Here is a 110051-nt window from a genome sequence, read left to right as displayed (position 1 = left end):
TTGGCTCGCACGCTACTCGCGCTCTCTACCGGCGCTAGTCGGAGACGGGATCGCCAGTTCCCTCGCGGACCACCGGTTCGCCGCGGCCCATGGTCCAGTTGGTCTGCATCCGCACCTTCGGATTGGGCGCGCACCAGATTTCGCCCGTGTCGTCGATCGCGGTGACCCAGATCAGATTGTGCTCCGGCCCGTAATCGATGACCGCCATGGCCAGGCCTTTCCCGCGGTCCAGCACGGTGACGGGGAGGGGCGGGTCGAGCTGGGTAAACATGGTGGGCGTCCTCCGGACCGGTCTGCAAAATTGCAGGAATGCACCTGTCCCCAACGGGCGGGGCGGGCGGATGGCTGCCGGAAAACCGCATGCTTTTTGTTGCTGTCCTACAGGGCGCTCGCGCGGTTAGGGGCGGGGGGACCCGCCGGCGCCTGCCCCCTTCCAGCGCCGCCGCGCGGGTCCATGCCCGCTCTCACGCCCAAGGACATCGCCCCCATGACAGACACGCCCGACACCTCCGCAACCCCTCCGGCCAAGCGCGATCACAAGGCCCGCAATCACAAATCGTGGTCACGGCGCAAGATGGTCGTCTTCCTGCGCGAACTGGCCGCCTCGCAATCGGTCAGCCAGGCGGCGAAGGCGGTGGGCATGTCGCGCCAGTCGGCCTACGTCTTGCGCAACCGCCTGCGCGGCACGCCCTTCGACCTCGGCTGGGAAACGGCGCTGGAGCTGGGCTTCTCGCAATTGGCGCAGGCGGTCATGGACCGCGCCGTGAATGGCGAGGAGGTGCCGCATTATCACGGCGGCGAGCTGGTCGGAACGCACCGCAAATACGACAACCGCTTGGCGCAGTGGATCCTGCAAAACCCGTGGGAGCTGGGCCGCATGCAGGTCGCGCGCGAATATACCTCGCCCGGCTTCGAGGCCCTGCTGGAGCGGATCGAGTGGGCGGGCTTCGACTGGGAGGAGGGGGAGAGCCTGCCGGTGACAGGCGGGCCGATCACCGACCGGGAAGAGGGCCGCAAGCTGGAAAGCGGCTTCCTGAAGACCAGCTGGTATGCCGACATCGTGGAATACCGGAAGAAACGCGGGCGCAAATAGCGCAGGTAGCGGCCTCGCCAATGCGGGTCCGGGCGGCCTGCGGCGTGTTGGATTTGTAGGAAATATCCATGCGCGGCGCCCTGTTTCGGCGGCGGCCCGTGCACGGCGCTGAACCTCGCGGAAATGCGCCCCTTCCAGGGGATGACGCGCGAGGGGCGCAGTGTCACTTATGTCACCCGGCGTGCGCGATTTACGGATGGGGCGTGCGGAAACCGTCCTACAGGGGGCGGGTAGGGGCGGCAGGGTACCCGATCAGCTGGTGATCAGCTCCAGCTCCACCTTGCCGTGGCCGCGCTGGACCAGGCCGATCTCTTGCGCTGCGGCCCGGCTCAAATCGATCGTGCGGCCCGGCGTAAACGGCCCGCGATCGTTGATGCGCACGATGACCGAGCGGCCATTGCCGGTATTGGTCACGCGCACCTTGCTGCCGAAGGGCAGGCGTTTGTGGGCGGCGGTCATCGCGTTCATGTTGAACCGCTCCCCGTTCGCGGTGCGGCGGCCATGGAAGCGGTGGCCGTAATAGGACGCGATCCCCGTGCCGAGCGATCGTCCGCTGGCGGTGTCCACCGGTTCCGGCTCGGGCGCTTCCTCGATCGGCGGATCGATGGTGGTGAGGTCGACGACATTGCCGGCAGGAGCCGGTGCGTCGGGCAGTTCGTCGAACGGGGCGAAGGCCTCGTCCAGGTCGGGGGCAATTCCCTGCTCCACAGGCGCGGAAACATATTCCGACCCGGGCGCGGACGCCTGGGCAGGCATGGCGAGCATAGCGGCGGCACCGAAGGCAAGCGCGGCGCGCAGGCGAATCTGGGAGGTTTGAACCGTCATAGTGGAGGCGGCTTAGCCCTTACGTGCGCGTCAAGTACAGTTAACGGCCGGCAAATGGGCGCGGGGACGCAACGACTCCCGCCAAAACGTGGCAAAAGGGCGATAAACCGTGGGAACAGTGGAAAAAGGGGCGCTGAATGAAGGAAATTGAGCCTTCCCGGAGCGAAAAGACAAATGGGGCCGGCATTGCTGCCGACCCCACTCTCACCGTGCGTGGTCGCTTCTTCCATGGCATTCCTTGCGGTCTGCCGCATCCGAAGCGCTCTTGGCACCTGGCGTTTTCCCGTTCATCCGCACCGCGCGTTTTGGCGTGGCGGGGTGTCCGGTTCTGTCACCGGCGCTCGCACCGGCATCCGGTCCGATCCGGGTGGTGGGCCTTCGGGTCTCGCGTCCGCCGACTGGCTTTCGCGTGTTCCGCCGGCTCCGTGCCATCCGGTTCTTCCCGAGACTGGCTTCCCCATTGGCCGAACCTTCGAGCGGCGCGATCTTCGTGCAGGGCACGTCGACCGTTCCTTCGGTTTTCGACCGGTTTGTCCAGCCCATGGCCTCCAACTTCGCCAGGGCCTCAACACTTCGATCGCTTCGGGCCGAAGCCTTCCGCAATGTCCGCTCTTCCCGGACGTGGACAGTGGAGCCCACGCCGAAAGACCTATGAAAACACCGAAATATCAATCCCTAAGGATGTCTATCTCGAAACGTTTTCGGTCTTTCGATGGTTGGAGACTGCGCCTCGGAAACGAGTCGGGCAAGAGGACCGCGCGCGAGTTATCCACGCTGTCCGGTTTTCGCTGTGGACAGCGGTGGATAAATCAGCAGCCCGGCGCGGGCGCGCGGTTACGTAGCGGAATCCCGGCGCGCCAGCAGCTTCAGGCGAAGCGCGTTGAGGCGGATGAAGCCTTCGGCATCCTGCTGGTCGTAGGCACCGGCATCGTCTTCGAACGTGACGTGGGCTTCGGAATACAGCGAGTGTGCGCTCTTGCGGCCGACCACCCCTGCGACGCCCTTGTAGAGCTTCAGCCGAACGGTTCCGGAGACCCTGTCCTGGCTATGGTCGATCGCGGCCTGCAGCATCTCGCGTTCGGGCGAGAACCAGAAGCCGTTATAGATCAGCTCCGCATAGCGGGGCATCAGCTCGTCCTTCAGATGCGCTGCGCCGCGGTCCAGCGTGATCTGCTCGATGCCGCGATGGGCGCGGGCATAGATTTCGCCGCCCGGGGTTTCATACATGCCGCGCGACTTCATGCCGACGAAGCGGTTCTCGACAAGGTCGAGGCGGCCGATGCCATGCTTGCGGCCGAGATCGTTGAGCGCCGCGAGCAGGTTTGCCGGGCTCATCGCTTCGCCGTTCAGGGCGATCCCGTCACCCTTCTCGAAATCGATGGTAATGTATTCCGGCGTGTCCGGTGCGTCCTCGGGATCGACGGTGCGGGAATAGACATAGCCCGGCGTTTCTTCCCACGGGTCTTCCAGGACCTTGCCCTCCGAAGAGGTGTGGAGGAGGTTCGCGTCGGTCGAGAACGGGCTTTCGCCGCGCTTGTCCTTGGGAACGGCGATCTGGTGCGCCTCTGCCCATGCGATGAGGGCGGTCCGGCTGCCGAGGTCCCATTCACGCCAGGGCGCGATCACCTGGATGTCGGGATCGAGCGCGTAGGCGGAAAGCTCGAACCGGACCTGGTCGTTGCCCTTGCCGGTCGCCCCATGGGCAATGGCATCGGCGCCTGTCTCATGCGCGATCTCGACAAGGCGCTTCGAAATGAGCGGACGGGCGATCGAAGTGCCCAGCAGGTAGTCGCCTTCGTAACGCGCATTGGCGCGCATCATGGGGAAGACGTAGTCGCGCACGAATTCCTCGCGCACATCCTCGATGAAGATGTGCTTGTCCGGAATGCCCATGGCGCGAGCCTTTTCGCGCGCAGGCTCGATTTCCTCGCCCTGGCCGAGATCAGCGGTGAAAGTCACGACCTCGCAGCCGCGCTCCACCTCCAGCCACTTTGCAATGACGCTGGTATCCAGCCCGCCGGAATAGGCGAGGACGACTTTCTTCACTTCGGACATCGGAAACTCCTGATTGGCGCGAGCCGGTATCAGCCGCGCCGGAAGCGGGCAAGCGGTCTTGGCCGTCGCTCATCCTGCCAGAAGATCGGTCTCCCGCTTCGCCATATAGTCGCGGGTGACTGGCAGGGCGCGCCGGCTGCGGGTGAACTGGATCTGGTAATTGCACATGCCGCCATGCTCGAACGCCGCAGTCGCGCCGCTGAGATAGAAGGTCCACATGCGGTAGAACCGCTCGTCATACATGGCGACGATGGCATCACGGTGCTGGACGCAGCGCCGGTACCATTCGCGCAAGGTGTAGGCGTAATGCAGCCGCAGGGTTTCGACATCGGTCGCGATCAGGCGCACCTTCTCGCTCGCACGGACAGTCTCGCTCAGCGCCGGGATGTAACCGCCAGGAAAAATGTACTTCCGGGTGAAGGCGTCGGTCGTGCCCGGGCTGCCCATACGGCCGATGGTGTGGAGCAGCATGACCCCGTCTTCGCGCAGGAGACGACCTGCCGCCTCGAAGAAGGTCTGGAACTGCGGGCGGCCGACATGTTCGAACATGCCGACCGAGACGATCCGGTCGAAGATCTCGCCGCTCGCCGCCAGATCGCGGTAATCGACGAGGCGGAAGTCTATGCGATCGGCGACGCCGGCTTGCTCGGCACGCGTCCGTGCCGGTTCCAGCTGTTCGCGCGACAGGGTGATACCGGTCACGCGCACGTCGAACCGGCTGGCAAGGTAGATGGCCATACCGCCCCAGCCGCAGCCGATATCGAGCACGCTGTTGCCGGGCTCGATCGCCAGCTTGGCCGCGATGTGCGCCAGTTTCGCCTCCTGCGCCTCGCCCAGGGTCATGCCTGCCTCGCGGCGCTCTTCCGGCCAGTAGGCGCAGCTATATTGCATGTGCTCTTCATCCAGCATCAGCCGGTAAAGATCATTGCCGATATCGTAATGATGGGCGACGTTGCGCTTCGCGCCGACGGAATTGTTGACCTGTTCGGCCGCAAAGGCGGCAGCGTTCTGCACGCGTTTCACAGGGCCGGGCCTGCCGAAACGGCCGCCCCTGTCCCATGGCGAATTCGCGCGCAGCAAGTATACCAGCTCCATCACGTCGCCGCGTTCGATCAGGAGGCGACCATCCATGAAAGCCTCGGCTGCGCCAATGCGCGGATCGAATACGATGTCGCGGGGAACCCTGCTGTCGGTCAGCCGGATGGCGACGTCGGGGAAACCGTCCTCGGGCGTGCCGTATTGCGCCGTCTCGCCGCCGGAATAGGTGACCGTGAGACTGCCCTGTCTCACGCCTTTCCTGAGGAAGCGATGCAACAGAGTGTGGCTCATGGATTACCTCTTCATGATGCAATCGGATCAGATGCCGGCATACCACTGATAACCGGAGCGATCCTCCCAGTATCCGCCCTTTCCGGCACCGATCCCGTCGAGGCTGGCGACGGCTTCGATAGCGGTCAGGTACTTGGCATGCTTGTAACCGAGCTGGCGTTCGATCCGCATGCGCGCCGGTGCCCCGTTCCTGACGGGCAGCGGCTCGCCATTGAGGCGGTGCGCGACGATCGTTTGAGGGTGATAGGCATCGAGCATGTCGACGCTCTCGTAATAATCCGCCCCGTTCAGATTGTCCGCGCAGCGAAACACGATGAAGCGCGCGCCGTCCTGCACGCCCGCCGCATCGAGGATGAGAGAAAGCTGGGGGCCGGTCCACTGGCCGATGGCGCTCCAACCCTCGACGCAATCATGCCGCGTGATCTGCGTGCGCTGGGGGAGGGCGCGAAGGTTATCCATGGAAAGGGACAGCGGGTTGTCCACCAGTCCGCGAACCTCGATCCGCCAGTCCGCGAAACCGGCTGCGGCCTGATCCTGGTAATCGCCGTTCTGCGGATCGGTGGAACCATTGCCGCGAAAGAAGGGGGAGATGTCTTCCGGCCCGTATTCCGGGGCGAGGGCGGTCCGTCCGCCGAGCGCATCATGAATGCCCTTGTGCCAGTTTGGCGCCGCTTCGAGAAGCGCCTTGCCGGGCCCGGTTTCCCCAATTTTCTGGCATCCGGCGACGAAGGCGGCACCGATGCCGACGATTACGCTGCGCCTCTTCATCGCGCGCCTCCCTTTGCAGCCTTGTCATCCTCCAGGCGTCCGCCTGCGATCATTCCCCATACTTGCCGGAGCGGCTTGTGAACGACGACCAGCAGCACGTGCACGACGAAGAAACAGAAAATAAGCCATGCGAAGATGAAATGAAGGCTTCGCGCGCTCTGCCGCCCGCCGAGGATGTCGGTCAGCCATCCGAGCCACGGCTCGACCCCCGGGCTCATCGCCATGCCGGTGAAGATCATCATCGGCAGGAATATGCCCAGCACGAGGCCGTAGGCGACCTTCTGGAGGAAATTGTACTTGCCGGCACCATGATCGAAATCGAACCGGGCATGGGCCTTCACATCGGCCCAGACATTGGCCGGGCTCCATTCGCGGCGCGAGGTTGCGATGTCTTTCTTGAAATGCCTGTTGGCCAGCATGCTCGCCCACATGAAAAGGAGGGCCAGGGCAAAGGGCCAGGACATGAGAACGTGCCAGTCCCGCGCCTGTGCGAGGCTGTAGAAGTCGGGAATGGTCATCCACCCCGGAAAGCGCGGAATTTCGAGCCAGGCCTGCTCCGGAGCGAACCCCCAGTCGCCCCAGTACAGCCGCCGATGCGCGTTCGAGATGTTGAGGCCGGACATGAAAAGAACGACCACGCAGACGAGGTTGGCCCAGTGCCAGATGCGCGTGGCAAGTCCGTGTTTTTTCGCTGCGCCGCTCATACGGGTTTTTTCGTCTCTGCCTGCTGCCGTGCGAGGAAGATGACGTCGCGCGGCTGGTCGAGCAAGTGCTGGCCGCTATCGACGAACAGCGTCTCTCCGCTGGCTAGGTGACCCTCGGCAAGGAAAAGGGCTGCATCGCACATATCGCCCAGCGACGTCTTTCGGTGCAGGAGGTTCATGCGGTGGGAAATCTCCGTCTCCTCGCGCGCCTGATCATGGCTCGCAAGAATGGCGCCGGGGGCAAGGCCGTAGACCCGGTCTGCCGGATTACGGCGCGCCATGGACAGCATCGGAATGGCGCCTGCCACGGCGTGCTTGCTCATTGTGTAGCTGAAGAAATCAGGATTGGTGTTCTCCAGCTTCATGTCCGTCAGCTGGATCACCCGGCGGCCTGCGACGCTTTGCGCTTCGCTGAGAAAGGTCTGGGCCAGCTGGACGGGGGCGCGCGCGTTGACGGTCATGGCAGCGTTATACGTCCGGGGGTCCAGCCCGGTTACGGAATCGTTCTCGAAAACGGCGGCGCAATTGATCAGGGCGCGCCAATCGGTCAGCCGCTGGGCAAGCGAGTGCATCGCATTTACCGCGGCATCGCCATCCGCGAGATCGAAACCGATCGTCTCTGCATTACCCAGCCGGGCTGCGAGAGCCTCGGCTTCTTCGCGGCTTGACCTGTAATGGATGACCACATGCCAACCCGCGCTGGAAAAGGCATCGCACAGTGCAGCACCAATGCGCTTTGCGCCTCCCGTGACCAGAACCGAGGGTGCGGTCATGTCACATGGCTCCGATGCAGAGCTTTGCACGGCGAGCAGCGGGTGAACCGGGTGAGGTGCAGTGCCATTCGGTCCTTTGAGCAAATGTGCGCGCTTCAGGGAAGGACGTGCAGCGTTTGCCGACGAAAAAAGGGCGCATCGCCCATTGGCGACACGCCCTGTAGTAAAATGCGAAACGTCAGGAAATCAGCGGCACTGGAGACTTCCGCGATCAATCTCGCGTCCCAGCAGGCCGCCAGCCACACCGCCGATGATGGCGCCCAGCGTCCTGTCACCGCGACCGGCGATCTCGGAACCTGCGAGTGCACCGACACCTGCGCCGATCACCAGACCGGTCGTGCCGTTGTCGCGGCGGCAGTAATACTGTCCGCCATCGCCGCGCCATACGCGGTCATTGCGACTGATGCGGCGCGGCTCGACGTAACGGCCGCGGGAATCGTAAATCCGCGAACGTTCCTTCGCGCGCTTGCCATGGGCCGGGGCCCAGCTGGGGGGATCGGCCTTCGCCGGGGAGGGCGCGACGATACCGGTCGCGGAGGCGCCGGTCACGGCGAGGGCCGAAGCTGCGATGAGAGCGGTGAAAGTCTTCATGGGTATTTCCATTGTTTCGATTGCGATGTGAGGGAAACGCCGCGTTTCGCCACTGTTTCCACAACGCCCGATGAACGATGGAAGTCCATGGGGTTTGCGCGCTGAGCGGTGCGTGCGCAGCGTCGAATTGCGTCAGCAAATGGCCTTGCGCACCCGGTGGCGTAGCTTGTCCGACAGTCCCTCCAGTGAGGCGATGGCCTCCAGTTCCTCGCGCTGCGGCTGACTGGTCTTGTCATAAATCTTGGCGAAAACGCGCGCGACCGGCCAATCCTCGTGACCTTTCTCGATCCGGTGCAATTCGTCGCCCGCTCTCGCGAAGCCCTCTTCCAGAACGCGGTAATACCAGCCGGACCGGTGGGATCGCACGACCTCTGCCGCCATGCCTTTCACGCCGAAACGATGGTCGATCTTCCAGCAGGGCTGGCGAGGCTGGCTGATTTCCAGCACCGCCGTTCCCAGGCGGAACCTGTCCGCGATATGCACATCGCTTTCCGTCAGTCCCGAAGCGACGATATTCTCCCCGAAGGCATTGGCGCTATCGAGCAAGGGGTGAGGGCCCAGCCTCTCTCGCCACCAGTCGTAATGGTCGCGGGGATAATGATGGATTGCCATATCGATCCCGCCATGCACCCGCGTATCGGCAACCATGTCGCCCACGATTCCGAAGTCGCGAATTTCCGCATCGCCGCTGACCGGCAGCTTTGCGACGGCACTCATTTCCGCGCCATTGAAAGGTTGCGGCTGGCCGATACAGATCGATCGAACGGTCACGCCGGCCATCATGATTTCCTGACCGTGAGGCCTAGCCATTCGCGAACGACACCGTCGCTCCCGTTACCGGTATAGCGGTCCGATTGCACGATGGAGAACCCGGCATCGCCATACTGCTCGTGCAACCAGGTTGCCGAGGGCAGGCTTGTCCAGCGGCCCAACGGATCGCGGCCCTCGTCCGGATGGTCCTTGTCGCCCAGCTTGAAATTGGCGAAATGCAGGCCGCCGGGGCGCAGGGCTTCGTAGATTTTTGACAGGATGCCGGGGAGGGCATCGCGCGGTGCATGAAGGAGCGATGCGTGCGCCCAGACGGCATCGTACCGGGCTTTCTGGGCAAGCTCGTCGAACCGCATGACTCGCGCCGGTATGCCGAAGCGTTCTTCAGCCTTGCGCACCATGGCCGCGGCCCCGTCCGTCGCATCGACGCGGAAGCCGCGATGAATCATGCGGGATGCATCGAGACCGCATCCGCACCCGAGTTCCAGGATATCTCCATTCGGCGGAAGCAGCTCGAGAAAGGGATCGAGATGCCGGTGATGAAACTCCGCCGTGCTCGCCGTGTAATGCGGTGCAGCCGCCTCGTAGTAATCGAGGGTTGCCTGGTCCCAGATCACGCGGCGTCGGCTTGGGCAGCTTCCCTGTCGCGCTGGGCCCGGCTCTTCTTCTCCGCCGCTGTCTTCAACTGACCGCACGCAGCGTCGATGTCCCTGCCTCGCGGAGTGCGAACGGGGGCACTGATACCGCCTTCGAAGACGATATTCGAAAACGCACGGATCCGTTCCGGGGTGGAGCATTCGTAGATGCTGCCCGGCCACGGATTGAACGGGATCAGATTGACCTTGGCCGGCAGGTCGTATTCCCTCAGCAGGCGGACCAGTTCGCGAGCGTCTTCGTCACTGTCGTTCTTGTCCTTCAGCATGACATATTCGAACGTGATCCGGCGGGCATTGGAAGCACCGGGATAATCGGCACAGGCCTGCAGCAGTTCCTCGATACCGTATTTCCGGTTGATCGGCACGATCTCGTCGCGGATTTCCTTGGTGACCGCATGAAGGGACACGGCCAGGTTGACGCCGATCTCTTCCCCGCAGCGTTCCATCATCGGCACGACCCCGCTGGTGGAAAGCGTAATCCGCCTCTTGCTCAGCGCAAGGCCTTCGCCGTCCATCACCAGTTTGAGCGCGTCGCGGACATTGTCGAAATTGTAGAGCGGTTCGCCCATGCCCATCATGACGATGTTGGTCAGCAGGCGGCCGTCGGACCGGTAGTCGGCCTCGTCCGCATCGTCGGCAAAATCCATCTTGCCCTTCGGCCATTCGCCGAGGGCGTCGCGCGCCAGCATGACCTGGCCGACGATTTCGCCCGGCGTGAGATTGCGGACGAGCCGCATGGTTCCCGTGTGGCAGAACGTGCAATTGAGCGTGCAGCCGACCTGACTGGACACGCAGAGCGTTCCGCGATCCGCATCGGGAATGAACACCATCTCGAAATCGTGCCCGTCGTCGGTCTGAAGCAGCCACTTGCGGGTTCCGTCATTCGAAACCTGCGCTTCGACGACATTGGGCCTTCCCACGATGAAGTGTTTTGCCAGCCACGGACGCATGGCCTTGCCGATGTCGGTCATCGCCTCGAAATCGGTGACGCCGCGGTGGTAGAGCCAGTGAAATACCTGCTTCGCGCGCAGTTTCGCCTGCTTGGGGTCGAGGCCCGCAGTCTCGAAAAGTTCACGGATCCGCGACTTGGGCAGGCCAAGCAGATCGATCCGTCCGTCTTCACGCGGAGTGATATCGCGCGGGGCAGGAACCGGATCGACCTGTCCGGGGATGGGCATGACGGCTGTATCGGGCATCGCCCGAATATAGGGCAGATCGCACGCAAAGTCATCACACGGACTGCTTCAAGCGGCGCTACCAGTCGTTTCGTGGCTGAGACGAAGTGAAATAATGTGTCTCTTTTGCCACATATTCTTGTTGTCTCATATTCATGAAACTGCGCGGCTTTGTCGCCGTTTGGTGCTGCACAGGGGAGAAAACTCTCAACGAAACTGGAGTACTACAATGAAAAAGGTCGCAACCCTGCTGCTGGCAGGTTCCACCATCGCCATCGCCATCGCCGTTCCGGCGGCAGCACAGGACAATTCCGCATTCACCGGCCCGCGCGTCGAAGCCGTCGTCGGTTATGACAATCTTCGTGCCGGCAGCGACATCGACAACGATCTGCAGGGCAACATGGACGATCAGGATGCCGACGGCGTTACCTACGGCGCGGCCGTCGGTTACGACGTGGCCGTTGGCGGCGTCGTCCTGGGCGCAGAAGCCGAACTGACGGAATCCTCCGCCGGCGTGGACATCAATCCCGGCGGCGATCCCAACCTGTTCGGTCTGGGCAATGTCAATGCAGGCCGCGACATCTATGTCGGTGCCCGTGTCGGCGCACTCGTTGGTGACCGTGCGCTGGTCTATGCGAAGGCCGGTTACACCAATGCCCGGTTCGACATCCAAGGTACGCGCGGCAACGAGATCGACAGCCGCAGCCTCGACACCGACGGTTATCGCCTCGGCGCCGGTGCGGAATATGCTCTCACCGAAAACACCTTCGTGAAGCTGGAATACCGCTATTCCAACTATTCCGAAGGCGAGATCGATTTCGAGCGCGAAGACGTGGCCGACACCGATCGTTTCGACGTCGACACCGATCGTCACCAGATCATGGCAGGCGTCGGCTTCCGCTTCTGATCGCTGACAGACCGGAATCTTCGAAGGGGCGGGCAGAAATGCCTGCCTCTTTTTGTATCAGCCGATATCGGCGCAGCCCACTGTGGCGGCATCCATCGCCGTCGCCGCCCCGCCTAGATCGTAGGTATTGGAAAAGCGCCGGCCACGCGCATCGACTGCGCTGATCGTCATGGACCCAGCGGCGCGAATGGCGGCTACGATCTTAGCGTCGGAGTCCGCGCTTTGCGCCCAGGCGTTCGAACGGTCGCCTTTCAGAACGAATTGCTTGTCGCTGATCCGGAGCCTTATTGGCCGATCCTTGGCGAGATTTCGTGAAAGACGGAAATGCACCTGTCCGCGAACCTTGCGGGTGGGCCATGTTCCGACGCTGGCGAAGGGTTCGTGATCGCGTTGCAACCGGCTGGGCGCAGCCTTCGCGATCGCATAGCAGCGCGGCGTTTGCGCGTCCCGGAACGCGCCCCAGTCGCCAAAGACGCCGAGGCTGTCCTTTGCGTGCAGCGGAGCGATGGCGATGCTCAGCAGTACAGCGCCCGACGTGATAGTGAACAGGCTGCGGGTCACGCGCCCATCCTTTCTGCGAAGTCGGGATAGGAAATCGCCATGATTTCGAGCTCTTCTTCACCGGCGGGCAAGCGCAGGGTCCTTACATCGCCGACGCTCGCCCCTCGCAGGGCCCTGGCCATGGGGCTTGTCCAGCCGATCCTCCCTTCCGAGGGAAGCTGTTCGTCATCGCCAACCAGCGTCAGGGTCCGCCGTTCATCGTCCTCGTCCGCCAATTCGACGGTGGCGCCGAAGAGCACGCGGTCACGGTGTTCCTGCGTGGCGGGATCGATAATGCGCGACCATTTCATGCGGCGCGAAAGATGCGCGAGTTCGCGGTCGATCTCGCGCATTCGCTTTCGGCCGTACAGGTAATCGCCATTCTCGCTGCGATCGCCGTTTCCAGCGGCCCAGCTGACAATCTCGACGATCTCCGGTCGCTCCTTCCCGATCAGATGGTCATACCGCGCCTTCAGGGCGGCATAACCATCTGGCGTGATGGGATTGGTCCGCTGGTCCCCCATGGCCATTCCTGAAGCCTAGCGCAGGAACTCGTTGGCCATGCGAGCACGCCCGAACTCGGCGCGGTCGGGATAGAGATGTTCGTACACCGCGGCATTCTCGATCACACGCTGGACGTAGTTCTTCGTCTCGAAGATCGGGATGCGTTCGATCCAGGTCAGCCAGTCCACGCTGCCATTGCGCGGGTCACCATTGGCGCGCAGCCACTTGTTCACATTGCCCGGCCCGGCATTATACGCCGCGATCGCAAGCGGATAGCTGCCGTCATAATAGCTCATCATGCGGGCGAAATACGCGTTGCCGAGCTGGACGTTGTAGCTGGGTGAGTTGATCAGATCGTCCTGGCGGTAGCTCATGCCGAGCATCCCGGCCTGCTCTCGCGCCGTGCCCGGCATCAGCTGCATCAGGCCGCGCGCGCCGGCATGGCTGATCGCGTTCTGGGCGAACTGGCTTTCCTGCCGTGCGATGGCGTGGACGAACGTCCAATTCGAACCCGGCGGCGTCTGGAGCGTCGGGAAACCCTGGGCCACGAAATCGGGCAGGCCATCGGCGCCCGCAGCTTCCGTCACGTTGACGGCCAGATCGCGGCGACCGGTTTCGCGTGCAAGCTCGCTCACCAGCACGTGTTCTTCGGGCGTATCCGCGCTCTGTGCGACTTCCTGGTAGAACCGGATACCGGTGCGCCACGGTGCACCGCGCGCGACTTCGCGCACGGCGTTGGCCAGGGCAGAGCGATTGAAGGCGTCGCGCTGCTCCGCCGTGGGCTGCGCGGTCGGCTGGGCAGCGAGGGAAGGAACGCCGCGGCCGAGCTGCGCAAGGGCGAGTTGCCCATAGAACCGCTCAGGGTAACGGGCAGCCATCTCGTAATAGCGCGTCGCTTCGGCCATGTCGCCGGCCCGCTGGCTGGCAAGACCGGCCCAGTAGAAGCCCTTCGACCGTGTCTGAGGGGTCTGGGCTGCCGCACCATAGCGATAGAACAGAGGCGCCGCCGTACGGCCGTCACCCATCCGCCAGAGCGCATTGGTGCCGCCGGCCCACATCAGCGACGTGTAATCGTCGCGCGTGCGATAGCTTTCCTTGCTGACATCCGTGTCGGCGGCGAAAACGTCGTCGACTTTCTGTGCGATGCGCACGGTGTCGCCAGCGCTTGCCTCCCGCGCAACGCGCAGCATCTCGCTGATCATCGTTTCGGAATCGTGCGGCACGCTGCTGAAGTTCGGACGGTTCACCAGCACATCGACAGCGCTGCTCGTCCGGCCGTCGATCCGGTGATAGCGCGACATGTTGTAGACATACCCCGGATCGGCACGCAGATTGCCCGATGCGCCATAACCCGCCGCCATGGGCGACTGGCCCTGCAGGGTGGCAAGTCGGGCGGCGAAGCCATCCCGGCGCATCGGAGTGACATAGGCGATCTGGCGCGCCGCAGCCTCTCCGTCACGCTGCCAGAGCAGGGCGTTCATCCGGGCATCGTGGTCGTCCGGCGTAAAGCGACCGGCGAAAAGGCCCATCATGTACGCCTCTGCCGGACCGCTCATATCGCCGCCGCGCCATGCTGCGCGCGCGACATCGAAAGCCTCGGGCCGGTTGAGCGTGGCGAGGGCCAGGGCATAGCGCGCCCTTGCGGAATTGGTAATCGGAGGCAGGGCGTTGAAGAACGCCACCAGCTGCTGCGGCGTGGGCGTGGCGTTATCCAGCGCATTTTCCGCCCGTTCCTGCAGCGTTTCGGCCTGCGGAAAATCGGGATAGGTCAGCAGGAAGCCTGCATACTGGTCGAACGACAGGTCACGTTGCCCGATCAGGTATTCCCACCTGTTCACCGCATCGGCCATCCGGGTGGGCTGCTGCGCGACCAGGCTGGCGCGCGCGCTGTCCCATCCTGCCGCGTTCTGCGCGGCGGCCTGGGCGGGGGTGAAAAGGGCGGTGGTCGCTGCCAGAGTTGCAGCGTAGAGGGGGATGCGTGTCATGCTGGACATCATGTCCGGCGGCTCCTTATCAGGGACTGAATGGGCGGTGGATTCTTCGTCTAATTCTGCATTGCACTTAAGACATTAGAGGAACTGAGCAAATGTTCTCCGGCTCGATACCCGCCCTTGTGACTCCTTTTCGCGATGGATCGTTCGATGAAGCTGCCTTTCGCCGCCTGGTCGACTGGCAGATCGACAACGGATCGAACGCGCTGGTTCCCTGCGGAACTACGGGGGAAGCATCGACGATCTCCAATGCAGAACATCACCGCGTGGTGGAAGTCTGCGTGGAGCAGGCAGCCGGGCGCGTGCCGGTCATCGCGGGCTGCGGTTCGAACGATACGCGCAACGCACTGCTGCACATGCAATTCAGCAAGAAGGCGGGGGCGTCCGCCGGTCTCTGTGTTGCCCCCTATTACAACCGCCCCAGCCAGGCGGGCCTGATCGCGCATTTCAGCCACCTGGCCGAAAACAGCGACTTGCCGATCGTCCTTTACAACGTGCCGAGCCGCACAGTCACCGATATAGAGGACGAGACGGTCGTCGAACTGGTCCGCAAGTTCCCGGACCGCATCGTCGCGATCAAGGATGCCAGCGGCGACCTGTCGCGCGTGGCCGACCATCGCATGGGGCTGGACGCAGATTTCTGCCAGCTTTCGGGCAATGACGAATTGTGGCTGCCCCACTCCGCTGCGGGCGGGGCTGGCTGCATCTCTGTGACCGCGAATGTCGCGCCGGCACTGTGCGCCCAGTTCCACGACGCCATCGCGGCGAACGACCTCGTAAAGGCGCGCGAACTCAACGACCGCCTTTTCCCGCTGCATTACGCGATGTTCTCCGATGCCAGCCCGGCACCTGTGAAATACGCACTCAGCCGAGTGCATGACTGGGTCCAGCCCGATGTCCGCCTGCCGCTGTGCAGCGCCAGCGAGGCGTCGCGCAAGGCCGTCGACGAGGCGCTTGTGCACGCAGGGATCCTGTGATGCGCCGCGCCTGCCTCGGTATCCTCGCTCTCGCGCTGGCCTCCTGCGCGACCGTGCCACAGCCCGGCGAGACGCTGGATTCGCTGGCGCAGGACTACGTGGTCCTGCAACTCGCCATCGGCGAGAAAGAGGACGGGTACATCGACGCCTATTACGGCCCCGACGAACTGCGGGAACGGTCGGTCGCAGAGCTTTCGGCGAAGGATTTGCCGCAGCTCGAAATCCTTGCAGCGGCCTTGCGCAAGCGGATCGACCGGTATGCCGATGACGGGGTTCAGGGGACCAGCATGGATGAGCGCCGGGCCCGCTTTCTGGTCGCGCAGCTGACGGCGGCGCATACGCGCCTGCGAATGATGCAGGGTGAGCAGATCCCCTTCGTTCAGGAGGCCGAGGGACTTTTCGGCGTCACGCCCGAAACGCCCGCTCTCGAAAGCTTCGATCCCGTCCTTGCCCGGATCGAGCGATTGGTTCCCGCCGCCGAAGGTTCGAGCGCCCCCCTCTGGAAGCGTCTCGACGACTATTACGCCCGCTTTTACATCCCGGAGGACCGGCTGCAGGCGGTGTTCGACGCTTCCATCGCGGAGTGCAAGCGCAGGACGCTGGAACACATCGCCATGCCAGAGGGCGAAAGCTTCACGCTTCGCTTCGTAACCGACAAGCCGTGGAGTGGATACAACTACTATCAGGGCGGCTACGCCTCGAAGATCGAGGTCAATACCGATCTGCCGATCAGGCTCGACCGCGCAGTCGATCTCGGGTGCCACGAAGGCTATCCGGGGCATCACGCGTTCAACGCGCTGCTCGAGAAGAACCTCGTGAACGATCGCGGATGGACGGAATTCTCCATCTATCCGCTTTATTCCCCGCAATCGCTCATTGCCGAAGGCAGTGCGAATTACGGCATACCGCTGGCTTTTCCCGGCGAGGAGCAAGTGCGCTTCGAAACCGGGGTACTCGCCCCGTTAGCCGGGTTGCCGACGGAAGACCTGGCGGAATACGCCGCCCTGCGGGATGCGTTGAAGGACCTGGGGCCAGCACGCTACACGATTGCCGCCGAATACCTCGCGGGCAAAATGTCCGGCGAGGAAGCGATCGAACTCCTGCAGCGCTACCAGCTTGTCTCGCCGGAGCGGGCGGCCCAGTCTCTGCGCTTCATCGACACCTATCGCAGCTACATCATCAATTATGGCCTCGGCCGCGACATGGTGCGAGCATGGATCGAACGCGGCGATGCCGATGCGACGACCCGGTGGAAGCGGATGGAACGTTTGCTGAGCGAACCCAGCCTGCCAAGCGACCTTCTGGCGGAATAAGAGGACGGAGCCGCGCCGCCATCGCGGTTCAGGGTCGCAGACGTTTGCGGCGCAGCATTCGCCGTTATGCTGGCCTCCCCTATCTCTGGCTGCCCCTCTGCTTGCGTCGCACGCTGATCCGCAAGGAGGGGTTTTCCTTTTGCCTTCGCGCGCCTACATCGCCCAGCCCATGGCAAGACCCAAACCCGAGACTTTCGACAAGCAGAAAACCGTCGCGGAAAACCGCCGCGCGAAATTCGATTACGCCATCGAGGACAAGTTCGAGGCGGGCATCGCGCTGCAGGGAACGGAAGTGAAGGCGCTGAGGGCAGGCGAGGCGACGATCACCGAAAGCTATGCCGAAATTCGCGACGGGCAGGCCTGGCTCATCAATGCGAACATTCCGGAATTCAGCCACGGGAACCGCAACAATCACGAGGCGAAGCGCCCGCGCAAGCTCCTGCTTCATGGCCGCGAGATCCAGCGACTGCTGGGCGCGGTGGAGCGCAAGGGCATGACGCTGGTCCCGATGTCGATCTATTTCAACAAAACCGGCCGTGCGAAGGTGGAATTGGCTTTGGCCAAGGGGCGGCAGGCGAAGGATAAGCGCGACTATATCAAGGATCGCGACTGGAAACGGGACAAGGCGCGGATCATGCGCGATCAGGGCTGATCGCATTCCCCGGCAAGCCTGAAATTCGGTGCGGTTCAATTCACCTTCTGGCCATTGAAACTGTGCTATCCATATGGGCCATAATGCTTTCCGACGCGTTTCCTCCCCACACCCCTTGCACCTGCGCGTCCGCGCGCGCAAAGGCGGCGATGAGACCATGAGCATTCGCAGCAAGACATTCCTCGCCGACTGGCTGCGCGACCATATGCCGTCGCGCGAAGAAATGGCGCAGAACAAGTATCTTGCTCCTATCGCGCACCGTTTTCTCAGCCCGGAACTGTGGCGGTTTACCCGCCGTTCTGTCCCGCGCGGCGTGGCACTCGGGCTTTTCTGCGGGTTCATCATTCCTCTCGGGCAGATATTCCTTGCCGCTTTCATGGCCCTGCCTGCGCGCGCGAACGTGCCGCTGGCGACGCTGGTAACGTTCATCACCAATCCCTTCACCTTCCCGTTCTGGGTGGTCATTGCGAACCGTGTCGGCAGACTGATCCTCGACATCGACAGGGAAGTCGGCTCGTCCATGATCCAGGAGCAGGTCAATTCCGAAAGCTGGCGGACATTCAGCGGTTTCTTCGAAGCTGCCGGGCTGACCGTTTTCGGCTTCTTCGTGCTTGCCGTCGTGTCGGCAGCAGTGGGATATCTCGTATCCGGCTGGTTCTGGCGCTGGCGGGTGGGAAAGAAGCGCTCGCGCAAGCTTCGCCGCATGGAGCAGCGTTTGAACCAGCGGCTGCAGGCGGACAAGTGATGCTCACGGGGGAAGACAGGACAAGTCTGGTAGCGGGCGCCATGCCGTGGGGCTGGCTGGCCCTGGGCGGTGCACTTGTCGCCAGCGTCCTGGCTGTCTGGTTCGCCAGCGGGCTGGCCTTGCTGACCGTCGCCTATGCCGGGGCGCTCGCGACACTCATCATCCTGGGCGTAACGCTCTACAGGCTTCGCCCCGCTCCGGTGGCCCAGGCGCTCGCGCCGCCGGACTGGTCGGTAACGGTGAAGGCAATCGACCGTCCCGACATTGCGGTTGCCATTACGGATAAGGCCAATCGCCTCGTCTGTGCCAGCTCTCTCTACGTTACCCAGTTCGGGGAGAATTTGGCGCCGCCCAATCTCCAGATCGATCCGCAGTCGCAGGAATTCCTGCTGGTCGCCGCGCGCGAGGCCTGGCGTGATGGCGAAGCGCGGATCGAGCGGCTCGACAGCCGTGATGGCAAGCGGCACTGGACCGCATCTGCCCGGCGTGCCGGGCGGGGCGACGACTACCTCGTCTGGGAGTTCGCCCCGAGAGGGCAGGACGATGTTGCGACCGATTTCGCGCGGCTGATGTCTGGATCGCTGGGCGCGGTCCTGTCGCGTGCCGGTGTCGAGGGCGCGCTTGTCGGACCCGACGGTATCATCCACGCTGCGGGCCCCGGGTTTGCGAAGCGGGCCTCGGGCGATCCGGCCGCTACGCTCGCCGGACAGGAATTCGTGCAATATCTGCGCACCGACGAGCGCGACCGCATCTTCTTCGAGCGGGAAGGGCGCCGCGGCACGCCGCACCGGCTGGTCCATGTGCCCTTGAACCCGGTGGACGAGGAAACCGGCGCCAATGCCAGCGATGCCCCGTCGCTCATGCTGCTGCTGGAGCATGGGGTCGGCATCGGGGACAGCGAGAACGTGGAAAGCGCCGCGCCGCAACTAGAAGCGCTGCTGGGCGCGCTCCCGCTCGGCCTGGCGATGGCCGATCGCGACGGGCGCCTGCTGTTCGCCAACTCTGCATTCCTGCGCGCGGCCGACCGGGAAGAGCGAGGCCTGCCGCAATATCCCTCCGACCTGGTCGTACCGGAAGACAAGAGCGCGCTGGCCGACGCGGTTCGCCGTTTCGCGCGCGGGTCCGCCACCAGCGCCGATATGGCGATACGTCTTCGCCACGCACCGGACGATCCCGTGTCGATGGGCCTTGCCGGCGTTCGCGGCCTCGGCGACCCGGCCGTGCTGCTCAGCCTCGCCGATACCAGCGAGGAAACCAGGCTGAAGCGGCAGGTCGCCCAGGCAACGAAGATGCAGGCCGTCGGGCAACTGGCTGGCGGTGTAGCCCACGATTTCAACAACGTGCTGACAGCCATCATCGGATATTGCGATCTGATGCTGCTGCGCCATTCTCCCGGCGATAGCGATTATGACGATATCCAGCAGATCCGCGCCAATTCGAACCGTGCTGCCAGCCTGACGCGGCAATTGCTTGCCTTCAGTCGCCAGCAGACCCTGAAGCCCGAGGTCCTTCAACTGCCCGACGTGGTGAGCGAGGTCAGCCAGTTGCTGAAGCGACTGGTGGGAGAAAAGATCGAACTCGTCGTGCGCCATGACCGCGACCTGGGTCCGGTCCGCGCCGATCCCGGGCAATTGGAGCAGGTCATCGTCAATCTCGCGGTCAATGCCCGCGATGCCATTCAGTCGCGAGGAGACGGTTCGGGCAAGGTATCGATGGCCACGCGCCGGATTACGGCAAAGGATGTCCGGGCAATGGATTCCGACATCCTGCCGGTCGGTGACTATACCGCCCTGGTTGTGCAGGACACAGGCGGCGGCATTCCCGAGGATGTCCTCGGCAAGATTTTCGAGCCGTTCTTCACGACGAAGGAACAGGGGAAGGGCACCGGCCTCGGCCTGTCGACCGTTTACGGGATCGTGAAGCAATCGGGCGGGTTCATCTTCGCCGACAACATGGAGGCGGGCCTTGGCGGGAAGCCGGGGGCGCGCTTCACGCTTTACCTTCCTGTCCATCGCGGCGCCGTCGAGCCAGTGTCCAAGCCGCCTGAAACGCCTGCTGCCGGCTGGGCCACCGGCGGACGCGTGCTACTGGTCGAGGACGAGGATATGGTGCGTGCAGTGGCAGAGCGCGCGCTGGCCCGTGCCGGTTTCGATGTCACCCCGTGCAGCGATGGCGAGGAGGGGCTCGCCGCCTTCGCCAACAACGATCCCTTCGACCTCGTCATTTCCGATGTCGTGATGCCGGGTATGGACGGCCCGACCATGGCGAAGGGCATCCGGCGGGTGTCGCCCGACCTGCCGATCCTCTTCATGTCGGGTTACGCAGAGGAACAGCTGCGCAAGGATATCGATGTGCCGGACATGCATTTCATATCCAAACCCTTCAGCGTGCAGCAGATTTCGCAAAAAGCCGGCGAAATCATCGGCGCTCGGCAGACGCGCCGGGAGCCGGCTTCCTGAAAATTTTCGTTCTACTCTTGTTCTTTTGGAACAGAGCAAGTACATGATTTCCACGGACAGGCTGAAATGGCCCGTCGATAAGGGCGATCCGGCCCTAGGAAACTGTGGGAGAGCGTGCGATGTCCGCCAATCTGAAGCTGGTTGATAAGGAAAAGACCGTGGATCGTCAGAAGGCGCTGGACGCCGCACTCGCGCAGATAGATCGCGCATTCGGCAAGGGCTCGGCCATGAAGCTGGGCAGCCGTGAAGCCATGAACGTCGAATCGATTTCGACCGGTTCGCTGGGCCTCGATATCGCTCTGGGTATCGGGGGTCTGCCGAAGGGCCGCGTGATCGAGGTGTACGGGCCGGAAAGCTCGGGCAAGACGACCCTGGCGCTGCACGTCATTGCCGAAGCGCAGAAGAATGGCGGCACGGCCGCTTTCGTCGATGCCGAGCATGCGCTCGATCCCGTCTATGCGAAGAAGCTGGGCGTGGATGTCGACGAACTGATCGTCTCGCAGCCCGATACGGGCGAGCAGGCGCTCGAAATCACGGATACGCTGGTGCGTTCGAATGCGATCGACGTACTGGTGGTCGACTCGGTGGCCGCGCTGGTCCCCCGCGCCGAAATCGAAGGCGAGATGGGCGATTCCCATGTCGGCCTGCAGGCGCGCCTCATGTCCCAGAGCCTGCGCAAGCTCACCGGGTCGATCAACCGTTCCAAGTGCATGGTGATCTTCATCAACCAGCTGCGCATGAAAATCGGCGTCATGTACGGCAACCCGGAAACGACCACCGGTGGTAACGCGCTCAAGTTCTATGCCTCTGTCCGGCTCGATATTCGCCGTACCGGCCAGATCAAGGACCGCGACGAAGTGGTCGGCAACTCGACCCGGGTGAAGGTCGTGAAGAACAAGGTGGCCCCTCCGTTCAAGCAGGTCGAGTTCGACATCATGTATGGTCAGGGCATCTCGAAGCTCGGCGAAATTCTCGACCTTGGCGTGAAAGCCGGCGTGGTCGAGAAGTCGGGAAGCTGGTTCAGCTATGATAGCGTACGGATCGGTCAGGGCCGCGAGAACGCAAAGACCTTCCTTCGCGAAAACCCCGAAATGGCCGAGAAGCTCGAAGCCACGATCCGGGGCAAGACCGAGGAAGTGGCCGAGGAAATGATGACCGGCCCCGAGCCCGACGACGGCGAGGACTGATATTCGGATGCCCGGCGGTTCGCTGCCGGTCATCGAGACAGGGGAACGGCGCGCAAGTCCATCGGGTTTTCGCGCCGTCCTTGTCTTGGCTTACTTGTATTGGCTTACCCCTTGCGCGCCATTACTGCCTTTCCAGATCATCACATGGCCAGATTCTTCAGGGGATGCCGAATTGACCGACATGAATGACTGGCAGGGAAGGGTCGGCGCGAGCTGGGCCGACGAGTACGAACGCACGGACAGGAGCTTTTCCGTGCTGACCGACCGCTTGCTCGGCCTTGCGAGTTCCGGCGGATTTTCCCGCGCGCTCGACATCGGTTGCGGCGCAGGTGAGCTGTCGCTTGCCCTTGGCCGCGGCCACCCTTCCGCTGTCATCCATGGCATCGACATCAACGAACGCTTGATCGAAGCGGCACGCCGCCGCGGATCGCGGCGCGGCAATGTGGCGTTCGAAATTGCCGATGCTGCCAGGTGGAAGCCCGTGACCCTCGATGCCGCTCCGGACCTGCTCGTGTCGCGTCACGGGGTCATGTTTTTCGATGATCCGGCAGGGGCCTTCTCGCACCTTCGCTCCATTGCGGCCCCATCAGCGCGGTTCGTCTTCAGCTGTTTCAGAAACCGTGACGAGAACGATTGGGCTACCGAGGTTTCGTCGCTGCTACCCGGCTCGCCCTCTGCTTCGCCGGACGGCCCGGGGCCCTTCGCCTTGGCGAGCCCCGAAAAAACTGCGGGCCTGCTCGAACAGGCAGGCTGGGAAGATGTCAGGCTGGAGCCTTTCGATTTCCCCTACATAGCGGGTGGGGGCGACAACCCGGTAGAGGACGCTGTCAGCTATTTCCTTTCGATCGGTCCCGCTGCGCGTGTGGCCGCCGACCTCACACCCGAGGCGCGCGCAGGCTTCACCGACGATCTTCGTCACCTGCTTGGAAAGCACCGCGATGGCGGCCTCGTCATGCTGAAAGCGGCAGCCTGGCTCGTATCAGCTACGGCCCCTGAAAGGACCTAGGTCGGAGCGGAGTCGGCAAAGGGGTGCGATCGCGGCTTGCCGGGGCAGGGCGCAGCGCCTAATTCGCACCTCATCATGTATTCGACAAACGACATCCGCCGCAGCTTCCTCGAATTCTTCAAGCAGGCTGATCACGCCGAAGTGCCCAGCGCACCGCTGGTGCCGCATAACGACCCGACGCTGATGTTCATCAATGCAGGGATGGTTCCGTTCAAGAATGTCTTCACCGGCATGGAAAGTGCGCCTGCCCCGCGCGCGACCAGCAGCCAGAAATGTGTGCGGGCCGGCGGAAAGCACAACGATCTCGACAATGTAGGGTACACGGCCCGGCATCATACCTTCTTCGAAATGCTCGGCAATTTTAGCTTCGGAGACTATTTCAAGGAACAGGCGATCCTGAATGCCTGGACCCTGCTTACGAAGGAATGGGGCATCGATCCCGGTCGCCTGACGGCCACCGTTTACCACACCGACGACGAGGCTTTCGATCTCTGGAAGAAGATTGCCGGACTGCCGGAAGATCGGATCATCCGCATCGCGACCAAGGACAATTTCTGGGCCATGGGCGATGACGGTCCCTGCGGGCCGTGCTCGGAAATCTTCTACGATCATGGCGATCACATCTTCGGCGGACCGCCCGGCTCCCCGGACGAGGATGGCGATCGCTTCGTCGAAGTCTGGAACTTGGTTTTCATGCAGCACGAACAGCGCGGCGGGGAGATCATCGGGGACCTGCCGAACAAGAACATCGATACGGGCATGGGCTTGGAACGGATCGCCGCCGTCCTGCAGGGCCAGCACGACAATTACGATACGGATACGTTCAGGACCCTCATCGGTGCATCGGAGGGGCTGCTCGAGGTGAAGGCGGAAGGGGCGGAGCAGGCCAGCCACCGCGTGATCGCCGACCACCTGCGGTCGACCAGCTTCCTGATCGCGGACGGTGTCCTGCCGTCCAACGAAGGCCGCGGCTACGTCCTGCGCCGTATCATGCGGCGCGCGATGCGCCATGCCCATATCCTGGGTGCGGAAGAACCGTTGATGCACCGTCTCGTGCCAACGCTGGTCGCGGAAATGGGACAGGCCTATCCTGAACTGACTCGCGGACAGCCATTAATCGAGGAAACGCTGGAGCGGGAGGAAACCCGGTTCCGCCAGACGCTCGACAAGGGGCTTCGCCTGCTGGACGAAGCGACCGGCGCGATGACGGAAGGCGATCGTCTGGACGGGGAAACCGCGTTCAAGCTCTACGATACATACGGATTTCCCTACGACCTGACCGAGGACGCGCTGCGCGACCGCGGCATAGGTGTCGACCGCGAGGGTTTCGACACCGCGATGCAGCGCCAGAAGGATGCTGCCCGGGCAGCCTGGAAGGGTTCGGGTCAGGCCGCCGACAGCCAGTTATGGTTCGATATTGCCGAGCGCGAAGGGGCGACCGAATTCACCGGCTATTCCGCGACGAGCGGGGAAGGCCGCGTCGTCGCTTTGGTAGCGGACGGGGCCGAAGTCACCTCGGCCAAGGCCGGGGACGACGTCATAGTCCTCACCAACCAGACGCCATTTTACGGTGAAAGCGGCGGTCAGCAGGGCGATACCGGCATGGTATCGGCGCCCGGCGGTTTGCAGGTTCGCATCAGCGATACGGGCAAGCCGCTTGACCGCTTGCACACGATGCAGGGCCGCGTCGAAGCCGGGGAAGTCCGGGTCGGGGACGTCGTCCATCTCGACGTCGATGCGCAGCGGCGCGACAGGGTGCGCTCGAACCACTCGGCCACGCACTTGCTCCATGCCGCCCTTCGCAACAGGCTGGGCGATCACGTCACGCAGAAGGGGTCGCTGGTCGCGGAAGACCGGCTTCGCTTCGACTTCAGTCACCCACAGCCGCTGACAAGCGACGATATTACCGCCATCGAAGCTGAGGTGAACGAGGAAATCCGCGCGAACGAGCCGGTCAGCACCCGCTTGATGAGCCCGGACGACGCTGTGGAGGCAGGCGCTCTCGCGCTGTTCGGCGAGAAATATGGCGATGAAGTGCGCGTCCTTTCGATGGGCCGCAAGGGCAGCGGCGACCTAAACTATTCGGTCGAGCTATGCGGCGGCACCCACGTCAACGCGACCGGCGATATTCAGCTCTTGCGCATTGTATCGGAAAGCGCGGTCAGCTCTGGCGTTCGCCGTGTCGAAGCGCTGACGGGCGACGCTGCGCGGCTCTGGCTGGTGGAGCGGGAAAATGCTCTGAAGGAGGCAGCTTCCGCACTCCGCACGAATCCGGAGGACGTGGCGGGCCGCGTCACCGCTTTGCTCGATGAGCGGAAGACGCTCGAGAAAGAACTTGCGGACGCGAGAAAGCAACTGGCCCTTGGCGGCGGCGGCAGCGCTAGCGGACCGCAGCAGGAAACCATCGGCGATGTGGCTTTCAGCGGGCAGGTTATCGAAGGACTAAATCCCAAGGATCTGCGTGGGCTCCTGGATGAAGCCAAGCAGCGGATGGGATCCCGAATTGCGGCCATTTGTGCCGTGAACGACGGGAAGGCGGCCTTTGCCGTCGCGGTGACCGACGATCTGGTCGCAAGCCATAATGCTGTCGATCTGGTGAAGGCCGGTGTCGAGGCGCTCGGCGGAAAGGGCGGCGGTGGCCGCCCGGACATGGCGCAAGGTGGCGGTCCGGACGGCGACAAGGCTGACGCGGCGATAGATGCGGTGCGAAGCCTTATTGCGAAATAGGATTATCCTCCGGAGCGGCGTGCTTCCGGTTCGCTGCCGCGGGGAATATCGGTCCCGCCGGTATCGGCCGGCTTGTCGCCATTGCGGCTGGGCGGTTCGACCGTCGACTGCGGGTCCGCCACGTTTTGCGGCTTGAACTTTTCGCTGTTCGGGGTCGGTTTCGTCGGGTCTGGATTGGACATTGATTTCTCCTTTCCCCCTAAACGCATGAGCGCTTTCGGAGGTCCGAGAAATCCGGGCCGTTCCTGTCAGCCTTCGGCCGTACTGGTCCGCAGTTTGGGCTTGTGATCCAGTGCCGCGCCTTCCTGGATCGCTGCGCGGAACTCGTCGCGCTTCTCGTGGATCGACGCGATGACCGGACCCATTGCGACGCCGATATCGGCCAGCACCGCTTCCGAGAGCTGCAGCGAGCTTTCGAGGGTTTCGGGCACGGCATGACTTGCCCCCGCCCGGTACAGGGCTGCCGCGTGCTCGCCATCGCGGGCGCGGGCGACGATCAGGAGGTCGGGATAACGTGCGCGCAGATTGCGGGTCAGCCGCTCGGCCAGCACGGGCTCGTCCATGGTCAGCACCAGCGCAGTTGCATGTTCGATGCCGAGATGATCCAGCGCCTTGCCACGGACCGCATCGCCGAAGGTTGCCCGGAACCCCTCGCGCCTTGCCTCCTCGATAAGGTCCGAATTGGAATCGAGCGCGATATAGGCGCGGTCGTGGCGCTTCAGCATATCCGCCACCAGTCGCCCGACGCGGCCAGCGCCGATGATGATGACCTTGTCTTCCCCTTCATCCTCTTCCGGCAATTCGGGAATGGGCTCGACCCGTCGTCCGATGGCCCGGCCGAGCATGGCGAGAAGGGGTGTGATAGTCAGGCCGATGGCCGTGACGATCTGCCAGAATTGCGCGGTGCCGGGCTGGATCAGCATGGCCGATCCGGCAGCGGAGATCACGATGAGCGTGGTCTCCGACGGGCTGGCCATCAGGATGCCGGTTTCCGCCGCGGTGCTGCGCCGTGCACCCATGCTTCGAAGGAGAAGGCCGGTCAGCAACGCCTTGAAGGTGAGAACCAGGACGACTGCCGAAAGGATCGGGAACAAATTGCTCCAGATGCTGAGCAGGTCGATGCTCATGCCTACCGTGATCAGAAATACGCCGAGGGCCAGCCCCTTGAACGGTTCCATGATGTCTTCGACTTCCGAGTGGTACTCGGTCTCGGCAATCAGCAGGCCAGCGATCAGTGCGCCGACGATGGGCGACAGGCCGACCAGCGCCGTGGCAAGGCTCGCACCGATAACGACAAGGAGGCTGGCCGCGAGAAACAGTTCCGGGCTTTTCGTGCGTGCAGCCTGCGCGAACAGCCGGGGAAGGGCGATACGTCCGAATACCAGAAGGACGACGATGACGAGCCCGCCCTGCCAAAGCGTGTCGACGAGACCTGTCAGGCCGTCGCTCTGTGCGTAAGGGGCGAGCGCGCCGAGCAGGAAGATGATCGGCACGATGGCGATATCTTCGAACAGCAGCATGGACAGCGCCGCGCGGCCCACGGGCGATTTCGTACCGGAGATCGGCAGTACGATGGCGGTCGAGGACATCGCGAGGGCGAGCCCCAGCGCCATGGCGCCCGACCAGTACTGCCCCATCATCGCGAGCACGATGGCAATGATGCTGCCTCCCAGAAGCAGCTCGAGCGAACCGAGGCCGAAAACCAGCTTTCGCATATGCCACAATCGCTTGAACGAAAGTTCCAGTCCGATGGTGAACAGGAGCAGGATGATCCCGAACTCAGCGAAAGGCTCCAGCGCCTCCGGATCCGAGATCGTTATGTGTCTCAGCCAGTCCACATCGTAGGTCAGCTTCCCCAGGCCGAACGGCCCCACCAGGATGCCGATCAGGATGAAGCCAATCACGGGAGTGATACGAAACCGGGCGAATACCGGAATGACGATGCCCGCCGCGCCAAGAATGACGAGAGCGTCGGACAGAACGGGGGATAGGGTAATCTCGCCAGCCATGCCTCAGCCTATAGCGCGCAAGACGGGCCCAATGCACGGCCCGATCACCTTGTTAGCCACCGCCGGGCGAATGGCGACCCATGGGCTGGGTCTCGCCATCCTGATCTTCCCCGATGCGCGGCGAAACCTGCCCCACACGCTTGTCCCATTCGATGCGGTAAAGATCGAAGCGGCGGTCGGCGAGATTCTGCACCGTCCCTTCGGCGCGGGCCCAGCTGAGATCGGCCAGATTGACGTCGCTGATGGTCAGTGTCTCGACATTCTCGCTCGCCTCTGCCGCGATGCCGTCACGTGCGAAGGGAAAATCGCACGGCGTCAGGATGCAGCTCTGCGCGTACTGGATATCCATGTTGGCGACATTGGGCAGGTTGCCGACATTGCCCGACATGACGACGTAGCACTGGTTCTCGATCGCCCGGGCCGCCGCGCAATAGCGCACGCGCATGTAGCCCTGCCGGCTGTCGGTGCAGAACGGCACGAAGATGATGCGCGCGCCTTCATCGACCAATCGGCGGGCGAGCTCGGGAAACTCGCTGTCGTAGCAGATGAGGACGCCGATCGGGCCGCAATCGGTCTGGATCGCATCGATGCTGTCGCCGCCCTTGATGTTCCACCAATACGCCTCGTTGGGCGTGGGGTGGATTTTCTCTTGCGAATGGATCGAGCCGTCGCGCAGGCAGACATAGGCGATGTTGTGGATGTCGCCGTCATCGAGGCGGGTCGGGTGCGAACCGCCGATGATGTTGATGTTGTAGTTGAGCGCCATCTCGCTCAGCGCGGTGCGGATTTTCGGCGTGTATTTGCTCAGCGCCTCGATGGCTTCCATCGGGCTGAGTTCCTCTTCCTCTGCGCTCAGCAGCATCAGGGTGAAGAGTTCGGGAAAAACGATGAAGTCCGCTTCGTAATCCGCTGCCACATCGACGAAATACCGGACCTGCCGCATGAATTCGTCGAAGTCGGACACCGCGCGTGCCTGCAACTGGCAGGTCGCGATGCGAACGCTTTCCACGTCGCGCGGCACGCGGTGGCTCTTGGGTGCGTCGCTGTCGACATAGGGGTTGCGCCAGACCATGCGGACGGCGAACGCCTTGCTCTGCTTGTCCTCCGGAAGGTAGTTCTGGATGATCCCCTGCGGTTCGAACCCGTTGGCGAGCTGGAACCGCAGAACGGGGTCGTGGATCTTCGAATCGAGGACCATGTCGAGATAGTCCTGCGGCGTTTCGGCGTGGTCCCTCTTGCGGCGCATCGCGCGCGCGAGCCCCGGCATCCGCCCACCGAAGACGATGCCGTCCAGTTCCAGCCGCTCGGCCAGGGCGCGGCGCTCTTCATACAGCCTTCGCCCGATGCGCGTGCCCCGGGTCTTGGGATCGACGCACATCTCGTAACCGTAGAGCCATGAACCTTTTGCGTTGTGGCGGCTGCCGAACCCATTGCCGGTCAACTCGTCCCAGCTGCCGTTGGAGAAGGCAACACGCTCCGACAACCGCATCGACGCGCAATAGCCGACGAGCTTGCCATCCAGCTTGGCGACGAAGCAGCCTTCGGGGTAATTGTTGAGCTGCCCGCGGATTTCGCCATGCGTGTAGGCGGGCAGGTCGGTATAGGCCCGGCGCACGAGGTCGGCGATGGCGCGCACGTCTGCCGGGCGCGCCTGCCGGACTTCCAGCCGGGCCTTGTTGCTTGTCGCCATGGGAAGGCGGCTTTCTTCTGGTCTACAGGCTTACTGGGCCATCTCTTTCTCGAGATTGGTCACGATCGCCTCGAAGAACTGCTCGGTCGTCAGCCAGTTCTGTTCCGGCCCGATCAGCAGCGCGAGATCCTTCGTCATCTGGCCGTTCTCGACCGTCTGGATGCAGACGCGTTCCAGCGTTTCCGCGAACTTCACCACTTCGGGCGTGCCGTCGAACTTGCCGCGATACATAAGGCCGCGTGTCCATGCGAAAATGCTGGCAATCGGATTGGTGCTGGTTGCCTTGCCTTCCTGATGCTGACGATAATGGCGGGTGACGGTGCCGTGTGCAGCCTCAGCTTCCACGCAATCGCCCGATGGCGTCATGAGGACGGACGTCATAAGGCCGAGCGAACCGAAGCCCTGGGCCACGGTGTCGGACTGCACGTCGCCGTCATAGTTCTTGCAGGCCCAGACGAACTTGCCGTTCCACTTCATCGCGGCGGCGACCATGTCGTCGATCAGGCGGTGTTCGTAGTGGATGCCGGCCTTGGCGAACTTTTCCTTGAACTCGTTCTCGAACACTTCCTCGAACAGGTCCTTGAAGCGGCCGTCGTATTTCTTGAGGATGGTGTTCTTGGTCGAGAGGTAGACCGGCCAGCCGCGGTCAAGGCCGTAATTCATCGAGGCGCGGGCAAAATCGCGGATCGAGTCGTCGAGGTTGTACATCGCCATTGCGACGCCGCTCGACTGGAACTCGAACACGTCGAGGTCGATCTTCTCGCCGTCTTCGCCTTCGAAGACGAGCCGCAGCTTGCCTGCGCCGGGAATCAGCGTGTCCTTGGCGCGGTACTGGTCACCGAAAGCGTGACGGCCGACCACGATGGGGTCGGTCCAGCCCGGTACGAGGCGCGGCACGTTGTCGATGACGATCGGCTCACGGAAGACCACGCCGCCCAAGATGTTGCGGATCGTGCCATTGGGGCTGACCCACATCTTCTTGAGGTCGAACTCCTCGACGCGGGCTTCGTCCGGGGTGATAGTGGCGCATTTCACGCCAACGCCGTGTTCCTTGATGGCGTTTGCGGCATCGACCGTGATCTGGTCGTCGGTGGCATCGCGGCTCTCGATCGAGAGGTCGTAATATTTCAGGTCGATGTCGAGATAAGGCAGGATCAGCCGCTCGCGGATCCACTGCCAGATGATCTTCGTCATTTCGTCGCCGTCGAGTTCGACGACGGGGTTCTTCACCTGAATCTTTGCCATTTCGGATGATGCCTTTTTTCGCGGAATGTTTCGTTACGCTGCGCCTTAGCAAAAGGGGCCATTGACGCAAGGGAAGGGCGCGTATCGTCTCCTAGAAGGGGAGAAATTCCTCGAGCAGGGCCGGCGGCGTTTCGAGATGCAGTGACTCGCGTCCAGCGATGAACGGCGTTCGCCTGACGAACCGGTCATCGGCTCCGCATTCCAGCATGAACCGGGCAAGGTCGGGGCGCCGTGTGCGAAGCGTGCCGGGCGGCAGGGATTTCTCACCGATCTCGTATTGGCCCGTTTCCTTGCGGTTCAGCAGCCAGCCCGGACGCACAGCGGTCCATTCGATGTCGGAGGTGGCACGCAATACCCGCTCCATCGCGCCCATCTGGCGAAAGATGCCGGTCAGGGGGAGCGTGGCAGCGCGAAACCATAGGGGGGCTCCGCTGCCAGGCGCAGCGAAAGCGGCGGAGATCACGACCATGCGTTTGAGCCCGGCCTTCCGCATCCCTTCGATAATCCGCACGGCGCCCTCCGTGTAGAGAGGTGGCGGATCGGCCAGGGTCTGCGGATCCCGGCCAAGGCCTAGCGCGGAGATCACCACGTCGCAGCCATCCATCAAAGGGGCCAGGTCGTCCTCGAGGACATTCGCCTCGCGCGCCTCGAATGCCGGATGGTCGCAGAACCCATCGTCGAATTCCCGTTCGACTCCGCGAACGGTGTGACCGCCCTGCAAGGCTTGCTCGAGGATGTGCTTGCCGGTTCCGCCTGCCGGGCCAAGGAGGAATATCTTCATGCACGCCGAACGATCGGCGTGCCCGTTTGTGCCGCAGGAGTGATGAAGCTCAGATACGAAAAAGCCCGCCATCGTGGCGGGCTTTCCGAAGCGATGGTGGGCGTAGGAAGAGTTGAACTTCCGACCCCTGCAATGTCAATACAGTGCTCTACCACTGAGCTATACGCCCGCACCATCGTCTGCCGTCTTCCGGCACATGGCCGGTAGGCGGAAGGGGCATCTAGCGACGTCGCCCATTCCGCGCAAGGGCTGAAATCGACTAAAGCGTCGCTTCCCGCCGATCGTCGAAAACCCGCTCTACTTCCATCACCAGATCACGCAGGTGAAAAGGCTTCGACAGTACCTTGGCACGCGGCTGGTCGGCGCTGGCTTTGAGCGAAACGGCGGCGAACCCGGTGATGAACATCACTTTCGTCTGCGGACTGACGGCGTTGCATTTCTGCGCCAGTTCGATGCCATCCATTTCCGGCATCACGATGTCCGACAGCAGGAGGTCGTAATGCGATTCCTCCAGCAGCGGCAGCGCGAGCGTGCCCCGATCGACCGAATCGACTTCGTAACCGGCATTTTTCAAGGCGCGGACGAGGTAGGTGCGCATGGCCTCTTCATCCTCGGCGAGGAGGATGCGGCGGGATCGGATACGGTCGGTCATGCAGCGAGCCTATAGAGGCCGTGCGTTAAAAATTCTTTCGCCGAAATCGGGCCGACCTGCTTTGAGACACCTGATTAATATGCAACATTCCGTCCGATGACGACCGAAGGCAGCTTTCCCGAAGGTTTGCCGCCGCACTCCGCTGCCGGAGAAGCGGCGCCGTTCACGCTGACGATGAGGCAGGAAATCGCTTCTCCCGTGCTGATCGCCGTGCCCCATGCCGGACGGCGTTATTCGCCGGACCTGCTATCCGCCATGCGCGATCCCGATTTTTCCGCGATCCGGCTGGAGGACAGGCTGGTCGATGTGCTGGGGCGCGAAGTGGCCGCGCAAACGGGGGCATCCCTTCTGGTTGCACATGCGCCGCGCGCAATGGTCGACCTCAACCGCGCAGTCGACGACATGGACTGGAGCATGGTGGCGGAGGGGCGGCCGGCAGGGGCTGCGAACTCCGCCGCCAACCGGCGCGCTCGGGGCGGGCTCGGCCTCGTCCCCCGCCGTCTCAACGGTCTTGGCGAGATTTGGAAGTCGCGCCTTCCCATGGCGGAGGTCCGGCGGCGGATCAGCGAAGTCCACGAACCCTATCATGCGGCCTTGAAGACCGCTCTCGACCGGATCCGCAGCAAATGGGGCACCGCGCTGCTGATCGACCTGCATTCCATGCCGCCTTTGCGTACACGGCATCTCGGCGACAGGCCGGCTCAATTCGTGGTCGGGGACCGCTTCGGGGCATCCTGCGACGGAATGCTGTCAGCCGCGGCTATGCGCTATTTCGGGCAGGCCCAGTGGCGGGCAGGGCACAACCGCCCCTATGCCGGCGGGTATGTGCTGGATCGCCACGGTTCTCCAAAGGTCGGCGTCCACGCCATGCAGATCGAAGTCTGCCGCTCGCTTTATCTGGAACAGGACCATTCGGCACCCAATGGAAGGGTGCCGGAGATTGCCAGCGTCCTCGCAGGCCTGGTCAGAACCCTCTCGGACGAATTGAAACCGGACCGCTACTGGCCGCAGGCTGCGGAATAGCTCTCTCCGGCCTAGAGGCGTCATAGCCCCATTTCCCATGTAAAAAGACCACCTCGGTTCCAACGGGAATCGAGGTGGTCCAGGTTCAGGGAGGGAATGCAAAATGCTGCATTCATCCGGACCGGCCTGAGGGGGAGGTGGCCGCGTCCGGACCTCTTCCAGATGGTATTGCGGCGGCGAATTTCAACCGAAACCGCCGCCGCAAAAAATCATTTTGTCGCCACCGGATGGCGGCGCAGGAAAATCAGCTCTTGGCAGCTTCCGACGGAAGCTTGGGGCCCTTGCCCTGCTGCACCTGGCGGGCAAAAATCTGGCGCATCAGGTCGAGCGACAGGATATGCGCGTGGATCACCGCCAGCATGCCGTTCTCGTTCCAGGCCTTCAGCGTTTCGCCGTCGAGCGCGCGCAGCTTTTCCTGGTCGACCATCTGGAAGCCGCGATAGACATAGGGCTGGTCCGTGTTCTGGTCCTGCGAGATCGAGATCTCGCTGTCCATCAGGAGATCCTTTTCCTTCAGCGCATCGACGAACGCCTTGGTCTTGATGCCGGCCTGTTCGAATTTCTCGCAGAAATCGAGGATGTTCTGCGTTTCGGGCGTTGCCTTGCCGTCTTCGGTGAAGAAATTCTCCCCGTCGTCGAATTCGCCCACCGTGTCGGAGGTCGGATCGAAACAGAGCGACAGGTTTTCCGCCTTCTCTTCCAGCTTCGCCAGCATGAAGGGGTAGCGGCGGATATAGGCCGGAATGTAGATCGGGTCGTTCACCTTGCCATTGTCGTCGACAAAGGTGTTCACGCCTTCGTTCAGGCCCATCAGGGCGATCGGAAGGGGGTCGTTGCCCTGCGAGAACACGATCGGGAAATCGCGCTGTGCCTGCGCGAACTCGTCCGCAGTCAGGGGAATGGCGTGCTGGCCCACGAGCCATTTCGCGGTATCGCTCTTGCGATTGCTCCACTTGATGTGGTCGCGCGAATTGAGGGGCATCAGGTCTTTGTAGAAAAGGGGCAGGCTCGGCTGCGGCGCGCTGGCCATGATCGGTCTCCGGATCGTATCAGAATGATTGGATTATGGTCGTCGCACCGGCGCCTGGGACGCCTGTGCAAGATGGCTCGAAGCCATACGCATAAGGGCCATGCTGTGCAAGCTGCCGGGCCGCGGATCAGGCGGGTTCGGCAGGGACAAGCTTGCCCGGGTTGAGGAGTCCGTTCGGATCGAGCGCTTTTTTCACGCTGCGGAGTATGAAGAGTGACGCCGGATCGCCCAGCCGGCCCAGCTCGCTGCGCTTCATCTGCCCGATGCCATGTTCCGCACTGATCGAACCTCCCCATTCGGTCACGAGGTCGTGAACCTTGCGGCTGATAGCTGCGCCTTGCCCTTCTTCCCATTCGCCGCGCACGGCCCCGCTTGGCGCGAGAACATGGAAATGCACGTTTCCATCTCCGAGGTGTCCGAAAGCGACGGCCGTGGTTCCCGGAAAGCATCTTTCCATTTCCGGCTGGGCGTATTCGACGAATTCGGCCATTTTTTCCACGGGCACGGAAATGTCGTGCTGCATCGCCGGCCCCAGCGCGCGCTCTGCTGCCGAAATGCCGTCACGCAAGTGCCAGAGGGCTTCGGCCTGCGTTTCATTAGCGGCGATCGTGGCGTCCGAAAGAAGTTCCGATTCCAGCGCACCGGAAAGGAAAGCTTCCGTACGCGCATCGATCCGGTCGCGGCCTGCTTCGTCCGCCGCCAGCTCGATAAGGGCGTACCAGTCATGCGCTGCGCTGAGCGGATCGCGCGTCCCGGGATGATGCGCCAGCACCGATTCCAGCGTATGCCGCGGCATGACCTCGAACCCTTCCAGCAGGTCGGGAACCTCCCGCTGCGCATGAAGCAGCAGCGAACGCGCGCCCGTGATCCGGTCCAGCCCGACGAACATTACCCGCCGCGTCGCCAGCGCAGGCAGCAATCGCAGGGTCGCAGCCGTCACGATACCCAAAGTGCCTTCGCTGCCTATCAGCAATTGCTTCAGGTCGAAGCCGCGATTGTCTTTCTTCAGCGGGGTGAGCGAATCGAATATCTCACCGTTGGCCATGACCGCCTGCAGCCCCAGGATTTGCGCTCGCATGGTGCCGTGCCGCAGGACCTGCGTCCCCCCGGCATTGGTGCTGATGAGCCCGCCGATCGTCGCCGAGCCTTTCCCGCCGAGAGTGAGGGGGAAGCGCATGCCTTTCTCTTCTGCCGCTTCGTGAAGAGACTGGAGGATCACGCCTGCCCCGCAGGTGACCTGGCTGCTGCCGGATTCGATCGACTGGATCGTGTCCATGCGCCGCGTGGAAAGGAGCAGCGCGTCGCCACTGGCATCGGGGGTGGCGCCGCCCGACATGCCGCTGTTACCGCCCTGTGGCACGATCGGAATGCCGAAGTGGGCGCATAGATTCACGAGTTTGGAAAGATCGCCGGCATTTTCGGGCTGGGCCAGGGCAATCGCTCGGCCGGTGTAGCGGCCACGCCAATCCGTGAGCCAGGGCTCCAGCAAGTCTTCGTCGACCGTCAGGCCCCGCGTGCCGAGCAGCGCGGAAGCCTGCTCGAAAAATTCATCTGATCTCGCCATGATGCACCTGTGCCACAGTTGGCCGTAATTTAGGACCCTCTTGCACGAGGGAATTCATCAATTAAGCCAGCATTCAATCGCACATCGTAACGACCGGACACGTCAACGCCCGCGCATCCCGCCGGCATCATTTACGGAGAACAGCGGACCAGCACCCGCCTCGGCCATGCCAGGTTTCATCGATCTCTTTGCTCCCCTTGCACTGTTGCTGCCCATGCCGGTCGCCGACGACGCGGTGCCTGCGAGCGACACGACCGAGGTGATGCCGGCAAGTTCTGCCGCGAGCAGCGAGGCCGCAGAGGCTGGCCCCTGGACTGCGACCACGCCGCTCAATGCGCTTCAGCCGTGGTACCAGGTCCGCATCCAGCGCCGGGTGATCGTTCGCGTGTCGCCGCGCCGCGCCGACAGGCAAAGCCTGATCGCCACCCTGCCGAGCCGCGCTCCCGAAGCCTATGTCGAACGCAAGATGGGAAATTGCCTGCCCATCCGCGATGTCGTCGCAGTCCAGGCGGATGCTGCCCGGTTGCTGCTTTACACGCGCGACCGCCGCATCATTTCCGCATCGCTCGAGAAAAGCTGCCGTCCGCGCGACTTCTATTCCGGCTTCTATGTCGAGCCGAGCAAGGACGGAAACCTCTGCGTGAAGCGTGACAATCTGCAATCGCGCAGCGGGGTTTCGTGCCAGATGAGCAGGATACGGCAATTGATCCCCGCCGGTATCTGAGCCAGCGGCCCGAATTCTTGACTTTTTGACTGTTCGGGCGCAAAGGCCGCGCGCGGCAGCGCATATGACGCAGCTATTCTTACCATCGGGCGCAAACCTGTCCCGATGCACCCATCTATACCGGACCTTTGCATGAACTTTGCCGACCTCGGCCTATCCCCTGAATTGCTGAAAGCGGTCGAGAAGGCCGGCTATACCGAGCCGACCCCGATCCAGGAGCAGGCCATCCCGCCCGTGCTGATGATGAAGGACATCATCGGCATCGCGCAGACCGGGACCGGCAAGACCGCCAGCTTCGTGCTGCCGATGATCGACATCCTTGCAAGCGGCCGCCGCCGTGCCCTGATGCCGCGGTCCCTGATCCTGGAGCCGACGCGCGAACTGGCGGCGCAGGTGGCCGAGAACTTCGAGAAATACGGCGAGAACCACGACCTCAAGATGGCGCTGCTGATCGGCGGCGTGCAGATGGGCGACCAGGTCAAGGCGCTGAACGAGGGTGTCGATGTCCTGATTGCAACGCCGGGCCGGCTGATGGACCTGTTCGAGCGGGGCAAGATCATGCTCAACGGCTGCGATCTGCTGGTCATCGACGAGGCCGACCGGATGCTGGACATGGGGTTCATCCCCGATATCGAGTTCATCTGTTCCAAACTGCCGGAGCAGCGTCAGACGATGCTGTTCAGCGCCACGATGCCGCCTCCGATCGAGAAGCTGGCAAACAAGTTCATGGACAATCCCAAGCGGATCGAGACGGCCCGCGCAGCGACCACGAACAAGGACATCACGGCATTCCGCGTCGATGTGGGCCCGCGCCAGAAGCGCGACACGCTGGAATGGTTGCTGCAGAACGACCATGTCGATACCGCCATCATCTTCTCCAACCGGAAGACGACGGTGCGGGAACTGAACAAGCACCTGCAGCAAATCGGTTTCGCGAGCGGCGAGATTCACGGCGATATCGACCAGGCCACCCGCAACAAGGAACTGGCGCGGTTCAAGTCCGGCGAGATCAACATACTGGTGGCAAGTGACGTCGCCGCGCGCGGGCTCGACATCAAGGGTGTCAGCCATGTCTTCAATTTCGACACGCCCTGGCATCCGGACGATTACGTCCACCGCATCGGGCGGACCGGGCGGGCAGGGGCCAAGGGCCGCGCCTTTACCTTCGTCACCCCGGCAGATGCCGAGGCGATCGACAATGTCGAGAAGCTGACGAAGAACAAAATTCCCGTCTTCGGCAAGGACGACGTTCGCGTCGAACTTAAGGACAGTTCCGGCGGAAAGAGCAAGTCGGATACTTCCGACACAGAGGAACGGGCTGAAGAAAAGCCCAAGCGCTCGCGTGCCCGGAAGGGTTCGAATGACGGCGAAGGCTCGAGAGACCAGCGCCGTGCCAAAAACGAGGCGAAGGCCGAGCAGAAAGCCGACAAGCCCCGTTCGCGTTACAAGGAAGACAAGGAAGTCATTCCTGCCGGTGAATGGAACGGCCCGACGCCCGGCTTCCTCGGGGTCGGCTTCGACCGCTGATCGCGGCGACGCAGTAAGCGGAGGTGGGCTGCGGCGTATTGCCGCGCTCACGGGACTGCTGCGACGAGACGGCTAGCCTACTACCTCGACAAAGCTGTCGATCACGCGCTTCTCACCGACATCCTCGAAATTGATGACCAGCTTGTTGCCTTCCTGGTCGATCACCGTTCCGCTGCCGAACTTGTCGTGCCGAACCTGGGCACCGATACCGACATCGGTGCGCGCTTTCGCCGCGAAGCTCGCCGCGCTGCGGCGGCTTTCCTGAACCCGCACAGGCTTTGCATCGTAACCCGTCGTGAGCGCGCGCTGCCATCCCGGACCGCGGGCGGACGAACGCTCTGGCCGGTTCTGGGACACGTGGGCGAAGGGGTCGTCCTGATCGCTGTATTGCGCGCGCCAGAGAGAAGCGCCGCCGGTCATCGTCGTTTCGGTATCGATGTGTTCTTCAGGCAGTTCCTCCACGAACCTGCTGGGTATCGAGCTTGTCCACTGGCCGTAGATACGGCGGTTCGCCGCGTGGATGATCGTGCATTTGCGCCGCGCCCTCGTAATGGCGACATAGGCGAGGCGGCGTTCTTCCTCCAGGCTGGCAAGACCGCCCTCGTCGAGCGAGCGCTGGCTTGGGAATACGCCTTCCTCCCAGCCGGGCAGAAAGACATTATCGAATTCCAGCCCCTTCGCCGCATGCATGGTCATGATGGTGACCTTCTCGTCATCGGCATTGGCATCGTTGTCCATCACGAGGCTGACATGTTCGAGGAAGTCGCCGAGCGTGGCGTATTCTTCCATCGCGCGCCCGAGTTCGGAAAGGTTTTCCAGCCGTCCTTTCGCCTCGACCGACTTCTCGTTCTCCAGCATCTGGTTGTAGCCGGTTTCGTCGAGCACCTGCCGTAGCAGCTCCGCCGGCTCCAGCGCTTCCGCCCGTTCGCGCCAGCTCAGGATCTGGCCCATCAGGCCTGCGATCGTATTGGCAGCACGCTTGGGCAATTCATCGCTGTCGGCCAGCTGAAGCGATGCAGCCGCCAGAGGCAGGCCGGTCCGGCGTGCATGGCTGTGCATCTTCTCCAGCGTCTTTGCGCCAAGCCCGCGCTTGGGCTGGTTGTAGATCCGCTCGAAAGCAAGGTCGTCTTGCGGCTGTGCGATGATCCGCAGATATGCCAGCGCATCCCGGATCTCGGCCCGTTCGTAGAAACGAAACCCTCCGATGATGCGGTAATTCAGGCCGATCTGGATGAACCGGTCCTCGAATTCCCGGGTCTGGTACTGGGCGCGAACAAGGATGGCGACCTGGTCGAGGCTGGCGCCCTCGCGTTCCAGCCTCTCGATCTCTTCGCCGATTCGCCGCGCTTCTTCCGGACCGTCCCAGACACCGATGACGCGCACCTTCTCGCCCGCATCGAATTCGGTCCACAGCGTCTTGTCGAGCCTCTGGCTATTGGCCCGGATCAACCCGCTCGCCGCGCCCAGGATGTGCGGGGTGGACCGGTAATTCTGTTCCAGCCGCACGACCTTTGCGCCGGGAAAATCCTTTTCGAACCGCAGGATATTGGCGACTTCCGCCCCGCGCCATGAATAGATCGACTGGTCGTCGTCACCCACGACACAGATGTTCTTCCTATCCTGTGCCAGCAGCCGCAGCCAGAGATACTGGACCGCGTTCGTATCCTGATATTCGTCCACCAGCACGTATTTGAACCGTTTCTGGTAGTTTTCGAGAACCTCCCGCTCGCGCCGGAAAATGTTCAGCATATGCAACAGAAGGTCGCCGAAATCGCAGGCATTCAGCGCTTTCAGCCGCGCCTGATAAAGGCGGTACATCTGCGCGCCCTTGCCATCGGCGTAGCTTTCATTCTCCACCGCATCGAGGTCGTCGGGGTTCAGTCCGCGGTTCTTCCAGCGATCGATCAGTCCAGCCAATTGCCGCGCGGGCCATCGCTTCTCGTCGATCTCGCTCTCGACGATCAGCGCCTTCAGCGCACGCAGCTGGTCGTCGGTGTCGATGATGGTGAAGTTCGATTGAAGACCGACCAGTTCGGCATGGCGGCGCAGCATCTTGGCGCAGATCGAATGGAATGTACCCAGCCAAGGCATCCCTTCCAGCGCGCCGCCGGTCAGACCGCCCACGCGCTCCCGCATTTCCCGCGCGGCCTTGTTCGTGAAGGTGACGCAGAGGATTTCGCTCGGCCAGGCGAGGCGCATCGCCACGATATGGGCGAGCCGTGCCGTGAGGGCAGCGGTCTTGCCCGTACCGGCGCCGGCCAGCATCAGGACCGGCCCTTCCGTGGTCAGCACCGCCTCGCGCTGGGGGCTGTTCAGCCGCGCGGCGTAGGCGGGAATATCGGCTTCGTCAGCGACGGGGAGAGCAGAGTTTTCGGTCATGGGATCGGTGAACAGGTAGGGAACGGTTGCTCGTCCGGCAAGCACGGATCATCGGATACGGGCTGCATTTTTCGGAACATCGAGGCGGCGCACAGGTTGGTCCGACAGAAATGAACGATCCATCAACGGAGTGTAACCCGATGAAAAACCTTCTTGCAGCGACTGCCGCAGCCGCCCTGACCCTGACCGCCGCACCCGCTTTCGCGGACGATCACATGGAAGGCGACATGGTCGAACTGACGACCGCCCAGCAGACCATGTATGACGGCTGGCCGGCCGAACGCCAGACCACATATGATGCGTGGCCGATGGAAGCCAAGACCTACTACTGGACGCTAACGCCCGAACAGACCGAAGCCTGGTGGGTGCTGACGAACGAGCAGCGTGTTCGCGTCGTCGGAATGAACGAAATGCAGCGCTCGCAGGCCTGGACCTCGATCCTGTCGCAGATCAACGGCACCGCAGCGGCACCTGCAGCGCCAGCCGCCCAAGCAAACGCATCCGCAACTGCCGCCACCACCGGCAATGTCCGTTTCGTGAGCAACGAGATGGCACAAAGTGCGCCTGCACCCGTGACAGGCGAATATCCGATCTGCAGCGCAAACCAGCAGGACAATTGCATGAACGCATGGGAAGCGGGTCGCCGCGGTCCCGGCGTAAACCGTCCGCTCGATTACTGGCCGGGTCAGCCCGCCAGCGAAATGTAAACGGCGCGGCCAGGAATGACATCGAGGGCGGCGATACGATGGTATCGCCGCCCTCGTGCTGTATGGACGGGGCAAGGTCGAGGAGAACGCCATGTTGACAGGGGGCTGCCATTGCGGCGCGATCCGCTACGAAATCAGCGGTGACATCATCAACCATGCCCTGTGCCACTGCACGGATTGCCGGCGATCATCGGGTGCGCCCATGGTCGGCTGGATTATGGTCGAGGACGGACAATTGAGGCTGGAAGGCGAGGTCGCTACCTACGCCAGCTCGGAAAACGCGCGCCGCCATTTCTGCATCCAGTGCGGCACGGGCCTGTTCTATTCCAATCACGAAATGCTGCCGGGCCTGGTGGACGTTCAGTCCGCGACACTCGACGATCCGGAAGAGGTTCCGGCGCAGGCGCATATCCAGGTGGCAGAGCGGATCGGCTGGATGAAGGAAGCGCACAGGCTGCCCGAGTTCGAGCGATATCCACCGCAGAATGACCGGGCTGCAGAGGGGTAAGGGGGGGTTTTTAGGACAGCTGCAGGAGGGTTAGCTTGGCCTTGCCGACCTTGCGCTCCTTAACCGTTTCCAGCAGCCTGACTTCGACATCTTCCGTGGCGCCGGTTTCCACCGCGACAAGGGTTGCCGCGCCGACCCAGCCCAGCCGGATCATGCGGTCGAGCGCCACGTTTGCGGCCCCCGTCCCGTAAGGAGGGTCCAGCAGCAGCAGATCATGCGGTACCTTTGCGGGGCCAAGCGACATGACAGATGCGCCGCTGACGGTCGTCCGGGGCCGCGCCTCGAAAGTATCTATGTTCGAGCGAATGGCGTCCAGGGCGGGCTTCTCCTGTTCCACGAACAGGCAGTGCCCTGCGCCGCGCGACAGCGCCTCCAGCCCGAGCGCGCCGGACCCTGCGAACAGGTCCGCGACCGAAAGGCCTTCGAAGGTGCCCAGCCTGCTGGCCAGCATGTTGAAAAGGGTTTCCCGCGTACGATCGGCGGTCGGGCGCGTGGCATCGCCCTTGGGCGCGACGAGTTTGCGGCCCCTCCAGTCTCCGGCGATGATCCTCATAGCCGGCCGTTCTTCAGGTCGGACCGGAAGCGGCCGATATCCTGCCGCACAATCTCCTGCGCCGCTCCGCGAGGCAGGTCAGCCAGATCGAACGGGCCGTAGGACGTGCGGATGAGGCGGCTGACCTTCAGCCCGAAATGTTCGAGCACGCGGCGCACTTCGCGATTCTTGCCCTCGGTAATAGTCAGGACGATCCACTGGTTCGCGCCCTGTTTTCCGCCACGTTCGAAATCGGCGTCGATGCGGCCGTAATTCATACCGTCGATCGTGACGCCTTCGATCAGGCCGTGCAGTTCGGCTTCGGAGACATCGCCATAGGTGCGGGCGCGGTAGGTTCGCGGGATACCGGACGAGGGGAGCTCCATCTCCCGTTTGAAGCCGCCATCATTGGTCAGCAGCAACAGCCCCTCTGTATTGAGGTCGAGGCGGCCGATCGGCATGACCCGAGGTGCGTTCTTTGGCAATGCATTGCGCAGCGCGTCGTAGATCGTGGGCCGCCCCCCCGGATCACGCTCTGCCGTCAGGAGGCCGACTGGTTTGTGGAAGGCGAACAGGCGCGTCGGTTCGGCTTTCCCCACGGGCTTCCCGTCGACCGTGATGCCGCGCAGGCTCTCGAGGAAAGTCGCGGGCGTCTCCACGGTCTTCCCGTTGAGCGCGACCCGGCCTTCGCCGATCATGCGTTCCACCTCGCGGCGGCTCGCCACGCCTGCACGGGCAAGCAGTTTGGCAATGCGGTCGCCATCCGGGCGGTCGGGGGCGCGGGTTTCTTTATGAGCCATGTGGGTCAACCATGCTGGCGCGGTTAGGCGCTCGGCCCGGTCAAATCAATTGGCGGCGCGCAGGGCTTCTTCGACCGCGTCGGCAAATGCGCGCACCCCGCCTTCCAGCGTGCCCAGCGTAACATGCTCCACCGCGCCGCTGGACAGGCCCTGCTGGCCAAGCTCGGCAGCGCGAAAATCTTCGCTGGCGAAGACGCCCCCGTCCAGCAGTGCCCAGCTTCGCTCCCAGTGATCGCGGGCCTTGTCCGTGGCGGGCGGTTCGGGGATCAGCATGAAGTCCTCCACCAGGGTCAGTTTCTCGGACTGCGGCATCAGGACCATGATGTTGATGTAATCGGGGCTGGGTATGACGATCGTCGCCGGAAGCAATTGATATGCGAAGGTAACCACGCGGCGCAGCGAGGCCATGTCGTCCAGATCGACGCCGTCCATCTCCTCCAGCCGTCCGACCGCACTGCGCATGTGCGGGCCGACCGTGTCGCCGGCGGTAATGCCGTCCTTGAAGAAGGGGCCGATCGTCTTCGCGTGCAGGCGGGTAACATGGTAGCTTTCGAGGAAGGCATCCATGATCAGCTTCCAGTTCCCGTGCACCGTATGCAGCTTGCGCCGGAAAAGATGAAGATCGGCAGTGCCGAAGGCGCCGATATCCTCGCTCACCGCGCGCGCGTCGGCAAAGTCCGCATCCGCAAAAGGTGAAAACCAGATCAGGCCGCCTTCTTCCATGCTGGGCAATTCGACGAGACCCATGTCCGCCTTGTCCATGCCGGGAAAGGTCTCGGGCCGGGGCAGGGCAAGCAGCGTCCCGTCAAGGCGGTAGGTCCAAGCATGATAAGGGCATACGAGCCGTTTGGCGCAGGCGGCCTCCTGTCCTTCGACCAGCCTCGTCCCTCGATGGCGGCAGACGTTGAGGAAGATATGTGCCTTGCCGTCGGTGTCCCGTGTCAGCAGCAGCGGCCGGCCCGTCGCATCGTGCGGCACCGCCATGCCCGGTTCGGGCAGAAGGGCGGATGGCGCGATGACCTGCGGAAGGCGTTCGAACATGGCCGACTTCTCCCGCTGCCACCGCGCAGGATCGGTGTAATCGCTGGCCGGCACCGTCTGCACCGCCTGCGGCCGCCTGGGATCGGTCGATCCGTCCGCGATCATGCGGGCCAGCCGGGCCTGCCCCTCGGTCGGCTGCCGCCCCTCATTCAGTGTCTGCACATCGGCCATCCCCGATCCTCCTCTCTCTCACGCTTTGCGGATCAAGTCTTACCCGATAGGGGTTGCCCCTCAAAGCGCCGCGAAAAAAGGGAACGACGTCGATGGCCGAAGCAACTGCGACCAAGGACAGCACCGGGGGAAAGCCGGGCTGGCGCACGCTCGCGCGGTCGCTGAAGAATCCGAAGAGTGGTTATATGGCGCTGTTCGGCTTTGCCAGCGGCCTGCCCTTCGCCCTGTTTCTCGGCACCCTCTACGCATGGCTGACCGAAGCCGAGGTCAGCGTGGAGACGATGGGCGTCTTTTCGCTGATCGGCCTTGCCTACGCCTTCCAGTTCCTGTGGTCGCCGTTGCTCGACAAGGTGAACATTCCCGGCCTCAGGCGGCTCGGCAAGCGCAAGCAGTGGATCGCCCCGATGCAATTGCTCCTCGGCATCATCCTGGTGACGATGAGCCTGCTCGATCCCAAGAGCCAGCTCGGCGTCTTCAGCCTGCTTGCCGGGATCGGGGCCTTTGCCAGCGCAACGCAGGACATTGCCATTAATGCCTGGCGCATCGATGTCGCGGACGAGGAAGCGACGATCGATATCCTGTCCACCATCACGCAGATGGGCTTCCGCCTCGCCGCGCTGGTCGGTGGTGCGTTGGGTCTGATCATCGCCGAGCGCATCGGGTGGCCGCAGACCTACATCATGATGGGCGGCATCATGCTCGCCATTGGTGTTGCCGGCCTGTTCGCGCCCGATGCGGACGTTGCGCGGCGATCCGCCGAGACGATCGCCGCGGACAATGAAGACCTGGCCGAGCTCTACCGTCCGGGCGAGATCGAGCCGAAGATGCGCAACCGCGCGCTGCTCGCGGTCGGCCTGCTGTGGGCCTGGGCCATCGGTACGGTGCTGGTCTTCATGATCCGCTCCATGACGGCAGAGCCGGACCTGCGCCCCAATCCGACGGAATTTACCGCGACCTATGGCCCGCTGATCATCATCGCGACCATCGTCGTACCGGCCTTCATCGCCGCCTGGCTGGCGAAGATGAAGAACGAGAAGCGCCATGTCATCAGCCACACCGCAGCGACCTTTGGTGCGAAGGACGTGACCTTTGCCGATCATCTCTACCGCGCGCTGGTCCTGCCGCTGGTGGAGTTCGTCGGCCGGATGGGCTGGAGCCTTGTCCTGATACTCGCGCTGGTGCTGACCTACCGCATTACCGATGCGATCTGGGGCACGTTTGCCTATCCATTCTACCTGGGCGAACTCGATTATTCCGGCGACGACGTGGCTTTCGCCTCGAAATTCTTCGGTGTGGGGGCCGTCATCGCGGGCCTTGCTCTGGGCGGCTGGCTGATCACCGTCCTCGGACGCATGTTCACCCTGACCCTTGGCGCTGCGCTCGCTGCGGCAACGAACCTGCTTTATGCCGATCTCGCGGTCGGGGGCGCTGCGATGCAGGCAGGCAGCGACCTCATCGGCTTCACGCGCCTCATCAATTTCATGGCCCCGTTCGGTTCGGAAGGGCTCGCCCGGCTGACCTTCACCATCATGTGGGAGAACCTGGCCATCGGCATCGCGGGTGCTGCCTATATCGCATGGCTGTCCAGCATCGTGAACAAGCAGTACGCCGCCGTGCAATACGCTCTGCTGGCATCGCTGACCCTGCTGGTCGGCACGCTGGGCCGGGGCGCGCTGGGCGAGATGATCGAAGACCGCGGATATTACTACGTCTTCATTTTCACGGCCCTGATCGGTGTCATCGCAGTCGTGCTGTGCATCCTGGAATGGATACGCGAGGCGCGGGCGGGTGCGGCGAGCGGTGTGGTCCAGCCCGATGCAACGCCGGAAATCGCGACCGGCGCTTGATCCGGTGGGGGCTCAGTCAGGCAGTTCGCCGGTCAATTCCAGCACATTGCCAGCGAGATAGAGCGACCCTGCGATCAGCACCGGCAGCCCGTCATCCGGCAGTGCGGCAAGCGCAGCCTTCACGTCCGGCCGGGAAACGGCCCCTTCGCCGAAGGATGCCGGCGGGTGGCTTTCGTGCCCCGGCACGGGAACGCAGATGACACTGGCCGCTATCGAACCGAGCGGATCCAGCAGGCCGCGCGGGTCCTTGTTCGCCAGCATTCCGATGATGACATGCATCCGTTCTCCCGGATGATGGGCGGCCAGATGGGCAGCTATCGCTTCGCCCGCATTCCTGTTGTGTCCGCCATCCAGCCAGATCACACGGTCGCCCGTCAGCGGCGAGGGCGCAAGCCGCTGGAAACGCGCGGGCCAGCGGGCAGCGCGTAGCCCCTCTGCCACCGCATCACGCGACACCGAAACGAAGTCCTGATGCCGAAGCATGGCGATAGCGAGCGCAGCGTTTTCAGTTTGGTGCGGACCTGTCATGGTGGGCAGGGGCAGCACCATCTCCCCGTGTCGGTCCGCATAGTGAAGGCCCATGGGCGTGGTGCTAAGCGTCCAATCCCGACCTTGCATCGACAGCGGCGCGCCGTTCCTAGCCGCGGCACGCTCGACCTCCAGCGTCGCGCCTTCCGGATAATGCATGGTCACGAGCGAAACGCCGGGCTTGGCAATGCCCGCCTTTTCAAAGGCGATGCGGCTCAGCGGATCGTCCGGCGTGCCGTCTTCCGGTGCGAGGAGGAAGCGTTCGTGGTCGATGCCTAGCGCAGCAATTCCGCATGCGGCCAGCACTTCGGGTGTCAGTACATTGGTCGCATCGAACCGCCCGCCGAGGCCCACTTCTATTACGCAGGCATCGGCCGGCGTCCGGCTGAAGGCGAGGAACGCGGCCGCAATCGTCACTTCGAAAAAGCTCGGCGCCAGATCCTCTCCCGCGTCCAGGACTTCTTGCAATAACTCCGCCAGTGCCGCGTCGGATATCAGCTCGCCCGCCAACCGGATGCGCTCGTTATAGCGCACGAGGTGAGGGCTGGTCGTCACATGGACGCGTTTCCCATCGGCCTCCAGCATGGCGCGCAGGAATGCACAGGTCGATCCCTTGCCGTTTGTTCCGGCGACATGGAACACCGGCGGCAGTGCATGATGGGGGTCGCCCAGACGTCCGAGCAGCTGGCGGATGGTATCCAGTCCCAGCCGCCCGTCCGGCACGCTCAGCCGGGCGAGCCGGTCGAGCTGGGTCTGGACGGCGGGGTCGTCGGTGCGTGCGAAATCCATCGTTGTACCGTCATCCCTGCAGGAAAAGGGAAATCAGGCGGCTTTCTCGCCCTGCATATAATCAAGCATCAGGGCGAGCTCTTCACGCAGATCCTTCCGGTGAACGACGCGATCGACCATGCCGTGCTTGTGCAGGTACTCCGCGCGCTGGAAGCCTTCGGGCAATTGTTCGCGGATCGTGTCCTGGATGACGCGTTGCCCGGCAAATCCGATAAGCGCGCCCGGTTCGGCCAGGTGGATGTCGCCCAGCATCGCGTAGCTCGCCGTGACACCGCCCGTGGTTGGATCGGTCAGCACGACGATATAGGGCAGTCCCGCTTCCTTCAGGCGGCGCGTCATGACGGTTGCCTTGGGCATCTGCATCAGGCTGAGGATGCCCTCCTGCATCCGGGCGCCGCCTGCCGCCGTCACCACGACATAGCCGCATTTGCGATCGAGCGCTTCCTGCGCGCCGGCGCAGAACGCCGTACCCACGGCCATGCCCATGCTGCCGCCCATGAAACCGAAATCCTGCACGCCGACGACGGCCGGATTGTCGAGGATCGCGCCCGAACCCACTGTAAAGGCGTCCTTGTGCGGATTTTTTGCACGGGCCTGTTTCAGGCGGTCGGTGTATTTCTTGCTGTCCTTGAACTTCAGCGGGTCTTCGGTGACCTCGGGCTGGGGCAGGACGGAATACCCCTCGTCCAGCAGGAGGGCGAGGCGCTGGTCCGCGCTGATCCGGCCATGATGCCCGCAATTGGGGCAGACATGCAGGTTCTCCTCGTATTCCTTGACGAAGAGCATTTCTTGGCAGGACGGGCATTTGACCCACAAATTGTCGGGCGTTTCGCGCTTCGCCACGAAGGGAAGCGAATTTCTGACGCGGGTAATCCAGTTCATGCCGTTTCCTTTTTTCGAGGTGCCCTTGCCGCCGAATGCACCGCCTTGGCAAGGGAAGCGGTGAGCGCGTGGAGGTGATCGGGTGCCTTTTCGCCATGTTCGGCGACCAGTTCCACCAATGCGGAACCGACGACGACACCGTCCGCAACATTTGCGATTTCGGCGGCTTGCTCCGGTGTCCTGACGCCGAAGCCGACGGCGACGGGAATATCGGTCGAGCGCTTGATGCGCGACACGTTGGCCTCGATCGATTCGATGGCTGCCTGCTGCATCCCCGTGATGCCGGCCACGGCAACATAGTAGAGGAAACCCTCGCTTCCGTCGGTGACTGCCGGAAGGCGCGTGTCGTCCGTGGTCGGCGTGGCGAGACGGATGGGGGCAATCCCCGCATCGCGCAAGGCCGGGCCGAGCGCATCGTCTTCTTCCGGCGGAATGTCGACGCAGATCACGCCGTCGATGCCTGCATCCTTTGCGGCAGAGGCAAACCATTTAGCCCCGCGCCGCACCATCGGATTGGCATAGCCCATCAGCACCAGCGGCACGTCGGGATGCCGCTCGCGAAATGCGGCAGCGATGGCGAGGACGTCGGCCGTCGTCGTCCCTTTGCCCAGCGAGCGGATATTGGCGTTCTGGATCGCGGGGCCATCGGCCATGGGATCGGTGAAGGGCATCCCCAGCTCGATCACATCCGCACCGCCCGAGACCAGTGCATCGAGGTTGGCAGCCGTAGTGCCGTCGCCTGCGGTAATGAAGCAGACGAGGGCGGGGTTGGGTTTGGCGAAGGCTTTGGAGAGGCGGGTCATTTCCAGATCAGTATCTTCCTGCTAAACAAGATAACTGCGATCCCGATAGCGATAAGTAATGTTGCAATCAGCGCGATAAGAACTCTGTGCGCCGTCCAAATTCTGACGCAATGCCAGAAGCATCGTGGCGCCTCATCTTCTCCCCTTGGCGCGATCAAATCGAGAAAATTTATTGCGATTTCTTGCGTTTCGAGTGAATTGATCTGTGATGCCACAATCAACCCCAAAACAATGAAGGCGCAACCTAAGAAAGTAGGCCAACCTACCCTCAAATCTCCACTCCCAGCTTCTCGGCCACGGTAAAGATGTCCTTGTCGCCGCGCCCGCAGAGATTCATCAAGATGATCTCGTCATCGTTCATCTCCTTCGCCCTTTTGGCCACGGCCGCGACGGCGTGGCTGGGTTCGAGTGCGGGGATGATGCCCTCTGTCCGGCATAGCAGCTGGAAGCCGTCCAGCGCTTCCTCGTCCGTCACGGCGGTATATTCGACGCGGCCGGTGTCCTTCAGCCAGGCGTGTTCGGGGCCGATGCCGGGATAGTCGAGGCCGGCGCTGATCGAGTGGCCTTCGGTGATCTGGCCGTCCTCGTCCTGCAACAGATAGGTCTTGTTGCCGTGGAGCACGCCGGGAAAGCCGCCGAGCAGGCTAGCCGCGTGTTCGTCGCCGTCCAGTCCGTGGCCTGCCGCTTCCACGCCGAGCAATTTCACGTCCTTGTCGTCCAGGAAGGGGTGGAACAAGCCAAGCGCGTTGGACCCGCCGCCGATGCAGGCCACGGCCAGGTCGGGAAGGCGGCCGATGCGGTCCTGCATCTGCTGGCGTGCTTCCTTGCCGATCACGCTCTGGAAGTCGCGGACCATTTCCGGATAGGGGTGAGGCCCGGCTGCGGTGCCGATGATGTAGAAGGTGTCGTCCACATGGGCGACCCAGTGGCGCAGCGCCTCGTTCATCGCATCCTTCAGCGTGCCGCGTCCGCTGGTAACCGGCACGATCTCCGCACCCAGCAGCTTCATCCGGAACACGTTGGGCGACTGGCGGCGCACGTCTTCCGCGCCCATGAAGATGGTGCAGGGCAGGCCGAACCGGGCACACACGGTCGCGGTGGCGACACCGTGCTGGCCCGCGCCGGTTTCCGCGATGATCCTTTTCTTGCCCATTCGGATCGCGAGCAGGATCTGGCCGATGCAATTATTGATCTTGTGCGCGCCCGTGTGATTGAGCTCGTCACGCTTGAACCACACTTGCGCGCCCCCCAGCGCCTCGGTCAGCCGCTCCGCGAAATAGAGCGGGGAGGGGCGACCGACATAGTGCTCCAGAAGATCGTCGAACTCGGCCTTGAAAGCCGGGTCGGCCTGCGCCGCGCGGTATTCGCGCTCCAGGTCGAGGACGAGCGGCATAAGCGTTTCGGCGACATAGCGTCCACCATAATCGCCGAAATGCCCGCGCGAGTCCGGCATCTGGCGAAAGCTGTTCGCTTTCGATGGCGGCTGGTTGCGGTAGGAATTGGTCTGAGTGGTCATATCCGCGCCGCTTTACAGAAGGCCGCAATCTTGTCGACGTCCTTAAGTCCCGGTCCGCTTTCGACGCCGCTGGACGTATCCACCAGCGAAGCGCCGGTCCGGGCAATAGCCTCGCCGACATTTGCAGCCGTCAATCCGCCGGCGAGGCCCCATTTTACAGGACCGCGATAGGCTTCCAGCAGGGACCAGTCGAAACGCAGGCCCATGCCGCCGGGAAGCGCGGCGTCTTTCGGCGTCTTTGCATCGAACAGCAGGAAATCGGCGGCGAATGAGAATTTCTCCGCTTTCGCAACATCATCCGCCTTCGCCACCGGGAGGACTTTCCAGACAGGCTTGCCGAAACGCTCGCGCACCTCGGCCACGCGCTGCGCGCTTTCCTGGCCATGTAGCTGGATGGCGTCGAGCGAAGCCGCGTTCACCGCATCGGCTATCAGGCCGTCGTCCGCATCGACGAAAACGCCGACCCGCCCGATCGCGGACCCCGCACGCATGGCGAGCGCGGATGCCGCCCACGTATCGACGTGGCGCGGGGAGGGGGGATAGAAGTTCAGACCGACGAAATCGGCCTTGCCGGCAATTGCCGCGTCCAGCGCCTCGGGCGTCGAAACGCCGCAAATCTTGATAGCGACCATTGGTGGGACCTACAGTTTCTCGGCCAGTTCGATCGTGTGGGCGATAGCCTCGGGGCCTTCGGGCTGCGAATGACTCATCGCGATGATCGGGACTTCGGGGAACGCAGATGCGAAATTACGCGCTGACCGGGCATAGGCGTCGATGTCCGCATCGGCCAGATTGCCCAGCGTTTCGGCATCCGATCCCTTGATCATGCAACCGCCGAACGCCAGCCCCGCTGCCGGAATGCCGACAGTGATGTTGTCGCGGGTATGCGCTCCGCCGGGATAGAAGATGACGAGCGGGCTGAAATTTTCTGCCTGCGCGCCGTTCAGGAACCCGTTTTCGGCAAAGTCGAGCGTGTGGCGCGCCGGTTCGAACCCGTTCGCCGGTGCGTCCGCATTGGTCATGGGATGGGCAAAGGTCGCGATGTCGGCCTGATGGAGGGCCGCGATCCCGCCCATCTTGTCCTTGTGCGCGTGGGTGACGATGGCGGCACGGACAGGCTTGCCCAGGACACCGTCGGCCCAAGCAAGCACCTGCGCGGTCTGCGCATCGGTCCACGCGGTATCGACCAGCAACGTTTCATCGCCATCCACGACCAGCAATCCGTTCGACGGGACAGGGCCGATGCCGGGCAGGTCGAGATAGGTCGTATGCTGCCAGATGCCGGGCGCGATTTCGCGAAAGGCGACATCGCCGAACCGGCTGACATCCGCGCCACGGCTTTCCTGCACGGTGACAGGCGCGTGGATTTCGCCCGGGATGCAGGCGGCCAGAAGGATCGCCGGGATGGCCGCGAGAAGAGGTCTCACAACGTCGCCTCGATCTCTCGGGCGGCACGGGCGGGATCGTCCGCCCGGCTGATCGGGCGACCGATCACCAGAACGCTGGCCCCGTCGTCGCGGGCGTTGCGCGGGGTCACGACCCGTTTCTGGTCCCCGGCTGCAGCGCCAGCCGGACGCAGGCCGGGCACGACGAAGAAGCCCTTCTTCCACTGCGCGTGCACGCTGGCGACTTCCTGGCCGGAGCAGACGATACCGTCAAGGCCTGCGCTTTGCGCCAATTCGGCAAGCCGCATCACGTGATCGTGCGGTGTGCCCGACACGCCCGTGCGGTCCAGATCGCGCTGGTCCATGCTGGTAAGCATCGTGACGCCCACGACCTTCGTCCCTTCGGCAGCGGCGGCCTTCGCATCTTCCAGCATTGCGCGGCCGCCGGAGGTATGGACGGTGACGATTGCCGGTTCCAGCACGTGGATCGCCTGCATCGCCCCGGCGACGGTGTTGGGAATGTCGTGCAGCTTCAGGTCGAGGAATATCGGCAGCCCGCTATGGGCAATTTCGTGAACGCCGTGCGCGCCGTGGGCGTAGAAGAATTCCATGCCCAGCTTCACGCCGCCGATATGGGCTTTCACCTTTTCGACCAGTGCCTTTGCCTGCTCGAGGCGGGGCAGGTCGAGCGCGAGGTAGACGGGATTGCTCATGCCTGCCTCACGCCGGATCGCTGGTGAGGGGGCCGGCCCCCGGCTCGGCGGGTCTTGCAGGCGCAGCCGATGACGGCGCCGGCGCAGGCGACGCATTCGACGCATTCGACGCAGTCGCAAGCCGTCGCTGGCTCTCGGCCGCTGCCTCCAGCGAGGAAATGCGCCGGTTGAGACGCCATTTTGCTCCGCGGTGGATCATCCACATCGGAACCAGCCCGAGCAGGAACGACACGATGACCAGCGCAGGCACCTTCGTTTCCAGAACGAGGTTCTCCCAGATGGTCACCTCCACTTCGCGCCAGTTGAAGAACGAGAAGGCGAGCAGGGCTGCAAGGATGACGACCCACAAAATCGTGCGGAAGAGTTGCATGACGTATAGCTCTCCAATCCCCGTGATGCTTTGTCCGGCGACGCTAGGCGCGCCGCCGTGATGCGTAAAGAGCGTGCGGCTGCACGTTTGCGTTCAGACCCGGATGCCGATCAGCCGAAGACGCGTTTGAAGATCGTATCGACATGCTTGAAGTGGTAGGCGAGGTCGAACTTCTCCTCCAGCTGCTCGTCCGACAGCGCGGCGGTGACTTCCTCGTCCTGCTTCAGCAATTCCAGCAGCGATTTCCGCCCGTCGCTTTCCCAGACCTTCATCGCGTTGCGCTGGACCAGGCGGTAGGCATCGTCGCGGGTAATCCCGGCCTGGGTCAGGGCCAGCAGGACGCGCTGCGAATGGATAAGGCCGCCCATACGGTCCATGTTCGCCTGCATGCGATCGGGGTAGACCAGCAGTTTGTCGACCACGCCTGTCAGCCGCGCGAGGGCGAAATCCAGCGTGATGGTAGCGTCGGGGCCGATGAACCGCTCGACGGAAGAGTGGGAGATGTCCCGCTCGTGCCACAGCGCGACGTTTTCGAGTGCCGGCATGGCATAACCGCGGATCATGCGCGCCTGTCCGGTAAGGTTTTCGGTCAGGATCGGGTTGCGCTTGTGCGGCATCGCGCTCGAACCTTTCTGCCCCGGCGCGAAATACTCCTCCGCTTCCAGCACTTCCGTCCGCTGGAGATGTCGGATTTCGACAGCCAGTCGCTCGATCGACCCTGCAATGACGGCCAGCGTGGAGAAGAACATGGCATGGCGATCACGCGGGATGACCTGGGTGCTGACCGGTTCGGGGGCGAGGCCGAGCCGTTCCGCCACATGCTCCTCGACCTGCGGATCGATATTGGCGAACGTCCCGACTGCTCCGGAAACGGCACAGGTCGCGATCTCGCGCCGGGCTGCAACCAGCCGTTCGCGGTTTCGCGTGAACTCGGCATAGGCCTGGGCGAGCTTCAGTCCGAAGGTCACAGGCTCCGCATGGATCCCGTGGCTGCGGCCGATGGTCGGCGTGAACTTGTGCTCTTCGGCCCGGCGCCTGATCGCCGCCAGAAGCTGGTCGATATCTTCCAGCAGGATATCGGCAGACCGCGCAAGCTGCACGGCCAGCGTGGTGTCGAGCACGTCCGAACTGGTCATGCCCTGGTGCATGAAGCGCGCTTCCGGGCCGACCTGCTCCGCCACCCAGTCGAGAAACGCGATCACGTCGTGCTTCAGAACCGCTTCCTTCGCATCAATGGCAGCGACGTCGATTTCCGGATTGGTTTCCCACCAGTCCCACAGCGCCTTGGCTGCTGTCTCGGGTACGACGCCGAGATCGGCGAGCTTCTGCGTCGCGTGCGCCTCGATCTCGAACCAGATGCGGTATTTCGCCTCCGGCTCCCAGAGGGCGGTCATGGCGGGGCGGGCGTAACGGGGGACCATGGCGGGAACGACTCCGGTAAGGCTTCACGGGATGCGGCGCGGCTAGGCTGCGCAGCCGCTCATATCAAGCCCTTCGCCCGCAGGCTGACATGGCCTTCGCTGCCGACAATGACGTGGTCGTGGACGGTTATGCCCAGCAGCCTGCCTGCCTCGGCAATGCGCTGCGTGATCTGGATGTCGGCACGGCTGGGTTCCGGATTGCCGCTCGGATGGTTGTGGACGAGGATCAGCGCGGTTGCACCGATATCCAGCCCGCGCCTGATGACTTCCCTCGGATGAACCGCAGCTTCGTCGATCGAACCGTCGCCCATGTGATGGTCGCGGATGAGGCGGTTCCGGGTGTCGAGATAAAGCACGCGCACCCGTTCGACCGTCAGGTTGGCCATGTCGATCGCGAGGTAGTCAAGCAGCGCCTGCCAGCTGCCCAGAACGGGCTTCTCCTGCACGCGGTTGCGCGCCATGCGGCGGGCGGCAAGCGCCGTCGCCTTGAGCACGGCAGCGCTTGTTTCCCCCATTCCCTTCACTTCTGCCAGTGCGCCATGGTCTGCATCGAGCACATTGCCGAGCGAGCCGAAGCGCTCCAGCAACCGCTTTGCCAATTGCTTCGTGTTGCCTTGCCGGAACGCACCGAAAAGAAGGTATTCCAGAACCTCGTAATCGGCCAGTGCTTCGGCCCCGCCGGTCAGCAGGCGATCGCGCAGCCGCTGGCGGTGGCCCTTGCCCGGATGGGTGGGACGGGCTGCATCCCGGCCCGTGTCCTTGGCATCGTCCTGCATTCGGGCGTTCGAAATGTCGGTTTGCGGCAAGAGTTTCCCTGCAAGGTCTTGAGGACGCGATCTGCCGGAAGCATTGCCTTTGCAAGGACCTGCGCGCAAGTGGAGCGCGATGGTCGAGGCCAATCTCCCAGCGGACGAATCCGCGCCCGGTGCAGGGCCCAGGCACAATCGCCGCAAGTGGCTGGTGCGCGCCTTGCTGGCCTTGTTCCTCGGGCTGGCTGCGGCACTGTTTGCCCTGTGGATCAACCGCGACGATGTGGCGGCCGGCTTCATCGATGACCGGCTGGCCGAATACGACATTCCTGTCACCTACAATGTGGAAAGAATTTCGGGCCGCCGGCAGATTCTGACCGACATCGTCATCGGGTCACCGGCAAGGCCGGACCTGACCATAGACCGGCTGGAGGTCGATCTCGTCTATCGTATCTTCGGCCTGGAGGTCGGCCAGCTGCGCCTCGTGCGCCCGCGCCTGTGGGGCGAGGCAGGGCCACACGGGGTGAGTTTCGGATCGCTCGATGCGGTGTTGTTCGGCGATCGGGACGAAGAAGGCGGACTGCCCGATCTCGATATCGCCATCATCGACGGACGTGCCCGCATCGACACACCCTGGGGGCTGGTCGGGGTGAAGGCAGAGGGCGAAGGCCGCCTGTCGGAAACGTTTACCGGAATGCTCGCCGCGAATGCACCGCGCCTGGTGTCGGGCGATTGTTCAGTCGACGCCGCCACGATTTACGGACGCCTGACACTGATCGATGGCGATCCCCGCATCAGCGGCCCGCTGCGGCTCGATAGCGCGCGGTGCAATGGAGGCGAGACGCGGCTGGCCGAAGTGAACATGCCGGTCGTGATCACTGCGCGCGAAGAATTTTCGGGTCTCGCTGCGACGTTCGAAGGGCGCATCGGGGAATTGTCCGCCGGCAATTTCGCGGCTGGACTTACCGATCTGTCGGGCCGCGCAGAACTCGCCGAGAATCGTCTCGTCGGAAGATATGAAATCCAGTCGCGTGACATTCTCGCTGCCGTTGCGAATGCAAGGCGTTTGGTGGCCGATGGCAGCTTCCGTTCGGGACAGGAACTCTCCGGCTGGGATGTGGCGATCGACGGGACGGCGGAGGGGCTCACCCTCGGCAATGAATTCGAGGGGCGATTCGACGAGGTCGAGGCCGGGGTGTCGGGCACATTGCTGGTGCCTATCGTTGCGCGGCTCTCAAACGCATTGCGGGACCAGCTTCCCGGTTCGCAATTGCGCGCAACGGCACGCTACCGCGCGGAAGAAGGGCCGGCCCTGCTCACGGTGCCCCGCGCAGTGCTGACGGGCAAGTCCGGCAGTGTACTGGCGTCCATATCGCGGGGCAGTGCCTCCTTCGCTTCCGCCATTCCCCGAGTTTCCGGCAATTTCGCAACCGGTGGCCCGAACTTGCCACGGATCGAAGGGCGCATGGAGCAGGCCGGGAACGGACAATTGGCACTGACCATCGCGATGGCGGAATACGGGGCAGGCGCAAACCGCCTCGCCATACCGGCGATGACCCTGCGCCAGTCTGCCGACGGGTCGCTTGCATTCGATGGCCGCGTGCTCGCCAGCGGGGTCTTGCCCGGCGGGCAAATTTCTTCCCTCGTGCTGCCGGTGACCGGACAGTGGAATGCCGGGCGCGGGCTGTCCTTATGGGACCGATGTTTCCAGGCGCGGTTCGACCGCCTCGTCTACGCCAATCTGGAACTCGGCCGACAGGCGCTCGACCTGTGTCCGGTGCCCGGCAAACCTGTGCTGCAGGCCGGGGCGGGGAAGCTTCGCATCGCGGCAGGGACCAGCGCTCTCGATCTCGCCGGCACGTTCGGGGGGGCGCAGCTTCGCATCGCGAGCGGTCCGGTGGGATTTGCCTGGCCGGGTACGCTGACCGCGAAAGCGCTGAACGTGCAACTCGGCCCGCGCGAATCGGGGGTGAGTTTCGCGGTGAGCGACTTCACCGGCCAGTTGGGTTCGCGCCTTTCCGGACGGTTCGAGGGCGCGGACATATTGCTGGCCTCGGTACCGCTCGACATCCTGTCGGCCAGCGGCAACTGGAAATATCAAGGTAACGTGCTGTCGGTGGGCGATGGCGCTTTCATGCTCGAGGATCGCGAGGAAAAGGAGCGATTCGAGCCACTGGTTGCGCAAGGGGCGTCACTCACCTTGGCCGACGGCGTCATCCTGGCCGATGCGATCCTGCGCACCCCTGTGAACGAAGCGGAGATCGTGGCGACCCGGATACGGCACGATCTGGCAGGCGGGACCGGATTTGCCGATCTCGACGTTTCGGGCATCACATTCGGCAGCGGTCTGCAGCCGACCGACCTGACCGATCTCGCCCTGGGTGTCGTCGCGAATGTCGATGGAAGGGCGACGGGGAACGGCCGGATCGACTGGAACGCCGACGCTGTGACCAGCACCGGCTCCTTCTCGTCGAACGATCTGGACCTCGCCGCCGCCTTCGGGCCGGTGGAAGGCGTCAGTGGAACGATCGTCTTCGACGACCTGCTGGGCCTGACGACCGCGCCGGAACAGCGCCTGAGCGTTCGCTCGCTCAATCCGGGTATCGAGGTTTTCGACGGGACGGTGCAGTTTGCATTGACCGGTGGCGAATATCTCGATGTGCAGGGGGGAAGCTGGCCCTTCCTCGGCGGTACGCTCGAGATGCAGCCGGTGGCGATCCGCATTGGCGCAAGCGAAGTCCGCGAGTATATTTTCACGATCAACGGGCTGGAGGCGTCGCAATTGCTCGAACGGCTCGAGCTTGCGAATTTTTCTGCCGACGGCACGTTCGATGGCCGGATGCAGCTTGTCTTCGACGAGATTGGCAACGGGCGGATCGAGAACGGACAGCTGGCTGCACGCGCGCCCGGCGGCAATTTCTCCTATGTCGGCGAACTGACCTACGAAGACCTTTCGCCGATCGCGAACTTTGCCTTCGATGCGCTTCGCTCGCTCAAATACGAACAGATGGTCGTCGGTATCGACGGGCCACTGACCGGCGAAATCCTGACAAGGGTCCGGTTCGACGGAGTGACGCAGGGGGAGGGTGCGAAACGGAACTTCGTGACCCGGCGCCTGGCCAGCCTGCCGATCCGTTTCAACGTGAATATCAGGGCGCCGTTCTACCAGCTGCTCACGAATATCAGGTCGATCTACGATCCGGCCTATGTTCGCGACCCGCGCGAAATCGGCCTCGTCGACGATGCCGGTGGGCGCCTGCGCCCGTCCGTTTCGGGCGACGACGCGCCGGCAAGACCGCCGGACGATCTTCTGATGCCAGACGAGGCCATTCGGCCTGACGACACCGTTCAGACCCCGGACAGCGAGATTATGCGATGAAAGTAGATAAATTGACGTGCTGCGGCCGGTTTGCGAAAGCTCCCTGCAATGTAAGGGAAATGCAGGTGAGCCAGGGTGGCGCGAAGGTGCGTCGCGGTGAATATGGACGGCCGGCGGCGTTGGTGATGGCAGCTTCGCTGGCTCTTGGCGGATGCATACAGGTCAATGCGCCTGCGGAACCGATCGTGATCGAACTGAATATCAATATCCGTCAGGAAGTGATTTACAGGCTGGCGGACGATGTTCGCGAAAATATCGATGAAAATCCCGATATCTTCTGATTGCGGGTGGAAGGATATGAAGATGCTGAAACAGGCAAATACGATGTTCGGAACGGCGCTCGCCGGATTGGCGGCAGCGGCCCTGGTCATGCCTTCCGCCGCATCGGCGCAGCGGGACCCGGCCTATGCCGCGGCGCGCGCCAATGGGGCGGTCGGTGAAAAGATGGACGGCTATCTCGGCGTCGTCGGGAACCAGAGCGCGGAAATCCGCAAGCTGGTTGCCGACCTCAATATCAAACGCCGCGCGAATTATACCCAGAGGGCGCAGGCGCAGGCTGCCACGATCGAGGAATACGCCTTCACGCAGGGCTGCGTGCTGATCAACCGCACACAGCCGGGCGAAAAATACGAGGCACCCGGCGGAACGTGGGAAACCCGTACCGGCGCGGCACCCCGGCGCGACCCCCGCTGTCCCTGAATCGCTGTCCCTGAAACCCAGTGCGGAACACCAGTCGTGCACAGTGACCGCTCGCTTCATTCGATGACTCAATCCCGGGCTTGCATCGGTTGACTTGCCAACGCCCCCCACCTAAGGGGAGCGCGCCCTCGGCGGGCAGGTCTTGCCCGTGCCGCGCATTCCCCGACAGGAGCAAGGCATGAGCGATGACAAGTCCGCACGGGAACCCATTGCCGAGGATGCGCGAATCGACGCGCTCGAACGGCGGCTGAAGGCCGCATCCGAGCGTGAAAGTGAACGCAACCGTCCCAAGGCAAGCGGGGCCGATGCGAATTATCGCAGCGGCAACCGCGTGCTGGCGGACCTGCTTGGCGGGATTCTCGGCGGTCTGGTAATCGGGTTCGCGTTTGACTCGCTGTTCGATACCTCGCCCTGGGGTCTGTTGGTCGGTCTGTTCCTCGGGATAGTCGTGGCCTTCAGGAACATCATCAGGACGGCGAACACTTCGTTGGACAGTCCGCCGGACGGCGACTGACCGACGCGCCGGACGGAAACCGAACGCGCCATCTGGCGCAAACGCACAGGGAATTATCGTGGCCGCCGAAGAGGGCAAAGTCGACCCGATGCACCAGTTCCACATCGAACCGATTCTCGGTTCGGAGAACTGGGAAATTGCCGGTTTCAACATCGCTTTTACCAACAGCTCGATGTGGATGATGATCACCACGATCGTGCTGGTCGTGTTCGTGTGGGGCGGCATGAAGCGCGAGATCGTGCCCGGCCGCTGGCAGGTCATGGTCGAGAGCTTCACCGGCTTCATCGACGACATGGTCCAGGCCAATATCGGCAAGGAAGGCAAGAAATACGTCCCTTACGTATTCTCGCTTTTCATGTTCATCCTGTTCGCGAACCTGCTCGGCCTGCTGCCGCTGGGCGTGGTCGGCATTCATCCGTTCACCTTCACCAGTCATTTTACCGTCACTGGTGTCTTGGCCGTCATCAGCTTCGCCATCGTCCTGACCGTCGGTTTCTGGAAGCACGGCCTGCACTTCTTCAGCCTGTTCGTGCCGCACGGCACGCCGCTGCCGATGATCCCGATCCTGTTCCCGATCGAGCTGATCTCCTTCCTCGTTCGCCCCTTCAGCCTGGCGCTGCGTCTGTTCGTTGCCATGATGGCCGGACACGTCCTTCTCAAGGTTCTGTCGGGCTTCGTCATCGACGGTGTGAACGCGGGTGCGGGTATCGGCCTTCTGGTCGGTGCGCCCAGCTTCATCCTGATGATCGGTATCAGCGCGCTGGAAATCCTCGTCGCCGGTATCCAGGCCTATGTTTTTGCTCTTCTGACGTCGCTGTATATCAACGACGCAGAGAACCTTCACTAATCGTCAATTCAATACGTTTTTCCAAAGGAGTTTGAAATGGAAGCTGAAGCTGCAAAGCTGCTCGGAGCCGGTCTCGCCGCTGTAGGTGCCGGTCTCGCCGCACTGGGTGTGGGTAACGTGTTCGCAAAGTACCTCGAAGGCGCGCTGCGCAATCCGGGTGCCGCCGACGGCCAGCAGGGCCGCCTGTTCATCGGCTTCGCCGCAGCAGAACTTCTCGGCCTGCTGTCGTTCGTCGTGGCCATGATCCTGATCTTCGTCGCCTGATCGACGAGATTGAATTTGGTGAGGTGGGCCGGGCTTTTGTCCGGCCCGCGTCGCCAGCCTGTTCCCGACTGCCGTAACGCAGGACGCATGCAATGCCCCAGATAGCCCAGGTCGCCGAAACATATTCCAGCCAGATTTTCTGGCTGCTGGTTTTCTTCGGCCTCGTATTCTTCGTCGTCGGGCGGGGCATGGTCCCGCGCGTGATGGCCACCGTGGGTGATCGCGACAAGCAGATCGCCGACGACCTTGCCGCTGCGCAGGCAGCAAGGGACCGTGCGGACGAGGAAGAGGAAGCCTGGCGCATTCGCGAGAACGAAAATCGCGACAAGGCGCAGGCACTGGTTGCTGCGGCGAAGGCCGATGCTGCCGCGAAGTCGGAAAAGAAAATTGCTGCGGCGCAGAAGCGTCTCGATACCAAGCTGGCCGAAGCCGAGACGCGCATTGCCGCGTCGCGGGAAAGCGCGCTGGCGGAAATCGAGGGCGTCGCTGCCGAGGCTGCACAGGATATCACGATGCGTCTTGCCGGCGTGAAGGTGACCAAGCCTACCGCGACCAAGGCTGTGAAGGAGGCCATGGCCCATGTCTAACGCGCCCGAAGTCTTCACCACGGTCGACGTCCCCGAATCCCTAGGGCCCAGCCTTTGGGGGATCCTCGAACCCTATCAGATCGTCTCGATCTCGATGCTGGTCCTGATCGCAGTCATGATCTGGAAGAAAGTTCCGGGCCTGATCACCGGCGGCCTCGACGCGCGTATCGCCGCGATCAAGGAACAGCTCGAAGAGGCGAAAAGCCTGCGTGCCGAGGCCGAGGCCCTGCGCGACGAATACTCGCGCAAGATCGCCGGTGCCGAAAAGGACGCCGAGGCGATGATGGAAAACGCCCAGCGCGAGGCCGATGCCCTTCTCGAAAAGGCCGAAGCCGACAGCAAGACGCTGGTCGAGCGCCGCAAGCGCATGGCCGAGGACACCATTGCCGCGGCCGAGCGTGAGGCTGTGCAGGATGTCCGCAACCGTGCTGCTGCGGCCGCTGCTGCCGCCAGCCGGAATCTGATCGCTGCGAAGCATGATGCCGAAGCCGATCGCAAACTGGCCGACGAGGTGATCGCCGGGCTCTAAGGCTCGACAACCCGAATTCCGAAGGGCGGTCCGAGAGGGCCGCCCTTTTCGTATCATGGCTCCAGAACGATTTTTCCGGTAATCGCTCCTGCCTCCATGGCGCCGAACGCTTCGCGCCAGCGATCCAGCGGCAGGATGCGGTCGATGCGGGGCTTTATCCGTCCCTGGACCATCAGGGCATCCACGGCATCGCGGATCGCCGCTCCGCGTTCGGGAAAACGGCGCGCATATTCCCCGGCGCGAACGCCGACGACGGAAAACCCCTTTATGAGGGGAATGTTGACGGCAATCTCGGGAATTCTCCCGGCGACGAAACCGACCACCAGCAGCTTCCCGCCGAATGCGACGCAGCGTGTGCTTTCGTCGAAAACGTCACCGCCCACGGGATCTAGCACAAGGTCGCATAGCCGCCCGCCAGTCAGGTCGGCGATGTCGGTGCGGAAGCCGCCTGTGTTGAGGATCACGTGGTCCACGCATTCCAACTTGGCGAGGATTTCCCGCTTTTCCTCTGTGTGCGTGGCCGCAATCACCGTTGCGCCCAGCGCCTTCGCAAGGTCGCAGGCGGCGAGACCGACCCCGCCGCTGGCGCCGTGGACCAGGACGGTCTGGCCTGCGCTCAGACCGCCAAGCTCGACCAGAGCGGTATATGCCGTGGAATAGGCCGCGCCGGCCGCCGCCGCCTCGGCATGGCCGACCTCGTCCGGAATGCGTCGCAGGTTTTCCTGTGGAACGCCCGCCAGCTCGGCAAACCCGCCCGTTTTCGCTCCGCCTGTCACCCGGTCGCCGACGGCAAATCCCGAGCCCGGATCGCATTCGAGCACTTCGCCTGCCAGCTCCATTCCGGCCGTGAAAGGCGGTTCCGGTTTGAACTGGTACGCGCCCCGCGTCATCAGCAGGTCCGGGTAGTTGAGCGACGCCGCACTCACTTTCACCAGCACTTCGTCCCGAGAGCGCAGAGGTGGAGGAAGGTGCGTAAGGCTGACGCCGGATAGGTCGTCCGACAGGTTCGAAACGACGAGGGCGCGCATTCTCAGAACGAATCCTTGGCCGATCTCAGCGCGGCAAACGTCTCGTGTGGCGCGCTGCCGCCCCATTTTTCCATCAGCGCCGGATCGTCGGCGCGCAGGAAGGGGTTCGTTTCGAGTTCGCGGCAAAGCCGTGTCGGAACGGTCGGCTCGCCGCGATCGCGCTTCGCCGCAATCTCCTCCGCGTAGCTTTGCAGCGCAGCGTTATCGGGATCTGCGTGCAGCGCAAATTTCGCATTGGCGGCTGTATATTCGTGCGCGCAGTAGAGCGTGGTGGACGCGGGCAGGGCCTTGATCCTTTTGAGGCTCTCCCAGAACTGCTGCGGTTCGCCCTCGAACATGCGCCCGCAACCCAGCGCGAAGACGCTGTCGCCGACAAAAGCCATGCCGGCACTGGCAAGGTGGAAGGCGATGTGGCCGTTCGTGTGGCCAGACACGTCGATAACCGATGCTTCATGGGCGCCGAGCGTCACGGTGTCGCCATGGTCCACGATGCGGTCGATGGGCGACAGCTTCTCGACCTCCTGCGGAGCGATGACGGACGCGCGGGTTGCCTCGACGATCGCCTTGTTTCCGCCGGCATGGTCGGGATGCCAGTGGGTGTTCCAGATCTGCGTGATCCGCCAGTCCCTGGCTTCTGCCTGCCGGAGATATTCCTCTCCGTCGGGCGTATCGATGGCTGCCGTTTCGCCGCTATCGGGATCGTGCAACAGGAATCCGTAATTGTCGGACAGGCAGGGGAACTGGTGAACTTGCAATGACATGGTGCCTGCATATCGCACCTGCCCCCATGTAGGAAAGGCCCGCCTGCTCGAATGAGCGGGCGGGCCTTTCTGTCTGCTCTTTCGAGCGCTGTGCTTAGTCGCTCTTCTTCAGCGCTTCGCCCAGGATGTCGCCGAGCGATGCACCGCTGTCGGACGAACCGAACTGCTGCACTGCTTCCTTTTCCTCGGCGATCTGGCGGGCCTTGATCGAGAAGGTCGGCTTCTTCGAACGATCGAAGCCGGTGACCTGTGCATCGACCTTGGCGCCGGCCTGGAAACGGTCGGGACGCTGTTCGTCGCGGTCGCGGCCGAGGTCCGAACGCTTGATGAAGCCGGTTGCGCCGTCTTCGCCGACCTGGACTTCCAGACCGCCATCGCGGACTTCGAGAACGGTGACGGTGACGACCTGGCCGCGGCGCAGGTCGCTGCCGGCACCCGCTTCGGTCGGAGCACCCTTTTCAAGCTGCTTCATGCCCAGGCTGATGCGTTCCTTGTCGACATCGACGTCGAGAACGATGGCTTCGACCTGCTCGCCCTTGCGGTGCAGGGCCAGCGCGTCTTCGCCCGAGATGCCCCATGCGATGTCGGACATGTGGACCATGCCGTCGACGTCGCCCGGAAGACCGATGAACAGGCCGAATTCGGTGGCGTTCTTGACTTCGCCTTCGACCTTCGCGCCCACCGGATACTTCTCTGCGAAGTCGTCCCACGGATTGCCCTGCGCCTGCTTCAGGCCGAGGCTGATGCGACGCTTCTCGCTGTCGACTTCTAGGACGACGACTTCGACTTCCTGCGAGGTGCTGACGATCTTGCCCGGGTGGACGTTCTTCTTGGTCCAGCTCATTTCGGAAACGTGAACCAGGCCTTCGATGCCCGGCTCCAGCTCCACGAAGGCGCCGTATTCGGTGATGTTGGTGACGGTGCCCGTCAGCTTCGCGCCGACCGGGTACTTGGCCGACACGCCATCCCACGGATCGCTTTCCAGCTGCTTCATGCCGAGGCTGATGCGCTGGGTTTCGGCGTTGATGCGGATGATCTGGACGGTCACGGTCTGGCCGATCTCGATCATCTCGGTCGGGTGGTTGACGCGCTTGTAGCTCATGTCGGTGACATGGAGCAGGCCGTCGATACCGCCGAGGTCGACGAAGGCACCGTAATCGGTGATGTTCTTCACGACGCCGTCGATGACCTGGCCTTCAGCCAGCTGTTCGATCAGTTCGCTGCGCTGTTCGGCGCGCGTTTCTTCCAGAACGGCGCGGCGCGAGACCACGATGTTGCCGCGGCGGCGATCCATCTTGAGGATCTGGAAGGGCTGCGGCTGTTCCATCAGCGGGGTGACGTCGCGCACGGGACGGATGTCGACCTGCGAACCGGGCAGGAAGGCCACGGCGCCATCGAGGTCGACGGTGAAGCCGCCCTTGACCCGGCCGAAGATGCGGCCTTCGACGCGCTTTTCCTCGCCGAATTCGTTTTCCAGCTTGTCCCAGGCAGCTTCGCGGCGGGCGCGGTCGCGGCTGAGCATGGCTTCGCCGTCGGCGTTCTCGACGCGGTCGACATAGACTTCGACTTCGGAGCCGACTTCGAGGCCGTGCTCGTCTTCGCCGCGCATGAATTCTTTCAGATCGATTCGGCCTTCGCTCTTGAGGCCGACATCGACGATGGCCATGCCCGCTTCGATCGCGGTCACGGTGCCTTTTACGACGCGGCCTTCGAAGCCACCATCGTCGGCATTGCCGAGTTGTTCGTTAAGCAGCGCTTCGAAATCGTCGCGCGTGGGATTGGCGGTAGATGCCATAGGATTACAGGTCCTGTTTCACATTTGCTTCCGGCCACCGGTTTACCCGGGGTCTTTCACCGCTTCCGGCGCACCATTGCGCAGGCTGGCGGGGCAAGAGGGCCGATCGTGCCCGCGGGGCCGGATGCCGTCGCGGGTGTCCTTGCGGGCAGGGCTCCGGCAATGACCGGTGACAGCGCCGGGGGCGCGGGGAAACCGGATGGCCGTGAGGGGATGTCCTTCAGACAGGCGCGCCCTTACGCGCAGGACGGGCAAAAAGCAAGCAAAAGGCCGGGCCGTCGCCGGGCGCGGGAAGGGGAGCGAAGTGGAGCGCGGCCGAGCCCCTGCCGGACGGCGCGCAGGGTGACACAAGTGACACGTCGGGCTTTGGCGTCACCCTCTAAAACCGGCGGTTTCCTGCGGTTTTACAGGCTCAGTCACGCGGCGCCGGAAAAGGGGCGGATTGTATCGATATTTCAAATGTAGGAAATTTTGCTGCGCGGGCGATTACGTCCCGAGCGCCTGCCGCACAGCATCGATGGCTGCGGCGATCGCCTCTTCCTTGCCCAGTGTGGAGGTGTCGAGAACATAGGCGTCGGGTGCTGCCACCAAGGGCGCCTCGGCACGGTTGCGGTCGCGCTCGTCGCGCTGGCGCAGGTCCTGCGCGATGACTTCCAGCCTTACGTCCTCGCCCCGGCCCTTCATCTCGGCATAGCGGCGGTCTGCACGCGCCTCGACCGATGCCGTCACGAAAAGCTTCACATCCGCATCGGGCGCGATGACGGTCCCGATATCGCGGCCGTCGAGCACTGCGCCGCCATCCTGATCGGCAAAGGCGCGCTGGCGTTCGAACAGCGCCTGCCGCACCGCTGGGTGGACAGAGACCTGGCTGGCCATGCCGCCCGCGACTTCGCTGCGCAGCGAGGCGTCGGCCAGCAGGCTGTCCGGGAAGGTTACCGCGGCCAGTGCATCGCCGGCATTGTCCGGGTCGCCTCCATCCAGGAACACCTGCCGCCCGACCGCGCGGTACAGAAGCCCGGTGTCGAGATGGGGCAGGCCGAAATGTTCGGCCAGCGCCTTGGAAATCGTGCCCTTGCCACTGGCGGTGGGGCCGTCGACGGCGATGATCATGGTCTGGTTGTCCTCTTGCGGGCGCGTTCGATGGTGGCTTGCCGGTTTGCCCGTTCCTTGTCCCAGAACAATCGGATGGCCGGCGCCGCCAGCCCCGCGAACAGGACCGCACCCAGTAGGTTTCGCCCTTCCGGCATCGTGCCTTGGCGGACCATGAAAGCAACCAGCCCGGCCACGAGCTGGAAGACGAAGATGGGGAGGGAGCGGCGGATCATTCGGCAGCTTTCCTGGGGCGGATTTCGGCCGACGCGTCCGCGCGGGATTTTCGCGCAGCCTTCACCAGCCCGGTAATGGCGATGGCTGCCCAGAATCCTTCCAGAACCAGGCTCGGCCAGTTGGTATGGACCAGCAGCGAAACCGTCAGCAAGGCAGCGCCGGTCAGGTTCGTGCCATGCAGGATCCACGGATTGGGCCGGTCCTTCCAGGTCAGGTAGGCGTAGGCGCCGATGATGCAGGCCGTGCCGACGAAGCCGATCAGCGAATAGATGTCGAGCGAGCCGTTCACTGCGACGCCTCGGCCAGCAAGTCGCGGAACGTGGGGAAGCTGGTCGCGATTGGGCGAGTGTCGTCGACCTCCACCCCGTCTGCCGAGGCGAGGCCGGCCACCGCCATGCTCATGGCGATGCGGTGGTCGAGATGGGTCGTGACGGGCGCATTGGCCGTGCCGCGCAAAGGCTCGCCGCCGGTGCCGTGGATGGTGAGGCCGTCTTCTGTTTCCTCCAACTGCGCACCCACGCTTTCCAGCGCGGCCGCCATGGCGGACAGGCGGTCGCTTTCCTTGACGCGCAATTCCTCCAGCCCGGTGGTGACGGTCGTTCCTTTGGCCAGCGCGGCAGCGACGAACAGGACGGGGAATTCGTCGATCATCGACGGGGCGATGGCGGGGTCGACCCGGGTCCCCGTCAGCGGGGCATGGCGGACCCTCAGGTCGGCGACAGGCTCCCCGCCGACTTCGCGCGGGTTCTCTTCCTCGATACTCGCCCCCATCTGGCGCAGGACGCCAAACAGGCCGGCGCGGGTCGGGTTCAGGCCGACATTCTCTATGGTAAGGTCGCTGCCTTCGACCAGAGTGGCGGCCACTGCGAAGAACGCGGCGGAGGAGGGATCGCCCGGCACCTCGATCGTCTGTGGACGCAACTCGGCATCGCCGTGGATGCGGATGATTCGCTCGTTGCCTGCGTCCTCTACTTCCAGCACCGCGCCGAAACCGCGCAGCATCCGTTCCGAATGGTCGCGGGTCGGCACAGGCTCGATCACCGTGGTGATGCCCGGCGTGTTGAGCCCCGCAAGCAAAACCGCGCTTTTCACCTGTGCGCTGGCCACCGGCAGGCGGTATTCGATCGGCACGGCGGGATGCGCGCCCTCCATCGTCAGCGGCAGGGTTCCGCCAGCGGGTCCATGAAATTGTGCGCCCATGCGCGAAAGCGGTTCGATCACCCGGCCCATTGGGCGCTTCGACAGGCTGGCATCGCCGGTAAAGGTCGCGGTAATGCCGTGGCCCGCGACGAGGCCCATCAGCAGCCGCGTGCTGGTCCCGCTATTGCCCATGTCCAGCGCACCCTGCGGCTGCAACAGGCCCCCGACGCCCACCCCATGGATACGCCATTCCTCTCCGGTCTTCTCCACCTGCGCGCCCATGGCCCGCATGGCGGCGGCGGTCGCCAGAACGTCTTCGCCTTCCAGCAGGCCGGTGACGCGCGTCTCGCCGATGGCAAGCGCGCCGAGCATCACCGCGCGATGGCTGATGGACTTGTCGCCGGGGACGCGAATCCGGCCGGTCAGCGGCGTTCCGGGGGCAAAACGGTGGGGGGAAGGCTGGCTGTTCATCCGGTCCTGGGCGCATGGTGACAGGGGAGGCGCGGCTTTGACAGCGCGAGGGGCGCATGGCAAGGCGCGCCGCACTCTTGATTCGGGCGCAGGCGCGCCCCATCAAGGAACCAGATTTTCGACGCGGCCCGCACGGACCCCATCCGGTGTCATGCCGGGCCCGACCACAAGGACTGAACGATCATGGCGAAGCCTGAATGGGGCACCAAGCGCACCTGCCCCAAATGCGGAACGCGTTTCTACGACCTCGGCAAGGAAGACCCCGTCACCTGCATCGAATGCGGTGAGGAATGGACTCCGGAGCCGGTGCTGAAGGCGAAGCAGCCCATCACCTTCGAGGAAGACGAGAAGAAGAAGAAGAAGGACGGCGAGGCGGACAGCGACCTGGCCGACGACGATCTGGATATCGACGTCGACGAGGACGAGGATTCGCCCGACAACGAAGTCGATCTCGGCGGCGACGACGATCTCGGCGTGTCCAAGGGCAAGGGCGACGACGAGGACGAACCGGAAAGTTGAGTTTAGTCCTTGCATCCGGAAGCTGCCCTTTCTAAAGGGCGCTTCCCGCAAGGGTGGCACGCATGATATGGGTGCCGCACAAAAATGATTGGGGCCTTAGCTCAGCTGGGAGAGCGCAACACTGGCAGTGTTGAGGTCAGCGGTTCGATCCCGCTAGGCTCCACCATTTTACCGTCTTTTCGTTCAGGACGGGCTGCAAATCGCGCCGCACTGCGCTTCCGGTGCTCACGGACTTGGTGTCCGCTGCGCTCCGGTTCTCGCCCGGCACGATTTTCGCTTCCGACCTGAACAGAAATCCGGCAAAATGGATTGAGATTGTTATAGCCGATCGTTCCGATCGCGCGCTGGCCGACGAGTTTTCGTCCGCCGGCGTTTTTCGCGTTTACCGGGGGTTCCCCCGGGTGTTGGAGTTGTGAACGCCTATGTTCGACGCACTTTCCGATCGGCTCGGCAGCACGTTCGACCGCCTGCGCGGCCGCGGCGCCTTGCGCGAACAGGACGTGCGCGATGCGATGCGCGAAGTGCGGGTTGCGCTGCTGGAGGCGGATGTCGCCCTGCCGGTCGCGCGCAGCTTCATCGACCGCGTCACGGAAAAGGCCGTCGGCGAAAGCGTCCTGAAATCGGTGACGCCGGGCCAGCAGGTCGTGAAGATCGTCAATGACGAACTGATCGAAATGCTGGGCGGCGAAGGCCACGAGGACATCAACCTCGAGGCGAAGCCGCCGGTCGTCGTGATGATGGTCGGCCTGCAGGGTTCGGGTAAAACGACGACCACGGCCAAGCTGGCGCGGTATTTGCGCGAAAAGCACGGCAAGAAGGCCATGATGGCCTCGCTCGACGTCAATCGCCCGGCCGCGCAGGAGCAGCTGGCGGTGCTGGGTACGCAGATCGATGTCGCGACCCTGCCTATCGTGGATGGCCAGCAGCCGATCGATATCGCGCGGCGCGCCATGGGTGCGGCGAAGCTCCAGAATTACGACGTCCTCATGCTCGACACGGCGGGCCGCCTCCATGTCGACGAGGCGCTGATGGCCGAGATGAAGGCCGTTGCCAGCGTCTCCGACCCGACAGAGGTCCTGCTGGTGGTCGACAGCCTCACCGGCCAGGACGCGGTCAATGTCGCGCAGAACTTTGCTGGCGAAGTGCCGCTGACCGGTGTGGTCCTGACCCGGATGGACGGCGATGCGCGCGGCGGTGCGGCCCTGTCCATGCGCGCGGTCACGGGCAAGCCGATCAAGTTTGCCGGTACCGGCGAGAAGCTGGACGCGATCGAACCCTTCCGCCCCCGCTCCGTCGCGGACCGGATCCTGGGCATGGGCGATGTCGTCAGCCTGGTGGAAAAGGCCGCCTCCACGATCAAGGAGGAGGAGGCCGAGCAGCTCGCCAAGCGCATGGCGAAGGGCAAGTTCGACCTTAACGATTTGCGCATGCAGCTGCGCCAGATGCAGAACATGGGCGGGCTGGGCGCGCTGGCCGGCATGATGCCGGGCATGAAGAAGGCCAAGGCCGCGATGGCCGACAGCGGCGTGGACGACGGCTATCTGAACCGCCTCGACGCGATCATCGGCTCCATGACGGCAAAGGAACGCGCCAACCCTGCGCTGATGAACGCCAAGCGCAAGAAGCGCGTCGCCGCAGGCAGCGGGACATCCGTCCAGGACGTCAACAAGCTGATGAAGATGCATCAGGAAATGGCGCGCGCGATGAAACAGATCAAGAAGATGGGCGGGCTGAAGGGCCTGGCCGCCATGTTCGGCGGCGGCGGCGCTGGCGGTGCGGGCGGAATGGGCGGCGGCGGCATGCCGAGCCTTCCCGGCATGGGCGCACCGGGCGGCGACGGGAACATTCCCCCGGACCTGGCGAACCTATTGAACAAGAAGAAATAACCTTTTCAACAGATTGAATTACCAAAGGAAACTATCATGGCAATTGCACTTCGACTTTCCCGCGGCGGCGCCAAGAAGCGTCCCTACTACCGCATCGTGGCTGCCGACAGCCGCAAGCCGCGCGACGGCAAGTATCTGGAGCAGATCGGCACCTACAACCCGCTGCTCGCCAAGGACGACGAGAAGCGCGTCCAGCTGAACGAAGAGCGCGCGAAGTACTGGCTCGGCGTTGGCGCCCAGCCGAGCGACCGCGTCGCCCGCTTCCTCGATGCAGCCGGCATCCGCGAGCGTGAAGCCCGCAACAACCCGAACAAGGCGAAGCCGGGCGAAAAGGCCACCGAGCGCGCCGAGGAAAAGGCCCAGAAGGAAGCCGACGCCGCTGAAGCTGCAAAGGCTGCCGAGGAAGAAGCCAAGAACGCTCCGGCCGAGGAAGAAACCAAGGCCGAAGACGCTCCCGCCGAAGACGCTGCTGCTGAAGGCGGCGAAGAAGAAGCGAAGAGCGAGTAAGCCTTGCCAGGCGAAGCGCCCGTCACGCTGGCTGCCATCACTGGCGCGCATGGCGTGGCGGGCGAAGTGCGCCTGAAGCTGCTGGGCGACGGGCTCGATGCGCTGAAGGCGCACAAGAGCTTCGTCGCCAGCGGCATCGAAGGCGGGCTGACCCTGAAGAAGGTCCGCAGCGACAACAAGGGCGGGGCCATCGCCCGCTTCGCCGAGGTGCCTGACCGGTCGGCGGCCGAAAAACTGCGCGGCACGCAGTTGAGCGTCGACCGCAGCGACCTGCCTGCGCTGGAAGAGGGCGAGTATTACCACGCAGACCTGATCGGCCTCGACGTCGTCGACGACACGGGTGAGACGATCGGAACCGTCATCGCGGTCGAGAATTTCGGTGCGACCGATATCATCGAGATCGAGAAAGTCCCTGCGCCTGAAAAGGGCATGAAGACCTTCATGGTCCCGGTGACGAAAGCCGCAGTGCCGGAATGGAATACGCAGCGCGTGGTCGTCGCGCGGGATTTCTGCGATCTTCCATAAATCGATGCCGTCCGCAGAGCGAAGTGGACGGCGCGTCGAGAACGCCACGACCCGGATGGTAATCCCCAGCTTTGAAAGGCGCTGTGAAATCGCCTGCCGGGAAAACGCCCGGCCATGTCACGGGAAGGGATGACCCTAATATGCTGATCGAAAATCCGACTTTGCTGATAGCGGCCTGCACCGGCGGCGCAGCGGCCCTGTCTGCCGTCATGCGTGCGACCTCGGGGCAGATGGGCGGGGTTTTGCGGCACGGCCTTGCGGGCCTCGCTCCGGTGGCCACGGGATTCGCCTTCATGCTCGGCCCGCGCGACAGCGTCGTGGCGAGCGGGGCGGACGTCCTGACTCTCGGCGCGGCTGCGCTGGCCGGGATCGGGGCATGCCTGGCGGTCAATCGTGCCATCGACCGCAAGGGGACACGCGCGCTGCGCTGAGGCGGTACCGAAAGCGCGCGCACCCGCTTCGCGGAAAACCCGCGTTGGAAGTGCCGGATCGGGACGCATCCGCATCGCCCCTCCCGCTGGCACGGCAAAGCGTATAGGATACGCACATGATCGGGGCTTTCCACTGGACATTGATCGTCACCGCGCTGCTGATCGCGGTGCCGTGCATCGGCCTGACCTGGGTGATGTTCCAGGAGAGCTGGCGCTATGGCGGCAAGATGCTGCTGGCCGCATCGGGCATACCGCTGGTGCCTTTCGTCATCGCGTTTCTTCTCGGCGTGCGCGGGCTCGGCTGGGGCGACGCCGCGATCTGGTATCTCGCCGGGCTGGCGATCACCTGCTTTACCGCTGCACTGCTTTATTTCCGCCGCCGCAACGCCTAGGCGCGCAGGCCATGCCCGATGAAGCGAAACCTGCCGCCGCGCCGTTCGCCGCGACCGTCCTGACCCTTTACCCGGAGATGTTTCCCGGGCCGCTGGGCGTATCCCTGGCCGGACGAGCGCTGGAGCGGGGGGACTGGACGATGGAGACCGTGCAAATCCGCGACTTTGCCACCGACAAGCACCGCACGGTGGACGATACGCCGGCCGGCGGCGGGGCAGGAATGGTGCTGAAGGCTGATGTGCTGGGCGCGGCAATCGACCACGCCCGCGCGGCGCAGCCGGATGCGCCGGTGCTCGCCATGACACCGCGGGGCAGGTCGATAACGCAGGCCCGCATCCGCGAGCTCGTGGCCGGACCCGGCGTCACGATCCTGTGCGGCCGGTTCGAGGGTTTCGACGAGCGGATTTTCGAGGCCCGCGACGTGGAGGAGGTGTCGCTCGCGGACGTCGTCCTGTCGGGCGGCGAACCGGCGGCGCTCGCCATACTCGACGCTTGCATTCGGCTGCTTCCCGGAGTAATGGGCGCGGCTTCCAGCGGTACCGAGGAATCCTTCGAGGAAGGACTGCTCGAGTATCCGCAATATACCCGGCCTCAGATGTGGGAAGGGCGCACGATCCCTGAAGTGCTGCGATCGGGGGATCATGCGAAGGTTGCGGCGTGGCGAAAGGCTGCGTCGGAAACCGATACACGGTTACGCAGGCCGGACTTGTGGGAGCGTCACAGTGACGCTCGGGTCCAGTCTGCCTCTGGCGAGCGGCATGAACAGAAAGGTACGGACCAGTGAACCTGATCCAGACACTCGAAGCCGAGGCAATCGACAATCTCGGCAAGGACATTCCCGAATTTCGCGCCGGTGATACCGTGCGTGTCGGCGTGAAGGTCGTCGAAGGCACGCGCGAGCGTGTGCAGAACTTCGAAGGCGTGTGCATCGCCCGCTCCAACCGCGGCATGGGCAGCAACTTCACCGTTCGCAAGATGAGCTTCGGCGAAGGCGTGGAGCGTGTTTTCCCGCTCTATTCGCCCATCGTGGACAGCATCACCGTGGTTCGCCGCGGTGTCGTGCGCCGCGCCAAGCTGTACTATCTGCGTGGCCGCACCGGTAAGAGCGCCCGTATTGCCGAGCGCCGCGACACCCGTCCGGCAAAGGACACGAAGAAGGCGGACGCATAAGCGTCGCACCTTCCATATAATGACACCAAGAGAGGGCGTCCCGGGATCACCGGGGCGCCCTTTTCCTATGTGGAGAGCCAGCCGAGCGCGACTTCGGCGGTTTCGGCCGGGGCATCCACCTGCGGATAATGGCCGACGCCTTCGATCAGATGGTGGCGAGCACCGGGCAGGCGGTCACACCAGGCATCGTAGGCATGGCGGCCCGATACCGGGTCCTGTGCGCCGTTGATCAGGCCGATATCGCCTTGCGCCCGGTCCAGCGCATCGAACCACCGCCCGGCGTGTTCCTGCCGGTCGGCGATATAGTGCAGCAGGCGGTGCATGATCCGGTTGCCGCGATCATGCGTGATGAGCGACCAGAATTCGTCCAGTTCCCGTGTCGTCGGCTGGGTATCGGGGCCGAAGACTTCGGAGAAACTCCGCCCGAATTTCTCTCGCGTGGTCAGCCAGCCGACCAGGAAACCCAGCGGCGATATGCCCAGTTTCTGGATCGGGCGGGGCCGGTGCTGGTCGGGAAAGATGCCGCCATTGAGGAAGACGACCTTGCCGAGGCCCCGCGCCCCCGATCCCTCCGCCCGGCGGGCCAGCAGTTCCTGCCCGACCGACACGCCGTAATCGTGGACCAGCGCATCGTATTCGGAAATCCCGAGATCGGCCAGCAGCGCCTCGTGCATGTCGGCCTGGCGATGAATCGAGTAGCTGGCGGCGGCACGCGGCTTGTCCGAGAGGCCGAAGCCGATCATGTCGGGCGCCACCAGGCTGTACCGGGCGGCGAGCCGGGTCCAGACCCTGTGCCAGTCCCAGGCGGCGGTGGGATAGCCGTGCACCAGCAGCAGCGGCCTGCCGGAACCGCCATCCGAAGAAAGGGCCGTCCAGTAGGCGATGTTGCAGTCGCCAAAGGCAAAGGTGCTTGCCTGCCTGCGCCAATCGTCGAGTGTCGGTTCGGTCACGGGACAGGCATCCTTGTAAGAGGGGGCTTGTAAGAGGGGACTCATATGACGGGCCCATGAAAAGGGGTTACAATGCTCTTGTCCCGCCATTACGTCGAACACGCAACTGCGATGGCGGGCCGTGCCCCCTCGCGCCAACCGATCGGAGAAATACTTTGGGCTATCGCGTAGCAGTCGTCGGAGCGACCGGGAATGTCGGCCGCGAGATGATGCAGATCCTTGCGGAGAGGGAATTTCCCGCCGACGAGGTGGCCGCCGTCGCATCCAGCCGCAGCCACGGCACGGAAGTGGAGTATGGCGACAGCGGCAAGATGCTCAAATGCCGCAATATCGAACACTTCGACTGGGCGGGCTGGGACATCGCCCTGTTCGCCGCAGGCAGCGGCCCGGCGAAAGAATATGCGCCCAAGGCGGCAGCGGCAGGCTGCGTGGTGATCGACAATAGCTCGCTTTACCGGATGGACCCGGACGTGCCGTTGATCGTGCCGGAGGTGAACCCCGACGCGATCGACGATTACAAGAAGCGCAACATCATCGCGAACCCCAACTGCTCGACCGCGCAGCTGGTGGTTGCGCTCAAACCGCTCCACGACGCGGCGACGATCAAGCGCGTTGTCGTCAGCACCTACCAGTCGGTATCCGGTGCGGGGAAGGCCGGCATGGACGAGCTGTTCCAGCAAAGCCGCGCCATCTTCGTGGGCGATCCGGTCGAACCCGAAGCCTTCACGAAGCAGATCGCCTTCAACGTCATCCCGCATATCGACGTCTTCATGGATGACGGCTCGACCAAGGAAGAATGGAAGATGGTGGTCGAGACGAAGAAGATCCTCGATCCCAAGATCAAGCTCAACGCTACCTGCGTGCGCGTGCCCGTGTTCGTCGGTCATTCCGAATCGGTGAACATCGAATTCGAGAAGGAGCTTTCGGCCAGCGATGCGCAGGACATCCTGCGCGAGGCGCCGGGCATCATGCTGATCGACAAGCGCGAGGACGAGGGATACGTCACCCCGGTCGAGGCCGCAGGCGACGGGGCGACCTATATCAGCCGCGTACGCGACGACCCGACGGTCGAGAACGGCCTGACGCTGTGGTGCGTATCCGACAACCTGCGGAAAGGCGCGGCGCTCAATGCGGTCCAGATCGCAGAGCTCCTCGGTCGCCGCCATCTGAAGAAGGGATAGGCGCGCCGTGCGCCGCGTCCGTCTCGCAGCGTTTGCGCCGGCCGCGCTGGTGCTCGCAGCGTGCAGCGCGGAGGCGCCGCCTCCCTACGAACAGCAACCGGGCGGGGCAGGCGCAGCCGTGCAGGCGCAGGCCGTGATCCTGACGGGCGAGGGGCTGGTCATCGGCGGCGAAACGCTGCCTTTCTCGGTCGAGCGCGAGATCGTTGAAAATGCGCTGCAAGGCGTCATCGGCGAGGTCGTGGACCGTTCGGAAAATGGCGAATGCGGTGCAGGGCCGATGTCCTTCAGCCAGTTCGGCGAGGGGTTCACGGTGAATTTCCAGCAGGACCGTTTCGTCGGCTGGTATCTCCAGGATCCGGACGCAGACATCGCTACGGCAGACGGCGTGAGCGTCGGTACGCGGCGCACCATCGTCGAGGGCGAAACAGGCTTCGCCCCCATCAGCGACAGCACGCTGGGCGAGGAATTCGCCCTCGGCGGCTCGATCGGCGGCTTCCTCGACGCAGACGAGGTATCGGGCCTCTATGCAGGGCGGAACTGTTTCTTCCGGTGATGGGCGGCTAGGGAAGGGCCTGTATGACGCTGACCGCCGACCTCTATTTCAGTTTCCGCTCGCCCTACAGCTACCTGTCGGTCGGGCGGTATCGAGCCATGGCCGAGGAATACGACCTTGCCATCGCGCTTCGTCCCGTCTGGCCGCTGGCGATCCGCGAGCCCGATTTTTTCGAGCGCAACCACCCCAACTGGCTCGGCTACACCATGCGAGACATGATGCGGGTGGCGCAGTTTCACGGCATCCCCTTCGGCCCGCCGCGTCCCGACCCGATCATCCAGGACATGGAAACGCGGCGTATTGCCGAGGATCAGCCGTATATTCGCTACGTCACAAGGATAGGCCAGGCTGCCGCGCGGCGCGGCAAGGGCGTCGCGTTCGCTCACGAGATGGGTCAACGCATTTGGGGCGGCGAAGAGAATTGGCATCACGAGAAGCCAATGTACGCGGCCTGCGAGGAGGCAGGTCTCGATTTCCTCGAACTAGACGACGAAATCAAAAAGGACGCAGACGCACTAGACGCCGAAATCGCCGCCAATCAGGAAGCGCTGGAAGCCGCAGGCCACTGGGGCGTTCCCACGCTGGTGTTCGACGGCGAGCCCTTCTTCGGGCAGGACCGCATACAAATGGTCAAGTGGCGCATGGAGCAGGCTGGACTGGCCTCCAGAAAGGGTCAGCAATGAAGGGCGAGCTTAGCGGCGGATGCCTGTGCGGCGCGGTTCGTTATACCCTGCGTGAGGGGTTCCGCCTGAACCCCTATGCCTGCCATTGCAGCAATTGTCAGAGCCGCACCGGCTCCGCTTTCAGCGAACATATGCTGTTCACGCTGGCCGATCTGGAGATTAGCGGCGAACTGGACACGGGCGAATACGATATGCCCAGCGGCGGACATTCGAACATTTTCGGCTGTGCGAAATGCAAGGCGCGGATCTACGCGGTGAATGCCAGCCGCGAGGCGATGGCGAGCCTGCGCTGCGGGACGCTGGATCGCAGCGCCAGCCTCGATATCCGCCACCATATCTGGGTCAGTAGCAAACAGCCGTGGGTCGGCCTGCCGGATGGTGCCAAGACGATGGACGAGCAGCCTCGCTCCCCCCAGGAATGGCTGGAGTTCACAGAAACACCATGAAAACGGAACACTTCGCTTCCTTCGACGGTACGAACCTCGCGCTGCACCGTGTCGGCTCCGGCACGCCGTTCATCCTGCTCCACGGTCTGTTCTCCAGCGCGCAGATGAACTGGATCAAGTGGGGTCATGCAGAGGCCATCGCGGCGGCGGGGTACGAGGTTCTGATGCTCGATTTCCGGGTGCACGGGGACAGCGAGGCGCCGCACGATCCCGAGAAATATCCCGAGAACGTGCTGGTGCGCGATGTGGCGGCGCTGGTCGATCATCTGGCGCTGGTCGATCATCTGGCGCTGGTCGATCATCTGGCGCTGGGTGATTACGTGCTGGGCGGCTTCTCGCTGGGTGCGCGCACGTCGCTCCATGCGGTGGCGCAGGGAATACTTAGTCCACAGCGGCTGGTGGTCGGCGGGATGGGCACGGCGGGGCTGGGCGAATGGTCGAAACGCAGCGCGCATTTCCTGCGCGTGATCGACGAATTCGAGAGTATCCCGCGCGGCGATCCTGCCTATTTCTCGATGCAGTTCCTCAAATCGCAGGGCGTGGACCGGGTTGCGGCGCGCCTGCTGCTCCAGACCCTGCCGGACATGGACCTGGCCGACCTGCAGCGCGTCGCCATGCCCACGCTTGTCGTATGCGGGGACGAGGACCGCGACAACGGATCGGCGCAGGAGCTGGCGGACCTGCTGCCCGATGCGACCTATGCCGAGGTTCCCGGCACCCATATGTCCAGCGTGACGAAGCCGGAGCTTGGCCGCGCGATCGCCGAATGGCTGGCGCAAACCGCGTGACGGGCCCGTTCCTCTCTCGGCGGCGGTTCCTGATCGTGTGGCTGGGCGGCTTGCTGGCCTTCGGCGTGGCGATCTGGCTACACCAGCCTCTGGCCGTGGAAGGGGTCCCGGACGGCATCATGGCCCACCAGCGGGCGGGCAGCGCCGAGCGGGTGGACGAGATCCACCGCGCGTGGAGCGCGGCGGATGTCTATCGCACTGCCTTCACCGCCATGGTCAGCGATCTAGCCTTCATCGCGATCTACACGCTCGGCAGCCTGCTGGGCGGCTTCTATTTCCTGACGGGCGGTGCGGGCAGCCTGCGGACGCTGGGCGCTGTGCTGGTCTTTGCCGCGCTGGTCTTCGGCGCGACCGATTTCACGGAGACGTGGCTGCAACTGGATCAGCTGATGGCAGGCGCGGGCGACGACCGGCAGGCGGCTATCGCGGCTGCCATGTACTGGCCCAAGGTCGGCAGCTTCCTCGCCTGCCTCCTCCTGCCCATTATCGGCCTCGTGCTGGAGCGCCGAACTGCTTGATTATGCGGGCGTCGAGGTTCATTCCGGTAACAACGGAAACCGGATCACAACCTCAGAGGATCGCCTGTCATGAAACTGTCCCCCAATGCGCTTCGCGCGCCGCTCCTGTCGCTGGCCGTATGCCTCGCCGCGCCTGCCCTGGCTGACGATCATGTGGAGCCGGCAAACGCGATGGCGGCGCAGTTCCCGATGACGCCGCAGGGCGCGTCGGACTGGGTCGACATGGTGGAGAAGGAAGGCTTCGATTTCACCGTGCGCGCGGGCCGCATCTACTGGGTCAACGCGACCTATCTGAATGAGGATACCGATGCGCTGGCCGCCGCCGTGGGCGCGGAAGGCACGGAAATGAGCGTGCGCTACGCGCTGGAAGCGGCGAAATACGCGCAGGTGCCCGGCCTGGACGCAGAGGTTTCGCGCAAGCTCGACATGCTCAGGAACGGCATCGTCCTGCCGGCCCCCACGGCCGACGGCGCAGCGGTCGAGCTGAACGAGATCGCGACCCGCCTGAACAGCCAGTACGGCAAGGGGAAGGGCACGCTGAACGGCGAGGAAATCAACGGCTCCGACATCGAGGCGCAGATGGGCAATCTGGAGCGCAGCCCGGAAGAACTGGCAGAGATGTGGGCCAGCTGGCACACGCAGGTCGGCGCGCCGATGAAGGACGATTATGCCCGCATGGTCGAAATCGCCAATGAAGGCGCTGCGGAATTGGGCTTTTCCGATGTTGGCGCGATGTGGCGTTCCGGCTACGACATGCCGCCGGAGGAATTCTCCGCCGAGCTGGAACGGATGTGGCAGGAAGTCGCCCCGCTCTACCAGTCGCTCCATACCTATGTCCGCGCGAAGCTGAACGAGAAGCACGGCGACGCCATCCAGCCTGCAACCGGCCCGATCCGCGCCGACCTGCTGGGTAATATGTGGGCGCAGGAATGGGGCAATATCTACCCCCTCGTCGCGCCCGAGGGGGCGGGCGACATCGGCTACGACCTGACCGAGCTGATCGAGGCGAAGGGCCTGTCCGAAATCGACATGGTTCGCGTGGGCGAGGATTTCTTCAGCTCGCTCGGCTTCGAACCGCTGCCCGAGACGTTCTACACCCGCAGCCAGTTCACCAAGCCCGAGGATCGCGAGGTCGTGTGCCATGCCAGCGCGTGGAACATCGACAATGTCGACGACGTGCGGATCAAGATGTGCATCAAGCGCAATGCCGACGACTTCATCACCATCCACCACGAACTGGGACACAATTACTACCAGCGCGCTTACAACAGCCAGGACTACCTGCATCTGAACGGCGCGAATGACGGGTTCCACGAGGCGATCGGCGACATGATCGCGCTCAGCATCACGCCGGAATATCTCGTCCAGATCGACATGCTGGACCGCGAGGACGTGCCGGGCGCGGACAAGGATATCGGCCTGCTGCTGCGCCAGGCGATGGACAAGATCGCCTTCCTTCCGTTCGGCCTGCTGGTCGACAAGTGGCGCTGGGGCGTCTTCGACGGCTCCATCACTCCGGAAAACTACAACCAGGCGTGGCACGACCTGAAGCTGGAATACCAGGGCATCACCCCGCCGGTCGAGCGGCCTGCCGATGCCTTCGACCCGGGCGCGAAATACCACATTCCGGGCAACACGCCCTACACCCGCTACTTCCTCGCCCGCATCCTCCAGTTCCAGTTCTACAAGGCGGCCTGCGACCAGGCCGGATGGGAAGGGCCGCTGCACCGCTGCAGCTTCTACGGCAACGAGGAAGTGGGCCGGAACCTGAACGCCATGCTCGAAATGGGCGCATCGAAGCCGTGGCCCGACGCGCTGGAAGCCTTCACCGGCAGCCGCGAGATGAGCGGCAAGGCGATGGCCGAGTATTTCGCCCCGCTGAAGGCGTGGCTGGACGAGCAGAACGAGGGCAAGGTTTCCGGATGGTGAGAGCGTTTGTCCCGCTGGCGGCATTGGGGCTCGCCGCGTGCGCGCCCTATGCCGACACAGTAGCGACGCAGGCTGCGACGGGCGGCGTTGCCGGCACGCTGTTCGTGGCGAACAAGTTCGGAAACACGCTGTCGCAGATCGACCTTGCCAGCGGCAAGGAGCTGCGCAGCGTTCCGGCGTGTGACAATCCGCATGAACTTGCTGTCTCGCCCGACGGACAGAATGTCGCGCTTGCGTGTTACGGGGGCACCCGGATCGCTGTGTTCCGGTCGGACAATCTCGCGCGCCGGGTGAAGAGCATCGACCTTGGCGCAAATGCGCGCCCGCACGGGATCGTCTGGCACGCCAATGGCGACATCTACGCCACGGCAGAGGGCCGCAAGTCGGTGTTCTGGATTCGCGATCCGCTCGGCAAGGCGGAGACATTCGAATACGCTACCCAGAAGGAAGGCAGCCACATGCTGGCCGTCTCGCCAAGCGGTAATCACGCCTGGACGACCGATCTCGGCTCGAAGACGGTCACTCTGGTCGACCTCAAGACCCGCCGCGCCCCGCGCTCGGTCGAGGTCGGTATCGAACCCGAAGGCATCGCCCTGACGCCCGATGGCAAGACGCTGTGGGTCAGCGCGCGGGGCAGCGACAAGGCGTTCGCGCTCGATCCGATGACACTGGAGATCCGGCGCGAAGTCGGCGTCGGCGCGTTTCCCCTGCGGCTGGCGATCCGGCCGCAGGGCGATGTCGCGGTCACCTCCGACCTTGCCGATACCAGCCTGACGGTCATCGACCTGGCAAGGGGCGAGGCGGTGCGCACGATCGCGGTGGACGACCGCGCCAATGCGGAACGCCGGCAGCAGGTCACCATACTGTGGTCCCCGGACGGGGAGCGTGTCTATGTTGCCGAGACCGGCACGGACACGGTGGCCGAAGTGGATTACCGCACAGGCGAGGTCCTGCGCCGCATCGCGGTGGGCGAAGGCGGCGACGGGATGGCGATCACGCCGCATCCCGCTGCTGCGACGGGCCGGACGAAAGAGGACGGGGGACAGTGAAAAAAGCCATGGAAACCGTGGGCTGGCGAGAGCTGGTCCACCTGCCCGATTTGGGCTTGCGCGGCATTCCCGCCAAGATCGACAGCGGCGCGCGCACATCCTCGCTCCACGGCGAGGTGATCGAGAAGTTCGAACGCGACGGGGAGCAATTCGTCCGCTTCGCCGTCGATCTGGGCGGCGTGCGGCAGGTCTGCGAGGCGATCCACGTCGATATCAGAGGCATCACCAGTTCCAACGGCGAAACGCAGCGCCGCTATGTCATCAAGACGCCGCTGAAAATCGGCGATACCGAGTTCCGGGCGGAGATCAGCCTTGCCGACCGGTCCGACATGAAATTTCCGATGCTGATCGGCCGGTCGTCCCTGCGCCGCCGGTTCCTCGTCGATTCCGGGCATTCATGGCTGCAGACCCCGGAACGCGAAGTCCAGCAGGGCCACAAACCATGAGCGCCACCAGGAAAGTCATCCCATGAAAATCGCAATGCTGGCACGCAACCCGAACCTCTATTCGCACAAGCGGCTGGTGGAGGCGGCGGAGCAGCGCGGCCATACGCTCGACATCCTCAACACCACGCGCTGCACCGTGCACATCGCCAGCCACAAGCCGGAGGTGTTCTACAATGGCGAGCCGTGCGTGGGCTATGACGCGATCATCCCGCGCATCGGGGCCAGCATCACCAATTACGGCCTTGCCATCTTGCGCCAGTTCGAGATGCGCGGCTGCTGGCCATTGAACGAAAGCGTCGCCATCGGCCGCAGCCGGGACAAGCTTCGTTCGATGCAGATCCTGGCGAAGTACGGGCTGGGCCTGCCGCTGACCGCCTATGCCAACGATCCGAAGCAGGCGGAGGAGATCATCCGCGCGGTCAAGGGGCCGCCGGTCGTGATCAAGCTGCTGGAAGGCACGCAGGGCATCGGCGTAGTCCTGGCGGAAACCATGTCTTCGGCCAAGTCGGTGATTGAGGCGTTCCGCGGGGCCAACGTCAACATTTTGGTGCAGGAGTTCATCAAGGAAGCGGGCGGGACGGACATCCGCGCGCTGGTGGTTGGCGGCAAAGTGGTCGCGGCGATGAAGCGCACCGGCGCGGCCGACGATTTTCGCAGCAACCTCCACCGCGGCGGCAGCGCCGAAGTCATCAAGATCACGCCGGAAGAACGCTCCACCGCCGTGCGCGCGGCCAAACACATGGGCCTCAATGTGTGCGGCGTCGACATGCTGCGCAGCAACCACGGCCCGGTGATCATGGAGGTGAACTCGTCACCGGGTCTGGAGGGCATCGAGAACGCCACCGGCAAGGACGTGGCGGGCATGGTCATCGACTACATCGCCAAGAACGCGAAAGACGGGAAGACGAAGACTAAGGGGAAGGGGTAGTTGATTGAGCAAAGCCCCCTTCTTTCTTCGAAAGACCAGTTTCAGCTCGCTGACGTTGTAGCTCGTTATTCCCTGCTGCCGCACCCTGACGTAATAGCCCGCATACCGAAGGCAGTATTTCCGACCAGGCGAGTCTCAAATTATCGATACACGCTAAGCGAATGTAGAACTTTCGTGGGTGATGATAACGTCAGTCCACGATGGGCTTTATTGTGGGCACATGGGTATAAACGCCAAACGGTCGCATCAGGCTGGCAGGTAGCCCATGTCTGGGATGACGTGAAAAGTATCGCATCCTTCACGGCATTGGCAAATCTTGCATTCGTTCCAAAGCCTCTCACTCGGCTCACCGATAGTGGTGGGCCTGCTCTTCCATTTCTTAAGTGGCACTGCTGGAGTAAGTACGGTTGGAAGCCGGACAATTCGGATAAGCCAGAGAAGCCTTTGGATTTCGACAAACTTAATTGGGTTTACCTGCCCGACTGCGATGACCCGTCTTCAAACATTGACGAACGATCAAAGTCGAACAACAAGTTGATGCGAGCTATTCGAAAAATGAGGGGTTCTACCTAAACGGCGGCTCGTTGAACGCGCGCAGTTTGCGCGAGTGCAGCCGCTGCCCCTCTTCCTTCAGCAGTCCGCAGGCCGTCACGCCGATCTGCAAATGCGCGGCGATGGCCTGTTCGTAGAAGGTGTTCGCCTGGCCCGGCAGCTTGATTTCGCCGTGGAGGGGCTTGTCGCTGACGCACAGGAGCGTGCCGTAGGGGACTCGGAAGCGGTAGCCTTGCGCTGCGATGGTGGCGCTTTCCATGTCGATGCCGACCGCGCGGCTGAGCGAGAGGCGCCGCGCGCTGTCGGAATAGCGCAGTTCCCAGTTGCGATCGTCGGTCGTCACCACCGTGCCGGTGCGCATGCGCTGCTTCAAATTCGCCTCGCCTTCGCCCGATACAGCGCTGGCCGCTGCGACCAGCGCCTGCTGGACCTCGGCAATGGCGGGGAGGGGGATTTCCGGCGGCAGGACCGGGTCGAGCACGTGGTCGTCGCGCAGGTATGCGTGGGCGAGCACGTAATCGCCGATCCGCTGGCTGCCGCGAAGCCCGCCGCAATGGCCGATCATCAGCCATGCCTCGGGTCGCAGCACGGCGAGGTGGTCGCAGATCGTCTTCGCATTGCTCGGCCCGACGCCGATATTGACCAGCGTGATGCCGCCATGTTCCGGCCCGACAAGGTGGTAGGCGGGCATCTGGTGCCGCCGCCACGCCGTGTCGGAGAGCTGCGCGCGCGCATTCGCGGTGCGCTCCGTCAGTTCCAGCCCGCCGGCGCCCGCCAGCTTCGTGAAGCCGTTCGATCCCAGCTGCTCGCCAGCCCAGTCGACGAATTCGTCGACATAGCGGTGATAGTTGGTGAACAGGACGTAGCGCTGGAAATCGCCCACCTGGGTGCCGGTGTAATGTGCCAGCCGCGCAAGGCTGAAATCGGTGCGCAGGCCGTCGAACAGCGAGAGCGGAATCGCCTGGTCCGGCTCGTCCAGCTCGATCCCGTCGGCCAGTTCGTCACCGATATCGGCAAGGTCCGTATGCGGGAAATGCCGCGCCAGGACCTGCGGCGAGATGCCTGCCAGTTCCGCGCCCGCCGCACCGTCCAGCACGTAGGGGAAGGGGATCTCCTGCCGCGAGGGACGCGCCTTCAGCGAAATGTCGTAATCCTCCGCGATCAGCGACAATTGCTCGCGCAGATAGCTGGCGAACAGTTCGGGCTTCGTCACCGTGGTGGTGTAGGTGCCGGCATGGGCGAACCGGCCATAGGCGCGGCTGCGGTCTGACCGTGCCTCGCTGCCGTCATAGGTCAGGACCAGTTCGGGATAGGCATACGACCCGTCGCTGCGCCGCTCGCGAGAGGGCAGGGAGCCGTCGTCCGCGAATTGCATGATGTCGCTGCGCAGGCGGCCGGTCGCCTCGTCATAGATCCGCACGAGGTCTTCGATGGTCTTTTCGATGTCAGTCATATGGGCAGCGCCTTAGCGCAGAAATGTTGCCGCGCAACGAAAAGGGGCGCGGTGCCATCGACACCGCGCCCCCTTTTCGTGCGTTCAGCGAACGGTCCGCGTTCAGCCTTCGTCCGTTTCCGGCTTGGTCTCTTCGACCAGGGCTTCGGTCTCGCTCGTGCCTTCTTCGGTGCTGACACCGTCTTCCAGCATGTCGGCCGGGATTTCGCCGGGCTCCAGCGTGGGGTCACGCTGCTGCGAAGCGGCGGCTTCCTCGATTTCGCGCTGCTCGTCCTCGAACAGCTGGGCGAGAACGTCGACGCCTTCGCTCTGCAGCTTCGCCTCGTCCTCGGAACGGGCGACGTTCGCCTTCACCGTGACGTGGACTTCGGGGTGCAGGGCGACGGTCACGTCGTGCATGCCGATCATCTTGATCGGGCTGCCCAGGATGACCTGCTTCTTGTCGACGTCGTGACCCTGTTCTGTCAGGCCGGCAACGATGTCGCGGACATTGACGGAGCCGTAGAGCTGGCCGGCATTGGACGAGGCGCGCAGCAGCACGACTTCGGCCCCTGCAACCTTCTCGCCAGCCTTTTCGGCTTCGGTGCGGCGCTCTGCGTTCTCTTTCTCGAGACGCTCGCGGTTCGCTTCGAAGACCTTCTTGTTGGCTTCGTTGGCGCGCAGGGCCTTCTTCTGCGGAAGGAGGTAGTTGCGGGCATAGCCGTCCTTCACGGTGACGACGTCACCGATCGAGCCGAGATTGCCGATCCTCTGGAGGAGAATGATATCCATGTGCCTACTCCTCTACTTCACGATGTAGGGCAGAAGGCCGATGTGACGCGAACGCTTGATCGCCTTGGCGAGTTCGCGCTGCTTCTTGGCCGAAACTGCGGTGATACGGGAAGGAACGATCTTGCCGCGTTCGGACATGAAGCCCTGCAGCAGACGGACGTCCTTGTAATCGATCTTCGGCGCGTCTTCGCCCGAGAACGGGCAGGACTTGCGGCGGCGGAAAAACGGACGGGCCATCAGTTACGCTCCTCACGGTCGCGGCGCTTCTTGTTGTCGCGCTCGTTCTTGCGCATCATCACGCTGGGGCCTTCTTCCGGCTCGTCGACGCGGATGGTCATGTAGCGGATAACGTCTTCGTTGATGCGCGTCTGGCGCTCAAGCTCTTCGACGACCGAACCCGGGCCTTCGATGTTGAGCAGCACGAAATGCGCCTTGCGGTTACGATCGATCTTGTAGGCGAGGGATTTCAGGCCCCACGTCTCGGTCTTGGTGACCTTGCCGTCGTTCTTCTCGATAATGTCGGTGGCCTGCGCTGCCAGCGAATCGACCTGGCTCTGGGAGAGGTCCTGACGCGCAAGGAACACGTGCTCGTAATGAGCCATGTGCATGTCCTTTCAGTTGATGCCGATCGCTGGCTTGTCCGTCCGGATGACGGGGCCCCTCCGGCTTTCTTCGTTTCCCCGCATTGCAGGGAAGCGGCGCACATAGCGGGGTGTGGGCGAAAAGCAAGCACCGATAGCATCGGCGTGTACGGGGGAGGAGGAGCCTTCCGGCGCTGGCCACAATCGCGCCGCTCGTGCATTGGGCATGCAAAGACATCATGCAAAGGGGAAATTTCGATGCCTTCAGGCCTTGCCGCACTGCTTGACGATGTGAGCATCATCGCCCGGACCGCTGCCGCGTCGGTCGATGACATCGCCGCGGCCGCCGGCAGGGCCGGTTCGAAGACGGCCGGCGTGGTCATCGACGATGCCGCCGTGACGCCCAGCTACGTCACCGGCCTGTCGCCGGCGCGCGAATTGCCGATCATCTGGGCCATCGCCAAGGGCAGCTTCAAGAACAAGCTGCTGTTCCTGCTGCCCGGCGCAATCGTGCTGAGCGAGTTCCTGCCTGCGGCCATCATCTTCCTGCTGATGGCAGGCGGTCTGTTCCTGTCTTACGAAGGCGCGGAAAAGGTGCTGGAGAAGCTGGGCGGCTCGAAACACGGCAAGACCGTGGAAGACGTGATCGAGGATCCGGCCAAGTTCGAGCAGGAGCGCATTTCGGGCGCGATCCGAACGGACCTGATCCTGTCGGCCGAGATCATGGCCATCACGCTCAACGAACTGTCCGACCTGGCCGTATGGTGGCAGCGCGGCATTGCCCTGGCGCTGGTGGCCATCGCGGTCACTATCGCGGTCTACGGCGCGGTGGCGCTGATCGTGAAGATGGACGATTTCGGCCTGTCGCTGACCAAGCGGCCGAGCGAGGCGGCACAGGCTTTTGGGCGCGGACTGGTCGCGGCCATGCCTAAACTGCTTACTGCCCTGTCCGTGATCGGGACGGTGGCGATGCTGTGGGTCGGCGGCGGCATCCTGCTGCATGGCACGCATGAACTCGGCTTCCATGGCCTTTACGACGCTGCGCACGGGCTGGAGGCGGCAGTCGCCGACGGGTTCGGTCCGGCAGGCGGCTTCTTCGGCTGGCTGACCTATGCCGCGGCGTCGGCCGTGGTCGCACTGGTGGCCGGCTGGCTGCTGGTCGTGCTGCTGCACAAGGTTTTCGGCCTCGGGCACAAGCCGGGCGCCGAAGGGGCGGTGCATTGACCACGCCCGTCCTCCACACCTGCCGCGGCTCGAGGGGGCTGCGCGCCACATGGGCGGCGGAGGAGGCGGGGACGGATATCGACCTGAGGATGCTGCCGTTCCCTCCGCGAAAGAAGGCCCCGGAGTTTCTGGAACTGAACCCGCTCGGCACGATCCCGCTGCTGGAGCATGACGGCGCGCAGATGACCGAAAGCTGCGCCATCGCGGTCTATCTCGCCGGGCTGGGCGGAAAGGGGAACCTGCTGGTGGCACGCGGGCAGGCCGATTACGCCGCCTTCCTCGATTTCACCTACCATGCCGATGCGACGATAACCTTTCCCCAGACCGTCTTCATGCGCTTCGCCCTGTTCGAGAAGGATCGCGGGCTGGAGGAGGCAGGCCTTGCCTATGCCCGCTGGTTCCACAAGCGGCTGGTCAAGGTGGAGCAGCGGCTGGCGGGGCGCGACTATCTGTGCGCCGACCGCTTCACCGTGGCGGACATCTGTGTCGGCTACGCGCTGGTGCTGGCGAAAAGCGTCGGACTGGACGAGGGCGTGCCGCAAAGCCTCAAGGACTACCGCGACAGGCTGACGCAGCGCGACGGGTACAAGCGGGCGGTCAAGCGCGAGGCGGAAGGGTCGGAAGGTCTTTAGGCACCGGCTTTGCCGGGCGGGCGATCACGAAAATACCCTCGCCGAATTGCGGCATGACGCGGGTGAGGGCGCGCATGGCATGGAACAGCCAATGGCGCGAGCGCTTGCAGTTGCGCGCTGGCTGCTCGATGTGAAAATCGAAGCGTTCCATCGCCCAACCGTTCATTTCGAGAAGGCGCAATATGGTAAGATAGCTGAAATAGGCTGTGTGTTCCTCATGCACAGCCTCGTAATTCAGCAGCATTTTCGCGATGCGGTCGGCGGAATAGGCATTGGCGGTGGTCAGGATCATCTGTCCGCCGGGGTCCAAAACGCGGCGAATATTGGCGAGTGCGGTGCGGAAATCGTCGAGATGTTCGAGCACCTCGGCAAAGACAACCACGTCGAACCGGGCGACGAACCGCTTCGGGAAATCGGCGCTTGTCAGGTCGGCCTGCACATATTCGCCGGGAACGAGCCTGGCCATCTTGTCGCAACTGTCCTGCAGGATGTCGGTCCCCGTCAATTCCGTTGCAACCTGCGACAGCCGGTAATGCACGCCATCCTTCAAGGCATCCTGCGTGAGAACAAGGTCTCCCTTGTTCGCATCGTCGACCCATCCGCCCATTCCGATATTCAGCACGCGCTTGTCGCGGCATGCCTCGATGATGGCATCGATCCTGATGACCGCATCTGTTTTGGGAAGCTTCCTGCGGGCTAGCATGGCGCGTCTATTCCAAGCGCGAGAGAATTTCGGCTGCGAACAGGCTGAGCGTGTCGTCGCGTGCGCCCATGATGGCTATGCGGTCGCCGGGCTTCGCGTTTGCGACCAGCCAGTCGCCGCAGCCTTCGCGCGTATTGATGTGCATGGCCCGTCCGCCGTTTTTCGCGATGAGGTCGACGATGCGCTCGCTACCTTGGCTGCGGTCGACCGTGCCGCCGAAATAGACCGGATCGCACAGCAGCGTCAGATCATCCGGGCCCAGTTCGTGGGCGAAGGTTTCGGCCAGTTCCTCTCCCATCTGGCGCAAGGGGCCGTATCCGTGGGGCTGGAAGAAGGCGAGGACGCGGCCCGGATGCGCTTTCAGCGTGCGCAAGGTGGCGCGGCATTTCTCCGGATTGTGGCCGAAGTCGTCGATCACGGTCACACCGCCCGGCGATACGCCGACGATATCGAACCGCCGGGCCAGCCCCTTGAAGCCGGACAACGCTGCCGCGGCGTCGGCCACGGGAACCCCGGCGGCATGGGCCCCGGCAATTGCGGCAAGAGCATTCGACAGGTTGTGGCGGCCCGGCATGTTCACGATCAGCGCATGCGTGCTGCCGTCACGCCGGTCGATAACCTGCGCCGCCTGCCGGACCGGGCCGTCCGCATGGCTTCCCGGCGCGATCCCGATGGTCGCGCCCTTGTCCTCCACACCGAAAGTGATGGCATTGTCCGCCCGGCCCAGCAGTTGCAGCGCCTCGTCATTGTCGGTGTTGATGACCGCCGTGCCCGACGCGGCGAGGTAATTGCCGAACAGGTCGCGCAGTTCCTCCAGGCTCTTGTGGTCGAGGCTGACATTCAGCAGCACGCCGACACCGGGCCGGTATTGCGCGATGGACCCGTCGCTTTCGTCGACTTCGGAGACATACAGGGCATCGCTGCCGACCACCGCGCTGGCGAAGGGCCGGTCCTCGCTGACGAAGTTCTTCATCACCGCGCCGTTCATGATGGTCGGCGCATGGCCGGTCGCCTCGAGGATCCAGCCGAGCATTCCCGTCACGGTGGACTTCCCGCTGGTGCCGGCCACGGCGATGCCTATTGCACTGGCATTGAACAGCGCGGCATTGAGATCGGCGCGGGTCATGCGCGGCACGCCCAGTTCCTTCGCCCGCTGCACTTCCGGAACGCTGTCTTCCACCGCCGCGCTGGCGACCAGCACCTGCTCCTCGCTCGTGATGCCGCTGCCGTCCTGCGGGAACAGGGTGAAGCCCTGCCGTTCCAGCGCAGCGAATTTTTCCGGCGTCCGGCCCTGGTCGAAGCTGCGGTCGCTGCCTGCAACCTCGGCCCCGCGGCCCTTCAGGATGGCGGCGAGGGGCTGCATCCCGGAGCCGCCGATGCCGCAGAAGAACCAGGGGCGGGCGGTCAGGTCGGCGGCAGGTTCGGGCAGGTCGGTCATAGCGGAAAGGTGACTAGCGCGAAGCGCGGACCTTGCAACCATGAACCGAGGTGCGGCATGGGTTGTTCACATGACACGTATAGCCATCTGCGCCCCTGCAACGGCGATCACGCCCGCCCACGCCGACGCCATGCGGAAACTGGTGGCGGACGATTTCCCCGATTGCGAAGTGTGGTTCCACGACCAGTGCTTCAGCAGTCATGCTCATTTCGCAGGGACCGACCTGGAACGGATGCAGGCGCTGGTCGAATGCGCCAACCACCCCGACTACGATGTCGTCTGGTTCGCGAAGGGCGGATACGGATCGAACCGCATTGCAGAGGCCGCGATCGCGCGGATGAACGATGCGGCGCGGGCAAAGACCTATGTCGGGTTCTCCGACATGGGATATTTGCTCGCCGCGCTCTATCGCCACGGTATCGGACAGCCGGTCCACGGCTCCATGCCGGTCAGTGCCCGAAGCGAAGGCGGACGGGAGGCGGTCTCGCGTGTCCTGCGCTGGTTCGGCGGCGACAATAGCGGGCTGGAACCCTCGCTCGACGGGAAGACGCCGGTCGTCGCGTTCAACCTCATCACGCTGGCCATGCTGGTCGATACCCCGTTGCTGCCCGACCTGTCGGGCCACGTGGTGATGGTGGAGGAGGTGAGCGAGCACCTTTATGCCATCGACCGGCTGTTTTTCAGCCTCGCCAATACCTTGCCACGCATTGCGGGCCTCCGGCTCGGCTCGGTCACGAACGTGCCGGAAAACGACCGCGAGTTCGGCCAGACGGCGGAGCAGATCGCGGAATTCTGGTGCAACCGTGCCGGCATCCCCTATCTCGGCCGCGCCGAAATCGGTCACACAGCTGCCAACAGGATTGTGCCGTTCGGACTTGCCAGCCCGTTCGGCGCTTCCTAGCGGCGCGTCCAAGCAGGAGAGCAATTTCATGACCGCATTCATTTTTCCCGGCCAGGGCAGCCAGAAGGTCGGCATGGGCACGGACCTCGCCAAGGCCAGCCCCCATGCGCGCGAGGTGTTCGAGGAAGTCGACGACGCGCTGGGCCAGAATCTGTCGAAGATCATGGCAGAGGGTCCGGAAGGCCAGCTGACCCTGACGGAAAACGCGCAGCCCGCCATCATGGCGAATGCCATCGCCACCCTGCGCGTGCTGGAGAAGGAAGGCGGCCTGACGCTGGCAGACAAGGCCGATTGCGTCGCAGGCCATTCGCTGGGCGAATACACGGCCCTGTGCGCCGCCGGTGCATTCTCGCTCGCCGATACCGCCCGGCTGCTGAAACTGCGCGGGCAGGCGATGCAGGCGGCCGTTCCGGTGGGCGAGGGCGCCATGGCTGCCCTGCTGGGCGCCGATCTTGCGAAAGCGCAGGCGCTGTGTGACGCCGTGGCCGAGGGCGAGGTTTGCCAGGTCGCAAACGACAACGACCCGGCGCAGGTCGTCATTTCCGGCCATCGCGGCGCGATCGAGCGCGCGGTTGCAGCGGTCAAGGATCACGGGATCAAGCGCGGCATCCTGCTGCCGGTGTCTGCGCCATTCCATTGCACGCTGATGCAGCCCGCCGCCGATGCGATGGCAGAGGCGCTCGCGAACACGCCGCCGCAGGCATTCACGGTTCCCATCTATGCCAATGTTACAGCTTCTGCCGTCAGCGACCCTGCCGAGGAGCAGCGCCTGCTGGTCGACCAGGTGACGGGCCGCGTCCGGTGGCGCGAAAGCGTGACCGCCATGTTCAAAGCCGGGAACGAGCATTTCGTCGAACTGGGCGGCAAGGTCGTGGGCCCGATGGTCCGCAAGATCGCGCCCGACGCCTCTGCAACCAGCGTCGTCACCATGGAAGATATCGAAGCCCTCGCAAAGGAGATCGGCTGATGTTCTCGCTCGAAGGAATGACTGCACTCGTGACCGGCGCCAGCGGCGGCATCGGCTCCTCCATCGCCGTCTCGCTTGCCCGGCAGGGGGCACGGCTGGCGCTCTCCGGCTCCAATGGCGAGAAATTGCGCGCCTTTCGCGAGCAGTTGATAGAGGAAGTCGGCGGCGACCATGTCGAGATCACCTGCAACCTGACGGACAAGACGCAGGTCGATGAACTGGTCCCGGCGGCGATCGACACGCTGGGCTCGCTCGATATCCTCGTCAACAATGCCGGCATCACGCGCGACAATCTGGCGATGCGGATGAAGGACGAGGAATGGGACCAGGTCATGCAGGTGAACCTTAAGAGCGCCTTTCGCCTGATGCGCGCCGCGGCCCGCCCGATGATGAAGGCGAAATTCGGCCGGATGATCTCGATCACCAGCGTGGTGGGCGCAACGGGCAATCCGGGCCAGATGAACTACGTCGCGGCCAAGGCCGGGCTGACCGGCATGTCCAAATCGCTGGCGCAGGAACTGGCCAGCCGCGGCATCACCGTGAACTGCGTCGCCCCGGGCTTCATCCGGACCGCCATGACGGACGAGCTGACGGACGATCAGAAGAGCGCGATCAACGCACGCATCCCGATGGCGCGGATGGGCGAGGGCGACGACATCGGCGCCGCGGTCGCCTATCTCGCCAGCCGCGAGGCAGGCTATGTCACCGGCCAGACGCTGCACGTGAATGGCGGCATGGCGATGATGGGCTGATCCGCGTCCCCGCCGCCCGGCGGGGAGGGGTTTGGAGGCCCGTTTGAAGGCCGGTGAGCAGCGCGGGGGCGAACTCCCCCGCTTTATCCCCAGCAGAAGCCTCTATGGCGCCCTATACGCTTGCCCGTGGCCTTGGCGGCGGTAAGGGTAGGGACGACATGTTTGCGGCGGGGAATCGCATTTCTCCTCGCCGTGTGAAGGGGAATTACCGATGAAGGCCACCATCGAACGCGCCACCTTGCTGCGCTGCCTGTCCCACGTGCAGTCGGTCGTGGAGCGGCGCAACACGATACCGATCCTGTCCAACGTCCTGATCGATACCAGCGACGGCGGCAGCGTGAAGGTGATGGCGACCGACCTCGACTTGCAGGTCGTGGAAACGATGACCGCGGCCAGCGTCGACAGCCCAGGCGCGATCACCGTGTCCGCGCACCTGCTGTTCGATATTGCGCGCAAGCTGCCCGATGGCAGCCAAGTCAGCCTGGAAACGGCGGACAACCGCATGACGGTGAAGGCCGGTCGCAGCCGGTTCCAGTTGCCGACCCTGCCGAAGGACGATTTCCCCGTCATCGTCGAAGGCGACCTGCCGACCAGTTTCGAGATCCCGGCCAAGACGCTGGCCGACATGATCGACCGCACCCGCTTCGCGATCTCGACCGAGGAGACGCGCTATTACCTCAACGGCATTTTCCTGCATGTGGCGGATGACGACAGGCCGGTGCTGAAGGCGGCAGCGACGGACGGTCACCGCCTTGCCCGCTTCACGCTCGACCGGCCCGATGGTGCCGAGGGGATGCCCGACGTCATCGTCCCGCGCAAAGCGGTGGGCGAGCTTCGCAAGCTCTTGGAAGAGAGCATGGACGGCAATGTCCAGATCGACCTGTCGGCCAGCAAAATCCGTTTCACCATGGGCGGGGAAGGCGGCATGGTCCTGACCTCGAAACTGATCGACGGCACGTTCCCCGATTACAGCCGCGTCATCCCCACCGGAAACGACAAGCTGCTGAAGGTCGATCCGAAAAGCTTCTTCCAAGGCGTGGACCGCGTCGCGACCATCGCGACCGAGAAGACGCGCGCGGTGAAGATGGGTCTCGACACCGACAAGGTGACGCTGTCGGTCACTTCGCCCGACAACGGTACGGCGTCGGAGGAACTGGCGGGCGAATACAAGGCCGAAGGGTTCGAAATCGGCTTCAACGCGAATTACCTGAAGGACATTCTCGGCCAGATCGACAGCGACGTGGTCGAGCTTCACCTCGCCGATCCGGGCGCGCCGACGCTGATCCGCAAGGACGAGAACAGCCCGGCGCTCTATGTATTGATGCCGATGCGGGTGTAGCCCTCGCCAAGCCTGCCACTGCGCGCTAGCACTCCTTCGCAAAAGGAGAATCGCGATGCCGCAGCAGGTCGAAGTCGAGAAGCAAGTCATTACCAATGCCGAACTGGTGGAGGTCGATACCGCGCCCGTGCCGGAAGGCGGCGCGCGGTTGGCGGTGGAAAGCTTCTCGGTCACGGCCAACAACGTGACCTATGCCGTGGTGGGCGACGGGTTCGGATACTGGAATTTCTTCCCCGCATCGGATGGCAAGGGCTCCGAGAAGGGCATCGTGCCCATGTGGGGCCATGCCCGCGTGATCGAGGACAATGGCAGCGGCCTGGACGTGGGCGAACGGGTCTACGGCTACCTTCCGATGGCGACCCATCTCGACATCGTGCCGGGCAAGGTGACGCCCCACGGTTTCATCGATGCGGCAGAGCATCGCCAGCCGATGAGCCCGGTCTACAACCAGTATTCCCGCCTCGCCGCGGACCCTGAGCACGACCCGGGGCGCGAAGGCGAGCGGATGATCTTCGGCCCGCTGTTCAAGACCGGTTTCCTGATCGAGTATTTCCTGCGCGGCGAGGAATGGTTCGGCGCGCAGCGCATGATCCTGACCAGCGCATCGTCCAAGACAGCGATGGGCCTCGCCAGCGTTGCCAGGCAGAACTCGCCCGGCATTCGCCGGATCGGCCTGACATCGGCAGGTAATGTCGAATTCGTCGAGAAAACGGGCCTTTATGACGAGGTGTTGTCCTACGACGCGGCAGGCAGCCTGCCCGCCGAGCCTAGCGTTTCCGTCGATTTTGCAGGCAATGCCGCCCTTCTAGCGACCATTCATCGGCAATTGGGCGATGCCCTGAAATATTCCTGCCTCGTCGGTGCGACCCATATTGAGGAACGCGGAAACGGCGGCATGGGCGGCGAGGAAGGGTTGCCGGGCCCCAAGCCCATTTTGTTCTTCGCCCCCGATCACGCGGTGGCCATGTTCAAGGAACTGGGCCCTGAGGAAGCGGGCAAGCGTGTCGCAGCCGCGTGGCACGGCTTTCTCGCCGATGTCGGCGACACGGTATCCATCGAGAGGCATTCGGGCCTTTCCGCCGCCCGCGACCAGTTCGTGAAAATGGCCGGCGGCGATATCGACCCGGCGTCGGGGATCGTGATCGAACCCTGACCGGGAAGCGATGCGGGGCTGCAAGAAAGGGGCGAGCAATGGACAGGCAGCCGAGCTGGAACCCGCCTGAAGACAGCGGCATCGCCATTCGCTTCGTCGAGGCGAACGGCCTGACCTTCGAAGTCGCGGAAGCGGGGCCGGTGGAAAGCGACCACCTCGCCCTTTGCCTCCATGGCTTCCCCGAACTGCATTATTCGTGGCGGCACCAGATCCCGCTACTCGCCGCGAAGGGCTACCGCGTGTGGGCGCCCAATATGCGCGGCTATGGCGCGAGCGACCGGCCAGGTGCCGTCCGCAACTATGCGCTGGACCACCTGACGCAGGATATCGCGGCTCTGATCGAAGCGAGCGGCGCGAAGAAGGTGACCCTGGTCGCCCACGACTGGGGCGCCATCGTCGCGTGGATGTTCGCCATCCTGAAACTGCGCCCGCTGGAGCGGCTGGTCATCATGAACGTGCCGCATCCCATGTGCTCCATCCGGGAAATCGGAAAATGGCGGCAGTTCAGGAAGAGCTGGTACATCTTCTTCTTCCAGCTTCCCAAACTGCCGGAGACGGTACTGGCACGCAGGACCGCAGGCTCGATCATCGCGTCCAGCGCCTGCAACAGGGCCAATTTCGGACCGGAGATCCGCGCGGTCTATGACGCGGCGGCAGCGCGGACCGGCGCGCGGCAGGCGATGGTCAATTACTACCGCGCATTGCTACGCCATCAGGACGTGGTCGATCCAGGCGATTACCGGGTGGAGGTGCCGACACTGATGGTATGGGGCGAGGAGGACGTCGCGATCGATATTCACTGCCTCGACGGAACGCAGGAATGGGTGCCCGACCTGACAATAGAGCGGCTGCCCGGCGTGTCCCACTGGGTGCAGCAGGACGCCCCCGGCGCGGTCAATGACATTCTGGAGCGCTGGTTGCCCGGCGGGGCCTGAGAAACGGCCCGGGTCAGGCCGCTTCCAGCGCGTCTTCCTCCGCCGCGTCGAGGAAGCCCTTCAGACTCGCAATGCTCTCGTCCGCATGGGTCAGCAGGAACAGGTGGCCGCCGCCTTCGAAGACCTCTAGCCGCGAGTTCGGAATGGCCGCTTTCAGGATCTTGCCATTGGTCAGCGGCACGATCTGGTCGTCCTCGCCCATCATGATCAGCGTCTGCTTGCCGAGGAAGGGCAGGGCGGGCAGGCTGGTCCAGCCCAGCATCGCGATAAGCTGGTACATGTAGCCGCGCGGCGACGGCGGTTTCAGCCGGCCGATATGGCTCGACTTGGCATCGGGGTCCTTCAGTGCGCCGCCATACAGCGCGGCGAAGTGTTCGTTCATGTAATCGGCATCGATATAGCGCCGCGGATTGGCCATTTTCGTAAAGGCGGCCGGATTGCCCGGCACCATGAGCATGCCCGCCGTCGTCGCCGCCAGCACGAGACGCCGGACCATGCCGGGGTGCTGCAGCGTGAAGTGCTGGGCCATCGCGCCGCCCCAGCTGACGCCCATGACATCGCATTCCTCGATGCCGTATTTCTTCAGGAGCTTGGCCGCGGTCCAGCTCATCGTGAAGGGGTTGTAGGGCAGGACCGGATCGGGGCTTTCCCCCGTGCCCGGCATGTCGAACATGATGAAGCCGCGATCGGTCAGCGCTTCCGCCAGCGGTGCCACCGCCTCGATATTGGCGCCGATACCGTTGAAAAACAGGATGGGCAGGTGCTCGCTCGGCTCGTCCAGCCGCCAGCGCGCGACACGCAATTGCCGTCCCCCGACCTGCTCGATCCCGATCTCGCAGGTCATCGGTTCGTCCTTGGATGCTGTCATGCTGGCGACCTTCCTTTGGGTTATGCTGCAACCGCGAAGGCGATCACACTTCCTCCACTACGTAGAGACCGGGCGCCGGGTCCAGAGGTTTGTGATTTTTGTTGCCCAGCTTTCCCGGCGCAGGTTTCTTGTCCCCGGCGCGGGCCTGGATCCATTCCATCCAGTAAGGCCACCAGCTTCCCGCGACTTCCTCCGTGCCTTTCAGCCATTCGTCGGCGGTATCCGGCAGCTTGCCCTTCTTCTTCTGGACGTAGAACTTCGCCTTGGGATTGCCGGGCGGGTTCAGGATCGCCTGCATGTGGCCCGACTGGCTCAGCACATAGGTCACGTCCTTGGAACCGAACAGCTGGGTGGACCGATAGGTCGCTTTCCACGGAGTGATGTGATCGGTCACTCCGCCAAGGATGAACAGGTCGCTCTTCACCTTGGACAGGTCGATCTTGTGATCCACCATCTCGACCTCGCCTGTTTTCGTGAAGGCGAGCGTCTCGAACACGGTCAGGAAATCGCCCATCAGGCTGGCGGAGAGATTGGTGGCATCCGCGTTCCAGAACAACACGTCGAAGGCGGGCGGGTCCTCGCCCAGAAGGTAGTTGTTGATGACGTAGTTCCAGATGAGGTCGTTGGGCCTCAGCCACGCAAAGCCGCGGGCAAGGTCGTCGCCCTTGATAACGCCTTGTTTGGCCGCCCGCCGCTTGGCCAGCGCGAGACCGTTTTCGCTGATTAGGGAGCCTGCCTCGATATCGTTCTGCTTGGGGTGCAGCACGCAGACCATCAGCGTGAGAGCGCCCAGAAGCTCATCCTTGTCGGCCGTCATCTTGCTGGCGAGCATTGCGGCGGTCTGCCCGCCGGAACAGCCGGCAGAAACGTTGACCTTCTTCGCGCCGGTAATATTGGCGACGGCCTCCATCGCCTCGCGGCAGGACCGGACATAGTCCGCCATGTCCCAGACGCCCTGTTCCTTTGACGGGTTACGCCAGCTGATGACGAAGGTCTGGATACCGTTGTCGACCTGCCATTTGACGATGGATTTTTCCGGCGACAGGTCGTTGATATACATCTTGTTGATCTGCGGCGGGATGGTCAGCTGCGGGATTTCGTACACCTCGTCCGTTGTCGGGGTGTACTGGATCAGTTCCATCATCTCGGTCCGCAGGACGACCGAGCCTTTCGACGTGGCGACGTTCTCGCCCAGCTTGAACGGGCGCTTGTCGACCTGGCTCACCATCCCCTTGTTCTGGGTGAGGTCGGTATAGGCGTTCTTCAGCCCCTTGATCAGTGACAGGCCGCCGCTGTCGATCATGCGCTTCTGCGCCGTCGGGTTCCCCAGCAGCGTGTTGGTGGGAGCGACGGAATCGATGATGATGTTGGAAATGAACCGGGCGCGGTCCTTCTCCAGGTCGTCCAGGTCCAGCTCTTCCAGCCAGTTCGCCATGCCCTTCTGCACGGCGAGGTAGTATTGCGCGCCCGCCCGCATGAAGGGGTTGTAGCGCCATGCCGGGTCCATGAACCGCTTGTCCTTGGGGTGGGGGGCCAGTTCGCTCTTTCCCGTCATGATCTGGATCATGTCCATGCCCATCGCCTGGCTGTGGCGCATCAGGCGCTGCGGGTCGGAAGCGGTTTCGCGCAGCAGGACCGCAACGGCCCCGATAATGTCTTCCCGCGTCAGGCCGATAAGCGGCCCCAGCGCAGTGGTGGACTGGGCCGCTTCGTTTTCCAGCTCGGTCGTCATGTCGTGCAGCATCCTCTCTCTATCGGCCCGCCTTTTTTCGGCGGTGTCCGTTTGCTGTTTCTCGTCTTCAACCACTCAGGCGCGATGGGCGTTCCGCGTGCGGGCCTGACTACGAGCATCGTCAATCATGGGCCGCGTCGCGGGCAGCGATCATCTCCTCCACGGCGGTGAACTTGCGGCGCGGCGCGCCATCCCTCGCAGCGGCGATTTCCGCTTCGTCGATCTTCTGCCAGTCGCGGAAGGTCACGAGGTCGAGCCCTGTTTCGGCTGCATGGGCATCGAAGCCTTCGCGCCCGAGTTTGGCGACGGAGGAAATCGCGCTGCTCTCGAAGTCCTCCGCGATCCGGTCGATGATGGCATAGCCATCGGGCCGGTTCGTCCCGATCGTGCCGCTGGGGCCCCGGCGTGCCCAGCCGACGCAGTAGAGGCCCGGCAGGATGCGCCCCTCGTCATTTGCGAACCGCCCGGCCCGTTCATCGAACGGGACGTCGGGGATGGGCGAGGTGCGATAACCGATGCAGGTGACGACGAGGTCGGCAGGGACGCGATAGGTCCGGCCCGTGCCGACCGCGCGCCCGGCCTCGACCGAGGTTTCCTCGATCTCGACCTGCGTGACTTTCCCCTCTCCGTGGAAAGCCACGGGGCTGGCGAACATGTCGAAGTCTATGGCGATCGGTTTTTCGCCGCGGATATTTTCCGGAATGGCTGCGAAATCGCGCAGCAGTTTCACCGATTTGCGAAGGCCAGGCTCCACCATGGAATCCTCGCCCTCGGGCGGGAGGTCTGCAGGCTCCACCCGCGGGCTGGCCCGTTCCAGGTCCATCAGTTCCCCCAGTTCCTTGGGCGTCATCATGATCTGGTGGGGGCCGCGCCTCCCGACGATGGTGATGGTTTCCAGCCTGGATGCATCGAGTGCGTCCAGCGCGTGATCGACGATGTCGGCCCCTTCGAATTCACGCCTGCTCTTCGCCAGGATGCGCGCAACGTCCAGCGCGACATTGCCCATGCCGATGACGACGGCATTTTTGCAGGACAGGTCGGGCGCGAGATCGGCAAAGTCAGGATGCCCGTTATACCAGCCGACGAAGGCGGCGCTGCCGAATATGTTGCCAAGCTCTCTGCCGGGAATATCCAGCTCCCGGTCGCGGGGCGCTCCGGTCGCCAGCACGACCGCGTGGTAGAGCTGTTTCAGCGTCTCGATGTTAACGTCTTGACCAACCGTCACATTGCCCACGAACCGCACATTTTCCGTGAGCGCGGTTTTCTCGAACCTGCGGGCCACGCCCTTGATCGACTGGTGGTCGGGTGCGACCCCGGTACGGATGAGGCCGTAGGGCACGGGCAGGGAATCGAACACGTCGATCCGGACATCGAAGCCCCACAGCTTCTGCGCGGCTTCCGCCGTGTAATATCCTGCCGGCCCCGATCCCACGATGGCTATATGCCGCATGCTCTCTCCCCCGATATGGCAGCGATCCTGCGCTGCGATCATGACCCTGCTGCCTACCATGCACAAGGGCAGGGCACCGAAATCGCCAGGAAACAGACTGCGTCAGCCGGTCATGGCTGACAAGCGATTAACCGAGATCGGAAAGTGTGCGGTTTAAGGTTTTTAAACCGCTGGTCGCGCATGGAAACGGCATGAAAGACAAGGACCCTTCGGAGCGCGCGTCGCCCCGGGCACCGCGCAAGCGCGTGAATGCCCCCGCGCGCGCGCGGAAGAAGACGTCCGGTGCCGCGCGCCAAGCCCGCCGGGGAGAGTCCCCGAAGGCCTCGTCATCGAAAACGCGCAAACCCGAACCCAAAGCCAGCGCTTCCGAAAAATCCCGCACGACCGATCGCCGCGATCGTTCGGGCAACAGGCTGACACCGTCGCCCCGCGCTGCCGCCAAGGGCACATACATGCTGCCGACGAACTGGTGGTTGATGGCGGCGGCATACTTGTCGTCGGCCGTGACGGCCTTCGCGATAAACGTGTCGCTGCCTTCCTTGCCGGCGATAATCCTGTTCGCCCTGGCGCCTCTGCTGACAGTGGCGACGCGCTGGTTCAACTCGTGGGAGCGTGACACGCCGCGCGACGAAAACGTGTCGTTCGCCGCCGCGTCCACCGTGGTCGTGGTGCCGGCGCTGATGTACGGGTTCGGTTTCGCGATAGAAGCATTCGCTGGCAGGATCGGGACCTTCCTGTTCGTCGGGGCCATCGTGTCGATCTCCGCCGTGTCCGCCGTCCTGCTATCGGGCCGGGCGATTGCGCTGTTCGGGTGGAAGATCGCGGTGTGGAGCCCCTTCGTCTTCCTGTCGAAGAGTCCTTCTGCCTACCTCGTCCTCGCGATCTTCGTCGTCCTCTGCTATTTTACCGGCCGTTACCAGATGCGTGTCGACCGCGAGCGGGCGGAGCGCAATCTTGCCGATGCGCGTATCCGGAACCGTGCCGTCGATATTCTCAACGATTACGAGAACACGCGTCAGGGGTGGTTCTGGGAAACGGACCGGCGGGGCCAGCTTACCTACCTGTCGCCGCCGATTGCGAAGCATCTGGGCACCACGCCGGAAGAACTTCTCGGGCGCCCGATCCTCGACCTGTTCGAGATGGGCAATGACAACCGCGAAGGCGAGCGGTCGGTCAACTTCCACCTGTCGGCACGTTCTGCATTCCAGGAACTGGCGGTGCAGGCGGCGACCGGCGATGGCGAGCGCTGGTGGTCGATAAGCGGTAGGCCCGTCTTCGACAATTTCAAGAATTTCTGCGGCTTTCGCGGTTCGGGGACGGACCTGACCGAGAAGAAGCGCAGCCAGGAACATGCCTCCCGGCTGGCCCACTTCGATTCGCTGACAGGGCTCGCCAACCGGTTCCAGATGTCGCAGACGCTCAACAAGATCCTGTCCTCTCCGCAGGAACAGAACCGCGAATGCGCCGTGTTCCTTCTCGATCTCGACCGGTTCAAGCACGTCAACGATACGCTGGGCCATCCGGCGGGCGATGCGCTGCTGAAACAGGTGTCGCAGCGTCTGGATGCCGCGGTGGGCGAAAGCGGGCGGGTCGGCCGATTGGGCGGGGACGAGTTCAAGGTCATCTTGCCCGGACGCAATCCCCGGGCCATGCTTGCGCAGCTGGCCGCCGACATCATCCGGTCGCTTTCGCAGCCTTATTCGATCGAGGGACACCGCGTGGTCATCGGCGCGTCGATCGGCATTGCGATCAGCCCGGACGATGCGAAGGATATCGACCTCATCATCCGCAACGCCGACCTCGCGCTGTATGCGGCGAAGGACGGGGGCAGGGGGCGTTACCATTTCTACGCCAAGGACCTGCATTCCGCAGCCGAGGAACGCAGCAAGCTGGAAGAGGATCTGCGCGAGGCGATCGAGAACGACGCGCTGGACATCCAGTATCAGCCGGTCGTCGAATGCTCGAGCGAGACAATCACCGGTTTCGAGGCGCTGATCCGCTGGTTCCATCCGCAGCAGGGGGCCATCCGGCCCGACAAGTTCATCCCGATCGCAGAGGATACCGGCCTTATCCAGGATATCGGCGCCTGGGCCATTCGCCGCACGTGCCTGGACCTTGCCAGCTGGCCGGAAAACATACGTTGCGCGGTGAACGTGTCGCCGCTGCAGTTCTCCAACCCCGACCTGCCGAATGTCATCACCCGCGCCATCTCCGACGCCGGGATTTCTCCTTCCAGGCTGGAACTGGAAATTACCGAGAGCGTGTTCCTGAGCGACGACGAAGGCACGGACGCGATGTTCAGCGCTCTCAAGAAAATAGGGGTCCGGCTTGCGCTCGACGATTTCGGGACCGGCTATTCGTCGCTCGGCTATCTGAAAACCGCTCCGTTCGACAAGATCAAAATCGACCAGAGCTTCGTTCGCGGCGCGACCCAGCCCGGCAGCCGCAACGGTGCCATCATCGCCTCCATCACCAGCCTCGCGCAGGCGCTGGGCATGGATACGACGGCAGAAGGCGTGGAGACACTGGACGAGTTGGACCTCGTGCGGATGCACGGCTGCAGTCACGTGCAGGGATATATCTACGACAAGCCGCTGTCGCTTGCCGACGCCAGCCAGAAACTACGCGACGGGCCTACCGCGGTCGCCCGCGGACCCAAGTCTGCCCGCGCGCCCCGCCAGACGATGCTGCGCAAGATCGTGCTGGAGAACGCGGGCCAGTATTATAACGGGACGGTACGCAATATCTCCGTCACGGGCGCGCTGGTCGAAGGCCTCTACAACGTGCCTGTCGGTACGCTTTTCCGGCTTGCCCTGAGCGAGACGCTGATCGTTTCGGGTACCACCAGGTGGAGCAAGGACGACCGCATGGGCGTGGAGTTCGCGCGGGCGCTGGAAACCGATCCGCAGGGCGGCATCGTCGGCCTGAAAACGGACACGCAATTCGCGGTCGGCGGCGGCATCAGGAAAAAAGCATGAAGCTGCGGCACACCCTACAGTTTTCCAACGGGATGCGGCGCGTCCCGCCGCCGTGCACAGCGATTTTCACGCGCGCCTGGGAGGGCGACCATGGGCCTCAATAAGTTCTTCTCCCGTTCAACCGTCACGGAAGAGCCGGTCAGCCCGATTGACGCCTACAGCGCGTCCGATCCCCGGCGAATCAAGCTGCTCGACGCTATCGAGGAAAGCGACCTGTCCTGGTTCTGGGCGAGCGATGCCAATGGCAAGATCGTCTACCTGTCCCGTGCTGCCCAGGAAAAACTGACGGGTGAAGGCATCGATTTCCACGATCTTTCGCTGGTCGAACTCTTCTCCACGCCGATCAGCGAAAGCGATGACGAGCACGGTCGCCAGCGACCGCTGCCGTTCCTGCTTCGCGCACGCAACTCCATCAATTCCCTGCCGGTGAAGGTCGCCACCAAGAAGGACATCTGGTGGGAAATCTCCGGTCGCCCGCAATTCTGCGAAAAGGGCGAATTCACCGGTTTCCGGGGTAGCGCCAAGGATATTTCGGCGCAGCGCCAAGGGCAGATCGACGTCAATCGCATGGCGCAATACGATGCGCTGACGGGTCTTGCCAATCGCCACCGCATGGAAACGCGGATGGCCAAGCTGCTCACCGCATCGAAGGCCAGCCAGCGTTCCTGCGCGATGATGATGCTCGACCTCGACCGGTTCAAGCAGGTGAACGATACGCTGGGCCACCAGGCTGGCGACGAGTTGCTGAAGCAGGTCGCCCAGCGACTGGACCGCATCATCGGCGACAAGGGCGAGATCGGCCGGCTGGGCGGCGACGAATTCCAGATCATCCTGCCCGACATGGACGATCGCGGCGCTCTGGGCGACCTTGCCCAGACGCTGATCCAGATGGTTTCGCAGCCATATTCGATCAATGGTGCGCGGGCGATCATCGGAACCTCGGCCGGGATTGCCATCGCTCCGTTCGACGGGATCGAGACGGACGAACTGGTCGGTGCGGGCGATCTGGCTCTGTACGCAGCAAAGGCCGGGGGGAGGGGGCAGTACCGCTTCTATTCCAGCGACCTCAGCTCCGACGCGCACTGGCGCCGCCAGATCGAGGAAGACCTGCGGGATGCCCTCGCAACCGACGGGCTGGAAATGCAGTACCAGCCGCTGGTAGATACCAAGACCAACCGGGTGAAGTCGTTCGAGGCGCTTGTGCGCTGGAACCATCCAGAGCGCGGCTGGGTCAGTCCCGCAGAGTTCATTCCCGTGGCGGAGGAAACGGGCCAGATCCTCGACCTTGGCGAATGGGTGATCAGGACTGCCTGCCGCGATGCAGCGCAGTGGCCGGAAGAACTGGTCGTCGCCATCAACGTGTCGGCCATCCAGTTCGCCAACGAAAACCTGCCCACCATTCTCTCCGACGCCATGATGTCGTCGGGCCTCCCGCCGGAGCGGCTGGAACTTGAACTGACGGAAAGCGTGTTCATCGGCGATCCGCACGCGACGCACGAGATGTTTGCGACGCTCAAGAAGATGGGCCTGCGGCTGGCGCTCGACGATTTCGGCACCGGCTATTCCTCGCTGGGCTATCTGCGCAACGCGCCATTCGACAAGATCAAGATCGACCAGAGCTTCGTGCGCGGCGCGTGCGAGGGCGGCAACAACAATGCGGCCATCATCACCGCCATCGTCAGCCTGGCCGAAGCGCTCGACATGGTGACCGTCGCCGAGGGCGTCGAGGCGCATGACGAATTGGATCTCGTCCGGGAACTGGGCGCCACCCACGTCCAGGGCTGGATCTACAGCAAGGCCCTGCCGCAGGATGCGGTCATGGAGAAACTGGCCAGCGGCGAACTGGAGTACGAGCCCAGCGGCCCGGCCAAGGCCCGCGCAAGCCGCAAGGCGATGTTCCGCAAGGTCGGCGTCATCCACGAAGATCACCGCTACGAGGTGGTCATGCGCAACCTGTCGCGCACCGGCGCCCGGATCGAAGGGCTGCTGAACGTTCCGGAAGGCACGGACATGGTGCTCGACCTCGGCAACGGGCAGCTTGTCGTTGCCGTCGTCCGCCGCGCAGAGGAAGCCGCGCAGGGCCTGGAATTCGAGACGAAGCTGATCAGCGACGGTGCCGATGGCCTCTGCACCCGGCACCGCGTCTCTCCCTATGCGCTGGCAGCAGCTGGAATGCCGCTCGCGGCACTGCCGGCAGGCAGCTACGGCGTTGCAGAAGCCATGGGCGTCAATCCGCGCTCGCGTCCCCATTTCCTGCAGATCGAAACCTCTCCCGCCTGAGCGACTCCAGCGCCGTAAAGCCCGGCGCGCGAACAATCGTCACGGGCGGCGCAATGCCATGCTGACATCCGGTGACGGCAGCGCTATCTGCGCTGGCGATGACCGATTTATCCAAGATCCGAAATTTCAGCATTATCGCCCACATCGATCACGGGAAGAGCACGCTTGCCGACCGGATGATCCAATATTGTGGCGGCCTGACCGAGCGCGAGATGTCCGAGCAGGTGCTCGACAACATGGACATCGAGAAGGAGCGGGGCATCACCATCAAGGCGCAGACCGTGCGCCTGAACTACACCGCGAAGGACGGCGAGACCTACGAGCTCAATCTCATGGACACGCCGGGCCACGTCGACTTCGCCTACGAGGTCAGCCGTTCCCTCGCCGCGTGCGAGGGCGCGCTGCTGGTGGTGGACGCGGCGCAGGGGGTGGAGGCGCAGACGCTTGCCAACGTCTACCAGTCGATCGAGCACGACCACGAGATCGTCCCCGTCATCAACAAGGTCGACCTGCCCGCGGCAGAGCCCGAGCAGGTCCGCATGGAGATCGAGGAGGTCATCGGCCTCGACGCGTCCGAAGCCGTCCTCACCAGCGCGAAATCCGGCCTCGGGATCGAGGACGTGCTGGAAGCCGTCGTCGCCAAGATCCCGCCCCCCGCAGGGGACCGCGACGCGCCGCTGAAGGCCAGCCTGGTCGACAGCTGGTACGACCCCTATCTGGGCGTCGTCATCCTGGTGCGCGTGATCGACGGCGTGCTGAAGAAGGGGCTGGACGTCCGCTTCATGCAGGGCGGCACACAGCACCTCGTCGACCGCGTCGGTTGCTTCACCCCGAAACGTACCGACCTGCCGGAAATCGGCCCGGGCGAAATCGGCTTCATCACCGCGCAGATCAAGGAGGTTGAGCAGGCCCGCGTCGGCGATACCATCACCACGACGAAAAACGGCGCGGACAAGGCGCTGCCCGGCTACAAGGAAGTGCAGCCGGTGGTGTTCTGCGGCATGTTCCCCGTGGACGCGGCGGATTTCGAGAAACTGCGCGAAAGCATCGGGAAACTGCGTCTCAACGATGCCAGCTTCAGCTTCGAGATGGAATCGAGCGCGGCGCTCGGCTTCGGTTTCCGCTGCGGGTTCCTCGGCCTGCTGCATCTGGAGATCATCCAGGAACGCCTCTCCAGAGAATACGACCTCGACCTCATCACCACCGCGCCGTCCGTCGTCTACCGCATCCAGCTGGGCAAGACGAAGAACGAGGACGCGAAGACGATCGAGCTGCACAATCCCAGCGACTACCCCGATCCCAGCCGCATCGAACTGATCGAGGAACCGTGGATCAAGGCGACGATCTACACCCCCGACGAACATCTCGGCGCGATCCTGAAACTGTGCCAGGACCGGCGCGGCATCCAGACCAATCTGACCTATGTCGGCGGCCGCGCGCAGGTGACCTACGAGCTGCCGCTGAACGAGGTGGTGTTCGACTTCTACGACCGCCTGAAATCGATCAGCCGCGGCTATGCCAGCTTCGATTACGAACAGATCGGCCTGCGCGAAGGCGACCTGGTGAAGATGAACATCCTCGTGAACAACGAGCCGGTCGACGCGCTATCCCTCATCACCCACCGCAGCGTGGCGGAGGAGCGGGGCCGCGGCATGTGCGAACGCCTGAAAGACCTCATCCCGCGCCACCTGTTCAAGGTCCCCATCCAGGCCGCCATCGGCGGCAAGATCATCGCCCGCGAAACGATCGCCGCCATGCGCAAGGACGTGACCGCCAAATGCTACGGCGGTGATATTTCGCGCAAGAAGAAGCTGTTGGAAAAGCAGAAGAAGGGCAAGGCCCGGATGCGGGAGTATGGCAATGTGAGCATTCCGCAGGAAGCGTTTATCGCTGCGCTGCGGATGGGGGAGGAGTAGCTCACAAAGTCAAGTTTAACGTCCGGTCTTCGTGAGTGTAGAACCGATCGACAATATAGCTGCTGTCTGCAAAGCTGGGTTCAAGCATTGCGGTTGCATAAATAATCTGATGATCAGTTTCCGAGTCTTCGCTAATTTCTTTAAGGAGCGACTGAAATCGGTGGCTTCTTTCCGGCTCCATACCTTTATCCTCAATAGTATCCATTATGAGAAAGCGGGGGTGACGGAATTTTGGATCTTGAAGCGAAGACTTAAAAAATGCTGCGAAAAAACTGTTCCGTAAGTAGACCATTGAACTTGCCGAAAAGAAACTTTCCCCATTTACTGCTAGGCGATCGTCTCCAAAGCTAAATGCTACGGAATCAGCTTTCTGAAAGAGGTCTTGGCGGTCTAGGTCGCGCCGAAGCAGTTTTACGGTGTTATCGGAAATCCGCGAGTATGCCTTTGATAATTGCATTTTTTGCGATCTTTCGCCCGCCTCAATCAATCCTTTCAAATCCAAAATTTCGGAGTTGAGCTGTCGTTTGGTGTCTGAAAGCGCTTCAATCCTTTCGATAATCGTCGCCTTCTCGCTCAGGTCTTCTAGCTGGCGTTCCAGATATCCCGCTCTACCGTAAAGCTTTCGGGCATCGGCTCTGAGTTCCGTAGAGGGCAACCGATTGAGGAGAGCATATCTAGCTTCCAAGGTAGCCCACCTCCGATCAATCTCAGAGAGATTGGAGACCAACCTTTCTAAGTCCTGCTTCCTTTCAGTCTGAAGAACCTGCGATTGCTTTATCTGAAGGCCGGTTTCATTGATGATCGCAAGTATGCGCGACTGCGCACGATTTTTATCAAACGGAGCCTTGCAGAGTGAGCAAGTGTGATCTCCCGCATCTTGGATCGGGGCATAGCAAGACGGGCAATAAATAAATGCAATTCCGTCCAAATTCTGAGCGGTAGTTTGAGCGTTTCTAAGTTGATCTAATTTCGATTGCAAAGCCTTAATGAATTCGTCGGAATCGGTCATCTCAAGCTGTAGCGCGTCAATCTCGGATCTGATTTGCAGCTTCTTTGCTTGAGTGTCAGAAAGTTCGCCATACACTTTGTTTTGTTCTTCGAGAGTCAGCCCATCTGATACTTCGGCATGAAATATTCGCTCCTCCAGCGCGGATGCCTCTTCACGAACTTCATCAAGCTCTCTACGAATTTGGCGAGTTTCAGCTGCGACCCAATCCGAGGAGATATCGTGTTCCGATCCGCCGAAGACGGATATTGCGTTTCGCCATTCGGCAGTCACTGAAGCAAGGGACTTTTCTGCCTCTCTCAATCTAAGTTGGCTACGATAAAGTGCATTGTCAAAAGCGCCACAGAGCAAATCACCGACGGTCTGCCGGGTTAGAGCGGTGTCAAAGGGCTGGAATAAAAATATGCGATCGACCGGGCTCAACTGATCAGCGTATAACAATCGCAGAATCTGGTTCATAGTTATGTTGCTGTTAGTGTCTCCGGTTACCTCGGGCATCCCGAGAAGTCTGAATATAACTTGCGAAAAGCTCTCTTTTTTCTCAGACCTTCTATACGAGTGCAAAGACCAATTCGGGCCCTCTGCATTCTGATCCTCTTCGCCCAATGCTATCCGCATCGGCTGGCCAGATTTGTCGGAAATTTCGCGAACCAGCGTCGCTTTTGCCCCATTGATCTCTACTTCTAGGATCACCTCTGTGCATAGCAATGCAGCTTCGCGCCACTCCGATAGGTCCCCGCCCAACCCATAGAATATGAAATCTAGAACGGTTGATTTGCCAGAACTATTTTCGCCGGCAACAATATTTAGCCCATGATGGAATACTGCATCATATGCGACTTCTTGCTCTCGCTTAACCGTCAGGCGATGAATGAAGAGGCTGGGGCTATACAACGTCATATTTAAATTCACCCAACTGCGTACGGTCCTTGATGCCGCCGACGCCATCAAAAGGGAATTGGTTCAAATCATTAAATAGAAACGATAAAAGGGGCTCAAGCTTGGCGGTTTCGAGTTCTATCTGTTCGCGAATTTCAGTTGGACAAT

The 110051-nt window shown here is 63.3% G+C and carries 109 protein-coding genes and 2 tRNA genes; 54 read left to right on the top strand and 57 right to left on the bottom strand.

Going from position 1 to position 110051, the window contains the following annotated elements; translation table 11 throughout:
- Positions 1-34 precede the first annotated feature (34 nt).
- Positions 35-271 carry a hypothetical protein gene (locus tag ACGHJ7_RS11065; protein WP_390477445.1) on the bottom strand — a complete coding sequence of 79 codons (237 nt, stop codon included), beginning with the start codon at positions 269-271 and terminating at the stop codon, positions 35-37.
- A gap of 216 nt (positions 272-487) precedes the next feature.
- Here ACGHJ7_RS11065 and ACGHJ7_RS11060 point away from each other — a divergent pair, with 216 nt between their 5' ends.
- On the top strand, positions 488-1093 hold the full coding sequence (locus ACGHJ7_RS11060; RefSeq protein ID WP_390477442.1) for a hypothetical protein: 606 nt from the start codon (positions 488-490) through the stop codon (positions 1091-1093).
- A gap of 252 nt (positions 1094-1345) precedes the next feature.
- On the opposite strand, the gene ACGHJ7_RS11055 is transcribed toward ACGHJ7_RS11060, so the two are convergent.
- From ACGHJ7_RS11055 to rlmN, 10 genes are all read right to left on the bottom strand, one after another.
- Positions 1346-1918, bottom strand: coding sequence for a septal ring lytic transglycosylase RlpA family protein (locus ACGHJ7_RS11055; RefSeq protein WP_390477439.1), 573 nt, complete (start codon positions 1916-1918; stop codon positions 1346-1348).
- An 834-nt stretch (positions 1919-2752) separates the two neighbouring features.
- Positions 2753-3973 carry an argininosuccinate synthase gene (locus tag ACGHJ7_RS11050; RefSeq protein ID WP_390477436.1) on the bottom strand — a complete coding sequence of 407 codons (1221 nt, stop codon included), beginning with the start codon at positions 3971-3973 and terminating at the stop codon, positions 2753-2755.
- A 69-nt stretch (positions 3974-4042) separates the two neighbouring features.
- Positions 4043-5302: a class I SAM-dependent methyltransferase gene (locus ACGHJ7_RS11045; protein ID WP_390477435.1), complete on the bottom strand. Its 1260-nt coding sequence runs from the start codon at positions 5300-5302 to the stop codon at positions 4043-4045.
- A 27-nt stretch (positions 5303-5329) separates the two neighbouring features.
- The gene (locus ACGHJ7_RS11040; RefSeq protein WP_390477432.1) at positions 5330-6070 is read right to left on the bottom strand and encodes a molybdopterin-dependent oxidoreductase; all 741 of its coding nucleotides are present in this window, start codon (positions 6068-6070) and stop codon (positions 5330-5332) included.
- Positions 6067-6774, bottom strand: coding sequence for a cytochrome b/b6 domain-containing protein (locus tag ACGHJ7_RS11035; protein ID WP_390477429.1), 708 nt, complete (start codon positions 6772-6774; stop codon positions 6067-6069). The genes ACGHJ7_RS11040 and ACGHJ7_RS11035 overlap by 4 nt, the downstream gene beginning before the upstream one ends.
- Positions 6771-7547: an SDR family NAD(P)-dependent oxidoreductase gene (locus ACGHJ7_RS11030; protein ID WP_390477426.1), complete on the bottom strand. Its 777-nt coding sequence runs from the start codon at positions 7545-7547 to the stop codon at positions 6771-6773. The genes ACGHJ7_RS11035 and ACGHJ7_RS11030 overlap by 4 nt, the downstream gene beginning before the upstream one ends.
- A gap of 186 nt (positions 7548-7733) precedes the next feature.
- A complete protein-coding gene (locus ACGHJ7_RS11025; protein ID WP_390477423.1) occupies positions 7734-8138 on the bottom strand; it encodes a glycine zipper 2TM domain-containing protein in 405 nt (134 codons plus the stop codon).
- 132 nt (positions 8139-8270) lie between these two features.
- Positions 8271-8921 (bottom strand): MOSC domain-containing protein, encoded by a 651-nt coding sequence (locus ACGHJ7_RS11020; RefSeq protein ID WP_390477420.1) that lies wholly within the window; start codon positions 8919-8921, stop codon positions 8271-8273.
- Entirely contained in the window at positions 8918-9523 is a 606-nt protein-coding gene (locus ACGHJ7_RS11015) for a class I SAM-dependent methyltransferase (RefSeq protein ID WP_390477418.1), read from the bottom strand. The genes ACGHJ7_RS11020 and ACGHJ7_RS11015 overlap by 4 nt, the downstream gene beginning before the upstream one ends.
- Positions 9520-10758: a 23S rRNA (adenine(2503)-C(2))-methyltransferase RlmN gene (gene rlmN, locus ACGHJ7_RS11010; protein WP_390477415.1), complete on the bottom strand. Its 1239-nt coding sequence runs from the start codon at positions 10756-10758 to the stop codon at positions 9520-9522. Before rlmN ends, ACGHJ7_RS11015 begins: the two co-directional genes overlap by 4 nt.
- A gap of 208 nt (positions 10759-10966) precedes the next feature.
- On the opposite strand from rlmN, the gene ACGHJ7_RS11005 reads away from it, so the two are divergent.
- On the top strand, positions 10967-11644 hold the full coding sequence (locus tag ACGHJ7_RS11005) for an outer membrane protein (RefSeq protein WP_390477412.1): 678 nt from the start codon (positions 10967-10969) through the stop codon (positions 11642-11644).
- A 57-nt stretch (positions 11645-11701) separates the two neighbouring features.
- Here the strand turns inward: ACGHJ7_RS11005 and ACGHJ7_RS11000 are convergent, their stop codons facing one another.
- Genes ACGHJ7_RS11000 through ACGHJ7_RS10990 form a run of 3 tightly spaced genes read right to left on the bottom strand, consistent with a single transcriptional unit; the run spans position 11702 to position 14673 of the window.
- The gene (locus ACGHJ7_RS11000; protein ID WP_390477410.1) at positions 11702-12205 is read right to left on the bottom strand and encodes a hypothetical protein; all 504 of its coding nucleotides are present in this window, start codon (positions 12203-12205) and stop codon (positions 11702-11704) included.
- Positions 12202-12714, bottom strand: coding sequence for a GreA/GreB family elongation factor (locus ACGHJ7_RS10995; protein WP_390477407.1), 513 nt, complete (start codon positions 12712-12714; stop codon positions 12202-12204). Before ACGHJ7_RS10995 ends, ACGHJ7_RS11000 begins: the two co-directional genes overlap by 4 nt.
- Positions 12715-12723: 9 nt before the next feature.
- On the bottom strand, positions 12724-14673 hold the full coding sequence (locus tag ACGHJ7_RS10990) for a lytic transglycosylase domain-containing protein (RefSeq protein WP_390477404.1): 1950 nt from the start codon (positions 14671-14673) through the stop codon (positions 12724-12726).
- Between the two features lie 101 nt (positions 14674-14774).
- On the opposite strand from ACGHJ7_RS10990, the gene dapA reads away from it, so the two are divergent.
- The 8 genes from dapA (at position 14775) to alaS (ending at position 25745) form a co-directional block, all read left to right on the top strand.
- A complete protein-coding gene (gene dapA, locus ACGHJ7_RS10985; protein ID WP_390477401.1) occupies positions 14775-15656 on the top strand; it encodes a 4-hydroxy-tetrahydrodipicolinate synthase in 882 nt (293 codons plus the stop codon).
- Entirely contained in the window at positions 15656-16969 is a 1314-nt protein-coding gene (locus tag ACGHJ7_RS10980) for a hypothetical protein (protein ID WP_390477399.1), read from the top strand. Before dapA ends, ACGHJ7_RS10980 begins: the two co-directional genes overlap by 1 nt.
- Positions 16970-17138: 169 nt before the next feature.
- Positions 17139-17621 carry an SsrA-binding protein SmpB gene (smpB, locus tag ACGHJ7_RS10975; protein WP_390477396.1) on the top strand — a complete coding sequence of 161 codons (483 nt, stop codon included), beginning with the start codon at positions 17139-17141 and terminating at the stop codon, positions 17619-17621.
- A gap of 157 nt (positions 17622-17778) precedes the next feature.
- Positions 17779-18366, top strand: coding sequence for a DUF2062 domain-containing protein (locus tag ACGHJ7_RS10970; RefSeq protein ID WP_390477394.1), 588 nt, complete (start codon positions 17779-17781; stop codon positions 18364-18366).
- The gene (locus ACGHJ7_RS10965) at positions 18366-20825 is read left to right on the top strand and encodes a response regulator (RefSeq protein ID WP_390477391.1); all 2460 of its coding nucleotides are present in this window, start codon (positions 18366-18368) and stop codon (positions 20823-20825) included. Before ACGHJ7_RS10970 ends, ACGHJ7_RS10965 begins: the two co-directional genes overlap by 1 nt.
- Positions 20826-20944: 119 nt before the next feature.
- Positions 20945-22012 (top strand): recombinase RecA, encoded by a 1068-nt coding sequence (recA, locus tag ACGHJ7_RS10960; protein WP_390477388.1) that lies wholly within the window; start codon positions 20945-20947, stop codon positions 22010-22012.
- Positions 22013-22193: 181 nt separating this feature from the next.
- Positions 22194-23018 (top strand): class I SAM-dependent methyltransferase, encoded by an 825-nt coding sequence (locus tag ACGHJ7_RS10955; protein WP_390477466.1) that lies wholly within the window; start codon positions 22194-22196, stop codon positions 23016-23018.
- 75 nt (positions 23019-23093) lie between these two features.
- Positions 23094-25745, top strand: a complete 2652-nt coding sequence (alaS, locus tag ACGHJ7_RS10950) for an alanine--tRNA ligase (RefSeq protein ID WP_390477385.1) — start codon at positions 23094-23096, stop codon at positions 25743-25745.
- Between the two features lie 2 nt (positions 25746-25747).
- On the opposite strand, the gene ACGHJ7_RS10945 is transcribed toward alaS, so the two are convergent.
- The 7 genes from ACGHJ7_RS10945 to cpdR form a co-directional block, all read right to left on the bottom strand.
- A complete protein-coding gene (locus tag ACGHJ7_RS10945) occupies positions 25748-25927 on the bottom strand; it encodes a hypothetical protein (RefSeq protein ID WP_390477383.1) in 180 nt (59 codons plus the stop codon).
- Between the two features lie 66 nt (positions 25928-25993).
- Positions 25994-27754 carry a cation:proton antiporter gene (locus tag ACGHJ7_RS10940; RefSeq protein WP_390477380.1) on the bottom strand — a complete coding sequence of 587 codons (1761 nt, stop codon included), beginning with the start codon at positions 27752-27754 and terminating at the stop codon, positions 25994-25996.
- Positions 27755-27806: 52 nt separating this feature from the next.
- A complete protein-coding gene (locus tag ACGHJ7_RS10935; protein WP_390477377.1) occupies positions 27807-29444 on the bottom strand; it encodes a GNAT family N-acetyltransferase in 1638 nt (545 codons plus the stop codon).
- Positions 29445-29474: 30 nt separating this feature from the next.
- Positions 29475-30689: an NADP-dependent isocitrate dehydrogenase gene (locus ACGHJ7_RS10930; RefSeq protein ID WP_390477374.1), complete on the bottom strand. Its 1215-nt coding sequence runs from the start codon at positions 30687-30689 to the stop codon at positions 29475-29477.
- A gap of 91 nt (positions 30690-30780) precedes the next feature.
- Positions 30781-31470, bottom strand: a complete 690-nt coding sequence (locus tag ACGHJ7_RS10925; protein ID WP_390477371.1) for an NAD(P)-dependent oxidoreductase — start codon at positions 31468-31470, stop codon at positions 30781-30783.
- Between the two features lie 94 nt (positions 31471-31564).
- A tRNA-Val gene (locus tag ACGHJ7_RS10920) sits at positions 31565-31639 on the bottom strand.
- Positions 31640-31729: 90 nt separating this feature from the next.
- Positions 31730-32122 (bottom strand): cell cycle two-component system response regulator CpdR, encoded by a 393-nt coding sequence (gene cpdR, locus ACGHJ7_RS10915; RefSeq protein ID WP_390477368.1) that lies wholly within the window; start codon positions 32120-32122, stop codon positions 31730-31732.
- Positions 32123-32218: 96 nt separating this feature from the next.
- On the opposite strand from cpdR, the gene ACGHJ7_RS10910 reads away from it, so the two are divergent.
- Positions 32219-33145: an N-formylglutamate amidohydrolase gene (locus tag ACGHJ7_RS10910; RefSeq protein WP_390477365.1), complete on the top strand. Its 927-nt coding sequence runs from the start codon at positions 32219-32221 to the stop codon at positions 33143-33145.
- A 244-nt stretch (positions 33146-33389) separates the two neighbouring features.
- Here the strand turns inward: ACGHJ7_RS10910 and ACGHJ7_RS10905 are convergent, their stop codons facing one another.
- Both ACGHJ7_RS10905 and ACGHJ7_RS10900 read right to left on the bottom strand, forming a co-directional pair.
- Complete coding sequence (locus tag ACGHJ7_RS10905) at positions 33390-34175, bottom strand: SapC family protein (protein ID WP_390477362.1); 786 nt, start codon at positions 34173-34175, stop codon at positions 33390-33392.
- A 127-nt stretch (positions 34176-34302) separates the two neighbouring features.
- Entirely contained in the window at positions 34303-35739 is a 1437-nt protein-coding gene (locus ACGHJ7_RS10900; RefSeq protein WP_390477360.1) for an FAD-binding oxidoreductase, read from the bottom strand.
- 166 nt (positions 35740-35905) lie between these two features.
- On the opposite strand from ACGHJ7_RS10900, the gene ACGHJ7_RS10895 reads away from it, so the two are divergent.
- Together ACGHJ7_RS10895 and ACGHJ7_RS10890 are read left to right on the top strand one after the other, a co-directional pair.
- On the top strand, positions 35906-36463 hold the full coding sequence (locus ACGHJ7_RS10895; RefSeq protein WP_390477357.1) for a hypothetical protein: 558 nt from the start codon (positions 35906-35908) through the stop codon (positions 36461-36463).
- 132 nt (positions 36464-36595) lie between these two features.
- Entirely contained in the window at positions 36596-37990 is a 1395-nt protein-coding gene (locus ACGHJ7_RS10890; RefSeq protein WP_390477354.1) for a DEAD/DEAH box helicase, read from the top strand.
- Positions 37991-38062: 72 nt separating this feature from the next.
- Here ACGHJ7_RS10890 and ACGHJ7_RS10885 read toward each other — a convergent pair whose 3' ends face one another.
- Entirely contained in the window at positions 38063-40369 is a 2307-nt protein-coding gene (locus tag ACGHJ7_RS10885) for a UvrD-helicase domain-containing protein (protein ID WP_390477464.1), read from the bottom strand.
- Positions 40370-40509: 140 nt separating this feature from the next.
- On the opposite strand from ACGHJ7_RS10885, the gene ACGHJ7_RS10880 reads away from it, so the two are divergent.
- Complete coding sequence (locus ACGHJ7_RS10880) at positions 40510-41076, top strand: hypothetical protein (protein ID WP_390477351.1); 567 nt, start codon at positions 40510-40512, stop codon at positions 41074-41076.
- A gap of 91 nt (positions 41077-41167) precedes the next feature.
- On the top strand, positions 41168-41584 hold the full coding sequence (locus tag ACGHJ7_RS10875; protein WP_390477349.1) for a GFA family protein: 417 nt from the start codon (positions 41168-41170) through the stop codon (positions 41582-41584).
- A 10-nt stretch (positions 41585-41594) separates the two neighbouring features.
- On the opposite strand, the gene rsmD is transcribed toward ACGHJ7_RS10875, so the two are convergent.
- Genes rsmD through ACGHJ7_RS10860 form a run of 3 tightly spaced genes read right to left on the bottom strand, consistent with a single transcriptional unit; the run spans position 41595 to position 44128 of the window.
- The gene (gene rsmD / locus ACGHJ7_RS10870) at positions 41595-42137 is read right to left on the bottom strand and encodes a 16S rRNA (guanine(966)-N(2))-methyltransferase RsmD (protein ID WP_390477346.1); all 543 of its coding nucleotides are present in this window, start codon (positions 42135-42137) and stop codon (positions 41595-41597) included.
- Positions 42134-42916, bottom strand: a complete 783-nt coding sequence (locus ACGHJ7_RS10865) for a pseudouridine synthase (protein WP_390477344.1) — start codon at positions 42914-42916, stop codon at positions 42134-42136. Before ACGHJ7_RS10865 ends, rsmD begins: the two co-directional genes overlap by 4 nt.
- A gap of 45 nt (positions 42917-42961) precedes the next feature.
- Complete coding sequence (locus ACGHJ7_RS10860) at positions 42962-44128, bottom strand: aromatic ring-hydroxylating dioxygenase subunit alpha (protein ID WP_390477342.1); 1167 nt, start codon at positions 44126-44128, stop codon at positions 42962-42964.
- A gap of 92 nt (positions 44129-44220) precedes the next feature.
- On the opposite strand from ACGHJ7_RS10860, the gene ACGHJ7_RS10855 reads away from it, so the two are divergent.
- Positions 44221-45975 carry an AmpG family muropeptide MFS transporter gene (locus tag ACGHJ7_RS10855; protein WP_390477340.1) on the top strand — a complete coding sequence of 585 codons (1755 nt, stop codon included), beginning with the start codon at positions 44221-44223 and terminating at the stop codon, positions 45973-45975.
- A gap of 12 nt (positions 45976-45987) precedes the next feature.
- On the opposite strand, the gene ACGHJ7_RS10850 is transcribed toward ACGHJ7_RS10855, so the two are convergent.
- The 10 genes from ACGHJ7_RS10850 to radC all read right to left on the bottom strand — a co-directional run bounded on the left by ACGHJ7_RS10850 (position 45988) and on the right by radC (position 55158).
- Positions 45988-47292: a bifunctional folylpolyglutamate synthase/dihydrofolate synthase gene (locus ACGHJ7_RS10850; protein WP_390477337.1), complete on the bottom strand. Its 1305-nt coding sequence runs from the start codon at positions 47290-47292 to the stop codon at positions 45988-45990.
- 33 nt (positions 47293-47325) lie between these two features.
- A complete protein-coding gene (gene accD, locus ACGHJ7_RS10845) occupies positions 47326-48174 on the bottom strand; it encodes an acetyl-CoA carboxylase, carboxyltransferase subunit beta (RefSeq protein WP_390477334.1) in 849 nt (282 codons plus the stop codon).
- Positions 48171-48977 carry a tryptophan synthase subunit alpha gene (gene trpA, locus ACGHJ7_RS10840; RefSeq protein ID WP_390477332.1) on the bottom strand — a complete coding sequence of 269 codons (807 nt, stop codon included), beginning with the start codon at positions 48975-48977 and terminating at the stop codon, positions 48171-48173. The genes accD and trpA overlap by 4 nt, the downstream gene beginning before the upstream one ends.
- Before the next feature lie 268 nt (positions 48978-49245).
- Positions 49246-50493: a tryptophan synthase subunit beta gene (gene trpB / locus ACGHJ7_RS10835; RefSeq protein ID WP_390477330.1), complete on the bottom strand. Its 1248-nt coding sequence runs from the start codon at positions 50491-50493 to the stop codon at positions 49246-49248.
- Positions 50490-51125, bottom strand: coding sequence for a phosphoribosylanthranilate isomerase (locus ACGHJ7_RS10830; protein ID WP_390477327.1), 636 nt, complete (start codon positions 51123-51125; stop codon positions 50490-50492). Before ACGHJ7_RS10830 ends, trpB begins: the two co-directional genes overlap by 4 nt.
- 9 nt (positions 51126-51134) lie before the next feature.
- A complete protein-coding gene (gene bla / locus ACGHJ7_RS10825; RefSeq protein ID WP_390477325.1) occupies positions 51135-51920 on the bottom strand; it encodes a subclass B1 metallo-beta-lactamase in 786 nt (261 codons plus the stop codon).
- Entirely contained in the window at positions 51917-52591 is a 675-nt protein-coding gene (gene pyrF, locus ACGHJ7_RS10820) for an orotidine-5'-phosphate decarboxylase (protein WP_390477322.1), read from the bottom strand. The genes bla and pyrF overlap by 4 nt, the downstream gene beginning before the upstream one ends.
- Positions 52592-52598: 7 nt before the next feature.
- Complete coding sequence (locus ACGHJ7_RS10815; protein WP_390477320.1) at positions 52599-52961, bottom strand: DUF1049 domain-containing protein; 363 nt, start codon at positions 52959-52961, stop codon at positions 52599-52601.
- Between the two features lie 110 nt (positions 52962-53071).
- Positions 53072-54382: an adenylosuccinate lyase gene (gene purB / locus ACGHJ7_RS10810; RefSeq protein WP_390477318.1), complete on the bottom strand. Its 1311-nt coding sequence runs from the start codon at positions 54380-54382 to the stop codon at positions 53072-53074.
- Between the two features lie 59 nt (positions 54383-54441).
- Entirely contained in the window at positions 54442-55158 is a 717-nt protein-coding gene (radC, locus tag ACGHJ7_RS10805) for a DNA repair protein RadC (protein WP_390477461.1), read from the bottom strand.
- Positions 55159-55231: 73 nt separating this feature from the next.
- On the opposite strand from radC, the gene ACGHJ7_RS10800 reads away from it, so the two are divergent.
- The 8 genes from ACGHJ7_RS10800 (at position 55232) to ACGHJ7_RS10765 (ending at position 61950) form a co-directional block, all read left to right on the top strand.
- Positions 55232-58510 carry a YdbH domain-containing protein gene (locus tag ACGHJ7_RS10800; RefSeq protein ID WP_390477315.1) on the top strand — a complete coding sequence of 1093 codons (3279 nt, stop codon included), beginning with the start codon at positions 55232-55234 and terminating at the stop codon, positions 58508-58510.
- A gap of 125 nt (positions 58511-58635) precedes the next feature.
- Entirely contained in the window at positions 58636-58791 is a 156-nt protein-coding gene (locus ACGHJ7_RS10795) for a YnbE family lipoprotein (protein WP_390477459.1), read from the top strand.
- 22 nt (positions 58792-58813) lie between these two features.
- Positions 58814-59209 (top strand): YdbL family protein, encoded by a 396-nt coding sequence (locus tag ACGHJ7_RS10790; protein ID WP_390477312.1) that lies wholly within the window; start codon positions 58814-58816, stop codon positions 59207-59209.
- Positions 59210-59387: 178 nt separating this feature from the next.
- The gene (locus ACGHJ7_RS10785; protein WP_390477309.1) at positions 59388-59723 is read left to right on the top strand and encodes an AtpZ/AtpI family protein; all 336 of its coding nucleotides are present in this window, start codon (positions 59388-59390) and stop codon (positions 59721-59723) included.
- 88 nt (positions 59724-59811) lie between these two features.
- Positions 59812-60570 carry a F0F1 ATP synthase subunit A gene (locus tag ACGHJ7_RS10780; protein ID WP_390477456.1) on the top strand — a complete coding sequence of 253 codons (759 nt, stop codon included), beginning with the start codon at positions 59812-59814 and terminating at the stop codon, positions 60568-60570.
- Positions 60571-60606: 36 nt separating this feature from the next.
- Positions 60607-60834: a F0F1 ATP synthase subunit C gene (locus tag ACGHJ7_RS10775; protein WP_390477306.1), complete on the top strand. Its 228-nt coding sequence runs from the start codon at positions 60607-60609 to the stop codon at positions 60832-60834.
- A gap of 92 nt (positions 60835-60926) precedes the next feature.
- Positions 60927-61421 carry an ATPase gene (locus ACGHJ7_RS10770; RefSeq protein WP_390477303.1) on the top strand — a complete coding sequence of 165 codons (495 nt, stop codon included), beginning with the start codon at positions 60927-60929 and terminating at the stop codon, positions 61419-61421.
- On the top strand, positions 61414-61950 hold the full coding sequence (locus ACGHJ7_RS10765; protein WP_390477301.1) for a hypothetical protein: 537 nt from the start codon (positions 61414-61416) through the stop codon (positions 61948-61950). The genes ACGHJ7_RS10770 and ACGHJ7_RS10765 overlap by 8 nt, the downstream gene beginning before the upstream one ends.
- Before the next feature lie 53 nt (positions 61951-62003).
- On the opposite strand, the gene ACGHJ7_RS10760 is transcribed toward ACGHJ7_RS10765, so the two are convergent.
- The 7 genes from ACGHJ7_RS10760 to aroA all read right to left on the bottom strand — a co-directional run bounded on the left by ACGHJ7_RS10760 (position 62004) and on the right by aroA (position 68471).
- Positions 62004-62978 (bottom strand): NADPH:quinone oxidoreductase family protein, encoded by a 975-nt coding sequence (locus ACGHJ7_RS10760; protein ID WP_390477299.1) that lies wholly within the window; start codon positions 62976-62978, stop codon positions 62004-62006.
- Between the two features lie 2 nt (positions 62979-62980).
- Entirely contained in the window at positions 62981-63739 is a 759-nt protein-coding gene (gene gloB / locus ACGHJ7_RS10755) for a hydroxyacylglutathione hydrolase (protein WP_390477296.1), read from the bottom strand.
- Between the two features lie 94 nt (positions 63740-63833).
- Positions 63834-65534 carry a 30S ribosomal protein S1 gene (rpsA, locus tag ACGHJ7_RS10750; protein WP_390477293.1) on the bottom strand — a complete coding sequence of 567 codons (1701 nt, stop codon included), beginning with the start codon at positions 65532-65534 and terminating at the stop codon, positions 63834-63836.
- 486 nt (positions 65535-66020) lie between these two features.
- Positions 66021-66644, bottom strand: a complete 624-nt coding sequence (locus ACGHJ7_RS10745) for a (d)CMP kinase (protein ID WP_390477292.1) — start codon at positions 66642-66644, stop codon at positions 66021-66023.
- A complete protein-coding gene (locus ACGHJ7_RS10740) occupies positions 66641-66859 on the bottom strand; it encodes a hypothetical protein (protein WP_390477289.1) in 219 nt (72 codons plus the stop codon). Before ACGHJ7_RS10740 ends, ACGHJ7_RS10745 begins: the two co-directional genes overlap by 4 nt.
- Positions 66856-67149 (bottom strand): permease, encoded by a 294-nt coding sequence (locus ACGHJ7_RS10735; RefSeq protein ID WP_390477287.1) that lies wholly within the window; start codon positions 67147-67149, stop codon positions 66856-66858. Before ACGHJ7_RS10735 ends, ACGHJ7_RS10740 begins: the two co-directional genes overlap by 4 nt.
- The gene (aroA, locus tag ACGHJ7_RS10730; protein WP_390477284.1) at positions 67146-68471 is read right to left on the bottom strand and encodes a 3-phosphoshikimate 1-carboxyvinyltransferase; all 1326 of its coding nucleotides are present in this window, start codon (positions 68469-68471) and stop codon (positions 67146-67148) included. Before aroA ends, ACGHJ7_RS10735 begins: the two co-directional genes overlap by 4 nt.
- Positions 68472-68654: 183 nt before the next feature.
- On the opposite strand from aroA, the gene ACGHJ7_RS10725 reads away from it, so the two are divergent.
- The 9 genes from ACGHJ7_RS10725 (at position 68655) to rplS (ending at position 73902) form a co-directional block, all read left to right on the top strand.
- Entirely contained in the window at positions 68655-68990 is a 336-nt protein-coding gene (locus ACGHJ7_RS10725; protein ID WP_390477283.1) for a TIGR02300 family protein, read from the top strand.
- A gap of 90 nt (positions 68991-69080) precedes the next feature.
- A tRNA-Ala gene (locus ACGHJ7_RS10720) sits at positions 69081-69156 on the top strand.
- Between the two features lie 256 nt (positions 69157-69412).
- Positions 69413-70876, top strand: a complete 1464-nt coding sequence (gene ffh / locus ACGHJ7_RS10715; protein WP_390477280.1) for a signal recognition particle protein — start codon at positions 69413-69415, stop codon at positions 70874-70876.
- Between the two features lie 36 nt (positions 70877-70912).
- Positions 70913-71383, top strand: coding sequence for a 30S ribosomal protein S16 (gene rpsP, locus ACGHJ7_RS10710; protein WP_390477277.1), 471 nt, complete (start codon positions 70913-70915; stop codon positions 71381-71383).
- Between the two features lie 3 nt (positions 71384-71386).
- Positions 71387-71908 carry a ribosome maturation factor RimM gene (gene rimM / locus ACGHJ7_RS10705; RefSeq protein WP_390477275.1) on the top strand — a complete coding sequence of 174 codons (522 nt, stop codon included), beginning with the start codon at positions 71387-71389 and terminating at the stop codon, positions 71906-71908.
- Between the two features lie 140 nt (positions 71909-72048).
- Positions 72049-72339: a hypothetical protein gene (locus ACGHJ7_RS10700; protein WP_390477272.1), complete on the top strand. Its 291-nt coding sequence runs from the start codon at positions 72049-72051 to the stop codon at positions 72337-72339.
- Between the two features lie 116 nt (positions 72340-72455).
- Positions 72456-72731, top strand: a complete 276-nt coding sequence (locus ACGHJ7_RS10695) for a hypothetical protein (protein ID WP_390477270.1) — start codon at positions 72456-72458, stop codon at positions 72729-72731.
- 11 nt (positions 72732-72742) lie between these two features.
- A complete protein-coding gene (gene trmD / locus ACGHJ7_RS10690) occupies positions 72743-73516 on the top strand; it encodes a tRNA (guanosine(37)-N1)-methyltransferase TrmD (protein WP_390477267.1) in 774 nt (257 codons plus the stop codon).
- Positions 73513-73902 (top strand): 50S ribosomal protein L19, encoded by a 390-nt coding sequence (rplS, locus tag ACGHJ7_RS10685; protein WP_390477264.1) that lies wholly within the window; start codon positions 73513-73515, stop codon positions 73900-73902. The genes trmD and rplS overlap by 4 nt, the downstream gene beginning before the upstream one ends.
- 65 nt (positions 73903-73967) lie before the next feature.
- Here the strand turns inward: rplS and ACGHJ7_RS10680 are convergent, their stop codons facing one another.
- Positions 73968-74852 carry an alpha/beta fold hydrolase gene (locus ACGHJ7_RS10680; protein WP_390477262.1) on the bottom strand — a complete coding sequence of 295 codons (885 nt, stop codon included), beginning with the start codon at positions 74850-74852 and terminating at the stop codon, positions 73968-73970.
- Between the two features lie 155 nt (positions 74853-75007).
- Here ACGHJ7_RS10680 and ACGHJ7_RS10675 point away from each other — a divergent pair, with 155 nt between their 5' ends.
- From ACGHJ7_RS10675 to rimK, 10 genes are all read left to right on the top strand, one after another.
- Positions 75008-76033, top strand: coding sequence for an aspartate-semialdehyde dehydrogenase (locus ACGHJ7_RS10675; protein ID WP_390477259.1), 1026 nt, complete (start codon positions 75008-75010; stop codon positions 76031-76033).
- A gap of 7 nt (positions 76034-76040) precedes the next feature.
- Entirely contained in the window at positions 76041-76586 is a 546-nt protein-coding gene (locus tag ACGHJ7_RS10670; protein WP_390477257.1) for an aspartate-semialdehyde dehydrogenase, read from the top strand.
- Positions 76587-76609: 23 nt separating this feature from the next.
- Positions 76610-77269 carry a 2-hydroxychromene-2-carboxylate isomerase gene (locus ACGHJ7_RS10665; protein WP_390477254.1) on the top strand — a complete coding sequence of 220 codons (660 nt, stop codon included), beginning with the start codon at positions 76610-76612 and terminating at the stop codon, positions 77267-77269.
- Positions 77266-77715 (top strand): GFA family protein, encoded by a 450-nt coding sequence (locus ACGHJ7_RS10660; protein ID WP_390477251.1) that lies wholly within the window; start codon positions 77266-77268, stop codon positions 77713-77715. The genes ACGHJ7_RS10665 and ACGHJ7_RS10660 overlap by 4 nt, the downstream gene beginning before the upstream one ends.
- Positions 77712-78503, top strand: a complete 792-nt coding sequence (locus tag ACGHJ7_RS10655; protein ID WP_390477248.1) for an alpha/beta fold hydrolase — start codon at positions 77712-77714, stop codon at positions 78501-78503. Before ACGHJ7_RS10660 ends, ACGHJ7_RS10655 begins: the two co-directional genes overlap by 4 nt.
- The gene (locus ACGHJ7_RS10650; protein ID WP_390477245.1) at positions 78500-79021 is read left to right on the top strand and encodes a hypothetical protein; all 522 of its coding nucleotides are present in this window, start codon (positions 78500-78502) and stop codon (positions 79019-79021) included. Before ACGHJ7_RS10655 ends, ACGHJ7_RS10650 begins: the two co-directional genes overlap by 4 nt.
- A 69-nt stretch (positions 79022-79090) precedes the next feature.
- Positions 79091-80950 carry a M2 family metallopeptidase gene (locus ACGHJ7_RS10645; RefSeq protein ID WP_390477242.1) on the top strand — a complete coding sequence of 620 codons (1860 nt, stop codon included), beginning with the start codon at positions 79091-79093 and terminating at the stop codon, positions 80948-80950.
- Positions 80944-81999, top strand: coding sequence for a YncE family protein (locus tag ACGHJ7_RS10640; RefSeq protein WP_390477239.1), 1056 nt, complete (start codon positions 80944-80946; stop codon positions 81997-81999). The genes ACGHJ7_RS10645 and ACGHJ7_RS10640 overlap by 7 nt, the downstream gene beginning before the upstream one ends.
- 8 nt (positions 82000-82007) lie before the next feature.
- Positions 82008-82445: an ATP-dependent zinc protease gene (locus ACGHJ7_RS10635; RefSeq protein ID WP_390477453.1), complete on the top strand. Its 438-nt coding sequence runs from the start codon at positions 82008-82010 to the stop codon at positions 82443-82445.
- Positions 82446-82467: 22 nt separating this feature from the next.
- Positions 82468-83373: a 30S ribosomal protein S6--L-glutamate ligase gene (gene rimK / locus ACGHJ7_RS10630; protein WP_390477236.1), complete on the top strand. Its 906-nt coding sequence runs from the start codon at positions 82468-82470 to the stop codon at positions 83371-83373.
- Positions 83374-83938: 565 nt separating this feature from the next.
- Here rimK and ACGHJ7_RS10625 read toward each other — a convergent pair.
- The 4 genes from ACGHJ7_RS10625 to rpsF form a co-directional block, all read right to left on the bottom strand.
- Positions 83939-85378 (bottom strand): AMP nucleosidase, encoded by a 1440-nt coding sequence (locus ACGHJ7_RS10625; RefSeq protein ID WP_390477234.1) that lies wholly within the window; start codon positions 85376-85378, stop codon positions 83939-83941.
- 102 nt (positions 85379-85480) lie between these two features.
- The gene (rplI, locus tag ACGHJ7_RS10620; RefSeq protein ID WP_390477232.1) at positions 85481-86149 is read right to left on the bottom strand and encodes a 50S ribosomal protein L9; all 669 of its coding nucleotides are present in this window, start codon (positions 86147-86149) and stop codon (positions 85481-85483) included.
- Positions 86150-86161: 12 nt separating this feature from the next.
- Positions 86162-86386: a 30S ribosomal protein S18 gene (gene rpsR / locus ACGHJ7_RS10615; protein WP_390477229.1), complete on the bottom strand. Its 225-nt coding sequence runs from the start codon at positions 86384-86386 to the stop codon at positions 86162-86164.
- The gene (rpsF, locus tag ACGHJ7_RS10610) at positions 86386-86751 is read right to left on the bottom strand and encodes a 30S ribosomal protein S6 (protein ID WP_390477226.1); all 366 of its coding nucleotides are present in this window, start codon (positions 86749-86751) and stop codon (positions 86386-86388) included. Before rpsF ends, rpsR begins: the two co-directional genes overlap by 1 nt.
- Before the next feature lie 237 nt (positions 86752-86988).
- On the opposite strand from rpsF, the gene ACGHJ7_RS10605 reads away from it, so the two are divergent.
- Both ACGHJ7_RS10605 and ACGHJ7_RS10600 read left to right on the top strand, forming a co-directional pair.
- A complete protein-coding gene (locus ACGHJ7_RS10605) occupies positions 86989-87954 on the top strand; it encodes a DUF808 domain-containing protein (RefSeq protein WP_390477223.1) in 966 nt (321 codons plus the stop codon).
- Positions 87951-88586, top strand: a complete 636-nt coding sequence (locus ACGHJ7_RS10600) for a glutathione S-transferase family protein (RefSeq protein WP_390477220.1) — start codon at positions 87951-87953, stop codon at positions 88584-88586. The genes ACGHJ7_RS10605 and ACGHJ7_RS10600 overlap by 4 nt, the downstream gene beginning before the upstream one ends.
- Here ACGHJ7_RS10600 and ACGHJ7_RS10595 read toward each other — a convergent pair.
- Both ACGHJ7_RS10595 and ACGHJ7_RS10590 read right to left on the bottom strand, forming a co-directional pair.
- Entirely contained in the window at positions 88552-89289 is a 738-nt protein-coding gene (locus ACGHJ7_RS10595) for a methyltransferase domain-containing protein (RefSeq protein ID WP_390477217.1), read from the bottom strand. The two genes, ACGHJ7_RS10600 and ACGHJ7_RS10595, sit on opposite strands and share 35 nt — an antisense overlap.
- A 7-nt stretch (positions 89290-89296) precedes the next feature.
- Positions 89297-90727: a glutamate ligase domain-containing protein gene (locus ACGHJ7_RS10590; RefSeq protein ID WP_390477214.1), complete on the bottom strand. Its 1431-nt coding sequence runs from the start codon at positions 90725-90727 to the stop codon at positions 89297-89299.
- A 70-nt stretch (positions 90728-90797) separates the two neighbouring features.
- On the opposite strand from ACGHJ7_RS10590, the gene ACGHJ7_RS10585 reads away from it, so the two are divergent.
- The 6 genes from ACGHJ7_RS10585 (at position 90798) to ACGHJ7_RS10560 (ending at position 96774) form a co-directional block, all read left to right on the top strand.
- Positions 90798-91628 (top strand): LD-carboxypeptidase, encoded by an 831-nt coding sequence (locus ACGHJ7_RS10585; RefSeq protein WP_390477212.1) that lies wholly within the window; start codon positions 90798-90800, stop codon positions 91626-91628.
- Positions 91629-91656: 28 nt separating this feature from the next.
- Positions 91657-92595, top strand: a complete 939-nt coding sequence (fabD, locus tag ACGHJ7_RS10580) for an ACP S-malonyltransferase (RefSeq protein WP_390477209.1) — start codon at positions 91657-91659, stop codon at positions 92593-92595.
- On the top strand, positions 92595-93347 hold the full coding sequence (gene fabG, locus ACGHJ7_RS10575) for a 3-oxoacyl-[acyl-carrier-protein] reductase (RefSeq protein ID WP_390477206.1): 753 nt from the start codon (positions 92595-92597) through the stop codon (positions 93345-93347). The genes fabD and fabG overlap by 1 nt, the downstream gene beginning before the upstream one ends.
- Positions 93348-93558: 211 nt before the next feature.
- Positions 93559-94686, top strand: a complete 1128-nt coding sequence (dnaN, locus tag ACGHJ7_RS10570; protein ID WP_390477203.1) for a DNA polymerase III subunit beta — start codon at positions 93559-93561, stop codon at positions 94684-94686.
- A 55-nt stretch (positions 94687-94741) separates the two neighbouring features.
- Positions 94742-95839, top strand: a complete 1098-nt coding sequence (locus ACGHJ7_RS10565; RefSeq protein WP_390477200.1) for a DUF2855 family protein — start codon at positions 94742-94744, stop codon at positions 95837-95839.
- A 38-nt stretch (positions 95840-95877) separates the two neighbouring features.
- A complete protein-coding gene (locus ACGHJ7_RS10560; RefSeq protein ID WP_390477197.1) occupies positions 95878-96774 on the top strand; it encodes an alpha/beta fold hydrolase in 897 nt (298 codons plus the stop codon).
- A gap of 13 nt (positions 96775-96787) precedes the next feature.
- Here the strand turns inward: ACGHJ7_RS10560 and ACGHJ7_RS10555 are convergent, their stop codons facing one another.
- The 4 genes from ACGHJ7_RS10555 to ACGHJ7_RS10540 all read right to left on the bottom strand — a co-directional run bounded on the left by ACGHJ7_RS10555 (position 96788) and on the right by ACGHJ7_RS10540 (position 101425).
- Positions 96788-97642 (bottom strand): alpha/beta fold hydrolase, encoded by an 855-nt coding sequence (locus ACGHJ7_RS10555; protein ID WP_390477194.1) that lies wholly within the window; start codon positions 97640-97642, stop codon positions 96788-96790.
- A 43-nt stretch (positions 97643-97685) separates the two neighbouring features.
- Positions 97686-99374 carry a PHA/PHB synthase family protein gene (locus ACGHJ7_RS10550; protein ID WP_390477192.1) on the bottom strand — a complete coding sequence of 563 codons (1689 nt, stop codon included), beginning with the start codon at positions 99372-99374 and terminating at the stop codon, positions 97686-97688.
- A 121-nt stretch (positions 99375-99495) separates the two neighbouring features.
- The gene (locus ACGHJ7_RS10545; protein WP_390477451.1) at positions 99496-100824 is read right to left on the bottom strand and encodes an FAD-dependent oxidoreductase; all 1329 of its coding nucleotides are present in this window, start codon (positions 100822-100824) and stop codon (positions 99496-99498) included.
- Between the two features lie 127 nt (positions 100825-100951).
- Complete coding sequence (locus ACGHJ7_RS10540; protein ID WP_390477190.1) at positions 100952-101425, bottom strand: hypothetical protein; 474 nt, start codon at positions 101423-101425, stop codon at positions 100952-100954.
- On the opposite strand from ACGHJ7_RS10540, the gene ACGHJ7_RS10535 reads away from it, so the two are divergent.
- The 3 genes from ACGHJ7_RS10535 to lepA all read left to right on the top strand — a co-directional run bounded on the left by ACGHJ7_RS10535 (position 101406) and on the right by lepA (position 107998).
- On the top strand, positions 101406-103802 hold the full coding sequence (locus ACGHJ7_RS10535; RefSeq protein ID WP_390477188.1) for an EAL domain-containing protein: 2397 nt from the start codon (positions 101406-101408) through the stop codon (positions 103800-103802). The two genes, ACGHJ7_RS10540 and ACGHJ7_RS10535, sit on opposite strands and share 20 nt — an antisense overlap.
- Positions 103803-103892: 90 nt before the next feature.
- Complete coding sequence (locus ACGHJ7_RS10530) at positions 103893-106082, top strand: putative bifunctional diguanylate cyclase/phosphodiesterase (protein WP_390477186.1); 2190 nt, start codon at positions 103893-103895, stop codon at positions 106080-106082.
- Positions 106083-106180: 98 nt separating this feature from the next.
- Positions 106181-107998, top strand: coding sequence for a translation elongation factor 4 (lepA, locus tag ACGHJ7_RS10525; protein ID WP_390477183.1), 1818 nt, complete (start codon positions 106181-106183; stop codon positions 107996-107998).
- A 1-nt stretch (position 107999) separates the two neighbouring features.
- Here the strand turns inward: lepA and ACGHJ7_RS10520 are convergent, their stop codons facing one another.
- Both ACGHJ7_RS10520 and ACGHJ7_RS10515 read right to left on the bottom strand, forming a co-directional pair.
- Entirely contained in the window at positions 108000-109916 is a 1917-nt protein-coding gene (locus ACGHJ7_RS10520) for an AAA family ATPase (RefSeq protein ID WP_390477180.1), read from the bottom strand.
- Complete coding sequence (locus ACGHJ7_RS10515; RefSeq protein WP_390477448.1) at positions 109891-110025, bottom strand: hypothetical protein; 135 nt, start codon at positions 110023-110025, stop codon at positions 109891-109893. The genes ACGHJ7_RS10520 and ACGHJ7_RS10515 overlap by 26 nt, the downstream gene beginning before the upstream one ends.
- Positions 110026-110051 lie beyond the last annotated feature (26 nt).

Source organism: Altererythrobacter sp. MTPC7 (assembly GCF_042851395.1).
In the GTDB taxonomy this organism is placed as follows: Bacteria; Pseudomonadota; Alphaproteobacteria; order Sphingomonadales; family Sphingomonadaceae; genus CAJXSN01.
Note: the sequence above shows the minus strand (reverse complement) of the source record. Positions and strands in the feature narration are given on the sequence as shown.

Bases quoted from the DNA above. Each gene is read 5' to 3' on its own strand.
- ACGHJ7_RS11065 (WP_390477445.1), bottom strand. From the start codon at position 271: ATGTTTACCCAGCTCGACCCGCCCCTCCCCGTCACCGTGCTGGACCGC.
- ACGHJ7_RS11060 (WP_390477442.1), top strand. From the start codon at position 488: ATGACAGACACGCCCGACACCTCCGCAACCCCTCCGGCCAAGCGCGAT.
- ACGHJ7_RS11055 (WP_390477439.1), bottom strand. From the start codon at position 1,918: ATGACGGTTCAAACCTCCCAGATTCGCCTGCGCGCCGCGCTTGCCTTC.
- ACGHJ7_RS11050 (WP_390477436.1), bottom strand. From the start codon at position 3,973: ATGTCCGAAGTGAAGAAAGTCGTCCTCGCCTATTCCGGCGGGCTGGAT.
- ACGHJ7_RS11045 (WP_390477435.1), bottom strand. From the start codon at position 5,302: ATGAGCCACACTCTGTTGCATCGCTTCCTCAGGAAAGGCGTGAGACAG.
- ACGHJ7_RS11040 (WP_390477432.1), bottom strand. From the start codon at position 6,070: ATGAAGAGGCGCAGCGTAATCGTCGGCATCGGTGCCGCCTTCGTCGCC.
- ACGHJ7_RS11035 (WP_390477429.1), bottom strand. From the start codon at position 6,774: ATGAGCGGCGCAGCGAAAAAACACGGACTTGCCACGCGCATCTGGCAC.
- ACGHJ7_RS11030 (WP_390477426.1), bottom strand. From the start codon at position 7,547: ATGACCGCACCCTCGGTTCTGGTCACGGGAGGCGCAAAGCGCATTGGT.
- ACGHJ7_RS11025 (WP_390477423.1), bottom strand. From the start codon at position 8,138: ATGAAGACTTTCACCGCTCTCATCGCAGCTTCGGCCCTCGCCGTGACC.
- ACGHJ7_RS11020 (WP_390477420.1), bottom strand. From the start codon at position 8,921: ATGATGGCCGGCGTGACCGTTCGATCGATCTGTATCGGCCAGCCGCAA.
- rlmN (WP_390477415.1), bottom strand. From the start codon at position 10,758: ATGCCCGATACAGCCGTCATGCCCATCCCCGGACAGGTCGATCCGGTT.
- ACGHJ7_RS11005 (WP_390477412.1), top strand. From the start codon at position 10,967: ATGAAAAAGGTCGCAACCCTGCTGCTGGCAGGTTCCACCATCGCCATC.
- ACGHJ7_RS10995 (WP_390477407.1), bottom strand. From the start codon at position 12,714: ATGGCCATGGGGGACCAGCGGACCAATCCCATCACGCCAGATGGTTAT.
- ACGHJ7_RS10990 (WP_390477404.1), bottom strand. From the start codon at position 14,673: ATGACACGCATCCCCCTCTACGCTGCAACTCTGGCAGCGACCACCGCC.
- dapA (WP_390477401.1), top strand. From the start codon at position 14,775: ATGTTCTCCGGCTCGATACCCGCCCTTGTGACTCCTTTTCGCGATGGA.
- ACGHJ7_RS10980 (WP_390477399.1), top strand. From the start codon at position 15,656: ATGCGCCGCGCCTGCCTCGGTATCCTCGCTCTCGCGCTGGCCTCCTGC.
- smpB (WP_390477396.1), top strand. From the start codon at position 17,139: ATGGCAAGACCCAAACCCGAGACTTTCGACAAGCAGAAAACCGTCGCG.
- ACGHJ7_RS10970 (WP_390477394.1), top strand. From the start codon at position 17,779: ATGAGCATTCGCAGCAAGACATTCCTCGCCGACTGGCTGCGCGACCAT.
- ACGHJ7_RS10965 (WP_390477391.1), top strand. From the start codon at position 18,366: ATGCTCACGGGGGAAGACAGGACAAGTCTGGTAGCGGGCGCCATGCCG.
- recA (WP_390477388.1), top strand. From the start codon at position 20,945: ATGTCCGCCAATCTGAAGCTGGTTGATAAGGAAAAGACCGTGGATCGT.
- ACGHJ7_RS10955 (WP_390477466.1), top strand. From the start codon at position 22,194: ATGAATGACTGGCAGGGAAGGGTCGGCGCGAGCTGGGCCGACGAGTAC.
- alaS (WP_390477385.1), top strand. From the start codon at position 23,094: ATGTATTCGACAAACGACATCCGCCGCAGCTTCCTCGAATTCTTCAAG.
- ACGHJ7_RS10945 (WP_390477383.1), bottom strand. From the start codon at position 25,927: ATGTCCAATCCAGACCCGACGAAACCGACCCCGAACAGCGAAAAGTTC.
- ACGHJ7_RS10940 (WP_390477380.1), bottom strand. From the start codon at position 27,754: ATGGCTGGCGAGATTACCCTATCCCCCGTTCTGTCCGACGCTCTCGTC.
- ACGHJ7_RS10935 (WP_390477377.1), bottom strand. From the start codon at position 29,444: ATGGCGACAAGCAACAAGGCCCGGCTGGAAGTCCGGCAGGCGCGCCCG.
- ACGHJ7_RS10930 (WP_390477374.1), bottom strand. From the start codon at position 30,689: ATGGCAAAGATTCAGGTGAAGAACCCCGTCGTCGAACTCGACGGCGAC.
- ACGHJ7_RS10925 (WP_390477371.1), bottom strand. From the start codon at position 31,470: ATGAAGATATTCCTCCTTGGCCCGGCAGGCGGAACCGGCAAGCACATC.
- cpdR (WP_390477368.1), bottom strand. From the start codon at position 32,122: ATGACCGACCGTATCCGATCCCGCCGCATCCTCCTCGCCGAGGATGAA.
- ACGHJ7_RS10910 (WP_390477365.1), top strand. From the start codon at position 32,219: ATGACGACCGAAGGCAGCTTTCCCGAAGGTTTGCCGCCGCACTCCGCT.
- ACGHJ7_RS10905 (WP_390477362.1), bottom strand. From the start codon at position 34,175: ATGGCCAGCGCGCCGCAGCCGAGCCTGCCCCTTTTCTACAAAGACCTG.
- ACGHJ7_RS10900 (WP_390477360.1), bottom strand. From the start codon at position 35,739: ATGGCGAGATCAGATGAATTTTTCGAGCAGGCTTCCGCGCTGCTCGGC.
- ACGHJ7_RS10895 (WP_390477357.1), top strand. From the start codon at position 35,906: ATGCCAGGTTTCATCGATCTCTTTGCTCCCCTTGCACTGTTGCTGCCC.
- ACGHJ7_RS10890 (WP_390477354.1), top strand. From the start codon at position 36,596: ATGAACTTTGCCGACCTCGGCCTATCCCCTGAATTGCTGAAAGCGGTC.
- ACGHJ7_RS10885 (WP_390477464.1), bottom strand. From the start codon at position 40,369: ATGACCGAAAACTCTGCTCTCCCCGTCGCTGACGAAGCCGATATTCCC.
- ACGHJ7_RS10880 (WP_390477351.1), top strand. From the start codon at position 40,510: ATGAAAAACCTTCTTGCAGCGACTGCCGCAGCCGCCCTGACCCTGACC.
- ACGHJ7_RS10875 (WP_390477349.1), top strand. From the start codon at position 41,168: ATGTTGACAGGGGGCTGCCATTGCGGCGCGATCCGCTACGAAATCAGC.
- rsmD (WP_390477346.1), bottom strand. From the start codon at position 42,137: ATGAGGATCATCGCCGGAGACTGGAGGGGCCGCAAACTCGTCGCGCCC.
- ACGHJ7_RS10865 (WP_390477344.1), bottom strand. From the start codon at position 42,916: ATGGCTCATAAAGAAACCCGCGCCCCCGACCGCCCGGATGGCGACCGC.
- ACGHJ7_RS10860 (WP_390477342.1), bottom strand. From the start codon at position 44,128: ATGGCCGATGTGCAGACACTGAATGAGGGGCGGCAGCCGACCGAGGGG.
- ACGHJ7_RS10855 (WP_390477340.1), top strand. From the start codon at position 44,221: ATGGCCGAAGCAACTGCGACCAAGGACAGCACCGGGGGAAAGCCGGGC.
- ACGHJ7_RS10850 (WP_390477337.1), bottom strand. From the start codon at position 47,292: ATGGATTTCGCACGCACCGACGACCCCGCCGTCCAGACCCAGCTCGAC.
- accD (WP_390477334.1), bottom strand. From the start codon at position 48,174: ATGAACTGGATTACCCGCGTCAGAAATTCGCTTCCCTTCGTGGCGAAG.
- trpA (WP_390477332.1), bottom strand. From the start codon at position 48,977: ATGACCCGCCTCTCCAAAGCCTTCGCCAAACCCAACCCCGCCCTCGTC.
- trpB (WP_390477330.1), bottom strand. From the start codon at position 50,493: ATGACCACTCAGACCAATTCCTACCGCAACCAGCCGCCATCGAAAGCG.
- ACGHJ7_RS10830 (WP_390477327.1), bottom strand. From the start codon at position 51,125: ATGGTCGCTATCAAGATTTGCGGCGTTTCGACGCCCGAGGCGCTGGAC.
- pyrF (WP_390477322.1), bottom strand. From the start codon at position 52,591: ATGAGCAATCCCGTCTACCTCGCGCTCGACCTGCCCCGCCTCGAGCAG.
- ACGHJ7_RS10815 (WP_390477320.1), bottom strand. From the start codon at position 52,961: ATGCAACTCTTCCGCACGATTTTGTGGGTCGTCATCCTTGCAGCCCTG.
- purB (WP_390477318.1), bottom strand. From the start codon at position 54,382: ATGGTCCCCCGTTACGCCCGCCCCGCCATGACCGCCCTCTGGGAGCCG.
- radC (WP_390477461.1), bottom strand. From the start codon at position 55,158: ATGCAGGACGATGCCAAGGACACGGGCCGGGATGCAGCCCGTCCCACC.
- ACGHJ7_RS10795 (WP_390477459.1), top strand. From the start codon at position 58,636: ATGGCAGCTTCGCTGGCTCTTGGCGGATGCATACAGGTCAATGCGCCT.
- ACGHJ7_RS10790 (WP_390477312.1), top strand. From the start codon at position 58,814: ATGCTGAAACAGGCAAATACGATGTTCGGAACGGCGCTCGCCGGATTG.
- ACGHJ7_RS10785 (WP_390477309.1), top strand. From the start codon at position 59,388: ATGAGCGATGACAAGTCCGCACGGGAACCCATTGCCGAGGATGCGCGA.
- ACGHJ7_RS10780 (WP_390477456.1), top strand. From the start codon at position 59,812: ATGCACCAGTTCCACATCGAACCGATTCTCGGTTCGGAGAACTGGGAA.
- ACGHJ7_RS10775 (WP_390477306.1), top strand. From the start codon at position 60,607: ATGGAAGCTGAAGCTGCAAAGCTGCTCGGAGCCGGTCTCGCCGCTGTA.
- ACGHJ7_RS10770 (WP_390477303.1), top strand. From the start codon at position 60,927: ATGCCCCAGATAGCCCAGGTCGCCGAAACATATTCCAGCCAGATTTTC.
- ACGHJ7_RS10765 (WP_390477301.1), top strand. From the start codon at position 61,414: ATGTCTAACGCGCCCGAAGTCTTCACCACGGTCGACGTCCCCGAATCC.
- ACGHJ7_RS10760 (WP_390477299.1), bottom strand. From the start codon at position 62,978: ATGCGCGCCCTCGTCGTTTCGAACCTGTCGGACGACCTATCCGGCGTC.
- gloB (WP_390477296.1), bottom strand. From the start codon at position 63,739: ATGTCATTGCAAGTTCACCAGTTCCCCTGCCTGTCCGACAATTACGGA.
- rpsA (WP_390477293.1), bottom strand. From the start codon at position 65,534: ATGGCATCTACCGCCAATCCCACGCGCGACGATTTCGAAGCGCTGCTT.
- ACGHJ7_RS10745 (WP_390477292.1), bottom strand. From the start codon at position 66,644: ATGATCATCGCCGTCGACGGCCCCACCGCCAGTGGCAAGGGCACGATT.
- ACGHJ7_RS10740 (WP_390477289.1), bottom strand. From the start codon at position 66,859: ATGATCCGCCGCTCCCTCCCCATCTTCGTCTTCCAGCTCGTGGCCGGG.
- aroA (WP_390477284.1), bottom strand. From the start codon at position 68,471: ATGAACAGCCAGCCTTCCCCCCACCGTTTTGCCCCCGGAACGCCGCTG.
- ACGHJ7_RS10725 (WP_390477283.1), top strand. From the start codon at position 68,655: ATGGCGAAGCCTGAATGGGGCACCAAGCGCACCTGCCCCAAATGCGGA.
- ffh (WP_390477280.1), top strand. From the start codon at position 69,413: ATGTTCGACGCACTTTCCGATCGGCTCGGCAGCACGTTCGACCGCCTG.
- rpsP (WP_390477277.1), top strand. From the start codon at position 70,913: ATGGCAATTGCACTTCGACTTTCCCGCGGCGGCGCCAAGAAGCGTCCC.
- ACGHJ7_RS10700 (WP_390477272.1), top strand. From the start codon at position 72,049: ATGCTGATCGAAAATCCGACTTTGCTGATAGCGGCCTGCACCGGCGGC.
- ACGHJ7_RS10695 (WP_390477270.1), top strand. From the start codon at position 72,456: ATGATCGGGGCTTTCCACTGGACATTGATCGTCACCGCGCTGCTGATC.
- trmD (WP_390477267.1), top strand. From the start codon at position 72,743: ATGCCCGATGAAGCGAAACCTGCCGCCGCGCCGTTCGCCGCGACCGTC.
- ACGHJ7_RS10665 (WP_390477254.1), top strand. From the start codon at position 76,610: ATGACGCTGACCGCCGACCTCTATTTCAGTTTCCGCTCGCCCTACAGC.
- ACGHJ7_RS10660 (WP_390477251.1), top strand. From the start codon at position 77,266: ATGAAGGGCGAGCTTAGCGGCGGATGCCTGTGCGGCGCGGTTCGTTAT.
- ACGHJ7_RS10655 (WP_390477248.1), top strand. From the start codon at position 77,712: ATGAAAACGGAACACTTCGCTTCCTTCGACGGTACGAACCTCGCGCTG.
- ACGHJ7_RS10645 (WP_390477242.1), top strand. From the start codon at position 79,091: ATGAAACTGTCCCCCAATGCGCTTCGCGCGCCGCTCCTGTCGCTGGCC.
- ACGHJ7_RS10640 (WP_390477239.1), top strand. From the start codon at position 80,944: ATGGTGAGAGCGTTTGTCCCGCTGGCGGCATTGGGGCTCGCCGCGTGC.
- ACGHJ7_RS10635 (WP_390477453.1), top strand. From the start codon at position 82,008: ATGGAAACCGTGGGCTGGCGAGAGCTGGTCCACCTGCCCGATTTGGGC.
- rimK (WP_390477236.1), top strand. From the start codon at position 82,468: ATGAAAATCGCAATGCTGGCACGCAACCCGAACCTCTATTCGCACAAG.
- ACGHJ7_RS10625 (WP_390477234.1), bottom strand. From the start codon at position 85,378: ATGACTGACATCGAAAAGACCATCGAAGACCTCGTGCGGATCTATGAC.
- rplI (WP_390477232.1), bottom strand. From the start codon at position 86,149: ATGGATATCATTCTCCTCCAGAGGATCGGCAATCTCGGCTCGATCGGT.
- rpsR (WP_390477229.1), bottom strand. From the start codon at position 86,386: ATGGCCCGTCCGTTTTTCCGCCGCCGCAAGTCCTGCCCGTTCTCGGGC.
- rpsF (WP_390477226.1), bottom strand. From the start codon at position 86,751: ATGGCTCATTACGAGCACGTGTTCCTTGCGCGTCAGGACCTCTCCCAG.
- ACGHJ7_RS10605 (WP_390477223.1), top strand. From the start codon at position 86,989: ATGCCTTCAGGCCTTGCCGCACTGCTTGACGATGTGAGCATCATCGCC.
- ACGHJ7_RS10595 (WP_390477217.1), bottom strand. From the start codon at position 89,289: ATGCTAGCCCGCAGGAAGCTTCCCAAAACAGATGCGGTCATCAGGATC.
- ACGHJ7_RS10590 (WP_390477214.1), bottom strand. From the start codon at position 90,727: ATGACCGACCTGCCCGAACCTGCCGCCGACCTGACCGCCCGCCCCTGG.
- ACGHJ7_RS10585 (WP_390477212.1), top strand. From the start codon at position 90,798: ATGACACGTATAGCCATCTGCGCCCCTGCAACGGCGATCACGCCCGCC.
- fabD (WP_390477209.1), top strand. From the start codon at position 91,657: ATGACCGCATTCATTTTTCCCGGCCAGGGCAGCCAGAAGGTCGGCATG.
- fabG (WP_390477206.1), top strand. From the start codon at position 92,595: ATGTTCTCGCTCGAAGGAATGACTGCACTCGTGACCGGCGCCAGCGGC.
- dnaN (WP_390477203.1), top strand. From the start codon at position 93,559: ATGAAGGCCACCATCGAACGCGCCACCTTGCTGCGCTGCCTGTCCCAC.
- ACGHJ7_RS10565 (WP_390477200.1), top strand. From the start codon at position 94,742: ATGCCGCAGCAGGTCGAAGTCGAGAAGCAAGTCATTACCAATGCCGAA.
- ACGHJ7_RS10560 (WP_390477197.1), top strand. From the start codon at position 95,878: ATGGACAGGCAGCCGAGCTGGAACCCGCCTGAAGACAGCGGCATCGCC.
- ACGHJ7_RS10555 (WP_390477194.1), bottom strand. From the start codon at position 97,642: ATGACAGCATCCAAGGACGAACCGATGACCTGCGAGATCGGGATCGAG.
- ACGHJ7_RS10550 (WP_390477192.1), bottom strand. From the start codon at position 99,374: ATGACGACCGAGCTGGAAAACGAAGCGGCCCAGTCCACCACTGCGCTG.
- ACGHJ7_RS10545 (WP_390477451.1), bottom strand. From the start codon at position 100,824: ATGCGGCATATAGCCATCGTGGGATCGGGGCCGGCAGGATATTACACG.
- ACGHJ7_RS10530 (WP_390477186.1), top strand. From the start codon at position 103,893: ATGGGCCTCAATAAGTTCTTCTCCCGTTCAACCGTCACGGAAGAGCCG.
- lepA (WP_390477183.1), top strand. From the start codon at position 106,181: ATGACCGATTTATCCAAGATCCGAAATTTCAGCATTATCGCCCACATC.